Here is a 113410-nt window from a genome sequence, read left to right as displayed (position 1 = left end):
CTCTTGCCGGTTGAACTGCCGTCGGCGTTGGTCGTGGCGCGCAGGCCCTGCGAAATGGATGGCCGCAGCGTGACCGTACCGGCCCTGATGCCGAAGGGTGCAAACGGGTCGGGATCCGGCCGCACGGTCCGCCGCTCGATGGCCGGTTCAGACACGCTGTCCCTGCTTTCACGCTGCACGCGCGGATTGCCGTCCGTATCGTCGGCAATGCTGCCGGTGGTTGGTGTGGCCGGTGTCTGTCCGTTGCGCAGCGCGCGCGGGGCAGGCCGCGTCCGCTGCGTTGCCGCGGTTGTGCGATCCGCCGGAAGCGGAACTGTGCCTGGCGTGGCGGTGGGACGCGGATTGAGCGTGCGGCTGTTGTTCACCGGTCCGGACGACAGCGATGTGTCATTCGCCGTCCCGGTCGCCGTCGACGGAGCGCCTGCATCGTCATTAGGCAGGGCGCCCGGACTGACGGGTTCGTAGGGATCCGACGGAATGCCGCCCGCGGTGGCGGGTGATGGCGCCGGCGCAGCGGCAACCACAGGCGCGCGCCGCACCGGGGCGGGCGGCGCATTCTGCTGGGTTTGCAGGACATTCTCGTCCACCGCGCCGCGCAGGGGCACGGCCTGCTGGGCCAGGGCCGTTCCACCGGTAGAAAACGCAACGCTGCTCATCAACCCCGTCCACAGACACAGGTTAATCGCAGAGGTGAAGCTGCCGCGATAGGCCGGTGCTCCGATGCGGGATTGCCGATGATACATAAATAGCATTGCCAATGAGTTCGAACGTTTATGGAGCGTAAACTGTCATGGTTAATGACTGGTTTCCGCTTGGGCCGCCGGACGGGTTTGAAGGGGGCGGCGCAACAAAAAATGGACAGCGGCGCGGCAAAGCGCTAACGGTTCTCGCCATGCAGGCAATAAACGACAGCGAACTGGACAAGACCGCGGCGGTGGATTCCGCCAAGCGGACGATTTCAACCGAAAGAGACGGGCTGAGCGCGCTGCGCGATGCGCTGGATGGCAGCCTTGCGGATGCCTTCGGCAAGGCCATCGAACGCATAGCCGCGGTCCGGGGCAGAATCATCGTCACCGGGGTCGGCAAGAGCGGTCACATCGCCTCCAAGATCGCTGCGACCTTTGCCTCGACCGGGACGCCGGCCTTTTTCGTGCATCCGGCCGAAGCCAATCATGGCGATCTCGGCATGATCGGCAGCGACGATGCCATTCTGGCGCTGTCATGGTCGGGCGAAACGGCGGAGCTGAAGGGGATCGTCAGCTATTCCAGGCGGTTCCGCATTCCGCTTATCGCGGTTACATCAGGGGAAAACTCGGCACTGGCACTGGCTGCCGATGTCGTCCTGCTGCTGCCCAGGGTCACCGAGGCCTGCCCGCACGGGCTGGCGCCGACCACCTCGCCGCTGCTGCAACTGGCCATGGGCGATGCGATCGCCATTGCCCTCCTGGAAGCGCGGGGCTTCACCGCCGTCGACTTCAAGACATTCCACCCCGGCGGGTCGCTCGGCGCGAGCCTGACCCATGTGCGCGAGATCATGCATCGCGGTGACGAGATTCCGCTGGTTCCGCTTGGCACGCTCATTCCCGATGCGATGAAAGTGCTGTCCGGAAAGCGTTTTGGCTGTGTTGCGGTTCACAATGATGACGGCTCGCTGGCCGGGATCATCACGGATGGCGACCTCTCGCGCAACCTTCACCGCAATCTGGTGACGGTGCGGGTCGAGGAAATCATGACCCGCAATCCAAAAACCGTGCCGACGAGCATGCTGGCGAGCGCCGCGCTCGCCCTGCTCAACGAGCACAATATCGGGGCGCTGATCGTGACGGAAGACCGCTTCCCCGTCGGTATCGTGCACTTCCACGACCTGTTACGGATCGGCGCCGCCTGATTTCAATGTCTGCAGGCTCGTGGTGCGTGGTTCGACAAGCTCACCATGAGGGAAGTGGATTGGTGCAACGCTCATCATAAACGTTGCAGAACTTGGCTCCCTACAGCCCACTCCATTCCTCATGGTGAGCTTGTCGAACCACGCACCTCACAATTAACGTCCCTGGATCAAGCCGCTTCGACCGTCAGCGTTCCCTGATCGGTGCCGGTGATCCTGACCCGGCTGCCGGCGGGCAGATCGGGGCCCTTGACACGCCACAGGCTGTCGCCGATGCGGGCGCGCCCGTGCCCGTTCACTGTTGCCTCCTCCAGCACGACGATCTGGCCGATCATCTGTTCGTTGCGCCGGTTGAGCAGCGGCTCATCGGTCGGCACGTCAACCGCGCCCATCAGCCTGCGGCCGATGAAGACGGTGATGACAGACAGAATGAGGAACAGGATGATCTGCACCTGCCAGCCGAGGGCGAGCATCGGTCCGAGCACGAGGATCGTCAGGAAGCCGACGATGATGCCGGCGATGCCGAACCACAGTAGGAAGATGCCGGGCACCGCCACTTCGAAAATCAGGAGGATGAAACCCAGCACCACCCAGTTCCACGGGCCAAGTTCATAGAAGAGATGTTCCAACATCAGTGCAACTCCTCCATCGATGCGTCAGGTCGCCGAGCCGGTCCCGCCGCCCGTGCCGGGAACGGTGCGCCCGCGCCCCGGCTGTGCCGGAGGCGATGTCCGTTCCGTCTGCGCCGCATCGCCGAATACTTCCCTGGCGATTGCACCGATGCCGCCGAGCGTGCCCACCAGTGACGAGGCCTCCATCGGCATCAGGATCAGCTTCTGGTTGTTGCTGGTCGCAAACTTGCCGAAAGCCTCGGTGTATTTCTGCGCGACGAAGTAGTTGATGGCCTGCACGCTGCCCGCATTGATCGCGGCGGACACGAGTTCGGTCGCCTTGGCTTCGGCCTGGGCGAGGCGTTCGCGGCCTTCGGCCTCGCGGTAGGCGGCTTCACGCTTGCCCTCCGCTTCGAGAATCTGCGCCTGTTTCAGGCCTTCGGCGCGCAGGATCTGCGCGGCGCGATTGCCTTCGGCCTCCAGGACCAGCGCACGCTTGTCGCGTTCCGCCTTCATCTGGCGTGCCATGGAATCGATCAGGTCCTTCGGCGGATTGATGTCCTTGATTTCGACACGGGTCATCTTGATGCCCCAGGAATGGGCGGCCTCATCCACCACCCGCAGCAGGCGGTCGTTGATCGCGTCGCGATTGGACAGGAGCTCGTCGAGATCCATCGAGCCCATGACCGTGCGGATATTGGTCATGGTGAGGTTGAGAATGGCGTTCTTCAACCCGCTGACCTGATAGGCGGCCTGCGGTGCATTCAGGATCTGGTAGAAGGCGATACCGTCGACGGCGATATTGGCGTTGTCCTTGGTGATGACCTCCTGCGTCGGCACGTCAAGCACCTGTTCCATCATGTTCAGCTTGGCGCCGATACGGTCGAAGAACGGAACGATGAGGTTAAGGCCGGGTGCAAGGGTACGGGTATACTTGCCGAAGCGCTCGATGGTGTAATTGTAGCCCTGCGGCACGGTCTTGACGCCCGCAAACAGCACGACCAGAACCAGAAGAACCAGTACTGGAATGGTAAAATCGAAACCGCTGAACGGCATTGTACTCCCCCTTGCCTGACATCAGGACCAATGTCATCTCGCATCATCATCCTCTGTACGGATGATGCCAAGATAGACCAAAGTCTTGATCTCAGAAAGGCTTAAGCCGGGAATTATACAGGCGTTCCGTCCGCTTAGATCCAGCCCTGCAATTCGCGCCGGACCAGCTCTTCGATCACCCGCATGCCTTCATCGGAATCATTCAGGCAGGGGATTTGGGTGAAGTTGACGCCGCCATGCTCGCGGAAGGTATTGCCGGCTTCAACAGCAATTTCCTCCAGCGTTTCCAGGCAGTCGGCGACGAAACCCGGATTGAACACGGCAACGGATTTCACGCCGTCCGCGGCGAGTTTTTCCATCGTCTTGTCCGTATAGGGCTGCATCCACTCTTCCGGGCCGAAGCGGGACTGGAAACAGGTGATCAGCTTCTTCTCGTCCCAGCCAAGCCGCTCGCGCAGCAGGCGCGTGGTCTTCCAGCAATGGCAGGGGTAGGGATCGCCGCGCCTGAAATAGCTTTGCGGGATGCCGTGATAGGAGGCAACCACCACCTCCGGCTCGAAATCCAATGTCGCAAAATGCTTCTCGATGGAGACGGCAAGCGCCTCGATATAGACAGCCTCGTCCTGATAGGAGGGGACGGTGCGGGTGGCGGGCATGAAGCGCATCTTGGTGAGCGCCTCGAAGAATTTGTCGTTGACCGTCGCCGTGGTCGTTGCCGAATATTGCGGATAGAGCGGGAACATGACGATGCGCTTGCAGCCCTGCCTGTCGAGCCGTTCCAGCGCCTCTTCGATGGAGGGTTGTCCGTAGCGCATGCCCCAGTCGACGATCACATCGGGATGGGCGGCGAGGCTTGCAGCCAGCTTTTCGCTTTGCGCGCGGGTATAGGTGCGCAGCGGCGATTCATTGCGCTCGCGGTTCCAGATCTTGTCGTAAAGCGCGCCGGATTTTTTCGGGCGGGTGTTGAGCACGATGCCGTACAGCACCGGCAGCCAGATGGCGCGCGGCCATTCGATCACGCGCTTGTCCGACAGGAATTCCTTGAGGTAGCGGCGCATGGAGGTGACATCCGTGCCGTCAGGCGTGCCCAGATTGACCAGAAGCACGCCGACTTTCGAGGTTTCGATGCGCGGATGGTCGCCGGGCTTGCTTATTGCCACACCAACCTCGCCAGACATCACCATCTCTTTCAACTCCTGCTTTGCGGTTGGAACCTAGTTGTGAGGGCCGGGATTGCAAGGGCGCGAAAAGACGCAGCAGAATGGGGTAAATCGCAATCCGGCGGGTAAAACCCAGGCTGATATGAAAGAACCCGGCACAACATTCAAGTTGCGCCGGGTCGAAATAACAGTCCTGGGACCGTTTGTCCTAGGCGTTATTATTGCGGCGGGATTTTCATCTCGCTGCCGATGGGCAGTTTCTCGACGATCATCCGCGGATTGGCTGCCGCCAGCTTTTTCCAGTCCGAACCCTTGCCGTAGACCTGTTTGGCAATATTCCAGAAATTGTCGCCGCGCTTGATCGTATAGGCCGATGGCGCGGCAGCGGCAGCGGGTGCCGGCGCAGCTGTTTGCGCCGCAGGCTTGGCGGGCGGTGCCGGGTCCGCTGCGGCTGGTGCGGCCGCTGCGGCCAGAACGGTTATGCGCCCGTCGGTGTAGGGCTTGTAGGGCGTGTTCTTGGCGAGATAGTCCGATACCACGGCCTCAAGGCCGGGGCCGTAATCATAGGCGTTCTGGGCATTGCTGGCGAAAATCTTGTAGCCGTCGCCGCCCGCGCGCATGTAGTTGTTGGAGACGACGCCGTAGGTGGCGGCCGTGTCAATCGGTTTCCAGCCGCTGCCGTCGCGCACTTCCACGGCGGAAACGCGCTGGCCGACGGGTTTCGACACATCGAATGCGTATTTGAGGCCGGAAACCTGCGCGAAACGGCCTGCACCCTGATCGATCTGGCTGACGCCGTTTTCCAGCGCGGCCACGACGTCGGCCCCCTTGAGCTGGAAGGTCGACAGCGTGTTCTGGAACGGCAGCACCGTCAGGACTTCGCCCATGGTCACATCCCCGGCATCGATGGATGCCCGCAGGCCGCCGCCATTGATGATGGCGATGGTCATGCCCTGATCCTTGACCCGGTCGAGCATGGCGTCGGCGACGAGATTGCCCATGGAGCATTCGACCACCCGGCAAACCTCGCGGGCCGCTTCGATGACGCCGCTGGATTCGGCCACCTTTTTGGCTTTCAAGGCTTCGATGGGCTTGGCCAGTTCCTTGACCCGCGCGAGATAGGTGGGATCAGGCACCACGGAGGAATCGAGCAGGATCGGCGCGCCCTCGCTCCTGATGACATTGCCGTCATCGTCGAAGGTCACCTTCAGCTCGCCCAGATATTTGGAATAGGATTTCGCCTGGACGATCGGCACATCGCGGCCGGATGGCCCCTTGACGAGGGTCGGGTAGGGTCCAAGCGCCTGCGGATCGGTGTTCGACAGCAGCGTATGGCTGTGCCCGCCGACTATCACGCTGATCCCGGCAACGCTGGCGGCGATCTGCTTGTCCTTGACATAGCCGTCATGGTTGAGCGCGATGATCTTGTTGACGCCCTCGGTCTTCAGCGCCTCGACCTGCTTTTTCAGGGTCTCGATCTCATCGGCGAACTTGACCGTCGGTCCGGGCGTTGAAATATCCGCCGTGTCGGTGGTGATGGCCGACACGATGCCGATCTTCTGGCCGCCGATTTCCTTGATGACATAGGGCTTGTACTTGCCGGCGATGGGCGAGCCGTCAGCGGCAATGGTGTTGGCAGAGATGACAGGGAATTTCACCTTGCCGAGGAATTTTGCCAGCGTGTCGACGCCATCATCGAATTCATGGTTGCCGAGGGCCATGACATCATAGCCGATGCCGTTCATGAATTCGGCGGTGTCGTCGCCCTTGTAGGTCGTGTAGAACAGCGAGCCCTGGAATTCGTCGCCCGCATTGAGCACGATGACATTGCCGCCATCCTTGGAGAGGGCGGCGCGGCGCTCGTCGATCTTGGCTTTTACCCGGGCGATGCCGCCAAAGCACTCGTTCTTGCTCTCCTCCTCGGCGGAACAGGTCGAATCATATTTGTTGATCGATTCCTGGCGCGAGTGGAAATCGTTGATGTGCAGAATGTTGAGCGTGTAGTCGGCCATGGCCGCACCGGCGGTCATGACGAGAGCCGAGGTGCCGAGCAGAATTCTGGCGAGGATTTTTGACATGAACTGTTCCCCTGTTGCGATCGCCTGATGCTGTCACCGGTCGTTGGCATCCGTGTGACAGAGCGCCGATGCTTTCATTCCTTGGCGTGGCATGCAAGGGAAGGGCGGCGGTTTTTGCCGCTCAAGGTAAAGGCAGAACCGGCCGGCGCAGCTGCCCGCGCGGGCCGGCGATGTGTCAGCCTGTCTGGCCGCCGCGGCGTGTCAGCGAGAACTGTTGGCCGCTGGACGAGGTGCAGTTCAACTGGCCGGGATTGACGAGGGCGCAATTGACCTTGGACTGCGTGCCGCGGGCAAGCGAACGCAGGTTGATCTCGATGAGGCTGGCGGAGGCAAAGCGGTAGCTGCCTTCGGCCAGTTTTTCCTTGGTGTCATTGGCGCGGGTCTCGAAAACGCCGCCGTTGAAATTCGAGAAGGCAACGCCCGATGTATCAAACCATTGGCCCTGCACGGCGTCGGTCGGGCGGGAAGCCTGCACCGCTCCGCTGTCGTGAATGGGGCCGCTGGTCTGGCAAGCAGCAAGTGCCACTGCCATGGTCGCTGCGCTGAAGGCCAGTGAAATACGTTTCATCCGATCAATCTCCTGATGGGTTGCCCTTTTAAATGCCGTGAAAACCAAGCAAAAACAAGACATAAGTTTGATAAGCCGCAGAGTTTCGCCGCGTGTGGCTTCCGCAAAACTGCCCTGTTGCCCATTGGCGGGCGCCCATGTCAGATCGTTGTTCACGCCCCCCTCCCAAAAAATAACGCCAACTTATCCAACACTTCCCAACCCAAGCTATTCTCATCCCTGTCCTTTCCGGCGGGAATGCTTCCGGAAACTTTCGAAAGTCGGGAAAGGATCGGCGCTTCGGCCTGTGGGAGAACCCCTAGGCCGGGGAGGTTCAGTCCAATCATGCCATGTTGGGCAAGGCCGTTTGCCGGGGCGGGTGGTCCAAGGGATCGCAACAACCGCAACACCAACCAAAGACCTCAGCGCTCCCGATGGACCGCCCGTCTTTCCCACCTTTCAACAGCCAGACGCGAAAGCGGGCGTGGCAACGGGGAGAGCGTTGCAGAACAATCATGCGTGGTTCGACAAGCTCACCATGAGGGAAGTGGAGGATTGCAGGGTACATTCTGCGGCTTTTGCGATTAGCATTACAGCGCCAACCTCCCTCATGGTGAGCTTGTCGAACCACGCACCACAACCACGCAGCTGATATGAAAACGGCAACCCTTGGGTTGCCGTTTTTGATCAATGCACGAGAATGTTGCGGAACTGCCAGGGGTCGCTGGTGTCGATGTCTTCCTTGAAGAAGCCAGGACGGTTTTCCAGCGGCGTCCAGTCGGTATAGTGCCCCTTGAGCGGCCCGAGATAGGGCTTCTGGATTTCAAGGCAGCGGCGAAAATCGATCTCGTCGGTTTCGACAATTCCGGCTTCCGGATTTTCCAGCGCCCAGACCATGCCCGAGAGAACAGCCGAGCTGACCTGAAGACCGGTTGCATTCTGGTAAGGCGCCAGTTTGCGGGCTTCCTCGATGGTCAGCTGCGAGCCGTACCAGTAGGCGTTCTTGTCGTGGCCATAGAGCAGGACACCGAGCTCATCCGCACCATCGACGATCTCGGATTCCTCCAGAACGTGGTGGATGGCCTGCGGCTGGCCGGCGGCACCGAACATTTCGTCGAGCGACAGCGTTGCCACATTGGACGGGTGGTAGGCGTAGTGGCAGGTCGGCCGGTAGGCAGCCTTGCCCTTCTTGTCGAACACGGTGAAGAAGTCGGCAATCGAGATCGCCTCATTGTGCGTCACCAGCAGGCCGAACTGCGGTCCCTCGGTCGGACACCAGGTGCGGATACGGGTATCGGCGCCGGGCTGTTCGAGGAAGATCGCGGCCTTGTTGCCCTTCTTCTGCTTGCGGGCGTTCTTGGGCAGCCACTTTTCATGCGTGCCCCAGCCCAGTTCCGCCGGCTGCAGGCCTTCGGAAATGAAGCCGTCCACCGACCAGGTGTTCCAGAACACGCCGAACGGCTTCGGCTCGCCCGCGCGCTGCGTGTCGCGTTCGGCAATGTGAATGCCCTTGATGCCGGTCTGGCGCATCAGGCGCGCCCAACCGTCGCGGTCATTGCGCGCCGGTTCGGTGTGCTCGATACCCAGATCCTTGGCGAGATTGACAACCGCCTGTTTGACGAACCACGACACCATGCCGGGATTGGCACCGCTGCAGGAGACGGCCGTGGTGCCGCCGGGCTTGCGGCGCTTTTCCGCCAGCAGCGTTTCGCGCAGCGCATAATTGGTGCGTTTCGCGTTGTCGCCGCCCGCATTGTAAAATCCGGCCCATGGCTCGATGACCGTGTCGATGTAGAGCGAGCCGAGCTTGCGGCACAGGCGCATGATATCGACCGACGATGTATCGACGGACAGATTGACGCAAAAACCCTGGCCATCGCCGGCAGTCAGCAACGGCTTCAGCAGCGTCTTGTAATTTTCCTTGGTAACGGCTTCCTGAATGAAGCGGATGCCACGCTCGTCGAGCAGTTTCTTGTTGGCATCACTCGGGTCGATGACGACCAGGCGGGACTTATCGAATTTGAAGTGGCGCTCTATGAGGGGCAGGGTACCCCGTCCGATGGACCCGAAACCGATCATCACGATCGGACCAGTAATTTCTCCATGTACAGGCCAATTCGCCTTCGCCATTTTTTTGCTACTCCTAATTTTTTAATCTCCATCAATGAGGGCAGCGGTTATTTCACCGCTTCAAAGAAACCATAGAGCATAGTGATGACAAAGAGCAAACAACCGTTCACCGGAAAGGGGTGAAAACTGCAACTACTGTTAATTGAAATGCTTCAAAGCGACTTTAAAGCCGCGACAAGCCGGTCGCGGACAGCCATGATGCCTTTGTAATGCGCCTGCGCCTCGCTCAGCGACTGGAGCTGATGGGCAAAGGCTTCGGCAATGCCGCGGCATTCCGGGTGTTTTTTCAAGGCACCCACCGGATCAAGATGAATGCGGATGGTGAAGAGAATGTCGCCGGATTCAGGTAGCTTGCGCAGGGTCTGGCGTTCGACGCGGACAAAGCTCTGGGCAACGATGTCCGCGTCCGTGTAGCGGGCGCCCTTCTGCTGGCTCGATAGCGGATGGTAGAGGTCGCCGTCCGGCTGCAACGACCAGTTCATGCGATAGACCGAACGGTCCGGCCGCAGATTGTCGAACATGCGGCTGATCAGGCCCGCATTGCGCGTGCCCGCGCCGAAATCCGGCACCGGCGCATGGATGTCCTCCATCGAGCGGCCGAACTTTTCCAGAAGGGTCCAGGAGGAGGGGAAGGACAGCGATGCCGCCGCCAGATGCCAGCCGCGCCGTTCATCCTTGCGCATCAGGACGAGGTCTTCCTGCACGAGATTGGCGGCGCGATGCAGAAAGGGCGAACCGGCATCGCCGAGCGGAACCTGTTCGTCCCAGCCGGTAACCGCAATAGTGCTGCCGTTCCGGCGGTAAAGCGCGGGATAGTGCCCGGCGAGATGCGCGCTCAAGAGGTCGAGCACTTCCTTTTGCGCGTTGCCGGTTCCCGGCTCCTCGACGAAAATCTTCCCCGCATGCAGCCCGAACAGCCGCTGCTTTTCCCTGAGGTAAGGAAGGAGATTGCCGTCAATCTCGATCCAGTCCTTCAGGTCGAGCTGGTGCAGCCCGATGGTGAAGGGCTGCGCCGAACCGTCATAGGGCGTGTGGGCGGGGGGCGTGTGGGCAGGCGCACTCATTCGGCGTTGTCCATCGCCTCCAGCTCGTCGATGATGCCTTCGATGACGGAAAGACCCTTCTGCCAGAACGCCGGATCGGTGGCATCGAGGCCGAACGGTGCCAGCAGCTCCGAATGGTGTTTTGTGCCGCCGGCCTTCAGCATGTCGAAATATTTTTGCTGAAAGCCCGCATCGGCATTCTGGTAGACCGCATACAGCGAATTCACCAGGCAATCGCCGAAGGCATAGGCGTAGACGTAGAACGGCGAATGGATGAAATGCGGAATATAGGTCCAGAATGTTTCGTAGCCGGGGCCGAAACGGATCGCCGGTCCGAGGCTTTCCTTCTGCACGTCCAGCCAGATCTCGCCGATGCGGTCGGAGGTCAGTTCGCCATTGGCGCGCTCGGTGTGCACCCGGCGTTCGAACAGGTAGAAGGCGATCTGGCGCACGACCGTGTTGATCATGTCCTCGGCCTTCTGCGCCAGCATGGCCTTGCGTTCGCGCTTGTCTCTGGTTTTTTCCAGCAGCGAGCGGAAGGTCAGCATTTCGCCGAAGACGGAGGCGGTTTCGGCGAGCGTCAGCGGTGTTGAGGCCATCAGCGCACCCTGATCACCGGCCAGAACCTGATGCACGCCATGCCCGAGTTCATGGGCAAGGGTCATCACGTCACGCGGCTTGCCCATGTAGTTGAGCAGCACATAGGGATGGACCGAAGGCACGGTCGGATGGGCGAAGGCGCCCGGCGATTTGCCGGGGCGCGTGGGCGCATCGATCCAGTTCTTATCGAAGAAGGCGCGGGCGATATCGGCCATTTCCGGGGCAAAGCCGTTATAGGCCGACAGCACGGTGTCCCTGGCTTCCGTCCACGGGATCACCGCCTGCGGCGTCTCCGGCAAGGGCGCGTTGCGGTCCCAGTTGTTGAGGTAATCGAGGCCGAGCCACTTGGCCTTCAGCGCGTAATAGCGGTGCGACAGGCGCGGATAGGCCGCCTGCACGGCCTCGGCCAGCGCATCCACCACCTCCCGCTCGACGCGGTTGGCCAGGTGGCGGCTGTCGGCAATATCCTGGAAACCGCGCCAGCGATCGGAGATTTCCTTGTCCTTGGCCAGGGTATTGGTGATCAGCGTGAAGGTGCGCAGATTGTCCTTGAATGTCTTTGCCAGGGCGTCGGATGCCTTCTTGCGCACGGTTCCGTCGGCGTCCTGCAGCATGTTGAGCGTCGGTTCGAGCGCAAGGTCCTCGCCGCCGACATCAAAGCGCAGTGCCGTCATGGTTTCGTCGAACAGGCGGTTCCAGGCGCCGCGCCCGGTGATCGACTTCTCATGGAACAGCTGCTCGATCTTGTCATCGAGCTGGTAGGGCTTGTCCTTGCGCAGGTCGACCAGCCAGGGCCGGTAATGGCCGATGGCGGGATTGCCGTCCATCGCCTTTTCGATCACCGCATCGTCGATGCGGTTGAGTTCGAGGCTGAAGAAGATCAGGTGCGCGCTGGCATTGGTCATCTTTTCCTGGATGTCGCCATAGAGCTTGGCGCGCTTCGGATCGGATGTATCGCCCGCATAGACCAGCCCGGCATAGGAGACGATCTTGCCGATCAGTTCTTCCAGCGCTTCGAATTCGCGGATCGCTTCGGCAAAGGTGCCGCCCATCGGCTTGGCGGCTTCGGCGGCCAGATTGCCCTTCCAGCGATTGGCGAAGAGCACCGCCAACTCATCGGCCTTTTGCAGGTCCGTCTTGAGTTCGGTGCTGTCCGCCGAGGGATAGAGATCGGCAAGGTTCCACTCGGGCAGGACGCCGAGAGCGGTCTGTTCCGCCCTGGCGGCGGCAGCGCCGGACTTTCCGGAGGGCATGTGGTTCGTGATTTCGAATTTCATTTTGGCACCGTTTTTTGGCAATCAAGCGCTTGTTCAAACGCGAATCATGAGGGATAGTTTCGGCGAGCGAAAGCTTAAAAGTCCATTGGCGATTGTTCCAGTTGCGTATTCCGCGTTTACAAAACGTGCGTGTGTAAGACCTAAGAAGGGTGGATTCTCACGCCAAAAGGTCTTAATGGTGCTGTTAACCACCCGTTGACCATGTCTTGAATCAGCTTTTCGCGTCTGGGTTTTTGCCATGCTCTCAACGTATTTGTTCTTCAATAAGTGACCATTAACCATTAAATCGGATAATCCAGATATTCGGGGACTGGAAAAAACGGTCAAGGTTGGGACGACATTGTCAAACATGATTCATGCACAGAACGGCAAATCGACGGCAGGTTCTTTTGTACGCGCCAGCTGGTTTGTGTTCCTCATGGTCTTCGGCTCGATGCTGTTTGCATCGGCACAGGCTTCCGCTGAGACACGCACGCTCAAGCTCTATTTCATCCATACGAAGGAACGTGCGGAAATCACGTTCAAGAAGAATGGACGCTATCAGCAGGACGGCCTGAACAAGCTCAACCGCTTCCTGCGCGACTGGCGCCGCAACGAACCGACGAACATGGACCCCCGCCTGTTCGATCTGGTCTGGCAGGTCTATCAGTCTGTCGGCGGCTCCGATTATATCCACGTGGTTTCCGCCTACCGCTCTCCGGCCACCAATTCCATGCTGCGCTCGCGCAGCCGCGGCGTCGCCCAGAAAAGCCAGCACATGCTCGGCAAGGCGATGGACTGGTATCTTCCCGGCGTGAAACTCTCGACCCTGCGCGTGACCGCGCTGAAATTCCAGGCTGGCGGCGTCGGCTATTACCCGACATCCGGCTCGCCTTTCGTCCACACGGACGTGGGCAATGTCCGCATGTGGCCGCGCATGAGCCGCCGCGAACTGCTGGCCGTGTTCCCCGATGGCAAGACGATGCACATCCCCGCGGATGGCAAGCCGCTGCCCGGCTATGAACAGGCCGTTGCCGCCTATGAATCGCGCAAGCGCAGCGGCGGTTCCGTTCAGGTTGCCAGCAATTCCTCCAGCTCCGGCCGTCGCGGCAAGACCCTGTTCGGCATGCTCTTTGGCGGCGGCGGTGCCGACGACGAGGAAGATTCCAGCGAAGGCAGTGTCGCCGTGGCCTCCGCGCCGACCCCGTCGCGCAGCGTAGCCCGTGTCGCACGGCCGGCTGCATCGGATGATGACGAGGGCGGCGGTGCAACATCGTTGCCGGGCGTGGCGGTCGGACAGTCCGCCCCTGCAGCAGCACCGGCGGCGGCCGCTGCACCGGCTCTGCCGACCCGCAATGCGCCTGCGCCTTTGACAGCGCCGCGGCCTGAAACACCGGTCGAAGCCTCGCCGGAAGATAATGCCGCGCTCGCCTTTGCCGTTCCCGTGCCGCTGCGCCGTCCGGATTATGCGCCGACGCCTGAAGCGGGCGCACCGGCCACACTGAATGCGCTCGCCGAGGATCAGTCGACCGTTGTCGCAGCCCTGCCGACGCCGCGTCCGACCGACAGCGCCGGTGCGATCCGTGACATGATCGCCGCCAATGTGAATACCCCGGCCAATGAGCCCGCACCGGCCCAGCCGGAAATGGTCAACGCGCTGGTTCCCGTTCCCTTCGACAAGCCGCAGTCCGGTCCCAAGCGCACCGACATGATGGTGGCCTCGGTCGTGCCGAACCCGCGCCCGGCCATGCCGCCTGCGCAGGCACAGGTCGCCGCTGCGTCGGAACATGATGTCATTCCGGTTCCGAACGAAGATCTGGAAACGATCATCAAGCAGTCCGATGCCGCCCATGCCAAGGCACCGGCCGTTGCCGTGGCCCAGCCAGCCCAGGCCATGCCGACAGTGCCGGCAACCACGGGCGGCCGCGTCGTCCGCAACAAGCCGGCGCCGACACAGAACACGCAGCTGGCATCGGCTGAGCCTCAGCCGTCGCTGCGCCGCACCATGCTGGATGCGGGCGGTTCGGCCGATCCGGTTGCCATGCTCGACAGCGGTGTGATCACCACGGGCAAGACCTCGAAGCCACGCCGCCAGACGGCCAAGAACCAGGGCGCCAAGGCCATTCAGGTTGCCTCGGAAGTGCCGGACCGGGCGCTGTCCAGCCAGCAGGTCGCCGAGACATCGCCGAACGTCGAACCGGCTGTCCTGCGCAACGAAGCCATGCGCACTGCGCCGACGACGGTGTATACGGCAGGCTTCCAGCAGGCGCTGCCGGTGGCCGACACCAACAAGTTCACGGGCAAGGCTGTGACCTTCCTGTCGATCGCGAAGTTCACCGCAACCAACTGATCGCCCGTTCGCGGGTCAAACAAAAGGGCGGCTCCGAAACGGGCCGCCCTTTTTCATGAATTCCAGTATCTGCTGCATCTTGCCAGTGCGTGGTTCGACAAGCTCACCATGAGGGGTGTGGTTTGATTACAATGCCAATCGGCAACGTTGACGAATGTGGCCCCTGCAATCCTCACCCTCCCTCATGGTGAGCTTGTCGAACCACGCACCACAAGTCATGCTTAAAAATACCGCTTTATGCCTTCGCCAGTTTGGCGGCCTCGGCGGCGAGCTTGGTGATGTCGTCCCACTTCCCGGCCTGAACCAGATTTTCCGGGGCAACCCAGGAGCCGCCGATGCAGACGACGTTCGGCAGATCGAGATAGGTCTTGGCGTTGCCAGCACCGATGCCGCCGGTCGGGCAGAACTGGATACCGGCAAAGGGTGACGACAGGGATTTGAGGAAGGACGCCCCGCCTGCCTGCTCGGCCGGGAAGAATTTCAGCATGGTATAGCCTTCTTCGCGCAGGGCCATGATTTCCGCCGGTGTGATCGCACCGGGAAGCAGAGGCACCTTGCCGGCGCTGGCAGCCTTCAGCAGCTGCGGCGTGGCGCCGGGGCTGACGATGAAACGCGATCCCGCGGCGCTGGCCTCTTCATACTGGCGCGCATTGAGAATGGTGCCGGCGCCGACGATGGCTTCGGGCACCTCATTGGCGACGGCGCGGATGGCGTCGAGCGCGGCGGGCGTGCGCAGGGTGATCTCGATCGCCGGAAGGCCACCGGCGGCCAGCGCACGGGCCAGAGGCACCGCATGGGCGACATCATGGACGAGAATGACCGGGATAACCGGTTGGCCCTTCAGAACAGGTAATAGCAAATCGGTCTTCTGGGCCATGTCAAACTCTCCGCTGTTGATGGGTTCAATCGATTTAGTCATACCGGGCCGCTTTGTCCACCGGTTGCTGTGGTGCCGCGAGATTCCGCCGCGGCAAAACGGCGCCAGGCGAGGGCCAGTTTGGCATCATAGCGGTTCTGTGTGAACTTTGGACCGTTATAGGCGCGGGCAAAACTCTTCCAGTCATGCCGTACCAGGGCGGGCATGAGGTTGTTGTACGCGATGAAGCGGATCATCAGGCGAAGCTGCCCCTTGAGGGAAGCGCGCGCCTCGGCGGTGAGCGCCTCGACGCTGTCATGGCCAAGGCATTTCCAGTGGGCACCCATGACCTGGCCTATTCCCCAGGATACGGATTCAAGCGCCGCCTGCCGGTCGATGGCGATGGCTGCCTCCAGCAGCTGCCAGCGCGCCGCCTGCGATACCGGATTGCGGACCGCACCGGCGGCAGGGTTGGCAAGACCCCTGCTGCGGGCGACCTGCCGCTGCGCGCCAGAGAGACGCTGGTCGAAATAGTGCCCCTCGAAGCGGATGGGCGGTTCGCTGCGCCCGCCGATCCGGTAAAGGCAGACGCCGCCGCTTTCCACTTCGGCGACGGCCAGCAGCACCGCCGGTTCGATCCCGGCCTGCTGCGCCTCGTCGCGGATGTCACGTATATCCTGTTGTGAAAACATATTCTCAGTCCCTCGGGAATTGTACCTGTTCACCAGGGATTATCCGAGGCCTTGGGGCGCGATGGATAAGTAAACGCTGCAAATCTCTTGAAATCGTCGCTTAGGAGCAGTAGTTGCAGGGGATCATGACCGATCACACCGCAAACTTGCCCTTCAAAGTGGCAGCACTCTACCGTTTTGCCCGGCTGGAACATTACCAGGCGTTGCAGGAGCCGCTGGCGCAACTGTGCTGCGGGTCGGGCATCAAGGGCACGCTGCTGCTGGCGGCCGAAGGCATCAACGGCACCGTGGCCGGCACGCCCGACGCCATTGACAGGCTGGTCGCGTTCCTTGAAGCGGAGCCGGCCATCACAGGCATGGAACTGAAATTTTCCCACGCGAGCGAAATGCCGTTCAAGCGCATGAAGGTGCGGCTGAAAAAGGAAATCGTCACCATGGGCGTCGAGGATATCGACCCGCTCCAGAGCGTCGGCACCTATGTCCCGGCGCAGGAGTGGAACGCGCTGATTTCCGACCCCGATACGATCGTCATCGATACGCGCAATGATTATGAAACGGCGATCGGCACCTTTGCCAATGCGGTCGATCCGCAGACAAAGACGTTCCGCGAGTTCCCGCAATGGGTGGAAAACCACCGGGACGAGCTGGAAGGCAAGAAGATCGCCATGTTCTGCACCGGCGGCATCCGCTGCGAGAAGGCGACGGCCTTTGTCAAGGGACTTGGCTTCGACGATGTGTTCCACCTGAAGGGCGGCATCCTCAAATATCTCGAGGACGTGCCCGCCGCCGAAAGCCGCTGGGAAGGCGAATGTTTTGTCTTCGACGAGCGCGTCTCGGTCGGTCATGGCCTGGTGGAAGGGGCGGCGGAGCTGTGCCACGCCTGCCGCAATCCGATTGCGCCGGAGGACAAATTGTCCCCGCTGTTCGCGGAAGGCATTTCCTGCCCGAAATGCTATCACGAGCGGACGGACGCCGACCGCGCCCGCTTTGCCGAACGGCAAAAACAGGTGAAACTCGCCAAATTGCGCGGCGAAAAGCATCATATCGGCTCCTGATCACAAAAAATCCATCTGTCATTGCAATGACGTGATGCCGACCCTAACTAGGTCGGGACGCATCCGTGCAGCCATGAGGAGATTTGCATGTTCGACCCGAAGAAGATTCTTGATGATTTTCTGGGAAGCAGTATTCCCGGAACTGGAACCTCCGTTCGAGATACGGCCGGCAAGGCAACACAGATGGCCAAGGACAATCCGCTGGCTGCCGGCGCTCTGGCCGCTGTGCTGCTGGGCACAGGCACGGGCCGCGACATCGCCGGCGGTGCGCTGAAGCTCGGCGGCCTCGCTGCCGTGGCCGGGCTCGCCTACAAGGCCTATCAGAATTACCAGTCGGGCAATGCACCGGCCGAAACGGCAAAGGCCGGTGAGCCGGACCTGCTGCCGCCGCCCGACGATTCAAGCTTCCATCCGGCAACGGCGCCGCAGGGCGAGCATGAGTTCGCGCTTGTGCTGGTGCGCGCCATGATTGCCGCTGCCCGCGCCGATGGTCATGTGGATGAGGCGGAACGGGCACGCATCGTCGAAAAGCTTTCGCTTTCCGGCATGAACAGCGACACGCAGGAATTCCTCGCCACGGAGCTGAACGCCCCCGTCAATATCGACGCGCTGGTTGCCGCCGCCGCCACCGATGCGCAGAAGGTCGAACTCTACACGGCATCGCGCCTGGCCATCGAGGCCAAGACCCGCGCGGAACGCGGCTATCTCGATCTCCTGGCCGGACGGCTGAAACTGCCTGATAATCTCATCGATCATATCGAGGCCACTGTGGCCAATGTGAAAACGCCCGCGCCGCAGGCTTAACGGCGAGCGAACCGGCATGGAAGACACCCGCCCCGACAGGCGGGTGTTTTGCTCTCGACAAGACAAACGACTCCAGTCTAGTTTGACGCGTTCTGACTCGGGGCCGAGGGTTCGTCAGGACATAAGGGCAGTGTCGATGGCTGCCATTGCGTCAAGGGTTTTGAGAGCGTCCGGGTCGCGCGCGCTTTGTTCGGACCCACCATCATGTCTCTATGTATGCAACTGGATGCATGGCCGGTGTGAGACCGCCATGGATTCGTGGACAGGGGTGGACCTCATGAAAAAAATTCTCATTCTGGGCTTTATGGTTCTGGCGGCGATGGCGGGTGCCAACGGTGCCTCTGCCGCCGAAAAGGTAACGGTGTTTGCCGCGGCGAGCATGAAGGAAGTGGTCGAAACGGCGGCTGCGAAGTTCGAAGCAAAGACCGGCACGAAAGTGACCTCCTCCTTTGCCGCATCGTCGGTGCTGGCCAAGCAGATCGAGCAGGGCGCGCCCGCGAACATCTTCATTTCCGCAGATCTTGACTGGATGGACTATCTCGAGCAGCGCAATCTCATCGACAAGCCGTCGCGCAAGATCGTTGCGGGCAATGCATTGGTGATCCTCACCAAGGCCGACAAGGGCGATGCGGCGGCTATCCTGAAGGCCGGACGCTTTGCCATGGGCGATCCGAGCAACGTGCCCGCCGGCAAGTATGGCAAGAGCGCACTGGAAACATTGAAAGTCTGGGACGACGTCGCCAAGAACGCCGTTTTCACCGAGAACGTGCGCGCGGCGCTGGAATTCGTGCGCCGCGGCGAGGCGAATTCCGCTATCGTCTACGCCTCGGACCATACGGCTGCGCCAGAACTGATCGAAGCCTATCGTTTCGCCGGCTCGACCCATAAGCCAATCCTCTATCCGGCCGCGCTGGTCGGCAAGGAGCCTTCGGCCGAAGGCAAGGCGTTCCTCGATTTCCTCGCCAGCGATGAGGGCCAGGACATCATCAAGTCGAAAGGCTTTGTCGGCGCATCTGACAAGGCAGGCTGACAGTGCTAGGTGAGACAGAATGGGCCATCGTTCTTCTGTCGCTGAGGGTCGCGCTGGTCGCGATCCTCGTCGCTCTGCCCTTTGCCTTCGTTTTCGCCTGGATTCTGGCGCGCTTTTCCTTCTGGGGTAAAAGCCTGTTGCAGGCGCTGATCACCATGCCGCTGGTCATTCCGCCCGTCGTCACCGGCTATCTCCTGCTGGTGTGGTTCGGCGCGCGCGGCATGCTGGGCGGCTTCTTCAATGACGTGTTCGGGCTGACCTTTTCCTTCCGCTGGACCGGTGCGGCGCTGGCGGCGGGCGTCATGGCCTTCCCCCTGCTGGTGCGGCCGATGCGCCTTTCCATTGAAAGTCTCGATCGCGGCCTCGAGGAGGCGGCGCGCTCGCTCGGTGCCGGGCGCATCGTGGTGTTCCTGACGGTGACGCTGCCGCTTCTGCTGCCGGGTATTCTGGCCGGTGCGGTGCTGGGCTTTGCCAAGGCGCTGGGCGAATTCGGCGCGACAATCACTTTTGTGTCCAATATTCCCGGCGAGACGCAGACCTTGTCGCTTGCCATCTATTCGCTGCTGCAGAGCCCGAATGGCGATGTGGCCGCGCTGCGGCTGATCCTGGTTTCCGTGGTGATTTCAATTGTCGCGGTGGTTGCGTCCGAATGGCTGCAGCGGCGCCTCAGCGGAGGCCGTGCATGAGCGAGACGCTGATTGTTTCCGTTGAAGGGCAGGTGGGGACATTCCCCGTCGCTGCCGCATTTACGGCAGGCGGCGGCGTCACCGCGCTGTTCGGCGAATCCGGTGCCGGCAAGACGACGCTGCTGAAAATGATCGCCGGGGTCACGCGCCCGGCCAAGGGCCGGATCGCCATCCGCGATCACGTGCTGTTCGATAGCGCCAGGGGTATCCATCTGCCGCCGGAACAGCGCCGGATCGGCTATGTCTTCCAGGATGCGCGGCTGTTTCCGCATCTCTCGGTCAAGAACAACCTGACCTATGCGCGCTGGGCCGGGCGGCGTAGCGAAGGCTTGTCCTATGACCGGGTGGTGGCGCTTCTCGGCCTTGAACATCTGCAGCAGCGCGCACCGGCACTGCTGTCCGGCGGCGAGCGCCAGCGCGTGGCGATCGGGCGTGCGCTGTTGTCCAATCCGGCGCTGCTGTTGATGGATGAGCCGCTGTCGTCTCTCGATCATTCCCGCCGCCAGGAAATCCTGCCATTCCTTGAAACCCTGCGCGACGAAACCGGATTGCCGATCCTCTATGTCAGCCACGAGATCGACGAGGTGGCGCGGCTCGCCGACGAGATCGTGCTGCTGCAGGGCGGCCGGGTCACGGCGAGCGGACCCGCGGAGGCGATCTTTTCGCGGCTCGGCAGCCATGACGATGCCGGTGCTCTGGTGACGGGCGTGGTCACGGCAAGCGACGAGGCTTTCGGGCTGACATCCCTCGACATCGGCGGCCAGCCGTTCCAGATCGCCAGGCTCGGCTTTGCCGCCGGAACAAAGCTGCGGCTGCGGATAAGGGCGCGGGATGTGTCGATTGCGCGGGCATTGCCCGATGCCATCAGCGTGCGTAATATCCTGCCCGCGCGCATTACCGGCATGGAGACCAATGACGGTCCGGACTGCGACCTGACTCTCGACATCGGCGGCCAGACCATCGTTGCGCGGCTGACGCGCAAGTCGGCGAGCGAACTAGCGCTCAAACAGGGCGAGGCGGTGTTCGCCCTGGTCAAAGCCGCATCGGTGGATCGCGGCGTGCTGCGCGGCTGAAGCCTATCTGGCGAGGAACCGTTCGATGCGTTCGATGGCGCGCAGGATGTTTTCCTCCGAATTGGCGTAGGAGAGGCGGATATAGCCCTCGCCGAGAATGCCGAAATCGGGGCCGCCGATCAGCGCCACACCGGCTTCATCCAGCAAGGCCGCCGCCAACTGCTTGGCCGGCCATCCCGTCTGTTTGATGTTGGGAAACGCATAGAACGCGCCCTTCGGCGTGGCGCAACTGATGCCGGGCAGGCTGTTGAGGCCGTCGACCACGATCCTGCGACGGCTGTCGAAGGCGCGGCACATCTTTTCGACATCGTCCTGCGGGCCGTCGATGGCGGCGATGCCGGCATATTGGCTGGGGGCGTTGACGCAGGACCAGCAATTGACGGCGAGCTTGCGCACCTTGTCATAAAGGCTGTCCGGCCAGATCGACCAGCCCATGCGCCAGCCGGTCATTGCCCATGTCTTGGACCAGCCGTTGAGCACGATCAGCCGGTCGCGGATCGACGGGAAGGTCAGGAGCGAGCAATGTTCCTCGCCGTCATAGGTCATCACGTCGTAGATCTCGTCGGACATGATGGCGACATGCGGATGCGCCTCCAGCCCCTTGACCAGTTTTTCAATCTCGGCCTTCGGGGTGACACCGCCTGTCGGATTGGCGGGTGAATTGAGGATCAGCAGCCGCGTCTTGGGCGTGATCAGCGCAAGCGTCTCTTCCGCCGAGAAGGCAAAGCCGTTCTCCTCGCGGATCGGCACGGGAACCGGGGTGGCGCCGGTGAATTCGATCATCGAGCGATAGATCGGGAAGCCGGGATCGGGGTAGAGGATTTCCGCGCCGGGTTCACCGAAAATCAGGATGGCGGCGAACATGGTCACCTTGCCGCCGGGGACAATCATGACATTCTCCGGCGAGACCTGGACACCCGTGGTGGTCAGCGTGCGGCGCACCACGGCCTCGCGCGTAGCGAGCAGTCCGGTTGCCGGCGTATAGCCGTGATGGCCGTCTCTGAGCGCCTTGATGGCGGCTTCGACGATATGGGCGGGTGTTTTGAAATCCGGCTGGCCGATGCCGAGATTGATGATGTCCTTGCCCTGGGCGGCGAGGGCGGTGGCGCGGGCGAGAACAGCGAAGGCATTTTCTTCACCGATACGGTCGAAACCGGAGATGGTACGCAGCATTATCTTGTCTCACATACAATTTATGTCTTCTGCTTTGTGCGGTTCCGATTGTATGGAGTCAAATACTCATATGCAAAACAGGTCCGCTAGCATGACTGATCTCAAAGACTGGACACCGCGCCCTCTGCCCGCCCGCGAAGCCATCGAGGGGCGATACGTCACTCTGGAGCCGCTGGATGCCGCCAGGCATGGCGACGGGCTTTACGCGGCATCGAGCGTTGCGGATGCGGCCGACCGTTTCCGCTATCTGTTCGAAACGCCGGCGGGCGACCGCCCGGCATTCGACGCGTGGCTGGAAAAGGTTTCGGCCAGCAAGGATCCGCTGTTCTTTGCGGTCATCGACAAGAAGTCCGGCAAGGTTGCAGGGCGGCAAACCCTGATGCGCATCGATCCAACGTTCGGCGTCATCGAGATCGGCAACATCTACTGGGGACCGCTGATCTCGCGCAAACCGGCGGCCACCGAGGCGCAGTATCTCTTCGCCTCCTATATCTTCGATACGCTCGGCTATCGCCGCTACGAATGGAAATGCAACAATGCCAATGAGCCGTCCAAGCGGGCGGCCGAGCGGTTCGGCTTCACCTTCGAGGGCGTTTTCCGCCAGCACATGGTGCAGAAGGGTGAGAATCGTGACACTGCATGGTATTCGATCATCGACAGCGAATGGCCGGCGCTGAAAGCCGCCTATCAGGCATGGCTGTCGCCGGACAATTTCGATGCGGACGGGTTGCAGATCAGGCGGCTTGAGGATTTGCGCGCGGGTTAGAGCTTGCGTTCGGGCGCAACGGGGCTAAAAAGGCTGCGACAGTTGTGCCCCAGGAAAGACAATGACCGTGAGTGATCCCAAAAGCCGCAATGCTGCCATCGCCGCAGCCTGTATCATGCTTGGTTTCGGGTTTGCCGCGTTCTACATGCCCAACATGATGATCGCGCTGGGTACCCGCTCGCCGGTGCTTGCAGGCATTTTCGCCGCTGTCTTTGTGGTCGGTTTTTTTCTGGTGTTCTGGTTGCGTGGCAGGAGCCAGCGCCGCAAGGACTAGAGAGTCTTTCCTTTAAAAACGCAGCGCCGCCGTTAGTAGCAGCACGCCGACCAGCACGATGAACAGCGCACCGCCGACTTCGATGGTGTTCTGAACGCGGGTTGAAAGCGCGCCGCCGCCGGAAATTCTTAAGGCAACATTCTTGGCCGTCACCGCCAGCGTCGCCAGCACCGCCACGGTGATGAAGGTGCCGAAGGCCATGGCGAAGACCGAGAGCACGCCGCCGAGCATCAGCCCGTTCAGCAGCGAGAATGTCAGCACGATCAGCGCGCCGGAACAGGGGCGCAGGCCCACCGCAACGATGGCCGACCATGCGGTCTTCCAGTTGAACTCGCCGCCGAGCATCGCCGGATCGGGCGCATGGGAATGCCCGCAGGTGGCGCAGACTTCCCCCGCTGCGTGATGGTGATCGTGATGATCGTGCGTGTGGTGGGTGTGACCATGCGCATGCGCAGCGTGGCTGTGATCGTGGTGGCCATGATCGTGATGGTCATGCCCGCAGCCGCAGTCATCGTCATGGCTGTGATGATGATCGTGGTGGTGGTCGGTCAGGACGGAACCGTGATCGTGCTTTTCCGGCATGAGATGGGCAACGCGCGGGCCGAACAGGAGCGGCAGCTTGCGCCAGAGCAGGGACAGGCCGAAGGCGATGATCAGGACGAAACTGGCGATCTCCATATAGCGCGCCGCGTCGTTCATCGACACGGTGGTGCCGCGCAGTACGAGCCAGGCCAGGCCGACGATGAACAGCGCGGTGATGGCCTGCAGCATGGACGAGGCGAAGGACAACAGGATGCCGCGCTTCAGCGTGGTCTCGTTGGCGAGCATGTAGGAGGAAATCACCGCCTTGCCATGTCCGGGGCCGACCGCATGCAGGATGCCGTAGAGGAAGGAGAGGCCAACAAGCACCGAGGCCTGCCAGGGGTCCTCGCGCATGGCTTTGAGCGCATGGGTCATGGCGAGGTAGAAATTGCGCTGCTGGATGTTGATCCAGAGGATGATTTCAGCGAAAGGCCCGGTCGGCTGCATCGCCACCTCGTTCGAACCGATACCGAGCGACGAGGTCTGCGCCCATGCGTGGCCGCCAAACAGCGCTGCGAGAATAAGGGCACAAACAAGGGGTGTTTTCCGCATCATCTTATCCTTTTGCCGGGCAGTCGATTTCCAGCTTGGTCGCGAAGATTTTCGACATGTTGGTCCCGGATGGGTCGTTGAAGAAAGAATCGGTCAGCGTCGCCTGGTTGGCGGCAAGCGCTTCATCCGGATTGGGCCGCACCACCTTGGATTTGCAGTTGGCGGGCAGGCCGGTGACATGAATATCGCTGTCATTGACGTAGTCGATGGCGGTGTAGAATGTCGGATCATAGACGCCGAAACTGGTGACCTTGCCGAGCTTCAGCGGCTGCTTCGGCTTGCTCTCGAAGATGATCAGCAGCTGGTTGTTCTGGAAATCCGCGATCAGGTGCTCAGGCGGCGCCATGACGACCTTCTTGTTGTCGAGCGTCACGGTCTGGAAATAGTCGAACTCGGAAATCGACGCGTTGATCGTGTTTGCCAGGTCGGTCAGTTCCTTCTCGTCCAGCTTCAGGTCGCCGTTCTTGTCGAATTCGACGAGGACGGTGCTGGAAAAGAGATCGTCGAAACGCCAGACATGGCCGAGTTTCTGCACGGTTCCGTCGGGATTGATGGTGACGTCAAGACGCGCTTCGGCAAAGACATGCGGGTGCACATACGCCGGTGAGGCGATCATCATGCCTGCTGCGAGGGTTGCGATGAAAATCGCGAATCTTTGGTGCATTATTCCGCCTGTAACATGAGCGCAAAGGACATTCCGAACGTGTCGAAATTGGGACGATATAACATATTCACGCCCTGCGGTTGTCCTTGAACCATTTTGCCAGATAGTCAACAAGCACGCGCACCTTGGCCGGAAGATAGCGGCGGTGCGGGTAAACCGCATAAATTCCGCCATCGCGCAGCGAAAATTCCTCGAGCACACTGACCAGCCTGCCGCTCTCGATATCCGGCCTGGCGATGAAATCCGGCATGGAGCCGAATCCCAGCCCGGCCAGCACGGCGCGGCGGGTGGACAGCGGGCTGTTGATTTCCATCTGGCCGGATACCTGAACCGAAATCGTCGGGCCGCTGTCGTTGAGAAACTGCCAGTTGTTGCGCGAGCGGTTGTTGGTATCGATGATGCAGGGCAGGGACGCCAGCTGTTCGGGGCGGGTCGGACGCCCGACCCGCTCGATCAGATCGGGAGAGGCGCACAGCAGCGTGCCGAAGGGGGCGATGCGCTTGGCGATAAGCGAGGAATCCTGCAGCCGGGTGATGCGGATGGCAAGATCGAAACCCTCCTCGACCAGGTCGACGAACCGGTCATCCAGGCGCACGTCGAGAATGATATCCGGCTGCGCGACGCAGAAGTCGATCAGGCATTGGCCGATATCCGCATCGGCGAAGGTGCGCGGCGCCGATATCTTGATGCGGCCCTTGATGTCGCTGCTCGATTCACGCACCGTTTCCTGCAGGCTTTCCACCTCACGCAGGATTTCGCTGGCGCGCTGGTAATAGGTGTGCCCGGCTTCGGTCAGCGAGAATTGCCGGGTGGTGCGGTTGAGCAGCAGCGCGCCGAGCTCGTCTTCCAGCTCCCGCACATATTTGGACAACAGCGCCTTGGAGCGGCCGATCTTCCGGGCTGCGGCGGAAAAGCCTTCTGCCTCCACCACATCGATATAGGCCCGCATCCGGGTGAGTGTGTCCATGTCAGTGGTTTCCTTCCGCGGCGGACAGGATGGCGCTGCCAAGCCGGATGAGGGCGCTGTCGCTGCCCTTGGGGCCAAGCAAGGAAATGCCGAAAGGTGCGCCGTGCACCGCGCCGAGCGGCAAGGTGATCTGCGGAAAGCCCGAAAGGACGGACAGACAGAGCAGGTGCAGGGCGCGTTCCCGGTAAGTCTGCAGTTCGTCGAAGGACGAGTTGACCAGGGGCGCGGCACCCGGAACGGTCGGCAGGACCATGACGCCGTCATCCCCGAGCACATCGGCAAGTTCGCGGCGGAAGAGATCGCGGCGCCGGGTCTGTGCCTCATAGGTCTGCGTATCGATGGCCGCGCCATAGTCGAAGCGGTCCTTGACGCCGGGGCCAAGCTGGCGATCCCCTGCCGATATCCAGGCGCCATGGCTGGCCCAGGCCTCGAAGCCCTGGATCTGCCGGAAGCACAGATAGAGATCGTCCATGGAGGCTGTGGACTGGCGGGCGGATCTGGCGTGGCCGAGATGGGCGGCGACGTGCCGGTACATGGCGCGGAAGGCCGCATCCTCCGCTTCGCCGAGCAGGTAGTGTTCGAGCAGCGGGATGAACAGCGGGCGGCTGAGCTTGAAATCGACCGCGTCCGGTCCGAGCAGGACCGCGCCGACTTTGCCGTAGAGGTCCCTGTCGCGGGCGAACCAGCCGAACGTATCGAGCGAGGGGGCAAGCGGCATGGTGCCGGCAAGCGATATGCGGCCGTGGGTCGTGCGCAGACCGATCAGTCCGCAGAAGCTCGCCGGGGCGCGGATCGAGCCGCCGGTGTCCGATCCGGTGGCGATGTCGGCCCGCCCGCCGGCCACGGCCGAGGCGGAACCGGACGACGATCCGCCGGTTACCCGGTCCGGTGCCCTCGGGTTGACCGGAAAGGGGTAGTGGCTGTTCTGCCCCATCAGCGAAAACGCCAGCTCGTCCGTCTGCGTCTTGCCGATGAAACGGGCGCCGGAATCCAGCAGTTTCTGCACCGACGGCGCGGTAATACTTGCGGCTGATTCGTGATTTTTCGCCGGATTGCCGCATTGCGTCGGCAAACCGGCCACGTCGAAGATATCCTTGACAGCGAGCGTATAGCCGCTCAGCGGGCCCTCCACGGATGGAAAGGCCTGAAAAGGCAGATTCAGCAGGGCATTCAGGGGCGAAATCGTGCTCATCGTTCAATGATTCTATGTGATTTGACCCCCTTTGTTCAATGAATAAAAAAAATTCGCGGATGCGAGATTTGTCATTGATTGGACACAAGTTTGGACTTATATCGCCCTTGCCCAAAGTCGCACGTGCCCCATGGGTGTCCGCCGATCTTCATTATGGTGAAGAAACGGTATGGTACCTGGAACTAACCCCTCCAGTCAGTTTGACGGCCTACTGCCAGACTGAGGACATCTTGAAGCAACGACGGTGCGGGCCTTTCTGGTGTCTTTCGGCTGTCCACAAGCCGGAATTACTGAAGAGGCACACCTTCATTGCCGGTAGTGCGGATGGCATCATCCAAACCAAGGCAGACAAAGCGGATCAACGCTGGCTTAGCGTAGATCCATCGCCGCATGAACTTGTCCGTGTTTCCAGCATCTCCAAAGGCTGGCTTCGCGCGAGATGGATTCACGCACTTTGTCCTGGCGGTCATACGGGGGAGAAACCCCTGCGATCGCGACTTGTTGAGGCGGCCGGAAGTGCCGTCACGATTGGAGACCCAAGATGGCTACACAGCGCATTCTCGATTTCATCAATACCCGACGCCCGAATGGCCCTTGCATGGTGCTCGACCTCGAAGTCGTGCGCGAAAATTTCCATAATTTCGAGATGGCCCTGCCGGACTCGAAGATTTTCTATGCCGTGAAGGCCAACCCTGCGCCGGAAATCCTGCGCCTGCTGGCTTCGCTCGGCTCGAACTTCGACACCGCGTCGGTTGCGGAAGTCGAAATGGCGCTCGATGCCGGTGCATCGGCTGACCGTATTTCCTTCGGCAACACCATCAAGAAGGAACGGGACATTGCCCGCGCCTTCGAACTCGGCATCCGCCTGTTCGCCGTCGACTGCGTCGAAGAAGTCGAAAAGGTCGCCCGTGCGGCTCCCGGCGCCCGCGTGTTCTGCCGTGTCCTGACCGATGGTGCCGGCGCCGAATGGCCGCTGTCGCGCAAGTTCGGCTGCGTGCCGGCCATGGCTGTCGACGTGCTGCGCGCGGCGCAGAAGCTCGGCCTCGAATCCTACGGTGTGTCGTTCCATGTCGGTTCGCAGCAGACGGACCTGGCTGCCTGGGACCGTGCCCTGGGCGATGCCAAGCAGGTTTTCGATGCGCTGGCCAAGGAAGGCATCACGCTCAAGATGGTCAACATGGGCGGCGGTTTCCCGACCCGTTACCTCAAGGACGTGCCAACCGCACAGGCCTATGGCCAGGCGATCTTCCAGTCGCTGAGCAAGCATTTCGGCAACCGCCTGCCCGAGACCATCATCGAGCCCGGCCGCGGCATGGTCGGCAATGCCGGTGTCATCAAGGCGGAAGTCGTGCTGGTTTCGAAGAAGGCCGACAACGACAATGTCCGCTGGGTCTATCTCGACATCGGCAAGTTCGGCGGCCTGGCAGAGACCATGGACGAAGCCATTCGCTACCAGATCACCACCCCGCGGGATGGCGATCGCAGCGAACCCTGCGTGCTGGCCGGTCCGACCTGCGATTCCGCCGACGTGATGTACGAAAAGAACCCCTATCCACTCCCCATTTCGCTGACCATCGGCGATGAGGTGCTGATCGAGGGAACAGGCGCCTACACCACGACCTATTCCGCTGTGGCCTTCAACGGCTTCGAACCACTCCGATCATACGTCATCTAAACCGGCTTCAAGCCCGGTTGAAACATTCTGCCCGGCAACGCGCCGGGCAGCGGTGACACGCACATGACACGATTGGTCGAGACAATGGACGCAGCAGAAAACATCGAACAGAACCTGGTACCCGACGGCCTGTATTTCGCCGGCGCGGGTGCCTATGCCATCATCAACGAACTGCCGCAGGACGAGAAGGCGCGCGAAGATTTGCTCGACCGCGCCATGGGCGAGGGCCGCCGCCGCAAGTCGTCGGAAAAGCTGCGCCGCGGCCGCCTGCCGTCGGAAGGTCTTGCCTTCTCGGCGCGCGGCGCGGGCGGTGCGCTGCTCGGCACCGTGCGCCTCTGGGACATCCAGGCCGGCCATGACGCGGCGGGCAAGGGCGTGCGCGCGCTGCTGCTCGGACCGCTTGCCGTCGATCCCGCATCGAAGGATCTCGGCATCGGTTCGGCGCTGATGCGCCATGCGATCAAGGAAGCCGCCCGGCTCGGCCACGGCGCCGTCATCCTGGTCGGCGACCCTGAATATTACGAACGCTTCGGCTTCACCGGCGCGAAGACGGCAGGGCTTGCCATGCCGGGTCCGGTCGAACGCCGCCGCTTCCTCGCGCTTGAATTGAAGCCGGGGCATCTGGATGGCGCCAAGGGCCTGCTGACATCGAAAGGCCGCCGCTCGTCGCGGGCGATGCGGATCATTCCAGTGTCGCTGCGGTTCTCCGCCTGAATGGAAAAGCCGGCCCTTTGGCCGGCTTTTTGTTTAGCGGGTCAGAAATTCCTGGATCGCGCCGATCTCGCTCTGCTGGATTTCATGCCCGCCGGGATGCCAGGCAATACGCACATCCGCTCCCTGAGCCGCAAGATAATCCGCCAGCGCCTGTGTGCGGTCAGGCGGGCAGATCGGGTCACGCTGCCCGGCGGTGATGAGCACGCGCTTTCCCGCCAATTTTGGCTGGGGCGCCGGTGTCCACGGAATCAGCGGATGCATCAGGATGGCCGTGTCAAACAGCTCCGGTTGCTCCAGCATGACCGAGGCAAGAATGTTGGCGCCGTTCGAATAGCCAAGACCGACAACGTCGGACGGATTGGCAGCGTTCTTATGGGCTTTGACAAAATCCGCCATGGCCCGTGTCCGCACGGCGAGATCGTCCATGTCGTAGACGCCCTCGGCAGTGCGGCGGAAAAAGCGCGCGGCACCATGTTCCGAGACATCGCCGCGCGGCGAGACGATACCTGCTGACGGGATCAGGCGGCGGGCGAAATCGAAGAACTGGTTCTCGTCGCCGCCCGTTCCGTGAAAGACGAAGAACAGGGGGCTGTTCGGGGTTTGCGCCGCATGGACGCGATGCTGATAGGAATGCGTCGACATATCCGTCCCTTCCGCCCGGTGCCTTTGCATCTGGGCCATGGATTGCACTGTGTTGCCTCACATATGGAACGCCGGATGCCATCGCGGAAGCTGCCCGCCGCTTGATGGATTGTCTCCGTGGCGGAGACAGTGAGCGTGCATGGTTCTTTAATCTTTGACAACGCTTGCAATAGAGTTGGTGCGTGGTTCGACAAGCTCACCATGAGGGAGGTGAGTTGGCTGCGAGGCCAATTCTGCAATGTTGCAGAATACGGCTCCCTGCAATCCTCCACTTCCCTCATGGTGAGCTTGTCGAACCACGCACCAGATGGAAGTGCAAAGGAATGCAATCGATGTCCTTTTTTGTCCGCTTCTCGTCCGCTGCATGCGTATCTGCCGATTGCATCGCGTTGTACTGTTGGGATATCAACACACAGGAGATGCCAGAAATGTCCGCAGATACCGCTCTTATCGTCATCGACGTGCAGGAATCCTTCCGCCAGCGCGCCTACTGGAACGAGGCCGAAGCACAGGCTTTCATTGCCAATATCCAGCGGCTGATCGATGGCGCCAAGGCTGCCGGCCTGCCGGTCATCCAGATTTTCCATGTCGACGGCGATGGCCCGTTTGCACTGGACTCCGGCTTCATCAAGCCGCTGGCACCGGTTTCGCTCGAAGCCGATGTCGTGTTCCACAAGGCCCGGCACAGTGCGCTTGTCGGCAGCGGGCTCGATGTCTGGCTGACCGAGAACGGCATCCGCAAGCTGCTGGTGTCGGGTATCCGCACCGAACAGTGCTGCGAGACCACCACGCGCCATGCCTCGGATCTCGGCTATACCGTCGATTACGTCTCCGAGGCGACGCTGACCTTCGCCATGACCAATGCCGCCGGGCGCACCTTCAGCGCCGACGAGATCCGTGCCCGTACCGAGCTGGTGCTGGCCGGGCGCTTTGCCCGGATCGTGACGGTCGACGAGGCGTTGAACGGGGCGGGGCAGGCGCTGGCCGCATGAAGCCCGAGCAATCCCTGCATATCGATGTTCTGGTGGTGGTGCCCGCAAGGGCGCTGCTGCTGGATATTGCCGGACCGGTGGAGGTGCTGCGCAAGGCCAATCTGGAACAGGACGCGGTGCATTTCGACGTGCGCTATGTCGGCCCGCTCGCCAGTGTCACCACGTCCATCGGCTTGACCATCAGCGGCATCGGGCCGTTGCCCGACCATGTGCCGGATGATGCGATGATCATGCTGGCAGGCGATACCACGACGCTGCTGGACACGGCGGCGAGCCGCGGGGCGGAGGCGCATGGACACCGCGATGCGGACATTGTCGCCTGGCTGAAAGCGCATCTGGGGGAAACCCAGACACTGGTGACGATCTGCTCCGGCGCCTTGCTGGCGGCGCGTGCCGGCCTGTTCGACGACCGCGTCTGTACCACGCACTTTGCTTCGGTTGACGAGCTGCGCGCACTGGTGCCGACGGCGCGGGTGCTGGACAACCGGCTCTATGTCGAGGATGGCAACCGTTACTCGAGTGCGGGGATCACGGCGGGTATCGACCTGATGCTGCATCTGGTCAGCGAGATGGCCGGTCCGGCCTGCGCGGTGGCCGTCGCGCGCTATCTGGTGGTCTATCTCCGGCGCAGCGGCACCGATCCGCAATGGTCGCCATGGCTGGACGGACGCAATCACATCCACCCGGCGATCCACCGGGTGCAGGACCGGCTCGCCGCCGACCCGGCGCAACACTGGACGCTGGAAAGCCTGGCGGATATCGCCGCAACCAGCCCGCGGCACCTGTCGCGGCTGTTCAACGAACATGCCGGAATGAGCATTCCCGATTATCTCAACCGCCTGCGGGTGGCGCTGGCGCAGGAAATCCTCAGCCATACGCGGCTGGATATGGAGGGTGTGGCGGAGCGCACGGGTTTTGCCTCGGCGCGGCAGCTGCGCCGGGCGTGGGGCCGCATCCACGCCACGCCGCCGAGCGGGGCGCGGGGAACGCCGTGATCAACCCAAAAAGAAACCGCCCCGTTGGCGGAGGCGGTTTCAGGCAATCATTTTAGCGCTTGATATTGTCAGCCGACATCCGACCATGGGCCGTGGAAATCGCCTTCCTTATCCACGCGCTTGAAGCCGTGCGCGCCGAAGAAGTCCCGCTGCGCCTGGATGAGATTGGCCGTGCCGCGCGCCTGCCGGTAGCCATCGAAATAGCCGAGAGCTGCAGCGAGCGCCGGGGTCGGCAGACCGGCCACGGCCGCCTTGGCAACCACATCGCGCAACGCCGTCGAAGCTGTCTTCATGCGTTCGACGAAGGATGGCGCCAGCAGCAGATTGTCCTGGCCGCCACCGGCGAAAGCCGAGGCGATCTCGTCGAGGAACTGCGAACGGATGATGCAGCCGGCGCGCCAGATTTTCGCCGTGGTGTCGAGCGGGATGTTCCAGCCATGCTCGGCCGAAGCACCTGACATGACGGCAAAGCCTTGCGCATAGGCGGCAATCTTGCCGGCCAGCAGGCCCTGTTCCAGCGCATCGATGAAGGACTGGTCGGTGCCCGCAAGCTTGGGCGTGCCGAGCGAGGCATAGGCTTTTGCGGCTTTGGCGCGTTCGTCGCGCAGCGCGGAAATCGAGCGCGCGGCAACCGCCGCTTCAATGCCGGTTGCGGGGATGCCGAGCATCTGCGCCTCGATGGCGGCCCAGCGGCCGGTGCCCTTCTGGCCGGCGCTGTCGACGATGATCTCGACGGCCGGCTTGCCGGTTTCCGTGTCGGTGGCGGCGAGCACCTTGGCGGTGATTTCGATCAGGTAGGAATTGAGCGGGCCCTTGTTCCAGGTGTCGAAAATTTTGCCGATTTCAACCGGCGACAGCCCGAGACCATCGCGCAGGATGCCGTAGATTTCGGCGATCATCTGCATGTCGGCATATTCGATGCCGTTGTGGATCGTCTTGACGAAGTGACCGGCGCCATCGGGGCCGAGCAGCGCGGCGCAGGATTCGCCCTCATACTTCGCCGAAATGGCTGTCAGGACCGGCTCGATCCGCGCATAGGATTCGGGCGTGCCGCCGACCATGATCGATGGGCCATGCCGTGCGCCTTCCTCACCGCCGGAAACGCCCATGCCGACGAAGGTCGGATCGTTGGCGCCGAGTTCCTTCAGGCGGCGGACCGTATCGTGGAAGTTGGCATTGCCCGCATCGATGATGATGTCTTCCTTGGCAAGGAAGGGCTTCAGCGCTGCAATCTGTTCATCGACGGCCTCGCCTGCCTTCACCATCAGGATGATCGGGCGGGGTGCGCGGATGTTCTTGGCCAGGTCTTCCAGCGTTTCGCAGGGAATGATCTTGTCTTTGAGGGCGCCCGCTTCCTGATGAAAGGCGTGGGTCTTTTCCACCGTCCTGTTGTAAACCGCGACGCGATAACCGTTTTCGGCAATATTGAGCGCGAGATTGGCACCCATGACGCCAAGGCCGATCAATCCAATGTCAGCTTGCTGCATGATTATGTCCTTGCTTTATTCGATTCGAACGCAGGCCCAGAGCCCGGGTGAGCATTTGTATATCAATGTGCCTGCCGGGCAATGACAATCTCAGCCATCACGCAACTGTTCCATGTCGCGGATGCGTTCGGCGCTGCTGTTCTGCAGCTTGTGCGTCACCCCGGCGATCAGGGTTTCCGCCATCAGGAAGAGCGTGGTGGAGGAGTCCCAGGGCGAGGGGACGGCCGTGCGCCCGGCGATGACATGGCGGGCGAAGCGGGCGATGGGGGACAGCCACTGGTCGGTGATCAGCACGATCTCGACACCGCGCGCCTGCGCCTTCTCGGCGAAGCGGATGAGGCTTTCCTGATAGCGGCGGATATCGAAGATGACGAGGACATCCTTCCTGCCCATGTCGATCAGCTGGTCGCGCCAGTTGCTTTCCTGGCCGGTGAGATGGGTGACGCCGGAACGGATGATCTTCAGATGTGCCGCCATGTAGATGGCGATCGGATCGGTGAAGCGGCCGCCGAGCAGATAGACATGGGTGCGGGTGCGGCTGAGCGCCTCCGTCGCGTCGTCCAGCTGCTGCGTCGAGAGATGGTGAAATGTTTCACGAATGTTCTCGATGGCCGCTTCCATCAGGGGGTAAGCGGCGCTGCCCTTGGATGACTGAATGATTGTCGCGCGGTTGAGCGGCGACTGGATCTGCGCTGCCAGCTCCTGCTGCAGGGCCTGCTGGAATTCCGGATAGCCCTGAAAGCCGAGACGCGAGACGAAACGCAGGATCGTCGGTGAACTGACCCCCGCTTGCGCCGAAAACTCCGCCACCGTGCGCAGGCCGATCAGCGGGTAGTTGGCGATGAGGGTCTGCGCGGCCTTGCGTTCGGACGTCGACATCGCATCGATTTTTTCGCTGATCAGTTCGGAAATGCTTGTTCCCATCAAACTTCTTTCGGTCAAAGTCAAGAAACGCAATTTTCGCATTTGACAATTTTGTGACTTGTGTATCAAATCATACGTGAGTGGAAATAAAAATACAAAATGTAATACAAAGTACAAATTGCCGAAGAGGGCAAAATGGGATTATCGCAGGCCACGCACAGTGTCTGGGAGCCGGTCCGGGTATCCAACCCCGATGGTGGCTCGCCGTTTGTCATTCTCTGCGATCACGCTTCCAACCACATTCCCGCGCCCTATGGCCGTCTCGGCCTTGAGCCGGACGATCTGCAAAAGCATATCGCCTGGGACCCCGGCGCGCTGGGGGTCAGCCAGGGGATGGCCGCGCTGCTGGATGCGCCGCTGGTTGAATCCTGCGTCTCGCGGCTGATCATCGATTGCAACCGGCCGCTCGAGGCGCCTGATCTCATCCCGGCCACGAGCGAATTGACCACGGTGCCTGCCAATACGGGGCTCGATGCGGCGGAAAGGCAGCGGCGCATCGCGCTGTCGCATCAGCCCTATCACGCGGCTATCGAAGAACTGGCACGGGACCGTGCGCGCAAGGGCTTTCCGGCGCCGGTCTATGTGGCGGTGCATTCGTTCACGCCGGTCTATCGCGGGGTCGAGCGGCCCTGGCACATCGGCATCATCCATGACGAATACGATCAGGTTGCCGCACCGCTGATTGCGGGCCTGCAGGCGCTCGATCAATACTGCGTCGGCATCAATGAGCCCTATTCGCCCGCCGACCGGGTCTATTACACGCTTGAACGCCATGCGTCGGCGCAAGGGCTTGCCGCGGTGATGATCGAGATCCGCAACGATCTCATCACCACACCCAAAGAAGAAAAAGCATGGGCCGGGACCCTCTCGGCCATTTTGAAGGAAATTGCCCAGGGGCCGCTTTCCACAACCAGGAAGGCTGCAAACAGGATCGCATAAGGATTGGTATCTGACGTTAGAAATTTCTCAAGAATAACGGGGAACGTGAGTACGATGACACACCAAGATTATACCGACGTGGATAAATCGGAGGACATCAAAGTTCTCCACGGCATGGGCTATGCCCAGGAACTGGAACGGCGCATGAGCCGTTTCTCCAACTTCGCCATCTCGTTTTCGATCATCTGCATTCTGTCCGGCGGCATCAATTCGCTGGGACAGGCGACGGCGGGTGCCGGCGGTGCCGCCATCGGCATCGGCTGGCCGCTCGGCTGCCTGGTCTCGGCGGTCTTCGCCATTGCCATGGCGCAGATCAGCTCGGCTTACCCGACCGCAGGCGGTCTCTATCACTGGGGTTCGATCCTCGGCAATCGCGGCACCGGCTGGCTGACAGCCTGGTTCAACCTGCTCGGCCTGATCACCGTGCTCGGCGCCATCAATGTCGGCACCTATTATTTCTTCATCGGCGCTTTCGGCACCTATCTCGGGATCACGGATTCCATCACGGTGCAGATCATCTTCCTGATCATCCTGACCGGCGTCCAGGCCCTGGTCAACCATATGGGCATCGGCCTCACCGCCAAGCTGACCGACTTTTCCGGCTATCTGATTTTCGCCACGGCGATTGCCCTGTCGCTGGTCTGCCTCGCTTCGGCCAAGTCGTTCGAATTCAGCCGCCTGTTCACATTCGCCAACTATTCCGGCATGCCGACGCCGGCGGCGGACGGATCGATGACCGGCAGCCCCGTCTGGCCCACGAGCTCGAGCCCGTGGGTGTTCCTGCTCGGTCTGCTGCTGCCGATCTACACGATCACCGGTTATGACGCATCCGCCCATACATCCGAAGAAACCGTCAAGGCGGCGCATTCCGTGCCGCGCGGCATGGTTTCGTCGGTGCTGTGGTCGGCCGTCTTCGGCTATATCATGCTGTGCTCGTTCGTGCTGATGCTGCCAAGCATGGATGCGGCGGCGGCACAGGGCTGGAACGTGTTCTTCTGGGCGATGGGCGAACAGGTCAATCCTGTCGTCAAGAACATTCTCTACTTCCTGATCTTCATCAGCCAGTTCCTCTGCGGCCTGGCGACGGTAACCTCGGTCTCGCGCATGATTTTTGCCTTCGCCCGCGACAAGGGCCTGCCGGGATCGAGCCTGTTGTCGAAGGTCAGCCCGCAATACCGCACGCCCGTCGCCGCCATCTGGACCGGCGCCACCCTGGCGGTGCTGTTCGTCTGGGGTTCGAACATGGTGTCCATCGGTGACACGCCGGTCTATTCGGTGGTTGTTTCCTGCACGGTCATCTTCCTGTTCTTCTCCTTCGCCATTCCGATCGCGCTGGGCTTTTTCGCCTGGGGTACGCCGAAATGGAACAAGATGGGACCATGGAACCTGGGTGAAGGCATGTTCAAGCTGTTCGCCATCCTGTCGATCCTTGCCATGGCGCTGATCTTCATCATCGGCATCCAGCCGCCGAATGAATGGGCTCTCTACATCACCGTCGGCTTCCTGGTGGTGACGGCTGCTGTCTGGTTCGGCTTCGAACGCCGCCGTTTCCAGGGCCCGCCCATCGGCGATGCCGTGGCCAAGCGTGCCGCCGAAATCGCTGCCGCTGAAAAGGCCGTCGGCGAACGCGGCTGATTGCAAAACGGGGGCGGCGGGCTCGGGCCGGCCGCCCTGTCTTTTGACCCAATCCAAATTCTGTTTGAGGATAGACAAGAAATGCCCGGACATTGGAGTTTCGACGAATTAAAGCGCCATGTAACCAATGGCGAAATTGACACGGTGCTGGCCTGCTTCGTCGACATGCAGGGCCGCCTGATCGGCAAGCGCTTTCATGCCAGCTTCTTCGTCGACTCCGCCCATGACGAGACGCATGGCTGCAACTATCTCTTGGCCAACGACATCGACATGGAGCCGGTGCCCGGCTACAAGGCGGCCAGCTGGAAACAGGGCTATGGCGATTTCGTCATCAAGCCCGACCTTTCCACCATCCGCCATATTCCGTGGCTGGAAAAATGCGCGCTGGTCCTGTGCGATATTCTCGACCATCACCATCACGAGGATCTCGCCCATTCGCCGCGCGCCATCCTGAAGCGCCAGCTGGCACGGCTGAAGGAGCGGGGCTATCTCGCCTACTTCGCCTCGGAGCTGGAATTCTACCTGTTCGACGAGACCTATGAGAGTGCGCGTGCCAAGCACTGGAAGGGCATGACCACCGCATCGCCCTATATCCAGGACTACGTGATCCAGATGACCACCAAGGAAGACGCCGTCATGCGCGCCATCCGCAATGGTCTGTTCGATGCGGGCATTCCCGTCGAAAACTCCAAGGGCGAATGGGGCCCGGGCCAGGAAGAAATCAATGTGCGCTATGCCGAAGCGCTTGAAATGGCCGACCGGCACGTGATCATGAAGAACGGCTGCAAGGAAATCGCCACCCAGATGGGCAAGGCGATCACCTTCATGGCGAAATATGATTATGCGCTGGCCGGCAGTTCCAGCCACGTGCACAACTCGCTGTGGAGCGCCGATGGCAAGACGCCCCTGTTCTATGACAAGAACGCCGAACACACCATGTCGCCGCTGATGCGGCAATGGGTGGCCGGGCAGCTGAAATATGCCGACGACTTCACCTTCTTCCTCGCGCCCTACATCAACTCCTACAAGCGCTTCCAGGCCGGCACCTTTGCGCCGACGAAGAACGTCTGGAGCCTCGACAACCGGACGGCGGGCTTCCGCCTGTGCGGCGAAGGCACCAAGGGCATCCGCATCGAATGCCGCATCGGCGGGGCTGATCTCAATCCCTATCTCGCCTTTGCCGGTCTGATCGCGTCGGGCCTGGCAGGCATCGACGAGAAGCTTGAACTCGACAAGCCGTTCCAGGGCGATGCCTATGGCGGGGCGCGGTTGCGGGAAATCCCCAAGACCCTGCGCGAGGCGACCGAAACGCTGGCGAAGTCGAAGATGCTGAAGACGGCGCTCGGCGACGAGGTGGTCGAGCATTACGTGCACACCGCCAAGTGGGAGCAGTTCGAATATGACCGCCGCGTCACCGATTGGGAGTTGCATCGCGGTTTCGAACGGTATTGAAGATCACGGCAAAGGCCTGTCCCGCGGCATGCGTTCGCGGGGCGGGGCCAGCTTTTGGAAAACACAGGCTAGAGGTTTACCCATGACCGAGACGGTCAAACTGATCACCCCCATCGACGGCTCCGTGTATGCGGAGCGTCCCGTTGCAACGGACAAGGCCATCGACGCGGCCGTGGAAGCGGCAAGGCAGGCGCAGGCCGGCTGGTCGCAGACCAGCATCGCCGAACGCGGCCGGCTTTGCCTTGCGGCGCTGGATGCCTTGCTCGGCATGAATGACGCGATCGTGCCCGAGATCGCCTGGCAGATGGGCCGCCCGGTGCGCTATGGCGGCGAAAAGGGCGGCGTGGAGGAACGCACGCGCTACATGGTCGCGATTGCCGAACGGGCGCTTGCGCCGGTCATTGAAAACGACAAGCCGGGCTTCCGCCGCTACATCAAGCACGTGCCGCTCGGCGTCGTCATGGTCATTGCGCCGTGGAACTATCCGTATCTGACCGCCGTCAACACGATCATCCCGGCGCTTATGGCGGGCAATACCGTCATCCTCAAACATGCGGCACAGACGCTGCTGGTCGGCGAGCGCTTTGCCCAGGCTTTTGCTGCGGCCGGACTGCCGAAGGGCGTTTTCCAGAACATCGTGCTGAACCATGCCCAGACCGAAAAACTGCTGGGGTCGGGCCGGATCGACCATGTCAATTTCACCGGCTCGGTCGGTGGCGGCCGCGCCATCGAAAAGGCGGCAGCGGGCACCTTCATGTCGCTCGGGCTTGAGCTGGGCGGCAAGGACCCGGCCTATGTGCTGCCGGACGTCAATCTCGACCATGCGGTGGCCAATCTGGTCGACGGCGCGTTCTTCAACTCCGGCCAGTGCTGCTGCGGCATCGAGCGCATCTATGTGCATGCGGATGTCTATGACCGCTTCGTCGACGGCTTTGTCGACCTGACCAAGCAGTATGTGGTCGGCAATCCGCTCGATGCGACAACGACCATGGGGCCGATGGCGCAGACACGTTTTGCCGAACTCATCCGTGAACAGAAGGCGGAAGCCCTGCGCAAGGGTGCCAAGGCGCATGTCAATATGCGCGTTGCCAATGACGCGGCCGGATCGCCCTATCTTGCGCCCGAAGTGCTGACCGGCGTCGACCACCAGATGAGCGTCATGCGCGAGGAAAGCTTTGGCCCCATCGTCGGCATCATGAAGGTGCGCAATGACGAGGAAGCGCTGGCGCTGATGAATGACAGCCAGTACGGCCTGACGGCGTCGCTATGGACCACCGATACGGACCGCGCCGCCGCCATCGGCGAGCGGATCGAAACCGGTACGGTGTTCATGAACCGCTGCGATTATATCGATCCGGCGCTGGTGTGGACCGGCGTCAAGGAAACCGGCAGGGGTGCCGCCATGTCGGCCATCGGCTACGGCAACCTGACCCGTCCCAAATCCTTCCACCTGCGTGAAGCGATCTGATTTTCTGAAAGAGACACACCATGAGCAAGCTGATCTCCAAATGGAATTACCCGACCACCGTTCGCTTCGGTGCGGGCCGTATCAAGGAACTGCCAGAGGTTCTCGAGGCGACCGGCATCAAGAAGCCGCTGTTCGTCACCGATCCCGGCCTGGCCAAGCTGCCGGTGGTGGCGAGCACGCTGAAAATCCTCGACGATGCCAAGGTTCCCTACGGCGTTTTCTCCGAGGTGAAACCCAACCCGGTCGAATCCAACCTCACCGCCGGCATTGCCGTGTTCAAGAAGGGCAAGCATGATGGCGTCATCGCCTTCGGCGGCGGTTCGGCGCTCGACCTTGGCAAGCTCATCGCCTTCCAGGCGGGCCAGACCCGGCCGGTCTGGGATTTCGAGGATGTGGGCGACTGGTGGACGCGCGCCAACAGCGATGTCATCGCGCCGATCATTGCCGTGCCGACCACGGCGGGAACGGGTTCGGAAGTGGGCCGCGCCGGTGTCATCACCAATGAAGAGACCCACACCAAGAAGGTGATCTTCCATCCGAAACTTCTCCCGGCAATCGTCATCGCCGATCCTGAGCTTTCGGTGGGGATGCCCGCCTTCATCACCGCCGGTACCGGCATGGACGCGCTGGCGCATTGCCTCGAGGCCTATTGCGCACCGGGCTATCACCCGATGGCCGACGGCATCGCGGTCGAAGGCATCCGCCTCGTGTTCGAAAACCTGCCCAAGGCCTATGCCAACGGCAAGGACCTGACGGCGCGTGCCCATATGATGAGCGCGGCGGCCATGGGCGCCACCGCCTTCCAGAAGGGGCTCGGCGCGATCCACTCGCTGTCGCATCCCATCGGCGCGCTGTATGACACCCATCACGGCATGACCAATGCGGTGTTCATGCCCTACGTGCTGGCGTTCAACCGCGATGCGGTGGAAGAGCGCATTGCGCGGCTGGCCAGCTATATCGGCATCAAGGGCGGGTTCGACGGCTTTGCCAAGGCGATCATCAAGCTGCGCAAGGAGCTGAAGGTGCCGCATGCGCTGCCCGGTCTGATCAAGGATCTCAACATGAGCAAGAAGCAGAAGGAACTGATCGCCGATATGGCGATTGTCGATCCGACCGCCGGCGGCAATCCGGTCAAACTGACAAAGAAAGCAGCGCTTAAGCTGCTGGATGAAGCGATTGAAGGATAGGCTCTGAGCCTGCCTCAATCGTCAAATTGAAACGGGGTGCTGGCAGCAGCACCCCGTTTTGTTTTGCCGACATGATGCGGATCAGTGCTCCAGAACCAGCAGGTCCTTGGCGGCGAGGCTGACCTTGACGTCTTCGCCGGGCACCGGCGGCGGCGCGCTCGGATCATTGAATGTATCGAAGGATACGGTGTTCTGGCCAAGCGAGGCGCGGATGCGGATGACCGAACCGAGGAAGTGCACGCTGTTGATCTTGCCGTCCAGCGTCGTCTCGCGATTGCCTGTGGCGCCGCCGAGGCTCACCGCCTCCGGGCGCACGGCAAGGGAAATCTTGTCACCGGTCTTGTGGCCGTTGAGACGCTTCAGGCCGATCGACACGTCCTTGCCGTCGACGGTGATGGTGCCGGTGGCCGCATCGCGCACAACCGCATCCAGCGTGTTGAGCGTGCCGACGAAGGATGCGACAAAACGCGATGAGGGCTGGTTGTAAATCTCGAACGGCGCGCCGACCTGCTCTGCCTTGCCTTCATACATGACGACGATACGGTCGGAGATCGACAGGGCCTCTTCCTGGTCGTGGGTGACGAAAATCGTGGTGATGCCAAGCTTGCGCTGGATCGCCCGGATTTCCTCGCGCAGCGACACGCGGATCTTGGCGTCGAGCGCCGACAGCGGTTCGTCGAGCAGGAGAACCTGCGGCTTGGTGGCAAGGGCGCGGGCGAGCGCGACGCGCTGCTGCTGGCCGCCGGAGAGCTGATAGGGGAAACGTTCGGCCAGATGGTCGAGCTTGATCAGCGACAGCATCTCGTGCACCGTCGCGTTGATCTCCGCCTGTGGCTTCTTGGCAACCTTCAGGCCGAAGGCGACATTCTGCGCCACGGTCATGTTGGGGAAAAGCGCATAGGCCTGGAACACCATGCCGATATTGCGCTGGTTGGGCTTGAGGTTGACGACGTCCTTGCCGCCGATGCTGATCGTGCCGGATGTCGGGGTTTCGAAACCGGCGACCATGCGCAGCACCGTTGTCTTGCCGCAACCGCTGGGGCCGAGGAAGGAAATGAATTCACCCTTCTCGATGCTCAGGTTGAAATCATGAACAACCGTCGTGGCTCCAAAACTCTTTTTCAAATGGCTGATGGTGAGAAATGACATTGGCAAGGTTCCCGATTATCGCTTGGTTGCAGCGAGGGATTTGTTGAAGCGGGTGACGACCTGGATAAGCCCCATACAAACCCAGGTTATGGCAAAGGCGATGACGGAGAGCGCCGCCGGTTCATAGGCGCGATTTGCGCCGAGCAGCTGCAGGAATGGTCCGAAAGCCGGACGGTTCAACAGGGCTGCCATGGTGAATTCGCCGATGACGATGGCGAAGGTCAGGAACGCACCCGACAGCACCGCAATGAGCACATTGGGCAGGATGATGCGTGCCATGATGGTTATCCGGCTTGCGCCAAGGCTTTCGGCGGCTTCGGTCATGGTGCGGATATCGATGGCGCCAAGGCCGGTATCGACGGCGCGGTACATGTAGGGCAGCGCCAGTGTCGTATAACCGAAGCACAAAAGGATGTTGGTGCCCACGGCCGAACCGGTCAGCGGCAGCATCGAGGAGGTGTTGTACAGCCTGATATAGCCGAACACGATGACAATCGCCGGGATGACCAACGGCAGCAGCGTGATGAACTCGATGAACGGCCGCCAGCCCGGCAGGCGCAGGCGCACCCAATAGGCCGTCGGAACGATGAGCAGCACGCCGACGAAAATGGTGGCGATGGCCATGACGACCGAATAGGCGAACGTCGCCTGGAAGCCGGGATCGCTCAGCACGACCCAATAGGCATCGAGCGAATAGACCCCGCGCCGCATGCGCAGCGAAAACTCAAACAGGCCGATCAGCGGCAGGGCAAAATAGAGAATGCCGAAGGCGAGAGCGAGCCAGGACCAGAAACGGTTTTTCTTCATTTGAGCCACCGTTCACTGCGGGCGCGCATCCAGATGTAAATGCCGTTGGAAATGCCTGTTATGACGATCATGCCGAAGGCCAGGGCATAGCCGAGCTGCGGGTCCTGCAGGACGTCGCCGCGGATCTGCGCGTAGAGGACGATCGGGACGATGCTGAGGGACGAGCCGGTCAGCGCATAGGCCGTGGCGATGGCACCGAAGGAATTGGCGAAAAGCAGGAGAATGGTGCCAAGCAGGGCAGGCCACAGGATCGGGAAGGCGACCATGCGCCAGTATTGCGGTCCGGTTGCGCCGAGAATGAGGGCGGCTTCCTTCCATTCACGCTTCAGCCCGTCCAGCGCCGGCGTGATGATCAGCACCATCAGCGGAATCTGGAAGTAGAGATAGGTGATGGTCAGGCCCCAGAAACTGAGAAGATTGAAGCCGTGCGCGTAGAGATTGAACCCGAAGACGTTGACCAGGAGATAGGTGACGAGGCCGGTCCGTCCGAGCGTGAACAGAAAGGCATAGGCCAGCGGAACGCCGGCGAAATTCGAGGCGACACCGGAAAACGTCATCATCGGCGCGCGGATCCAGCTCGGCAGGCCGCCCAGGGTGATGGCCGCGGCGATGCTGAAACCGATGAACGCGCCAAGCAGCGCCGATGTCAGCGATATCTTGATCGAGATCACGTATGCATCGATGATCGATGGCTGGAACAGGTTGACGAGATTGGCGAAGGTCAGATTGCCCTGCGCATCCTGGAACGCCCCGGCGACGAGATAGATCGTCGGCAAAACCAGGAACATCACGGCAAACAGGAAGAACGGCATGACACCGAGCCAATCAAGCGACAAGCGCTTGCGCTCCTGGGTGGCGGCAGGTGGAATAGAGGAGGTGCTTGCTTCTGAAATCACACTCATGGATTTTGAAGACCGCTTTCTGAGCTGCATTATAGACGCTACCGCATCAATTGCGAAGCGAACAAACTGACCGACGGTTCAAGCAGGGCGCGCCTTGTCTCTGAAAAAGGGAATCCCCGCGGATGTTTCCACGGGGATCCGATGGTCAGAGATTACTTGACGTTGGCGCCGACAACCTTGTCCCAGCCCTTGGTGATGGCTTCCTTGGCGGCAGCCTGTTCATCAAGCGTCGGGAAGAAGGCCTTTTCGTAGGCCGCTGCCGGTGGCAGCTTGTCGAGGACTTCCTTCGGTACCTTGTTGTTCTTCACCAGATCCTTGAAGCGGGTCGGATGGCAATAGCCCTTGAGGTAGCCGATCTGGCCTTCGTCGGAATAGAGATATTCCATCCACAGCTTGGCGGCATTGGGATGCGGTGCATAGGCGCTGATGGCCTGGACATAGACACCGGCCAGAACGCCCGATGCGGGAACGACGACTTCAACCGGCGGGTTGCCCTTGAGCGTGTCGCGGCCCGAAAGCGCATTGTAGTCCCAGTTGATGATGATCGGGGTTGCACCCTGTGCCAGCGTGCCCGACTTGCCGATGACCGGAACGAAATTGCCTGCCTTGTTGAGGTCGGCAAAATACTTCAGGCCGGCTTCGGCAGCAGCGGCACCGGGCTTGGCACCGGTCGATGCGCCGGCGGCCTGTACGGCGAGAATGGCCTGGTTGGACGCACGCGGATCACCGGCAAGCGCTACGGTGTTGGCATATTCCGGCTTGAGCAGGTCAGCCCAATCCTTCGGGACATTCTTGACGATGTCGGTGTTCACTTCGAACGACATGACGCCATAATAGTCGCCATACCAATGGCCGTCGGCATCCTTCAGTTCGGCCGGGATCGAATCCCAGGTGGAAACCTTGTAAGGCAGTGTCAGGCCGTCTTTCTTGGCATCGGGGCCAAAGGAAAGACCGACGTCGATGACGTCAGGCGCCTGCGGGCCCTTGTTGTCCTTGTTGGCCTTGATCGCTTCGACTTCGTCCTTCGATCCGGCATCCGGATTGAGTTCGTTGACGGTCAGGCCGTACTTTGCCTTGAAACCGGCAATGATATCGCCATAACCACACCAGTCGTGCGGCAACGCGATGGTCGTCAGCGATCCTTCCTTTTTCGCGGCGGCAACCAGATCAGCTGGCGCATCCGCGAACGAAAGCGTGGTGCTTGCGAACAGCAGCGCTGTCGATAGAGAGAGCAAGCGTTTTGAAGAAACAACCATTTTAACACCCCTGTTTAAGCGACAAACGTCATTGGCTCTGTTTTCGACGTTCCTGCCTCCCGATATAGGGCTCTCATGTCAGTTAGATGACAGGCCTGCGAACGTCTTTTGCTGAGCAGTGGAAAGAAGTGAAACATTTTTTTGGTGGCTTAGCAATTCGCACGTGAGAGAATTATGACAGTGTCCGGACAGTCGGCTGAATTGCTCCCATAACGACAAAAAGATTGGCATGAGCGGCAGTTAGCCGAATAATGAATGTCGCATTTGATTTCCTGCGACATGCTCATCCACAAGGATCGGCCGGGGCAAGAAAAATCCGGTTAGCGGACTAACATTATTTTGCAAAAATTTGGGGAATGACCGCCCTTGGCGGGGTGCTCTCGCGCTGCTTTTTCCGGCTGGATTGCCGTGCCGGATTCGGGCGGCAATTCCACCCAAATCCCGTGGGGGAAACCGGGCATTATGACGATGTGGCGGAAAGCTGCGGTGCGTGGTTCGACAAGCTCACCATGAGGGGGGATGAGGATTGCAGGGAGCCATACTCTGCAACCTTTGCAATTTGTATTGAAATCAGCCCAGCTCCCTCATGGTGAGCTTGTCGAACCACGCACCACAACCGCGAGGAATATTAGTGTCCGCCACCTCCGCCGCCCGAGGCAGCGGGTGCCGGTTTGCGCATGAGCACGGCAAAAAGCGCCAGCGAGGCGAACAGCATCGTCAGGATATAGAAGACGTCCATGAACGACATCAGCGAGGCCTGCTGGTGCACCATGCCGGAAATCCGGCTGAGTGCCGCGGACGAGCCGTCAATGCCGTGCGACTGGAAATTCTTGGCCATGCTGGCCATCAGATTCTCGGCTTCCGGATTGCCCCAGCGCACCTTTTCGGACAGCTGGGCGTAATGCTTGACACCGCGATCCGTCAAGATCGTGTTGATGACGGCAAGGCCCACGGCACCGCCGAGGTTACGTGTCAGGTTGAACAGGCCCGAAGCGTTCTTGAGCCGGGACAGCGGCAGGGTGCCGAGCGCCAGATTGTTGATCGGCACCATGCACAGCATCAGCGAGCAGCCGCGCAGGATCTGCGGCAGCAGCAATTCATAGAAATCCCAGTCGGCGGTGAGGCCGGTCATGGTCCAGGTGCCCGCGGCAAAACCGATGAAGCCGATCATCATCATCAGGCGCGGATCCATCCGGTTGGACAGGAAGCCGGCGACGGGTGCGGTCATGAACATGGCCAGGCCGCTGACGAACAGGGCTTCGCCGATCATCAGCGCGTCATATCCCCGGATGCGGCCGAGATAGAGCGGATAGAGATAGGTCAGGCCATAGAGGCCGACGCCCATGATGAAGGAGAACACCGAGCCGAAGGCGAAATTGAGATTCTTGAAGGCGCGCAGGTCGACGATCGGCTCCTCGGCGGTGAAGGCGCGATAGAAGAAGAGCAGCGCACCGAGTACGAGAACGATGGCGAAGAAGAAGATCGTGCTGTCCTGCAACCAGTCATTGCGCGGACCTTCCTCGAGCACGTATTCGAGCGAGCCGAGGAACGCGCCCATGCCGGCCAGGCCCCACCAGTCGAACTTGCTGAACAGCGACTTGTCGCCCTTGTCGAAGTCGATGAGGTTCCAGGCGGCAAAGGCAACGATGATGCCGGGAATGACGTTGACGAGGAACAGCCAGTGCCAGGAAAAGGCGTGGCTGAGATAGCCGCCGACGGTCGGCCCGATGGTCGGCGCCAGCGTGGCGACGAGGCCGATGATGGGCGAGACGACCGAGCGCTTGGAAGGCGGGAAGATGGTGAAGGCTGCCGCGAACACGCTGGGGATCATGCCGCCGCCGATGAAACCCTGGATGGCGCGGTAGACGATCATCTGATCGATGTTGGTGGCCGTGGCACACAGGACGCTGGCTGCGGTGAAGCCCGCCGCCGAAATGGTGAAGAGAACGCGCGTCGACAGGAGCCGGCCGAGGAAGCCGGACAGCGGGATCATGATGACTTCGGCGATGAGATAGGAGGTCTGGACCCAGGAAATCTCGTCGGAACTTGCGCTCAAACCCGCCTGAATTTCGGCAAGCGATGCCGAAACGATCTGGATGTCGAGAATGGCCATGAACATGCCGAAGACCATCGCCACAAAGGCGATGGCTTTCTTCGGATCGATGTGATCGGACGGCACGGCCGGTGCCGCTGGCTTTCCGCTGATGGTCGTGCTCGACATGATCTCGGGTCCGGTGCTGGTTGCGCTTACTTGGCCGGTGCCGTGCGGGTATCGACGTCAACGATGACGCTCAAGCCCGCCTGAAGCCTGCCGGATGCCAGAATGTCGGCGGGCAGGGCGATGCGAACCGGGACGCGCTGGACAACCTTGGTGAAATTGCCGGTGGCATTCTCGGCCGGAAGCAGCGAGAAGACGGCGCCGGATGCCGGCGCAATCGAGGCGACGGTGCCTTCAAACGTGTCACCGGAGAGCGCGTCGACCCGTACCCGTACCTTTTCGCCCGGCACGATGTCCCGCAGCTGCGTTTCCTTGTAATTCGCGTCGATATAGAGCGAATTGACGGGAACGAGGGCGGCAAGCCGCTGGCCGGGGGTGACGAGATCGCCCTTCTTTGCCGAGAGATTGCCGACAACGCCATCGAGAGGCGCACGGATGACGGTGAAGGAGAGATCGCGGGCGGCCTTGTCCTTGCTCAGCTGCAGCGAGGCAATCGATCCCTCGGCTTCCTTGTACTGGGCTTCCAGCACACCGACATTGGCGACTGCCGCAGCGATCTGGGCATCGGCGGAAACGAGATTGGCCTTGGCCTGATCCAGCGCCGCGGTGGCGTCGTCGAGCTGGGACTGGGAGGCAAAACGCGTCGCATGCAGCTGGCCGGCGCGGGTTGCGGCGGCTTCTGCATTGGTCAGGACCGCCTGTGCGGCGACCTTGCTGGCTTCGACCTGTTTGACGGATGCCTTGGCGGCTTCCGTCTGGGCCTGAATGCGCAGAAGCGTCAGGCGCTGTGTCGCGATCTGCGCCTCGGCCTGTTCTTCCGCGATGGTATAGTCGCCATTGTCGAGCGTGATCAGTGGATCGCCCGCCTTGACGCGCTGGTTGGCGACGACATTGATCGTATCGATATAGCCGGTGATCTTGGGCGCAATGGCGGTGATGTCGCCCTGGATGTAGGCGTCGTCGGTCGAGACCATGAAACGGCCTGTTGTCCACCATTCGTGGCCATACCAGGCACCGGCGCCGACAGCGGCGACAATGATGACGGGCAATATGAAGCGCTTCACCGAGCGTTTTGGCGGTGCCGGGGTCGCAGTGACCACGTCGTGCTGCGGGGCTTCACTTTTCACCGGTGCTTCGACCTTGGAAGCAGGGGCGGGTGCAGGGAACTGACGAATCTCAGCCTCGTTGGTGGATTTCGGCGCGGACATAGAGAGCTCTTTCTACAGATGTTCAATCCGGTAACTGATTGAACCAATCGGTTCGATCGTTGACATAGCGCAAATGAGAGCGCATATCAAGGGGATCGAACCGCTTGGTTCGAAAAAGAATCGAAAATGAGGAAACTTGACTACTATGTCGTCTACCAAGGCACCCGTTATGGACCCAGGCATGACCGCTTCCGAACGTCCCGGCCGTCTGGCCGCAGGGCAGGATCCCGTCAAACGGCAGCAGATACTGGATGGGGCCAATCGCGTCTTTTCGCAGATGGGTTTTGATGCGGCCAGCATGAATGACATTACCCGCGAAGCGGGCGTGTCGAAGGGCACGATCTATGTCTATTTCAACAACAAGGAAGAGCTGTTCATCGATCTGTGCCAGCAATACAAGGCGGCGCTGTTCGACGGCATCTACCATGCGCTGGAGAGCAACAACAGCGACCTGCGCGAAGCCTTGATCCAGTTCGGCATCTCACTGTCGACGCTGATTACATCGAATGCCGGTATCCGGGCGCAGCGTGTCATCATCGGGGTGGCGGAGCGCATGCCCTCCATGAGTTCCAGCTTTTACGAAAAGGGGCCGAAAAAGGGTCTTGCCCTGATGCGCGCGCTTTTGGACAAACATGTCGCTGCTGGATCTCTCGCGATCGAGGATACGGAGCTGGCGGCCTATCAGCTTTCAGACCTTTTCCATTCGGGCCTGCTGCGCCGCCGCCTGTTCGGCCAGATGGAGCAGGAACCGGAGCCGGAGCAGATCCGCAAGACCGTGACTGCGGGTGTCGACCTGTTTCTCAAGGCCTACAAGGCCTGATCAGGCGGTGCCGCAGGCGGCGCAGACGCCACGGATTTCGATGGTGGTCTTGGTCTGTTTGAAGCCGTTCTGCGTGGTCCATTCGCGCACCCGCTGGGTGATGATATCGTCGGAAAATTCCGAGACCTGCCCGCATTTCTCGCAGATGGCGAAGGCGATCATGCCGTGATTGTGGCTGTGATTGTGGGGATGCGCGCAGGCGACAAAGGCATTGATGCTTTCGAGGCGGTGGACCATGCCGTAGTCGAGCAGCTTTTCCAGGGCGCGGTAAACCTGCAGCGGCGCACGGAAACCGTCACCGCGCAGCTGGTCGAGGATGGTGTAGGCGCTCAAGGGCCCTTCGGCGCGCGACAACGTATTGAACACCAGGGTCTGGTTCTTCGTCAGCTCATGGGCGGTTGTCATTGCCTTCGGGTCTCCTGAACGTACACGTTTAAGTCGCTAGCGCGTGATATTGCCGTAAACAAGTCCGTTTCCGTAAAAATCTGCTGTCTCTAAGATAAGCAGCGGCGTCATCGGCTGCCAGTGGATAAATTAATTTCGTCTGTTCTCAAATTTGCCATTGTTGACTAATGTAATAACATCACATATCGAGACGTCAAGAAGATGCCGGATGGACGTGACCGACCGAACGCCGCCGTCCGGAGCATGCGGATAGACCATGACTGACCAATGCCTGACCTTTCGTGACCTTACCCTGGGGTATCGCAGCCACCCTGCCGTTCATCATCTGAGCGGTGTGGTCGAGCGCGGTTCGCTGACGGCCGTCGTGGGTGCGAACGGTTCAGGCAAGTCGACGCTGATGAAGGGTATTGTCGGTGTTCTCCAGCCGATGTCCGGTTCCGTCGTGGTCGAGAAGGACGTTCGCGTCGCCTATCTGCCGCAGCAATCGGAACTGGACCGCTCGTTTCCGGCGCGGGTCATCGATCTTGTTTCGCTGGGGCTCTGGCCCCGGCGCGGCCTGCTTGGCCGCTTTACCGCCGGTGACCGTGAACAGGTTTCGCGGGCCCTGATGGGCGTCGGGCTGGGCGGCTTTGAAAAGCGCCCCATCGACAGCCTGTCGGGCGGGCAATTGCAGCGCGCCCTGTTTGCCCGGGTGCTGGTGCAGGATGCCGATCTGATCCTTCTCGACGAGCCGTTCAATGCCATCGATGCCAAGACGGTGGGTGATCTCATTGCGCTGATCAAGCGCTGGCACGGCGAAAAGCGCACCATCATGGTGGTGGTCCACGATCTCGACCTGGTGCGGGAGCATTTCCCCGAAACGCTGCTTTTGGCGCGCAAGCCCATTGCCTGGGGCGCCTCGCGGGAGACGCTTCGTCCGGAAAACCTGCTGCATGCGCGGCAGTTCCACGAGGCCTGGGCCGAGAGTGCGCCCTGGTGCGAGGATGATGCCCAAATGTCCGCGACCGGCGGTCATGGCCACGATCACGCGCATGATCACACGCATCATGCGCATCATGATGGTCACAGCCGGGCGGGGGCCTGATCCGGATGTATGATTTCCTCATCGCCCCCTTCATCGAATACAGCTTCATGCAGCGCGCCTTGCTCGGCTCGCTGGCGCTCTCGCTCAGTTCCTGCCCTGTCGGCGTGTTCCTGATGCTGCGGCGGATGAGCCTGACCGGCGATGCCATGTCGCACGCCATCCTGCCGGGAGCCGCCGCCGGTTTCCTGCTCTACGGCCTGCAGATCGTGCCGATGACCATCGGCGGGCTGATCGCCGGGGTGATCGTGGCGCTCGGCGCCGGGGCGGTGTCGCGCTTCACGATCCAGAAGGAAGATGCCTCGATGGCGGCCTTCTACCTGATATCCCTTGCGCTGGGGGTAATGATCGTTTCGCTGCGCGGTTCGAATGTCGACCTGATGCATGTGCTGTTCGGCACGGTCCTTGCGCTCAACAACGAGGCGCTGAGCCTGATCGGCCTGATCTGCGGCGTCAGCATCGTGACTCTCGCCATTTTCTGGCGCGGCCTGGTGGCCGAGTGCCTTGATCCCCTGTTCCTGCGTTCGGTCAGCCGCATCGGCACGCCCGTGCATTTCATCTTCCTGGCGCTGGTGGTGCTCAATCTCGTCGGCGGCTTCCAGGCGCTCGGGACACTGCTGTCGGTCGGCCTGATGATGCTGCCTGCCGCCGGCGCGCGCTTCTGGACGACCCGTGTCGGCCCGATGTGCGCGGTTGCAATCCTGATCGGGATGATATCCTGCGTTGCGGGCCTGCTGATCTCCTATCATTTCGCCCTGCCGTCCGGCCCGGCGATCATCCTTTCCGCCGGTGCGATGTATATCGCTTCCATTCTCATCGGCTCACGCGGCGTTCTCAGCAGCCGCATGCGTTCCCACCGCCACAGAACCGCCTAAACCTCGATAAAGGAGACTACCAATGCGCAAAGCTCTTAAACTTGCTACGGCTCTGAATGTTATATTGTTACTATCTGCGGCTTCATCCACCGCTTTTGCGGCTGACCTGAAGGTTGTTTCCAGCTTTTCCATCATCGAGGATTTTGCCAAGAACGTCGGCGGCGACAAGATTTCGCTGACCAATCTGGTCGGCCCGAACGGCGACAGCCATGTCTATGAGCCCAAGCCATCGGATGCGGCGGCGCTGGCAAAGGCGGATGTGGTTCTGGTCAATGGTCTGGGATTTGAAGGTTTCCTGCCGCGGCTGGTCGAGGCGAGCGGCACCAAGGCGCCCATTGTCGAGCTGACCAAGGGTATCGAGCCCCTCAAGGCGCAGGAAGAGGAAGAAGGCCATGCGGAGGCAGGCGCTGAGCATCACCACGATCACGGTGCCTTCGACCCGCATGCGTTCCAGTCGATTGCCAATGCCAAGATCTATGTGAAGAACATCGTCGATGCCTTCTGCAATGCCGACAAGGTGAATTGCGATACCTACAAGAAGAATGGCGCGGACTATACCAAGAAGCTGGATCAGACCGAGATCGATGTGAAGGCCGGCATCGCCGCCATTCCGGAGGCCAAGCGTCTGATCATCACCTCCCACGATGCATTCGGCTATTTCGAGCATGCCTACGGGCTGAAGTTCCTGGCGCCCGAAGGTCTTTCAACGGATGCGGAGCCGTCCGCTGCCGATGTCGTCGCGCTGATCAAGCAGGTCAAGGAAGACAAGGCCTCGGCGATCTTCGTCGAGAACATCACCAATCCGCGCCTGATCGAGCAGATCGCCAGCGAGACCAAGCTGAATGTCGGCGGCACACTGTTTTCCGATGCCCTGTCGGAACCGGGCGAAGGCGCCAGCACCTATATCGACATGATGCACCACAATATCAGTGCCTTCAAAAAGGCCATTCTCGGCAGCTGATCGGCTGCGCCGGAAAAAGCGGGGGATGACTCCGCTTTTTTCATTGGCATCAATGTAATGTTATTACATTATATCTGCAGGACTCCCACGATGCATGAAGGAACAAGCATGTCACGACATCTGAAAAATGTGTTGCCGCTCGCCATGGTCTTCGGCTTTGCCGCCTTGCCCGCTCTGGCCAATGAGCAGACCGCCTGGCGCGTTTTCGTCTCGGATCACGCCGAGCCGACCATCCGCGTGTTCGACCCGCGAACCGGCGGGATTGTCGATACGTTCAAGGTGAAGGCACCGGCCGGCCTGTCGCTGTCCGACAGCGGGAAAACAATTTTTGCCGTGCAGCGGGACGGCGGCGAGGTGGCGGTCCTGTCGACCGGCATTGCCGTGGAGGACCACGGCGCCCATGGCGATCTCAAGGTCGAGGCGCCGAAACTGCTCGATCTGAAGCTGGAAGGCCAGCGGCCTTCGCACTTCGTCGATCACAACGGCAATATCGCCCAGTTCTTTGACGGCGATGGTCTGGTGAAGGTCGTCAGGGAAAGGGATGTGCTTGCCGGAAAAGCCGATGTGCGCAGCATCAAGCTGGCTTCGCCGCATCACGGCGTTGCCGTCTCCTATGGCGGTATGGTGCTGGTGACGGAGCCGCACCCGGAAAAGCCGGTGGATGAGCTCCCCATCGGCATCAAGGTTCTCGGCAGCGACGGCTATCCCGTCGGCGCGCTGCATGCATGCCCTGACCTGCATGGGGAAGCGTCGTCCGGCAATATTCTGGCCATCGCCTGTAAGACCGGGCTGCTTCTGGTCAAATCCGGCGCGGATGCGCCCGAGATCAACCATCTCGCCTATGCGTCATCGCTGCCTGACGGCAAGATCACCACGCTTCTCGGCGGCAAGGGCCTGCAGTATTTCCTCGGCAATTACGGTCCGCAGGCGGTGGTGCTGGTCGAGCCGGGCAATGCCGAACCGTTCCGCCGGATCGAACTGCCCGCCCGCCGCGTGCATTTTGCCGTCGATTCGGCGCGCCCGCGGTTCGCCTACATCTTCACCGAGGACGGGCAGTTGCATCAGCTGAATGTCATTACCGCCAAAATCGAAAAATCGCTGAAGCTGACCGAGCCCTACAGCATGGACGGCCACTGGAGCCTGCCGCGGCCGCGCATCGCCGTCGCCGGTGACGAGATCATCGTCAGCGATCCGCTGAAGAGCCGCCTGCATGTGATCAAGGCGGCCGCCTTCGCGAAAGACCGCGAGATCGCGCTCGAAGGCAAGCCTTTCAATGTCGTGGCCGTCGGCGGCTCCGGCGAAGTTCACGACTGACGTTATCCGGCCTGCTGCGGCCCTCGCGGCAGGCCATTGCAAGAGGGCAATAGCCATGCACAACACAGCCATACCCAACCGCCTTCCGGTCACGGTGCTCTCGGGCTTTCTCGGAGCCGGCAAGACCACTTTGCTCAACCATATTCTCAATAATCGCGAGGGGCGGCGCGTTGCCGTCATCGTCAACGATATGAGCGAGGTGAACATCGATGCCGCGCTCGTACGCGACGGCGGCGCCAATCTTTCGCGCACCGATGAACAATTGGTCGAAATGACCAATGGCTGCATCTGCTGCACCTTGCGCGATGACCTGCTGCAGGAGGTGGAAGCCCTGGCCAAGCAGGGACGTTTTGATTATCTCCTCATCGAGTCGACCGGCATTTCCGAACCGTTGCCGGTGGCCTCGACCTTCGATTTCCGTGATGAGAACGGCCGCAGCCTGTCCGATGTGGCAAGACTCGACACCATGGTGACCGTGGTCGACGCGGCTAATCTGCTGAAGGATTACGCCTCGGCGGATTTTCTGAAGGACCGGGGGGAATGGCTCGGCGATGCCGATAACCGGACGCTGGTCGATCTGCTGGTCGACCAGATCGAGTTTGCCGACGTCATCATCCTCAACAAGATTTCCGACTCGTCCCTGTATGACCGCGATCTGGCGCGCAAGATCATCCGCGCGCTCAACCCGGATGCAAAACTCATCGAGACGGATTTTGCCGACGTGCCGCTGGATGAGGTGCTCAATACCGGCCTGTTCGACTTCGACAAGGCGCAGGAGCATCCGCTCTGGTTCAAGGAACTGAACGGCTTTGCCGACCATGTGCCGGAGACCGAGGAATATGGCGTCCGCTCCTTCGTCTACCGGGAGAGGCGTCCGTTCGATCCGCAGAAGCTCCATGCCTTTCTCGACAGGAACTGGCCCGGTGTCATCCGCTCCAAGGGGTTTTTCTGGCTGGCGACACGGCCGGATTATGTCGGCGAACTCAGCCAGGCCGGTGCGCTGGTGCGGGCGGAAAAACGCGGCCTGTGGTGGTCGTCGATCCCGCGCAACCGCTGGCCGGAGCATCCGGAATGGCTGAAATCCATGAAGCCCTACCTGCACAAGGTCTGGGGCGACCGGCGGCAGGAGATTGTCTTCATCGGCGTCGATCCGATGAATGAAGTGCATCTGCGGGCACAGCTCGACGCCTGTCTGGTGGACGCGGACGAGTTCACGCCGGGCAAGTGGGAAGACCTGTTCGACCCATTCCCGAGCTGGGTCCGGCAGGCCGCCTGATTTCGGCCGGATTGATAGGGTTATCGCTTGGGCACCGCACGACAGACACGACAATCATACCGCTGGGACCATAGGCCAAATCCAGCGGGTCGTGTTGCCGGACGATGCTCCATTCCCGTCCCGGGGTCAGCCGGGGCGGGAATATTTTTGGTGGGATCAGATATAGGCGGCGGTTTCGGTGGGCGAAATCCGCACCTTGCCGATGTTGCGGCCGTCCATTTCGACGATTTCATACGCGTAATCATCGACTTTCAGCTTTTCGCCCTGAGCGGGGATGTGGCCGAGATTCCACAGGATGTAACCGGCCAGCGTCGTGTAGCGGTCGCCGTCATCGACGAGGTCGCGTTCGATCAGGCCGCCGAGGCGGCGGATGTCGATATAGGCGTCCACCACCATGCTGCCGTCTTCCGACCGCTCAAGGATCGGGCTCTCCTCGCCTTCATCCGGGAAGTCGCCGGCAATGGCCTCGAGGATATCCGTTGGCGTGACCACGCCCTCGAATGAGCCGTGTTCGTCGAGAACAATCGCCATCTGCACCGTCGTGCCGCGCAATTGCTCCATCACGCGCAATACGTTGGCATTCTCGTGCAGGATCAAGGGCTGGCGGGTCACCTTGTCCCAATCGATCTTGCCGCCGTCGAGAATGGCGAACAGCAGGTCCTTGGTCAGGGCCACGCCGACGAATTCGTCGACCCGCCCGCGGGCGAGAACCACGCGGCTGTGAGAGAGCGTGCGGATTTCCGCCAGCAGTTCCTCGTTGGTCTCGTTGAGGTCGAGCCATTCGACCTCGTTGCGCGGCGACATGATGGAACGCACCGGCCGCTCGACCAGGTCGAGAACGCCGCGGATCATTTCCTTTTCTTCCGGGTGGAAGACTTCGCCCGCGGCCGTCTGCTCGGCGATCACATCCAGCGCATCCGAGTGATGGCTGGCATCGCCGGAACGGCCGCCGCCCAAAAGGCGCAGCACCGCGCCTGCCGTGCGGTCACGCAGGTCCATCGAGGTGACGCGCTTGTCGCGGTTATGCCGTCCGACCTGATTGGCCGCTTCGATGAGGACGGAGAAGCCGATGGCGGCGTAGAGGTAGCCCTTCGGAATATGGAAGCCGAAGCCTTCGACGATCAGGCTGAAACCGATCATCATGAGGAAGCCAAGGCAGAGGATGACGACGGTCGGATGGCGGCTGACGAAGGCCATGAGCGGTCTGGATGCAAGCATCATGACGCCTACCGCCACGACAACGGCGATCATCATGACTTCCAGAGATTTGACCATGCCGACGGCGGTGATCACGCTGTCGAGCGAGAAGACGGCATCGAGCACGACGATCTGGGCGATGACCTGCCAGAAAACCGCATGGGCGACGTTGGATTCCTTGGCGGACATATGGCCTTCAAGACGCTCGTGCAGTTCCATCGTGCCCTTGAACAGCAGGAACAGACCGCCGATGATCAGGATGAGGTCGCGCCCCGAGAAGCCGAAACCCGCCACGCTGAACAGCGGTGTCGTCAGTGTCACCACCCAGGAGATGGAGGCGAGCAGCGCGAGGCGCATGATCAGGGCGAGGGACAGGCCGACGATGCGCGCGCGGTTGCGCTGGCTCGGCGGCAGCTTGTCCGCAAGGATGGCGATAAACACGAGGTTGTCGATCCCGAGTACGATCTCAAGCACGATCAGCGTGGCGAGACCAATCCAGGCATTGGGGTCGGCAATCCATTCCATTGGGAAGTCGGTTCCTTCTAAGAGATGCGGGTCAGGGCGCGACATGGCGTGCGGATGCGGCTGGAAAAGCCAGCGCAAATCCGCCCGCGATGCAGGCCAAATCGGATGTTGGGGAGAAAAACGGGAATTGTTGCTGACGCTGCGCGGGCAGAGTCAGCTTGCTTCGCAAGTCCGGACTTGGAGGCTCTTCAGATTGTTCGTCCGGCATCGAGGCGCGGTCAGTCCCTGTTTGACTGGCGTCATGGGTGAAACTTACGGGTGCCAGATGCGCTTATAATGGCAGTCTGCACGGCCGCGTTCAAGAGGATGTGGCGAAAATTCGGCAGCGAGGCCGCAAATCCGCCTATCCGGCAAAGCCGCCCGCATCGAGGAATGCCTGTTCGTCCGCCGTGGATTTCCGCCCGAGAATGGTGTTGCGATGGGGAAAGCGGCCAAACCGGTGGATGATGTTGTAATGATCTTCAGCCCATTCGAGCTGGCTCGGGGCCGATGCGGTGTAAAGCTTCACGCAGCGCAATTGCTCGTCGATGTCTTCCGAATGCATGAAGGGCAGATAGAGAAAGCCGCGCACGGACGGCTCGAGGGCAAGATCATGGCCTCTTTCCAGCGCCTCTCCGGCGTAATGGCGCGCCAGCGAGTCCGTCGCATACATGTGGCCCGTGCCGCGAAAGCAGTTGCGCGGGAACTGGTCGAGCAGGATCATCAGCGCCAGCGCACCGTCGGCGGTTTCGATCCAGTGGTCATAGTCGCGCCGGGCGGCGGCGAAATGCCTGTTGAGAAAGGTCTGGTGGAACGTTTCGTCGAACGCCGCATCCTTCTTGAACCAGGCGTCGGGTCCGGCCTTGCGCCAGAAGCCGACAATACCGTCGATGATGGCCTGATCGGTTTCAACCATTGCTTGTCCTTCCATGGTGGTTGCAATCAGTTTGCACTGTCGGCGGTTTGCGCCGCCGGCAGCACGCGGGCGGTTTCTTCGCTCAGAGCCCGGCCGGTTTGCCGTGGTTTGACCAGGGGGCCTGGCACCGGTGCGTTGCCCCTCATCAGATCGTTGCCGGCGCGGATGCCGCCGGCGAGCTGCAGGTCGAGGCGTTCCGCATCACGCTGGCGCACGTCGCCGATGATCTCCGCCGCTTCCTCGGGCGCGACGCCGAGGCCGATCAGCGTGTTCTCGCCAAATGACAGGGCCGATTCGAAGGTTTCGCGGATCTGGTACTCGACGCCGGCCTTGATCAGCGCCAGCGTGTTGCCGCGGTCGAAGGAGCGGGCATAGACCTGCACCAGCGGATATTCCGCCTTGATATGCTCGGCGATGGCGAGAATGGTGTCGGGCTTGTCGACGCAGATGAGCACGGCCTGTGCACGGCCGGCGCCTGCCGCATGCAGGATGTCGAGACGCGTGCCATCGCCGTAATAGACCTTGAAGCCGAATTCGGCTGCGGCCTGGATCATCTCGATATCATTGTCGATGATCGAGACATCGACGCCGCGCATAAGCAGCGGCTGGCTGGCGATCTGCCCGAACCGGCCGAAACCGATGACGAGGACGCTGCCGGACAGGCCTTCCGCGACGTCGACACCATCCAGCGACTGCTTTTCGCGCGGCAGGATATAGCGCAGGCCGATGATGGCGATCGGGGTGAGCACCATGGAGATGATGATGATGGCCGTCAGCATGGCATTGGCGCGGCCATCGAGAATGCCGACCGACGTGGCGGTGGAATAGAGCACGAAGGCAAATTCGCCGCCCTGCGCCATCACGACGGCACGCTCCAGCGCTTCCGTGTGGGACGAGCGCATCAGGCGGGCGACGATATAGATCGCGATGCCCTTCACCACCATGAAGGCGGCGACGTAGAACAGCACGCTGCGCCAGTTGGCGGTCACGACGCTCAGGTCCAGCGACATGCCGACGGCGAGAAAGAACAGCCCGAGCAGGATGCCGCGGAAGGGTTCGACATCGGCTTCGAGCTGATGCCGGAAGGTGGATTCGGACAGGAGTACACCGGCAAGGAAGGCGCCCATCGCCATGGAGAGGCCGCTGACCTGCATGACGAGCGCGGCACCGAGCACGACGAGGAGGGCGGCGGCAGTCATGACCTCGCGCGCCCGGGACTGGGCAAGGAAACGGAAGAGGGGGTTGAGCAGATAACGGCCGGCGACGATGAGACCGACCACGGCGCCGACGCCGATGCCGATATCCATCCAGCGCAGGCCCGACGGCGGCGCATCGGTGGCGGCGATGGGCGCAAGGAAGGCGACGAGCGCGAGAAGCGGCACGATGGCCAGGTCCTCCAGCAGCAGGATCGAGACCATGCGCTGGCCCTTGGTGCTTGATATCTCGCCGCGTTCTTCCAGCAGCTGCATGACGATGGCCGTCGATGTCAGGACGAAACCGGCCCCGGCCACGAAGGATATGGCGACGGGAAAGCCGGTGGCGATGCCGACACCCGTCAGCAGCAGCGCACAGACACCCACCTGCAGAGCGCCAAGGCCGAAGATCTCCTTGCGCAGGCCCCAGAGGCGGGAAGGCTGCATTTCAAGGCCGATGATGAACAGGAACATGACGACGCCAAGTTCAGCGACGTGCAGGATCGTCTGCGGATCGGAGAAGAATTTGAGGCCGAATGGCCCGATCACCAGACCGGCGGCGAGATAGCCGAGGACGGAGCCAAGCCCGAGCCGCTTGAAGACGGGCACGGCGACAACGCCTGCGCCCAAAAGCACGACGGCACTGAGAAGGTCCGGTCCATGAAGCTCCGCTGCCATTGTATCTCCCGCCATTGGTTATGCTGCTGGTTACCAGAGGTAAAGCGCCGGGGGCTGGCAGGCAAGAGATTTGAGGTTGTGGATGGTTTATCACCCCCCTCTGTCCTGCCGGACATCTCCCCCACAAGGGGGGAGATCACATCGGCATCTGCACTTGTGCTTACTTTGCAATGTTTCAGAACGGATCGAAACAGCTGTGAAAGCTGATCTCCCCCCTTGTGGGGGAGATGGCTGGCAAGCCAGAGGGGGGTTAAAGGTGAACCAACGCCTACAACCCCCACAGCCGCTTGGCGTTGCCGGAAAACAGTTTGGTCTTTTCGCTTTCACTGCATCCTGAAACCAGCGCGTGCGTGGCGGCGATCCACGTGGCAAGGCCGCCGCCCAGCGTGCAGACCGGCCAGTCGCTGCCCCAGACAATCCGGTCCCAGCCGAAACTGCCGATGACATGCTGCACATAGGGTTTGAGCGTCTCCGCGCGCCATGCCCCGTCGGCATAGGCGACGATGCCGGAAATCTTGGCGATGACGTTGGCGCGTCCGGCGATTTCGGTGATCTTGCCGCGCCAGATGGCGAAATCATCGCCCTTGATGTCAGGCACGCCGCAATGATCGAGAATGAAGGTCACGTCGGGGGCAAGGTCGACCAGGGCGATGGCCCTGTCCATCTGGCGCGGCAGCACGCACAGATCAAAGGTCAGGCCCGAGCCGCCCATACGCCGGATGTTCTCGCGGAAAAGGGGTTTCTCCGACAGATCGTCCGGCATGGTGTGCAGGATGCGGCGAAAACCCTTGACGAACGGGTTGGCCTGCTGGCGTTCAAGATAATCGGCAAAACCGGCCTCTTCCGGGCGGCATGCGGCAATCGCCCCGGCAATCAGGCTGTCCTCCTGCTCCGCCAGGCTGGCGACGTAATCGATTTCGGTCTGGATTTCGGATGGGGTCACATCCACTTCCATGTGCAGTGCCCGGACTATTCCGGCCCGCTGCGCCTGCAGTGCATATTCGCCGTAGAGAAAATCCCGGTTGAGCGCCTCGACGCCGGCAAGCCACGGATAATGCAGGGCCGACTGGTCGATGAGATGAAGGTGTGTGTCGATGAACATGCCTGATCTGCTCCCGTTCACGCGTGGCGCACAACGCTGGAATGGATGACATCCGCGCCCGCAAGCTCGGAGAGTTTGTGTGGCTGTCGTCACCAGCATTTCGCGCGCCTGATCGACGTCCGGGGCATCTGGGATGTTCAGGAGCTTGATATAGGGACAGGTCAGGGCCGCGATGGACCGGCCATCAGGGCCGAGAATCGGCGCGGATATATTGTAGACGCCCGCGGTCTGGGCGCTGGGCATGATTTCATAGCCGCGCGCGCGGATATGATCGAGCCGCTCGCGAAAATCCGCCGGCTGGGCAATGTCATCGGCATGTTTTTCATATTCGGCAATCATCATGGCGCGTTCCTCATCCGAGCGGAACGCCAGCAGCACGTGACCGGAGCCGGTATTGAAGAGACTGATATGCGAGCCGACGCGGATGGAAATGCCCCAATAGTCCGGCGCCTCCTGCTGGGCGATGACGACTGCGGCGCCGCGGTCAAAGACGCTGAGCTGGTTGGCCTGTTTGGTCAGGACCGCAAGATCGCGCATCAGCGGCGTTGCATAGGAAGCGAGCCGGCGAACCGGCGCATGCAGCTGGGCGAGGCCGAACAGTTTCAGCGTCAGGGAGTAGCGGTCGCCTTCGAGCCGGGTGACATAGCCGCGCCGGACCAGCCGGTCGAGCATGCGGTAGAACTCATTGGGGCTGCGGCCGAGATGCTTGGCAATTTCCGCCTGGGTAAGGCCGCCGTCAATGCCCGAAAGCAGTTCGAGAATGTCCAGTCCCTTGTCGAGTGCCGGGGCGCGATACCGGTCGCTGTCGTCTTCTTCCAACATGGTTGTCCCCCTCATTTCACTCAATGCATATACGAAGATTATCTTCATAGGAAAGCGTTTCCGCGCTTGACGGTCAAGCCTGTAAATGTTTGTATATGAATGACACGCCCATATATGGGTGAAGAAAAGTGCCGGGAGGCGGCACTCTGGATGTTGGGAGGAACTGCATGAAAAACCTGCTAGCCAGTGTTTCGGCCGGCGCTATCGCGCTGTTGAGCACAAGTTTTGCCTTTGGCGCCGAACTGCCGGGCAAATTCGCGGGCGTCACCATTGACGCCAAACTGATCGGCGGCCAGCAATATGAGCCGCTGTACGAGCGCATCGGTGAGTGGGAGAAGCTGACCGGCGCCAAGGTCAACATCCTGTCCAAGAAGAATCACTTCGAGCTCGACAAGGAGATCAAATCGGATATCGCCTCGGGCAGTCTGAAATGGTGCGTCGGTTCGAACCATTCATCCTTCGCGCCGCAATACCCGAAGATCTATACGGATCTGACGGCGCTGATACCGGCGGCGGAAGTCGCGGCGTTCGTTCCAGCCAACATCAAGGCCTCGACGCTCGACGGCAAGCTGGTGATGCTGCCGCGCGCGCAGTTCGACGTTTCCGCGCTGTACTACCAGAAGAGCATCTATGCCGACGAAGCCAACAAGAAGGCGTTCAAGGCCAAGTATGGCTATGACCTGACGCCGCCCGATACCTGGCAGCAGGTGACGGACCAGGCGCTGTTCTTCACCAAGGCGCCGGATTTCTACGGCACGCAGTTTGCCGGCAAGGAAGAAGCGATCAATGGCCGCTTCTATGAAATGCTGGTCGCCGAAGGCGGCGAATACATCGGCAAGGATGGCAAGCCCGCCTTCAACTCGGCCGCGGGCATCAAGGCGCTCGACTGGTTCGTCAATCTCTACAAGGCCAAGGCGGTTCCAGCGGGAACGACCAACTATCTGTGGGATGATCTCGGTCAGGGTTTTGCCTCCGGTTCCATCGCCATCAATCTGGACTGGCCGGGCTGGGCAAGCTTCTTCAATGATCCGAAGTCCTCGAAGGTTGCGGGCAATGTCGGTGTCAAGGTTCAGCCGGCGGGATCATCGGGCAAGCGGACCGGCTGGTCCGGCAGCCATGGCTTCTCGGTCACGGAAGCCTGCGCCAACAAGGAAGCCGCCGCTTCGCTCGTCTGGTGGCTGACCAACGAAGACAGCCAGAAGCTGGAAGCGAAGGCCGGGCCGTTGCCGACGCGCACAGCGGTCTGGGCCTGGGATATCGAGCAGGCCAAGAGCGATCCGTACAAGACGGAAGTTCTGGCGGCTTTCCAGGAAGCGGCGAAGAATGCCTTCCCGGTTCCGCCGCTCGCCGAATGGATCGAGATTTCCAACGCGGTCTATCCGGAGCTGCAGGCTGCCATCCTCGGAGACAAGACCTCCAAGGAAGCGCTCGACACTGCTGCCCAGAAGGCAACCGATATCCTCAAGGATGCCGGCAAGCTTTGATGCGGTTGGGAGGCGGGGTGATGAATGTCACCCCCCTCTATCCTGCCGGACAGGGGGGTAACGCATGCGACCTACCCGAGAGCAGAGATTAAAAGGCCAATATCTCCGATGAAATTTCCCAAACTATCAGCGCCGACGCTCCTGCTGCTGCCTGCCATTATCGTTCTGGCTGCGGTCATCGTCCTGCCCTTGCTGTTTTCGCTCTACTCCAGCTTCACGCCGTTCCGGCTGACGAAACCCGAGACGATCTGGGTTCTCATCGGGTTCCGCAATTATATGAGCGCGCTGACGAGCCTGGAGTTCTGGACCGCGTTCGGACGGACCGTTCTCCTCCTGACCATCGCGCTCAACGCCGAAATGTTTCTTGGCCTTGGCCTTGCCATGCTGGTCAACAAGGCCACGCGCGGCCAGCGCCTGTTGCGCACGCTGATGATGTTCCCGATGATGTTCTCGCCGGTGCTCGTCGGCTTCCAGTTCAAGTTCCTGTTCAATGACAATATCGGCTTCGTCAACAATGTGCTGCAGTCGCTGGGGATAACCACATCGGCCATCCCGTGGCTGATCGACGGCAATCTGGCGCTGTTCTCGATCATTGTCGCGGAAATCTGGTCCTCGACCTCGGTCTTCGCCATCCTGATTCTGGCCGGCCTGCTCGCCATGCCGCAGGAGCCCGTGGAAGCCGCGCGGGTCGACGGCTGCACGCCGTGGCAGACCTTCCGCTATGTCACCTGGCCTTACCTCATGCCCTTCGCCATGATCGCCATGACCATCCGCTCGCTCGACGTGGCGCGCGCCTATGACATCGTCAAGATCATGACCGATGGCGGCCCGGCCAAGCGCACGGAGCTGTTGTGGACGCTGGTCGGCCGCACGGCCTACAGCGATGCGCGCATGGGCATGGCCAACGCCATGGCCTATATCTCGATCCTGCTTTCCATCCTGTTCACCGTGTATTTCTTCAGAAAGCTCGCCGCGGCGCGCCAGCAGATCGGAGCGGAGTGGTAAGATGGATCAGAACAACGCACATCGTCTCAAGCGTCGCGGCCTGAAAATCCTGCATCTGGTCGGCCTGTTCCTGGCCATGCTGGTCATCTGCCTGCCGGGGCTGTGGATCGTTCTCAATTCGCTCCGCCCCACGGTGGAGATCATGGCCAAGCCGCCCGTGTGGATTCCGCAGGACATTTCGCTCGATGCCTACCGCTCCATGTTCGGCGGCGCCGGGCAGGGCGGCATTCCGGTCTGGGAGTATTTCCGCAATTCGCTGATCATCTCCATTACCTCCACCGTGATCGCGCTCATCATCGGCATGGCCGGCGGCTACGCCTTTGCCCGCTACAAGTTCAAGGGCAAGTCGGCGGTGTTCCTCGGCTTCATGCTGACGCGTGCGGTTCCCGGCATCGCGCTGTCGCTGCCGCTGTTCATGATTTTTGCCCGGCTCGGCATCATCGACACCCATTTTTCCATGATCCTGATCTATGTGGCGCTGAACGTGCCCTTCACCATCTGGCTGATCGACGGGTTCTTCCGCCAGGTGCCGAAGGATCTGGCCGAGGCCGCACAGATCGACGGCTGCACGCGCTGGCAGGCATTCTGGCAGGTGGAGTTTCCGCTGGCGGGTCCGGGTATCGCCTCGGCAGGCATTTTCGCCTTCCTGACCTCGTGGAACGAATATGCGCTGGCATCGCAGATCACCCGCTCGGTCAATTCGAAGACGCTTCCCGTGGGGCTGCTCGATTACACGTCGGAATTCACCATTGACTGGCGCGGCATGTGCGCGCTCGCCGTGGTCATGATCGTTCCGGCGCTGACCCTCACATTCATCATTCAAAAGCATCTGGTGTCCGGACTGACGTTCGGCGCGGTGAAAGGTTAAAGGCTCTACCCATGGCACCCGTAACCCTGAAAAAGCTGGTCAAGCGCTACGGCAATGTGGATGTCGTCCACGGCATTGATCTTGAGGTGAAGGACCGCGAATTCATCGCGCTGGTCGGGCCGTCCGGCTGCGGCAAGTCGACGACGCTGCGCATGATTGCCGGTCTGGAAGACATCAGCGACGGCGTCATCGAAATTGGCGGCAAGCCGGTCAACGATCTGCCGCCGCGCGCCCGCAACATCTCGATGGTCTTCCAGTCCTATGCGCTCTATCCGCATATGACCGTGCGCGAGAACATGGGTTTTTCGCTGAAGATCGGCAAGGTGCAGCAGGCGGAGATCGACCAGCGCGTCAATGAAGCGGCTGCCATTCTCGATCTCGAAAAATACATGGATCGCCGTCCGTCGCAGCTCTCCGGCGGCCAGCGCCAGCGCGTGGCCATGGGCCGCGCCATCGTGCGCAAGCCGGAAGTGTTCCTGTTCGACGAGCCGCTGTCCAACCTCGATGCCAAGCTGCGCACGCAGGTGCGCACCGAGATCAAGCGTCTGCACGCCAAGGTGCAGGCGACAATGATCTACGTGACCCACGATCAGGTGGAGGCCATGACGCTGTCCGACCGTATCGTCATCATGCGGGACGGCTATATCGAGCAGGTCGGCACGCCGGAGGAAGTGTTCAAGCGTCCCGCCACGCGCTTTGTCGCCGGGTTCATCGGCTCGCCGCCGATGAACCTCAACGAAGCCACGGTCGATGGCGGCAGGCTGGTATTGAAAGGCGGCCAGAGCCTGCCTTTGCCGCTCGAATTCCGCAACAAGGTGGTTGCGGGCGAAAAGGTCATCTTCGGCCTGCGCCCCGACGATATCTATCCGACCGGCCATGGCCTGAGTTCCGGCGAAGCAACCGACGTTCATGAACTGTCGCTGCCGGTCTCGATCACCGAACCGCTCGGCAACGAGACGCTGGTGTTCATCACGCTGGGCGAAAAGGAATGGGTATCGCGCATGCTTAACCCGCGCCCGCTCGCGGCGGGCGAAACGATCAAGCTGAGTTTCGACCTGTCGCAGGCGCATCTCTTCTCGGCTGAAACCGGCAAAACCCTGCGGAGCTGACCATGGCCAGAATCGAACGCGTCGAATTGCGGATGGTCGACCTGCCGCCGAAAGTGCTGCGGACCGATGCCATCCAGAGCTTTGTTTCGCAGGAAACGCCGATAGTCACGATCACCGACAGCGATGGCGCTGTCGGTACGGGGTACAGCTATACGATCGGCACAGGCGGTTCCTCGGTGATGCGCCTGCTCTCGGACCATCTGGTGCCGCGCCTGCTCGGCAGGGATGCCGACCAGATCGAGGCGATCTGGCGCGAGCTCGAGTTCGCCACCCACGCGACAACCATCGGTGCGATCACCGCGATTGCGCTCGCCGCCATCGATATCGCCCTGTGGGACCTGCGGGCGAAGAAACAGAACCTGCCGCTGTGGAAGCTGGCAGGCGGGGCGAAAGACCGCTGCCCGCTCTACACCACCGAAGGCGGCTGGCTGCATATCGAAAAACAGGCGCTGGTGGATGATGCGCTGCAGGCGAAAGCCAAGGGTTTCAAGGGCGCCAAGGTGAAGATCGGCCGCCCGCACGGGTCGGAAGATCTCGACCGGCTGTCGGCGGTGCGCGCTGCGGTGGGTGCCGGTTTCGAGATCATGACCGACGCCAATCAGGGTTTTACGCTGGATGAGGCCATCAGGCGCTCGCAGGTGCTGCGCGATATTGACCTCGCCTGGCTGGAAGAGCCGCTGCCCGCCGACGACATCGACGGACATGTGCGCCTGTCCGCGGCGACGCAGACGCCGGTGGCCGTCGGCGAGTCGCTCTATTCGATCCGGCATTTCCGCGAATACATGCAGAAGCGCGCCTGTACCATCGTGCAGGTGGATGTGGGCCGCATCGGCGGGATCACGCCATGGCTGAAAGTGGCGCATACCGCTGAAAGCTTCGACATGCCGGTTTGCCCGCACTTCCTGATGGAGCTGCATGTCAGCCTCACCTGCGCGGTGCAGAACGGCAGGTATGTCGAATATATCCCGCAGCTGGACGACCTGACACGCACGCAGATGCGCATCGAGGATGGCTATGCCATCGCGCCATCGGAACCCGGCATCGGCATCGATTGGGACTGGGATGCGGTGAAGGCACGCAGCATCGATGAATTCACCACGGAAATCCGGAGTTAGGCTGATGCAGCGCATGGGCATGATGATCGGGCTGAACGGTGACAAGGTGGCGGAATACAAGCGCCTGCACGCGGCTGTCTGGCCGGAAATCCTGGCGCTCATTTCAAGCTGCAACATCCGCAATTACACGATCTTCCTGCGTGAGCCGGAGAATATCCTGTTCGGCACGTGGGAATATCACGGCACGGATTTTGATGCGGATATGGCCCGCATGGCCGCCGATCCGAAAAACAAGGAATGGTGGGCTGTCTGCATGCCGTGCCAGGTGCCGCTGGCAACGCGGGCGCCGGGCGAATGGTGGGCGATGATGGATGAAGTCTTCCATTTGGATTGATGAGGAATTTGATGCATTTTGATCCATCCACCCTGCAGCAAAGCTGGCCGCTTCCGGCGCCGCCGCGCCCTATCGTGACCTTCGGGGCGGGCAGCATTGTCGGCGATGCGCATTATCCGGCCTACCGGAAAGGTGGCTTTCCCATCGCCGGTCTGTTCGATCCCGATCAGGCGAAGGCCGCGAAAATTGCGGCTGAATGGAATGTGACTGCCTATGCGTCGGTGGTGGAAGCCGCAGCCGTGGAAAACGCCATCTTCGATCTGGCCACGCCGCCCGCGCGCCATGCGGACGTGCTGAAAGCCTTGCCGGAAGGCTCCTTTGCCCTGATCCAGAAACCGATGGGCAGCGACCTTGCGCAGGCCTCGGAAATTCTTGCGATCTGCCGGGAGCGCAACATCACCGCCGCCGTCAATTTCCAGCTGCGGTTCGCCCCGATGATGCTGGCGCTGAAGGACGCGATCGCGCAGGGCTGGCTGGGCGAGGTGATCGATTTCGATGCCTGGCTGGCGCTCGACACGCCGTGGTCGCTGTGGCCGTTTCTCAACGGCCTGCCGCGCGTCGAGATCGCCATGCATTCGATCCACTACATCGATGTGATCCGTGAGATTCTCGGCAATCCGCTGGGCGTGCACGCGAAGACACTGGGGCATCCCGGCCACACGGTGGCGCAGACGCGGACGAGCGCGATCCTCGACTATGGCGATCGGGTACGCTGCTCGCTGTCGATCAATCACGACCACAAATTCGGCCGCACATTCCAGGCCTGCGAGTTCCGCATCAGCGGCACCGAAGGCGCCGCATACGTGAAGCTCGGGGTCAATCTCGACTATCCGCGCGGTGAACCGGACGCGCTGATGATCTACCCGAAGGGCGGCTCCGATTGGATCGATGTTCCGCTGCAAGGCGCATGGTTCCCCGATGCCTTTGTCGGGCGCATGGCCAATCTGCAGCGCTTTGCCAGCGGCGAGGACGAGGCGCTGGTGAGTTCGGTTGAAGACGCCTGGCACACCATGGCGCTGGTCGAGGCCGCCTATCAATCAAGTGCGGCGCCGGCAACACCGCCGGCGCGAAAGCCGGAGGCGTGAATGTCTGAACAGGCCATCTATTTCGAGGATTATGCCATCGGCCATGTGCGCACCACGACGGGCCGCACAATCACCGAAACCGATTTCGTCGTGCATGCGGGCCATACCGGGGATTTCTTCCCGCACCATATGGATGCCGAATTTGCCAAGACCACGCCGTTCGGCCAGCGGGTTGCGCATGGCACGATGATCTTTTCCATCGGTGTCGGCCTCACCGCCAGCCTGATCAATCCGGTGGCGTTCTCCTACGGTTATGACCGTCTGCGATTCGTGCGGCCGGTCTTCATCGGCGACACGATCCGCACGCGCGTGACCATCAGCGCCAAGGAAGACGATCCGAAACGCCCGGGAAGCGGGCGCGTGGTCGAGCGCTGCGAAGTTCTCAATCAACGTGATGAAGTCGTGCTTGCGGCGGACCATATCCTGATCGCCGAGCGCAGAACAACTTGATATGACGGGCACCTCAATGTGCCAAATGGAGGTTTGAAATGACGGGTAAGCTTGCAGGCAAGCGGGTTTTGATCACAGCGGCAGGGCAGGGCATCGGCCGGGCTTCAGTGCTGGCTTTTGCGCGCGAAGGCGCGATCGTCCATGCCACTGACATCAACCAGCAATTGCTCGATGCGCTGCCGAAAGAGGCAGGGATCAAGCCGCGCAAGCTGGATGTATTGAAAACCGAAGAGGTCAATCAGGTTGCGGGCGAGATCGGTCCGATTGATGTGCTCTTCAACTGCGCCGGGTTCGTCCATGGCGGTTCCATCCTGGAAATGCCCGATGCGGATCTGGATTTCGCCCTCGATCTGAATGTCCGGGCGATGATCCGCACGATCCGCGCCGTTCTGCCCGGCATGATCGAACGCGGCGATGGTGCGATCATCAACATGTCGTCGGTGGCCAGCAGCGTGAAGGGCGTACCAAACCGTTTCGCCTATGGCGTTACCAAGGCGGCGGTGCTCGGCCTGACCAAGTCGGTGGCGGCCGAATACATAACGCAGGGCATCCGCTGCAACGCGATCTGCCCCGGCACGGTGGAAAGCCCGTCGCTGGAACAGCGCATGCGCGCTGGCGGCGACTACGAAGCCGCGCGCGCGGCTTTCATTGCGCGCCAGCCGATGGGCCGTCTCGGCCTGCCGGAGGAAATTGCCGACCTTGCCGTCTATCTCGCCGGTGCGACCTACACGACGGGGCAGGCTTACAACATCGATGGCGGCTGGACCGTCTAGGAGACTTTGCCAATCCACCCTGATGGGCATCTGATGCGATTTTCTGCGCTTCCGGTGCTCATGGACGAAAATGTCCACTGCGCTCCGGTTCTCGACAACCGCACCAGCTCCCTCATCAGGATGAATTGTCAGAAGCCTCCTCCCATGCAATCGGAAGGAACAGACGATGAAATTTCTACGTTATGGCGAACCGGGACAGGAAAAGCCCGGCGTGCTGGATGCCAAGGGGCACATCCGCGATCTCTCCGGCAAGGTGAACGATCTTGCCGGGACCGTGCTCGACCCGGAAGCGCTGGCGAAATTGTCTGCGCTCGATATCGAAAACCTGCCTGCCGTTGAGGGCAATCCGCGCCTTGGCCCCTGCGTTGCCGGAACCGGAAAATTCATCTGCATCGGCCTCAACTATGCCGACCATGCGGCGGAATCCGGCATGGCCGTGCCGCCGGAGCCGGTGATTTTCATGAAGGCCACATCGGCGATATCAGGGCCGAATGACGATCTGGTCATTCCGCGCGGTTCGGAAAAGACCGACTGGGAAGTCGAGCTCGGCATCGTCATCGGCCGCACGGCAAAATATGTCAGTGAAGCCGAGGCGCTGGATTATGTCGCGGGGTACTGCACCGTGCACGATGTCAGCGAGCGCGCCTTCCAGACGGAGCGGGCAGGGCAATGGACCAAGGGCAAATCCTGCGACACGTTCGGTCCGACCGGTCCGTGGCTGGTGACGAAAGATGAAGTGGCCGACCCGCAGAACCTCGGCATGTGGCTGAAGGTGAATGGCGAGACCATGCAGAACGGCTCGACCCGGACCATGGTCTACGGCGTTGCCTTTCTCGTCTCCTATCTCAGCCAGTTCATGTCGCTGCATCCCGGCGACATCATCTCGACCGGGACGCCGCCCGGCGTCGGCATGGGCATGAAGCCGCCGCGCTACCTCAAGGCAGGTGACGTGATCGAGCTGGGCATTGACGGCCTTGGAACCCAGAAACAGGTGGCACGCGCCGACGTCTAACGCGTGCTGACCCGCAACCTTATTCAAGAGGCATATTGTGACCCGCATTACCGATCTTCGCGTCTTCGACGTCCGCTTCCCCACCTCGCAGAGCCTGGATGGATCGGACGCCATGAACCCGGACCCGGATTATTCCGCCGCCTACGTCATCCTCGATACGGACAACAAGGCTTTGTCCGGCCATGGGCTGACTTTCACCATCGGTCGCGGCAATGAAATCTGCTGCCTGGCGATTGAAGCGATGAAGCATCTCGTCGTCGGGCTGGAACTGGACTGGGTGAAGGAAAATCCCGGCCGTTTCTGGCACTTCATCACCGGCGACAGCCAGTTGCGCTGGATCGGGCCCGACAAGGGCGCGATGCATCTGGCGACGGGCGCGGTGGTCAATGCGGTCTGGGACTTGCTTGCCAAGGAAGCGGGCAAGCCGGTCTGGCAGCTGGTCGGCGAGATGACGCCGGAAGAAATCGTCGATATCATCGACTTCCGCTACCTCACCGACGTGCTGACGCGCGAGGAAGCGCTCGCCATCCTGCGCAAGGCGGAGAACGGCAAGAAGGAGCGGATCGCGACGCTGCAGGCGGAAGGCTATCCCTGCTACACCACATCGGCGGGCTGGCTCGGCTATTCCGATGAAAAGCTGCGCCGCCTCTGCCAGGAAGCGGTCGACGCCGGTTTCAACCACATCAAGATGAAGGTCGGCCGCGATCTTGAAGACGATATCCGCCGCCTGACCATTGCCCGCGAGGTGATCGGGCCGGACCGTATCCTGATGATCGATGCCAACCAGGTTTGGGAAGTGGGCGAGGCCATCGACTGGGTCAACAAGCTTGCCTTCGTCAAGCCGTTCTTCATCGAGGAGCCGACCAGCCCGGATGACGTGGCGGGCCACCGCAAGATCCGGCAGGCAATCAAGCCTGTGAAGGTCGCGACCGGCGAGATGTGCCAGAACCGCATTATGTTCAAGCAGTTCATCGCCGAAGGCGCCATCGATGTGGTGCAGATCGATTCGTGCCGGATGGGCGGCCTCAATGAAGTGCTGGCCGTGCTGCTGATTGCCGCCAAATATGAACTACCCGTCTGGCCGCATGCGGGCGGTGTCGGCCTGTGCGAATATGTGCAGCATCTGTCGATGATCGACTACATCGCCGTGTCGGGGACGAAAGAGGGGCGGGTGATCGAATATGTCGACCATCTGCACGAACATTTTGTCGATCCCTGCAACATCCGGGATGCCGCCTATATGCCGCCGTCGCTGCCGGGTTTCTCGATTGAAATGAAACAGGCGTCGATCGAGGAATATCTCCACCGGCCATAGGAAAAGGGGCGGGGCTTCATCAGTCTGACAAAGAGCTGTCCTATGGCGGTTGCATCGTCTTCTCTCGTCACGGGGTTCCCATGCTCGACCTGATCAAGCCTTCGCTTGCCCGCTTTGCCGCCAGCCTGCACCCGGAACCGCCGGTGCATCTCGGCCGACGCTACAACGGCGCGGGCGTCTTTCAGCCGGAACCCGGCAATACGGTGGTCTGCCATCTGGTGAAGGGCTCCGAGTCGGAAGCCTCGGTCATTGCCGTGCGCGACCGGATGCTGGCGATGCCCGATGCCGGCCAACTGGCCTTTACCCCCGTCTCCAGCCTGCACATGACGCTGTTTCAGGGCATTATCGAATATCGCCGCCGCCCGTCCTATTGGCCAGATGATGTTCCACTGGAGACAAGCATCGACGACATGACGCGGCTTTACGTGGATCGCCTGCAGGATTTCGAGGGATGCGGACCATTCAACGTCGAGGTGATCGATGTCACGCCCGCAGGCCTGACCGTGGCCGGTGCGAGCGAATATGACGAGCGCATCATGCGCGCCTGGCGCGACGAACTGGCCGTGCCGTTCGGTTACCGGCATCCTGATCACGACACCTATGTCTTCCACATCACGCTGGCCTATCCGATCGCGCGGTTCCCGGATGAAAGGCTCGGGGCCTGGCAGGAACTTCTGGATGATTGCCTAGCATTCATCCGGCGTGAATCGCCGGTCATTGCGTTGAATCCGCCCGCATTCTGCAGTTTTGCCGATATGAATCATTTCGAGGAACTGGTGGTTCTGGATTGAACCAGAGGCCGTTTGATCGCCAATCTGCGACATAGTGTACACGCGCCCGGCGTGTCGTCTTACGTAAATGCGATGTCGTTTCCGCACCTATTCTTTTTGGGTGCCTGATGCTTTTATCGGGGCACTTGAGGTGCCGCTTTTCTAGGGAAGCGGAGAATTGGGAAGCCGGTCGGAAACCCGGCGCTGCCCCCGCAACGGTAGTGGAGTGAAACACGGCATAACAGCCACTGGGTCACAACCCCGGGAAGGCGTCGTGACAGCCGATACGGCAACTCCAGAGCCCGGAAACCAGCCTCGGTACCAAAAACCGACTGATCGCGGTGGGCGATCAAGGAGCATGATTCTGTGCGGGCACCAGCCGGTGGCTGGCCGTGCAGGCGTTCTTCCTCCGTCACCACCAGTCAGTTCTTTCGCAACATCGAGGCGAGGACACGACATGGATATACGCAACGAACTGCTCCGGAACCTGAGAAACCGGAAACCCGGCTACGGCCTTGAACAGTCTTTCTATTCCGATCCGGATTATTTCCGGCTGGATATGGAGAACATCTTTTATCGCGACTGGCTGTTCATCGGCCATGATTGCGAAGTCGCCAAGCCCGGCAACTTCTTCACGGTGCAGGTCGGCGACTATCCCGTGGTCATCGTGCGCGACCGCCAGGGCCAGATCCGGGCTTTTCACAATTCCTGCCGCCATCGCGGCTCGCGCGTCTGCTCGGCCGAGCGCGGCACGTCGGCCAAGCTCGTCTGCCCCTATCACCAGTGGACCTACGAGCTTGACGGGCGCCTGCTGTTCGCCCGCCAGATGGGCGATGATTTCGACGCCAGCCAGCACAGCCTGAAGCCGGTGCAGTGCGAAAGCGTCGGCGGTTACATCTTCATCTGCCTGGCGCAGAATCCTGTCGATTTCAGCGCGACGCGCGCGCTGATCGAACCCTATCTCGCGCCGCACCACCTCACCGAAACCAAGGTCGCCTATCAGAGCACCATCGTCGAAAAGGGCAACTGGAAGCTGGTCTGGGAAAACAACCGCGAGTGCTATCACTGCGTGGCCAATCATCCCGAGCTGTGCAAGACCTTCCCGGAAGCGCCGAGCGTGAGCGGTGTCCAGGGCGCCGCAGACGATCCGGAAATTGCCGCGCATTGGCAGCGTTGCGAAGCGGCAGGCCTGCCCAGCATTTTCCGCATGTCCGATGACGGCCAGTACCGCGCCACCCGTGTGCCGCTGCTGCGCGATGCGGAAAGCTATACGATGAGCGGGCGCCGCGCCGTCGGCCGGCAGCTCAGCGACAGTGTCAACGAGAAGCAGATCGGCTCGCTGCTGCTGTTCCATTACCCGACCACCTGGAACCATATCCTCGGCGACCATGCCATTTCCTTCCGCGTGCTGCCGCTCGGCCCGGATGAAACGCAGGTCACCACCAAATGGCTGGTGCACAAGGATGCGGTCGAGGGCGTGGATTACACCATCGAGGAACTGACGCATGTCTGGCTCGAGACCAATGACCAGGACCGCCGGATCGTCGAGGAAAACGCATTCGGCATCCGTTCGCCCGCCTACGAGCCCGGACCCTATTCGCCCGAGCATGAAGGCGGCGTGCTGCAATTCCTCGAATGGTACTGCAGGTTCATGGAAGAGCGTCTCTCCGGCGGCGATACGCGGCTCAGCAAGGTAGCATAGGTACACAATGAACATGGGCGTTCCTCAGTCTTACCCGCACCTCGACCAGATGCAGCCATGGAATGACCGGCTGCATCTGCTGGAGTGTCTGTCGATCATCGAGGAAGCGCCGAATGTGAAGACTTTCACATTCCGTTCCGACAACCAGAACTGGTTCCGCTATGAGCCGGGCCAGTTCATGACCTTCGAGCTGCCGGTGCAGCCCGAAGCCGTCCTGCGCACCTATACGCTCTCCTCCAGCCCGTCACGGCCCTTCACCATCGCCGTGACGGTCAAGGCCCAGGAGAACAGCATCGGCACCCGCTGGATGCTGGATCACCTGACCCCGGGCATGCGGCTGAAGGCCTTCGGTCCGCTCGGCGATTTCTCCATGCGCAGGCATCCGGGGGAAAAGTACCTGTTCATCTCGGCCGGGTCCGGCATCACGCCGATGATGTCGATGACCCGCTGGATGCATGATTGCGCCCCGCAGAGCGATATCAGCTTCGTCACCTGCGCCCGCCGGCCCAGCGACATCATTTTCCGCAGGGAATTGGAATATCTGACAAACTGCATGCCCAACCTGAAACTGTCGTTCCTGATCAAGGAACACGAGATGGGGCAGGTGTGGACCGGTATCCGCGGGCGGCTGGAAGCGCCCAAGCTGCCGCTGCTGTCGCCGGATTTCAAGGACAGGACGATCTTCTGCTGCGGTCCGGAAGGTTTCATGCGCGATGTACGCGGTATGCTCGAAGCCAGCGGTTTCGACATGGCGCACTATCATCAGGAAAGCTTCGGTCCGGCTGCCGAACCCGTTCTGCCCGCCTTCGATGTGATGTCCACCGACGCCGTGGAAGCGTCGGCGACGATCACCTTTTCCATGTCGGGCATGGACGTGCCCTGCATGCCGGGGGATACGATCCTCAAGGCGGCGCGCGGCGCCGGTATCCGCATTGCGGCGGCCTGCGAATCCGGCCTGTGCGGCACGTGCAAGGTGATGAAACTCTCGGGCAAGTCCGAGATGGATCACAATGGCGGTATTCTCGACGAGGAAATCGACGAGGGATTTGTCCTCGCCTGCTGCACCAAGCCGCTCGGCAATGTGGAGATCGAAGCCTGAGCGCCGCCTTTTTGAGCTATTCTTCGTTCTCAAGTGCAGGCAATAACTGGCGGTGAAGGCTCGCATTGCGATCGTGCGTGGTTCGACAAGCTCACCATGAGGGAGAGGGTTGGGCTGCAATGCTTAATCACAAGCATTGCAGGATATGACTCCCTGAAGTCCTCATCCTCCCTCATGGTGAGCTTGTCGAACCACGCACCACGCACCGCAAAAAAATGCCTGTGCTTAGAACACCACGGTCTTGTGGCCATTGAGCATGACGCGGGATTCGAGGTGCTTCTTGACGGCACGGGCGAGCACCCGGCTCTCGATATCGCGGCCGGTGGCGACAAAGTCCTCGGCGCTCATGGCATGGCTGACCCGCTCGGTCTCCTGCTCGATGATCGGACCCTCGTCGAGGTCGGGCGTGACATAATGCGCCGTCGCGCCGATCAGCTTCACCCCGCGCTCGAACGCCTGATGATAGGGCTTTGCCCCCTTGAAGCTCGGCAGGAATGAATGGTGGATGTTGATCACCTTGCCGAACAGCCGCTTCGACAGAGTGTCCGACAGCACCTGCATGTAGCGGGCAAGGATGACGAGATCGGCGCCGGTGTCCTTGACGATCTTCAGCAGCGCCTCCTCCTGCGCCGTCTTGTTGTCCTTGGAGACGGGCAGCACATGGTAGGGGATGCCCTCATGCTCGGCAAAGCGGCGGCTGTCCTCGTGGTTGGAGACGATGGCGGCGACTTCCGCATCGAGCCAGCCGACCTTGATCTGGTAGAACAGGTGCAACAGCGCATGGTCGAACTTCGACACCATGATGACGATCTTCGGCTTCTTGGCCTGGTCGATCAGCGTGGTCTTCATGCCGAAGCGCTCGATGGCTGGCTTCAGCGCCCGCTCGACATCGTCCTTGGAGGTTTCTTCCGAGGCGGCAAAGGCGATGCGCATGAAGAAGCGGTTGGTCTGGCGGTCCCAGAACTGGTTGCTCTCGGCGATATTGGCATCCAGCGCCGCCAGCTCCGTCGTCACCGATGCCACGATCCCCGGCTTGTCTTCGCACGACAGGGTGAGGACGAAACCGTGCGTATAATCAGACGGCTGACGGGTTACGGGCGAGGTGGGGGACTGATGATCCATCGGTTCAAACTCCAGGAAGCTCTTTGAGAAAACGGTCCAGTTCGTCATGCGGAATTCCAACCACATGTTCGGCTGCCGGATAGTTTTTTGCGTGCACGTCTGCGACAAACTCGGAAAAGGCTGCGACCCTTTCCTGCTGCAGGCGATCATATTCGGCGGAAAAGTTGCGGTAGGTCTTGGCATGGCGCGGATAATGGCCGCGGTTCGATCCAAGAATATCCTCGGCGAAGAGATATTGCGCATCGCAGCCGGCACCTGCGCCCATGGAAATCATGAACAGCGAGGTGCGCTCGGAAATGGCGGTTGCAACCGCCACAGGCACCACCTCGATTTCGGCGGCAAAGGCCCCGGCTTCTTCCAGTGCCTTGGTCTGGCGCCAGATATCGAGCGCGCTTTGCGCCGTCTTGCCGACAGCTTTGAAGCCGCCGGTCCAGGTCGCCTTTGACGGGATCAGGCCGACATGGCCGCAGATGGGAATGCCTTCATCGCGCATGCGCCGGATCGTCGACAAGCTGGCCGCGCAATAGACCGCATCGCCGCCCGCACGCAAGGCGGAAAAGGCAGCGCGCACATAATCCTCCGCCGTGGCGAAATCGCCGTATTCAAGCCCGGGAATGGTGAAACAGGATGGCGCCGCATCGCGGAACGCGGGAGAGAGCAGCGCAGGCGGGACGGACAGGATATCGACCCGCGCGCGCTCGGCGGCTTCCGCCTCCTCAAGCGTTTCGACCCGCAGCATGGTCAGCTGGCGACGGCCTTTCATTGCGAGAATGTCCGCCACCGTGGGGCGTTTGCTGGTCATGGTGTCTCCGTCCGTTTCAGGCTGCGAGCAGCGATTTGAGTTTGATGTCCGGGGCGGCAAGATGAGCCTGATCGGGACAGGCGCTGCGGGCAATCAGCATTTCCGCCAGCCTTATATCCCGGGCGACGCTGCCGCCGGGACCAATGCCGCTGGCAGCGACGAGGCGTCCATCCGCCGCGAGATGGAACAGGATGAACGCGCCGTCGCCGAGATCCCTGCGGATTGTCCGGGCACCTTCGTCGGCAAGCCCGGCCACCTGCAGCCCCAACTCGTACTGATCGGACCAGAACCACGGAACGGCGAGATGCGGCTCGCAAAGCCCAAGCATGTTGCGGGCCGCCAGCGTGCCCTGTTCCTGCGCATTGCGCCACGCTTCCAGCCGCACCTGGCGACCGCCATACAGGGCAAGCGGAAACGCACAGCAATCGCCGGCGGCAAAAATATCGGGGTCGCTCGTCTGCAGATGCGCATTGACGAGGATGCCGTTGGCGGTTTCAAGACCGGCTGCCTCGGCGAGCGCCGTTACCGGCAGAGCGCCGATGCCGATGATGGCGAGGTCCGCCTCAAGCTTTTCACCATCGGCAAGCGTCATGGTGACGCCGGTTTCCCGGTCGGTGATCGCTGCAATGGCAACGCCGCAGCGGATGAGAACGCCTTCCCGCCGGTGACGTGCCGCGATGACTGCGGCGATTTCCTCCGGTACGCCGCGCATCAGAATGCGCGCCTGGGTTTCGAGCACGGTCACCACGGCGCCGCGCTGGCGCGCACTGGCCGCAAGTTCAAGGCCGATGAAGCCGCCGCCGACAATGACAATGCGCGCGCCTGGCTGAAGCTGCGCCCGGATGGCCAACGCGTCGTCATAGCTGCGCAGACAGGTGCAATGCCTGCTTGCCGCCGCCAGCGGCAGCGGGCGGGGGATGGCACCCGTCGCGAGCAGCAGCCGGTCATAGGCAAGACGTTCGCCACCGGCGAAGATGACGTCCTTCGCTTCCCGGTCTATTCCAATCGCGGTCGTGCCGGCAACGAAGCGGATATCCCGTTCGGCGAACCGGTCCTCTCCCGCGATGGTTCTGGCGACGGGATGCTCCGGTGAAATCATGGCGTCCTTGGACAAAGGCGGCCGTTCATAGGGAAGGTGTTTTTCCGCGCCGATCAGCGTGACCGGCCCGGCATATCCGTTCTCCCGCAGCGCGAAGGCGGCGCGGGCGCCGCATTCGCCGCCGCCGATGATGACCATACCGGCGGTCATCGTCAGGAAGCCAGCTGGATGAGGACCTTGCCGGCCTCGACTTTCACCGGATAGGTCTTCAGATTGACGCAGACCGGCGCACCCTTGGCCTGGCCGGTCTTGTAGTTGAAGCGGCCATTATGCTTGGGGCACTCGATGATATCATCCATGACGAGCCCGTCGGCCAGATGGATATGCTCATGGGTGCAAAGCCCGTCGGTGGCGAAGAATTCGTCATCGGGGCTGCGATAGATCGCAAAGGTCCGGCCCGCGTGGTCGAAACGCATGACGTCTTCCTCGTCGATATCGTCCGCCGTGCAGGCCTCAATCCAGTCGCTCATGGTCTTTCCTCCCTTTGGCAGGAGCCGCACAGGCCCTGCTCATTGGTCTTGTTTGTAAGCAGTTTCTTACCAATTCTATTCCGCTGCAGCGCGGGCATCCTCGCCGTGGAATTCCTCGCGGTAGGGTTTTGCCGTCAGCGGCAATTCACGCCTGAGGTAATAGTCTTCATTGCGCAGCTGGCGCAGGAAGGCGGGGATCATCTCGCGGTAGCCGTCAAGGATGGACGGATTGGGGGCGGGCAGGTCGTGCCTGATCATGGCATGCAGGCGTGGCAGCGCATGATAGGGCACCATGGGAAACATGTGATGCTCGACGTGATAATTCATGTTCCAGTAGATGAAGCGGCTGACCGGGTTCATCAGTACTGTGCGGCTGTTGAGGCGGTGATCGATGACATTGTCGGCAAGCCCGCCATGCTGGAGCAGGCCGGTCAGGACATGGTGCCACGCGCCATACAGGCGGGGCAGGCCGACCAGCATCAGCGGCAGGATCGAGCCTGTGTACACGGCCAGCGCAATGGTGGCGGCATAGATCGCCAGCCAGATGCGGGCGAAGCGCACGACCTTGTGCTGCTCCTGCGCGGGGATGAAGCTCTTTTCCTCGGCGCTGACAAACCCGGCGGCGTTGCGCAACATGTCGGTCATCGCATGCCAGACATCGAGAATGCCGAAGACATTCAGGAGGAGGCGGACGAGATCGGGCGGACGCATGACGGCAATCTCCGGGTCGCGGCCGACGATGACCGTGTCGGTGTGGTGACGCGCATGGCTCCAGCGCCAGGTCACCGGATTGCGCATGATCATGAAGCAGGCGATCTGATAGACCGCATCGTTCATCCAGCGGGTCTTGAAGGCGGTGCCGTGGCCGCATTCGTGCCAGCGCGAATCCGAAGCGGAGCCGTAGAGCACGCCATAGGCGAGAAAGACGGGGATGCACCAGATCGTGCCCCAGAGAACAATGCCCAGCCCGGCAAGGACAACCATGCTGCCGAGCCAGATCGCCGTGTCGCGCATGGCCGGCCCGTCCTCGCGCTTCATCAGCTCCTTCATGGCCTTGCGCGGCACATCGGTGTGATACCACTCGGCGGCAGCCAGCCCGGTCTCGATGGCGCGCTGTGAATCGCGGCCAACGAGGCTGTAATCGCGTGATGCCGGTAATGCTGCGTCCATGGCAGGACCTCCCAATCCTTCGGCACACACTTCAAACACTGCGGCCCGATGGGAGAAGTGTAGCGATGGCAGGGGGCATGCTCAATTCGTGATGATAAAATCCTATCAATCTCCATCATCGGATGATACGGTTTCATGATAGAATCTATCATTCGAGGCGATATGGCCAACAGACCGACAATTGCCGATCTTGCCCGGGTTTCCGGGGTCAGCGTGGCGACGGTGGACCGCGTGCTCAACAACCGCCTGCCCGTGCGCGAGGAAACGGCGCGGCGCGTCTATGACGCTGCCAACAGCATCGGCTATCACGCGGCGGGACTGATCCACCAGCGTATGCGGCAGGAACTGCCGGAATACAGGCTCGGTTTTCTCCTGCAGAAATCCGGCCAGCATTTTTATCAGGATTTTGCCCGGGAAATCGATCAGGCGGTGCATGCGGCGCCGCATTTCCGCGGCGTGCCGGTGGTCGACTTCTGCCCGTCGCTGGCGCCAGAGGATATCATCGTCAAGCTGCGGTCTCTCGCCGGGCGCACGCAGTCGGTCGCGCTCGTCGCGCCGGACCATCCGTCGATCACCGCCGTGATCGAAGAACTGAAGGCGAGGGGCATTGCCGTTTTCTCCCTGCTGTCCGATTTTGCCGCTGGCGTGCGCGAGGGCTATGTCGGCCTGAACAACCGGAAGGCGGGGCGCACGGCGGCCTGGATGATCGCCAAAACGGCGCGCCGTCCGGGCAAGGTGGCGATCTTTGTCGGCAGTCACCGGTTTCAGGGGCATGAGCTGCGGGAAATCGGCTTCCGCTCGTTCTTTCGCGAAGAAGCGCCCGAGTTTACCGTGCTCGATACGCTGATCAATCTGGAGACACGGCAGATCACGCATGAAGCGATGCTCAATCTTTTGGAACACCATCCGGATCTGGCGGGGTGTTATGTCGCCGGCGGCGGCATGGAAGGGGCGATCGCAGCCCTGCGCGAGAGCATTCTGCCGGAGCCACCGGTGATGATCTGCAATGAAATCACGCCGGAATCGCGCGCGGCGCTGGCTGACAATGTCGTCACGATGGCCATTGCCACCCCGCTGCCGCGTCTCTGCCGTGAACTGGTGGAACTGATGGGCCATGTCATCGAAACCGGCGCAGCCAACACGCCAGGACAAACCTTTCTGCCGTTCGATATTTATCTGCCTGAAAACATCTGAAACAGCCGAATCTATCAGAGATGATAGTTTCTGCGGCGTCGGGGCGATTGACTGACCGCTGAATGGAACAGATGTTTCGCGCGGCGCCGGCATTGTGCTGGCATTTCATTCCTGGGAGGTTTTCCGATGAGCGCGACGCGTTCCGCACCGGTTTTTGCAATCAATCACATGGTCACGCCGGCGTTGCGGCCGCAGGCTTTCTTCCAGCTGGCGCGCGGCATCGGCGTGCAGGACGTGGAAATCCGTAACGATCTCACCGGCAATGCCATCATCGACGGAACGCCGGCGGGCGATATTCGGGCGCAGGCGGCGGAGGCCGGGGTGAAGATCGCGACGATCAATGCGCTGCAGCGCTTCAATGAATGGACGCCCGAGCGCGAGAAGGAAGCCATTGAACTCGCCGATTATGCCAGGGATGCAGGCGCGGCGGCTCTCGTTCTGGTGCCGGTCAATGACGGGACCGGTCAGGAGGACGGCGCGCGGCAGAAGAGTCTGCGTGCGGCGCTGACAGCGCTCAAGCCGATCCTGGAGGCGCGGGGGCTGCTCGGGTTCGTCGAACCGCTCGGCTTTGAAATCTGTTCGCTGCGCTCAAAACGCGAGGCTGTCGAGGCCATCGAGGACATTGGCGGGCAGGACACGTTCCGGATCGTCCACGACACCTTCCACCACCATCTCGCCGGGGAACCGGCGCTTTTCCCGCAATGGACTGGGCTCGTTCATATTTCAGGCGTGACCGATGCCGCCGTCTCCATCAGCGACATGCGCGACTCGCACCGCGTTCTCGTCGATGTGCAGGACCGTCTCGGCAACATCGCGCAGATCCGGGCACTTCTGGCCGGGGGCTATGCGGGGCTGTTCTCGTTCGAGCCGTTCGCCGAGGAGGTGCAGCAGCTGGACGATCCGGCTGGCGCGATCAGGGCAAGCATGACCGCGGTAAGGAATGGTCTTGCTCAATCCTGATCGTTGACGGCTGCCAAAAAGTGGGCGCCGGGGTGAGCCGGCGCCGGTTTTCAAGGTCAGAAATTTCATCACTCTACGGGATGATTTGCGCACCCGCGGGCGGTTTGGCTGTGGACTTGCTGTAATCGGCGTTTGGTCCTGAGGGTGGGACAAGACTGTCATCTTCACCCCATGCCGTTGGTGTCGCTGACAGCTTGAAGTTCAATTTGCCACCGTCCCTGATCTTGTCGAGGGGCAGCCACAGGCCTTGATAGGGTGTGTGATTGAGCGCCATTTCATTGATGTACCGGACATTGTCGAGCATTGCGTCCCTATCCGTTTTGATAAACAGCTTCTTGCCGTTGCCGAGCCAGACAGTTATGTCCGGGAATTGCGGTGTAGATACAGCCAGCCCGGGCGCAGAGGGAATGACCGGGTAGAGCCCAAGTGCCGCCCAGACGTACCACGCCGATGTCGCGCCCATGTCGTCATTGCCGGGCAATCCGCTAGGGTTAATGGAGAAGTTTTTGTTCATGATCACCGGGATGATGTACTGGGCATATTTTGGTGCAGCCGCCCAGTTGTAGGCCCATGGTGTCTGAAAGGCCGGTTCATTGCCGATGTAGTAACCAGCCGATGCTTCACCTCCGTTCAGGCTCTTTCCAGAAGGCTCTTGCTTTATGTTGCCGAATGCTGAGAGCGCGGGGATTGAAAACAGCGTATTCAACCTTGCAATGGCCGCATCCTTGCCGCCAAGCTTGCCGATGAGCGCGGTCCAGTCATGGGCAAACGCCCAGATGTAATTTTCCTCCGTCGATTCATGAAAACTGCCATTCTGCCATTTGTCTGCACTGTTTTTAGCGCGCAGCTTCTTCAGGCCCGTGTCAAAAATGTTCAGCCAGTTTGAGGCGCGTTTGAACAGCGCCTGAATGGTGTCCGGCTTGACACCTGCCGACGCGGGCAGACTGGCAAGGAAAGCAGCGGCGGACCGGTCGCTGGTTGTCATTTCAATAGTGGCAGAGGATGCGTGCCATTTTGCGGTTGCATCGGTAGCGATGTAGCCGAGTTTGAGATAGTCCGGCAAGGCAGGCAGATTGGCATTGCGCCCGACGCTGAGCTTGTCGTTGCAGGCGCTTGTGGCCTCGAATGTGGATTGCTCCGTGTATTTGCGCGCCTTGGCCAGGTCGAAATTCCGCGCCCCAAACAAGTAGGATCCGGCGATAACGTTGAGGGCGTGGTCGCCCTGCATGGGGATGGTGTCCTCGCTGCCATTCACCCAATGCGGAAATGCACCGCATTGCTGCGCGTCAGCAACAAGCGATTGCATCATCTCGCTGGCCTCGTCAGGAGCGACAAGAGCCACCAGTTGCGCGGCGGAACGGTAGGTGTCCCACATGGAGAAGCCGGAGTAGTGCGTCTTGTAGCCGCTTTCCTTGCCGTCCAGCGTGAATTTGTAATTGGCCACGTTCTCGGTTGTGCGGTCAGGCAGAGTGTCGCTTTCCGGAAAAGGTGCCGTCTGTTTCATGCTGCGGTAGTCGCCGTTGACATCGCTGAAAACGGTGGGGCCGCTGTAAACGCGATAGAACGCCGTATAGAATTTCGTCAGATTGGTCTTGATAGCCGGCTGTTTGTCCGATGGAAGCTTCGCTTGTTCCTCCGCTTTCGCCAGACTGATCTGGATGGTATTGAGGCGCTTGTTCCAGATAGCGTCTGATTGCTGCCTGACAGTATCGAATAACCAGCCATTGTTTTCCGTTTCAAGATTCTTCCTGGCATTGTCAGCACTGACTGATGAAATGCCGATCTTGACCTGAACGGTTTTATCCGTATCGGTCAGATCGAATTGCAGAGTGGCTGCACCGTCTTTGACCGAAGATGTGTCCTTCAAAGGTTTGTCAAAAGCGGCATGGAAATAGACGGGCTGATCCCATGTTCCGCCACAGAAGCTCCCGGCGAACGCCTTGCCGGAAATCGTTCTCCTATCCTCGCCCAAGGTGATTGTGGCAAGATTGGCAACGATGTTTTTGGCTTTCGGTTTTGCCCGGTTGTTGAGCGTGGCGTCAATGACGAGGAAAGCCTTGTCCTTGTCGGCGTAGGAGAAACGCGCCATGCCGGTTCTCGTCGTCGCGGTCAGTTCGCTGAGGATGTTGTTGAATTTGACCCGGTAGTAGCCGGGTTGCGCCGATTCATCGGCGTGGCTGTATCTTGCGCCGTTGCTCGATATCAGGCTGTTAATTTCCTGTGGCAGAATGGCCACCGCACCCTGACCGCGGCAGCCGGGGCCGTTGAGATGGGTCATGCTGAAATACTGAATTGCTCCATCGTCGTAATAATAGCCGCCTGATCCTCTGCCGAAGTCAGTTCCGCTTCCCTCTGTATCCGGCCCGAAGCTGACCATGCCGAAGGGTGTCTGTGCGCCGGGGTTGACGTTGCCGGAATGATTGCTGCCTGATGGGGCCCCGCCACTGTCTGTAATGGTTGTGCCGATGAACGGATTGACAAACTGGGTCAGGGGCATATCCGTTCGTGGCTGCAAAAAATCAAGCGAGTCTTCAAACGCGATCAGGCGTGAATTGAAAGCTCTGATTTCACCGTTGCTGTTTCTCGTCAGCGCTTCAATCGCGATCGACAGACTGACGATTTGGTCTGTCAGCGCTGTTATCGATGCGGCATCGGCTTTGGTTTTCACCGTTTCCAGCAATTGCCGGATAGCATCATTCGTTGATGTTAGAGTGGCGCGGTCTGCGTCGAATTTGGTGCTGGCGGCAACCAGATCAGTCCTTGCTTTTTCAAGGTCACTGGCCAAATTCTGCAGGCGGGCCCGGTCCGCCGCCACCAGCGGGAAATTGGTCTGCAGCAGATCGATGCGCTGCCGCAGATTGTCTGCAAATTCTATCAGCGGGCTGAATCTGGACGAGCTGATGTCACCCAGTTTCAGTGCAAGCGCGGCTGCATCGTCTTCTGCCTGCGGCAGATTGAATCGCCGCAATTTGGTAAGGTCGTTTTCTGTCTTCGTTGCGGTTATGCCGGCTTCCAGAGTCTTCAGGGTTTGCTGGACCTCGCCAAGCGTGACTCGCAAAGCCGCAATGTCGGCATCGCCCTGAGCTTGTTTGACCTGTACTGCTTGGCTGATTGTGTCCGATGGTTGAGATACCTGTGTGTTCAGGTCCTTGGCTGCTCCATCGAATGTTCCCTGGGATGCCGCAGCGTCCTTGTCATCCGAGCCGGTACAACCCACCAATGCGACGCAGCTGAACAAGCCCGCAATAAGCGGTGCCTTTAGTCTCATAATGTCCTCCCAAAAATTTTTTGTCGTTGAAAATGGAATGCAGCTGCAAATGTCGCCGCCGCTGGCAAGCCTCGCCCAAATCGGTCCCTCCAAAGTCGATTTAAAACGATTGAAAGCGATGATTTTATCAATTCAGGATGCGGGTCAATTATCAATAAGTCTGAAGAATACCTGATGTGAAGGTAAAAACCGGCGTTGAAGACAGACAATCCGGTTGCGCAGCTGTGCAAAATTTACCCCTCAATTATTACCCGGTTTTCACGAACCCCGCTTGACGCCTTCTTGAGAAAATGGAATAAATATTTCAGAAACTGGATGCGACGGTTTTTATATTCCGTATGACAAGTCCAGAAAAGTTTGCGCGACGTTTCGCGCACTCTAGGGGCAGAGGCATCGCTGGCAGCAGGGGTTGCGTGGCTACGATGCCGACGTTCGCGGAGCTTCCGGATCAGGACGGTGTGGCCGGGCACCATGTGGAGGAGACGAAATGAAAAAACTGATATTGAGCGTGGCTGTTGCAGCCTTGATGAGCACGTCGGCATTGGCCGCCAATATTGGCGTGTCGATGGCGCAGTTCGACGACAACTTCCTGACGGTCCTGCGCAATGGCATGCAGGATTATGCCAAGACGCTGGATGGCGTGAAGCTGCAGGTGGAAGACGCGCAGAACGACGTTGCCAAGCAGCAAAGCCAGATCCAGAACTTTATCGCCTCGAAGGTCGATGCCATCATCGTCAACGCGGTGGATACGGACGCGACGGCCGCCATGTCGAAGCTGGCGACCGCAGCGGGCATTCCGCTGGTCTACGTCAACCGCGAGCCGGTCAACGTCAACGAACTGCCGGCAAAGCAGGCCTTTGTTGCATCCAACGAAGTCGAGTCCGGCACGCTGGAAACCAAGGAAGTCTGCAAGCTCCTGAAGGGCAAGGGCAAAGTCGTTGTCATGATGGGCGAGCTGTCCAACCAGGCGGCGCGCCAGCGCACGAAGGACATTCACGACGTGATCGCCACGGATGAATGCAAGGGCCTTACCATCGTCGAGGAGCAGACCGCCAACTGGTCGCGCACCCAGGGTGCCGACCTCATGACCAACTGGCTTTCCGCCGGTCTGGAATTCGATGCCGTCATTTCCAACAATGACGAAATGGCCATCGGCGCGATCCAGGCCCTCAAGGCCGCCGGACGCAAGATGGACACGGTTGTCGTGGCCGGTGTCGACGCGACGCAGGATGCGCTCGCTGCCATGGCTGCCGGTGATCTCCGCGTGACCGTGTTCCAGAATGCCGCCGGTCAGGGCAAGGGTGCGGTCGACGCCGCATTGAAGCTGTCGAAGGGCGAAAAGGTTGAGACCAAGGTCTATATTCCTTTCGAGCTGGTGACGCCGGACAATCTGTCGAAGTACCAGTCCAAGAACTAAGGCACCGCGCCTTGCACAGGAACGCGCCTCCGGGCGCGTTCCAGCCTTTGCTCAATGTCTCGGGAGGAGACGACTATGGCAGTCAGCCCAACAACGATGGCTGCGGTTCGCGCCAGTGGTGCGGTGCCGAACGCCGAATATCTGTTGAATGTTGAGAATATCCGCAAGGAATTTCCCGGTGTCCTGGCGCTGGACGATGTGTCGTTCCGCCTGAAGCGCGGGACAGTGCACGCGCTGATGGGCGAAAACGGCGCCGGCAAATCCACGCTGATGAAGATCCTGGCTGGAATATATGTTCCAGATCAGGGCGAAGTTTTCCTGAAGGGGCTGCCGATCCGGCTGAAATCGCCGCTCGATGCGCTGGAGAACGGCATTGCCATGATCCATCAGGAACTGAACCTGATGCCTTTCATGACGGTGGCCGAAAATATCTGGATCCGGCGCGAGCCGAAGAACATGTTCGGCTTTGTCGATCACGGCAAGATGTTCGCGATGACCGCCGAGCTGTTCAAGCGGCTGAACATCGCGCTTGACCCGGAAGCGCAGGTGCGGGACCTGAGCGTCGCCAACCGGCAGATGGTCGAGATCGCCAAGGCGGTCTCCTACGAATCCGATGTGCTGATCATGGATGAGCCGACCTCGGCGCTGACCGAGCGCGAGGTGGCGCATCTGTTCGAGATCATCCGCAGCCTGCGCAGCCAGGGCATCGGCATTGTCTACATCACCCACAAGATGAACGAGCTGTTCGAGATCGCCGATGAATTCTCGGTGTTCCGCGATGGCCGTTATATCGGCACGCATGCGTCCACCGACGTGACGCGCGACGACATCATCAAGATGATGGTCGGGCGCGAGATCACCCAGATGTTTCCGAAAGAGACCGTGCCGATCGGCGATGTCGTCCTCTCGGTGAAAGACCTCGCGCTGAAGAATGTGTTCAGCGGCGTTTCCTTCGATGTGCGGGCCGGTGAAATTCTCGGCATTGCCGGGCTGGTCGGGTCGGGCCGCTCCAATGTCGCCGAAACCATATTCGGCGTGACGCCCGCCACGACGGGCTCAATGGCCATCAATGGCAAGCCGGTTGCCATCGCCTCGCCGAACCAGGCGATCCAGCATGGCATGGCCTTCATCACCGAAGACCGCAAGGAAACCGGCTGCCTGCTCATTCTCGATGTGCTGGAGAACATGCAGATCGCCGTGCTGCAGGACCGGTTCGTCAAATTCGGCTTTGTTTCGGAAAAGGGCATTGCCGCGGCCTGCAAGGTGATGAGCGACAAGCTGCGGGTCAAGACGCCCAATCTGCAGGAGCGGGTCGAAAATCTTTCCGGCGGCAATCAGCAGAAGGTGCTGATCGGCCGCTGGCTGCTGACCAATCCGAAAATTCTCATTCTCGATGAACCGACGCGCGGCATCGATGTCGGCGCCAAGGCGGAAATCCACCGCCTTGTCTCCGAACTCGCCAAGCAGGGTGTCGCCGTCATCATGATCTCGTCGGAAATGCCTGAGGTTCTCGGCATGAGCGACCGCATCATGGTGATGCACGAGGGCCGCGTCACCGGTTTCCTGGATCGGGAAGAGGCAACCCAGGTAAAAGTCATGGAGCTGGCTTCCAAGTGAAGCCGCTGCCGGACGGGGAGGAACAACAATGACAAGCGAACAAGCAACCGCAAAGGCAGCCGCACCGGCGGTCTCGAAGCAGGGGCGCCGGCTGCCGCCGGAGGTCAGCATCCTCCTGGTCCTGATCGGCATTGCCCTGATCTATGAAGTGCTCGGCTGGATTTTCGTCGGGCAGAGCTTTCTGATGAACCAGCAGCGCCTGACCATCATCATCCTGCAGGTGTCCGTCATCGGCATTATCGCTGTTGGCGTGACGCAGGTCATCATCACCGGCGGCATCGATCTGTCATCGGGCTCCGTTGTCGGTATGACGGCGATGATTGCCGCGAGTTTCGCGCAGGCCTCGACCTGGGCAAGGCCTGTTTATCCCAGCCTGACGGACCTGCCTTTCATCATTCCGCTGGCCATCGGTCTCGGTATCGGCCTGATCGCCGGTATCATCAATGGCGCGCTGATCGCACAGACCAAGATTCCGCCGTTCATCGCGACGCTTGGCATGATGGTGTCGGCACGTGGCGTCGCCAAGTGGTACACCAAGGGCTCGCCGGTTTCAGGGCTGACCGACCAGTTCAATTTCATCGGCACGGGCATCTGGCCGGTGGTGGTGTTCCTGGTCGTGGCGTTCATTTTCCATATCGCGCTGCGTTATACGCGCTACGGTAAATTCACCTATGCCATCGGCGCCAATGTTCAGGCGGCGCGCGTCTCCGGCATCAATGTCGAGCGGCACCTGATCAAGGTCTATGCCATCGCCGGCGTGCTGGCCGGTCTTGCGGGTATCGTCACCGCGGCTCGCGCCCAGACGGCGCAGTCGGGCATGGGCGTAACCTATGAGCTGGATGCGATTGCGGCTGCCGTCATCGGCGGTACCTCGCTGACCGGCGGCGTCGGGCGCATCACCGGCACGGTTATCGGCGCCATCATTCTCGGCGTGATGATTTCCGGGTTCACCTTCCTGCGGGTCGATGCCTATTACCAGGAAATCATCAAGGGCGTGATTATCGTTGCGGCTGTCGTCGTGGACGTCTATCGCCAGAAGAAGAGAAAAGTCTGAAACCAATCTGTAATGCCCGGAACCCATCCGGGCATCTTTCCAAGAGGTAATGAAATGACTGTACGCTTTGGCCTGCTCGGTGCGGGCCGTATCGGCAAGGTTCACGCAAAGGCCGTGATGTCCAACCCGCAGGCGAAACTTGTTGCGGTGGCGGATGCGTTCGAACAGGCCGCGAAGGACCTCTCCAGCTCCTATGGCTGTGAAATCCGCACCATCGATGAGATCGAAAAGGCCGGTGATATCGATGCGGTCATCATCTGCACGCCGACCGATACGCATGCGGACCTGATCGAGCGCTTTGCCCGCGCCGGCAAGGCGATCTTCTGCGAAAAGCCGATTGATCTCAATGTGAAGCGCGTCGAGGAATGCCTTGCCGTCGTCGATGAAACCAAGGCCACCCTGATGGTCGGTTTCAACCGCCGCTTCGATCCGCATTTTGCCGCCGTGCGCAAAGCGATCGACGATGGTGCCATCGGTGCGGTCGAAATGGTGACGATCACCTCACGTGATCCGGGTGCACCCCCAGCCGAATACATCACCCGTTCCGGCGGCATTTTCCGCGACATGACGATCCATGATTTCGACATGGCGCGCTTCCTGCTGGGCGAAGACCCGGTGGCGGTGACCGCCCATGCTTCGGTTCTGGTGGACAAGAAGATCGGTGAGCTCGGCGATTACGACAGCGTCAGCGTCATTCTCTCCACCGCCTCCGGCAAGCAGTGCGTCATCTCCAATTCGCGCCGCGCGACTTATGGCTATGACCAGCGCATCGAAGTGCATGGCTCCAAGGGCATGGTGGCGGCGGAGAACCAGCGTCCGGTGTCGATCGAAGTCGCCAATGGCAACGGTTATACCCGTCCGCCGCTGCATGATTTCTTCATGACCCGCTACACGGAAGCCTATGCCAACGAGATAGCCGCTTTCATTGACGCGATTGCAACGGGCGCCAAGGCCGCTCCCAGCGGCAAGGATGGCTTGATCGCGCTGGCGCTGGCCGATGCCGCCTTGCGGTCGGTCAAGGAAGGCAAGACGATCAGCCTTTGAGTTTTCAATGAAAAACGCCCTGCCGGTGCGTCACCGGCAGGGCGGTTATATGCAGGGTGGTCGTGCGTGGTTCGACAAGCTCACCATGAGGGAGAGCGAGGATTGCAGGGCGCACTATTCTGCAACCTATCAGGTTGGCATTGCAGCCAAACCACCTCCCTCATGGTGAGCTTGTCGAACCACGCACCGCAAACCCGCAATCCACAGGGTGAAGAGGGAAATCCCCCTTACCGCACATCCACCCAGCGCTGTTCACTGAATGACCGGGCCATGGCGTGCACGGTGCGCTCGATCTCCAAACCGTCCTCAAATCCGATCAGATGCGCTGCCTCACCATCGATGCGCTTGATCAGTTCATGGCACTCGATGATCTTGAGGTCGTTGAAGCCGAGACCGTGGCCGGGAGCCGGGATGAAGCGGCCATAGGGATCGTGATGCGGCGCGGTCAGGATCGTCCGGTAGCCCTGTTCCGTCGGCCGGTCTGCGGTGAGGTAGAGCTGGAATTCATTGGCGCGTTCCTGATCGAACAGGATCGAGCCTTTCGAGCCGAAAATCTGCAGGGCAATACGTCCCTTGCGGCCCCAGGCGGAACGGTTGACCTGCAGCGTGCCGGCCACGCCGTTTTCCATATGCAGGAGCACACTGGCGCTGTCATAGGTTTCAACCGCCTTCATGCCGCCGTCCTGCGTCTTGCGTTCGGCATAGGGTTTTGACATGTCGCACATGACCCGGGTGACCCGGCCAAACAGCGCCCAGAGCAGCGACAGGGGATGCACGGCAAAGTCGTCGAGCGCGCCATAACCTGACGTTGCAGCATGCTTCCAGTAGAACAGCGCGTCGGGATCGGCCATGAAATCCTCGTCCATCTCGATGCGCAGATGATTGACGTCGCCGATGATCTTTTCCGCCAGCAGCTGGCGGATATGGCGGATGGCCGGACCCTGGATGTAATTATAACCGAGCGCCGCAACCTTGCCGGACTGTTTTGCCGCAGCGGTCATGGCCTTGGCGTCGTCGAATGCCGGGGCCATGGGCTTTTCGCACCAGACGTGTTTGCCGGCCTGAAGCGCGGCCAGCGCCATTTCCGGATGAAACTGGTTGGGCGTGGTGATGGAGACGACGTCGACATCGGGATCGTTGATCACGGCGCGCCAGTCGCCCGACGCCTTGGCAAAGCCGAATTCGGCGGCGCGCTGGCTGGCAAGCTCGGCATTGGCTTCGCCGAGATGCACGAGACGGACCGGAGGGACATCACCGAAAACCGCACGGACGGAATTCCAGGCCAGGGCATGGCATTTGCCCATGAACCCGGTTCCGATCAGCCCTACACCCAGTGTGCGCGCATTCCCACGACCCGACATGTCTTCACTCCCACGACATTTGAGGATGTCTGCATCTCTTGCAGATGTTGATTGAAGTAATCTATAACGGATGAAAATGGAATAACTGATCCGTTTTGCGGAATGGATTATTTTGGTAGTCTCGCCATCCGTATCGCAAAACCAAGGGGAACGATTCGCAATGGGCAGCACGGCCACAGAAGCAACTCTGCCGCAGGACTTCGATGCCTTGCGCACGCTGATCCTGGATCGCCGCCAGCTCCTGCCCAAGCGGCTGGCACAGATCGCGGCCTATGCCCTCGGCAATCCCGATGAAATCGCCTTCGGCACGGCGGCAAGCATTGCCCAGTCGGCCGGCGTGCAGCCCTCCACGCTTATCCGCTTTGCCCAGCATCTGGGTTTTGACGGGTTTACCAGCCTGCAATCGGTGTTCCGCGAACGCCTGCGGGAACGGCAGGGCTCGTATGAAGAACGGCTGTCGGGCCTGCGCGGCGATACGCCGGGCCTTTCGAAGAACCGCGTCATTCTCAATGGGTTCCTGTCGGCGGCCAGCCAATCCATCCAGACCATTTCCCGCAGTGCCGAGGAGGATGTGCTGGAGCGCGCGGTGGAAATTCTGGCGCATGCGGACACGATCTATCTCATCGCCCGCCGCCGGTCCTATCCGATCTCCGCCTATATGGCCTATGCCTTCGGCAAACTGAAAATCCGCAATCAGCTGATTGAATCGACGGCCGGTATCGACCCGGAAATCCTTTCCTTTGCCCGGCCGCAGGATGCGGCGATTGCCATCAGCTTTTCGCCCTATGCCTCGGCAACGGTCGAGCATGCGGCAGCGCTGGCAGCGCGCGGCGTGCCTGTCGTTGCGATCACCGACAGCGCGTTTTCCCCGCTGGCGCAATCCGCCAGCGTGTGGTTCGAGGCGGCGGAAGGCGACTTTTCCGGATTCCGGTCTCTCTCCGGGACAATGGCGCTCGCCATGGCGTTGACTGTGAGCGTGGCGGAACGACGCCGCAGCCTGTAACAGCGCCAAATGAAATGCGGGAAATCTAAAAAGAATATACATTCCATATTGACGATTTGATAGAATTATTATTTCATATGCAAAAATTCCCGGCCTGTTTTCAGCGGGATGGATCAGCATATCGGGAGGATCGTCATGGGCAGCGCTGCAACAGGCAAAAAGCTTGATGTCATCACAATTGGCCGCTCGTCGGTGGATCTCTACGGCCAGCAGATCGGCTCCCGCCTCGAGGATATCGCGTCCTTCGCCAAATCCGTCGGCGGCTGCCCGGCCAATATCGCCATCGGCACGGCTCGTCTCGGATTGCGCTCGGCACTTCTGAGCCGCGTCGGCGACGAGCAGATGGGCCGTTTCATCCGCGAGCAGATGCTGCGCGAAGGCGTGGCCGTCGATGGTGTCATCACCGATGCGGAACGGCTGTCGGCGCTGGTCATCCTGTCGGTCGAGAACGACAAGAGCTTTCCGCTGATTTTCTACCGCGAGAACTGCGCCGACATGGCGCTGCATGAGGACGACGTCGATCCGGAGTTCATCCGCTCGGCCCGCGCCGTGGTGGTGACGGGCACGCATTTTTCCAAGCCCAACACCGATGCCGCCCAGCGCAAGGCGATCCGCCTGATCAAGGAGGCGGGCGGCAAGGTCGTGTTCGACATCGACTACCGGCCGAACCTTTGGGGACTTGCCGGTCACGGGGCGGGCGACAGCCGCTATATCGCCTCCGATGCCGTATCGAGCCATTTGAAGACGGTGCTGGCCGACTGCGACCTGATCGTCGGTACGGAAGAGGAAGTGCTGATCGCCTCCGGCGAGGCTGATCTGCTTGCGGCATTGAAGACCATCCGCGCGCTTTCCGCCCATGCCACCATCGTGCTCAAGCGCGGCCCGATGGGCTGCATCGTCTATGAAGGCGCCATTTCGGATGATCTTGAGGACGGGATTGTCGGCAAGGGATTTCCCATCGAGGTGTTCAACGTGCTGGGCGCGGGCGACGCCTTCATGTCCGGTTTCCTGCGCGGCTGGCTCGGCGGCGAAAGCCTCGCCACGGCGGCGACCTGGGCCAATGCCTGCGGCGCCTTTGCGGTGTCACGTCTCCTGTGCTCGCCGGAAATCCCGACATTCGAAGAGCTGCAGTTCTTCCTTGAACACGGCAGCCCGCAGCATGCCCTGCGCAAGGACGAGGCGATCAATCATGTGCACTGGGCAACCACGCGCCGCCATGACATCCCTTCGATGATGGCCTTTGCCATTGACCATCGCGTGCAGCTCGAGGACCTTTCCCAGAGGCTTGGCGCGGATATCGGCCGGGTGCAGGCATTCAAGGAACTGGCCGTCAAGGCCGCCGCACGGGTTGCGGATGGCCGCAGCGGTTATGGTATGCTGCTCGATGAAAAGTTCGGGCGCGAGGCGATGTTCGAATTTGCCCGGCACAATTTCGACTGGCTTGGCCGCCCGGTCGAACTGCCGGGCTCGCGCCCGCTGCGGTTTGAATTCTCGCAGGATATCGGGTCGCAGCTGGCGGAATGGCCGGTGGATCATTGCATCAAATGCCTGTGCTTCTATCATCCGGACGATCCGGCTGAACTGAAGGCGGAACAGCAGGCCAAGCTGCGCGCCCTGTTCGAGGCGGCGCGCAAGGTCGGACGCGAACTGCTGATCGAGATCATTGCCGGAAAGCACGGGGTGCTCGACGACATGACCATTCCGCGGGCGCTGGAAGAACTCTACGCGCTTGGCATCAAGCCGGACTGGTGGAAGCTGGAACCGCAGGCTTCGGCCGCCGCATGGAAGAAGATCGAGGCGGTGATCGAAAAGAACGATCCGTGGTGCCGAGGTGTCGTCCTCCTCGGGCTGGAAGCGCCGCAGGATGAGCTGGAAGCAGCCTTCGCTGCCACCGCCAATGCGCCTGTCGTCAAAGGCTTTGCCGTCGGGCGGACGATTTTCATGGACGCCGCCGAACAATGGCTGGCGGGAAAGATATCCGATGAGGCTGCCATTGCCGATATGGCCGACCGTTTCGAAAAATTGACCAGGGCATGGCTTGCCAGCCGCAAGCAACAAGCGGCATAGCATCAGGCCGGGAGGAGATTGACATGACCAAGACGATACGCCTGACGATGGCGCAGGCATTGACGCGTTTCCTTGCCAGCCAGATGACCGTGATCGATGGCCGGAAGGTGCCGGTGTTTGCCGGTGTCTGGGCGATTTTCGGCCACGGCAACGTGGCCGGTCTCGGCGAGGCGCTGTATCAGGTGCGCGACGAACTGCCGACCTACCGCGCCCACAATGAGCAGGCCATGGCGCATGCGGCCATCGCCTTCGCCAAGGCCAGCTTCCGCCAGCGCATGATGGCGGTGACGAGTTCCGTCGGACCGGGCGCGACCAATATGGTGACCGCGGCAGCGCTTGCCCATGTCAACCGCCTGCCGCTGCTGCTTTTGCCCGGCGATGTGTTTGCCAACCGTATTCCCGATCCGGTTCTGCAGCAGGTGGAAAGTTTTGGTGACGGCACGGTTTCGGCCAATGATTGCTTCCGTCCCGTCTCGCGCTATTTCGACCGGATCACCCGGCCCGAACAGATCATCCCGGCACTCGCCCGCACCATGGCGGTGCTGACCGATCCGGCAGAGTGCGGTCCGGTGACGCTGGCGCTGTGCCAGGATGTGCAGGCGGAAGCCTATGACTATCCGGAAAGTTTTTTCGACGAGCGCGTGTGGACGACGCGCCGCCCGCGCCCGGACCGCGAGGAATTGGCTGCCGCCGTCGCATTGCTCAAATCCGCGAAAAAGCCGCTGGTCATTGCCGGCGGCGGCGTCATCTATTCGCAGGCATCGAACGAACTGACAGCCTTCGTGGAAGCGGCGGGTATTCCCGTCTGCGAAACGCAGGGCGGCAAGTCCTCCCTGCCTGACAATCATCCCCTGAACATGGCGGCCATCGGCGTGACCGGTACATCGGCTGCCAACCGTCTGGCGGAAGAGGCGGATGTCATTCTGGCCGTCGGCACGCGCCTGCAGGATTTCACCACCGGTTCCTGGGCGCTGTTTCGCAATGGCGGCAAGAAATTCATCGGCCTCAACGTGCAGGCTTTCGATGCGGGCAAGCACCGCGCAGCGGCTCTCGTTGCCGATGCGCGGGAAGGGCTGCTGGAACTGGCTGCCGCGACCGCCGGTTACAAGGCGCCCGTGAGCTGGACCGAAAATGCCAAACAGGGCAAGGCCGAGTGGCAGAAGGCCGCCGCCGAAGTTACCGGACCGACCAATGCGGTCCTGCCGTCGGATGCGCAGGTGATCGGCGCCGTGCAGCGGACCATGGGCAGCGCGGCGACCGTCCTGCATGCGGCGGGCGGGTTGCCGGGTGAAATGCACAAGCTGTGGCAGGCGGGCGCACCGGGCTCCTATCACGCCGAATACGGCTTCTCCTGCATGGGCTACGAGATCGCGGGCGGCCTCGGGGCAAAGATGGCCAAGCCGGATGACGAGGTGGTCGTGATGATCGGCGACGGCTCCTATCTGATGCTGAATTCGGAGATCGCCACCTCGGTAATGCTGGGTCAGAGGATCACTATTGTCCTGCTCGACAATCGCGGATTCGGCTGCATCAACCGGCTGCAGATGGGCACGGGCGGGGCGAACTTCAACAACCTCTTGAAAGACTCGCGCCACGAGGTTCTGCCTGACGTCGATTTTGCCGGCCATGCAAAAAGCCTTGGTGCCATTTCTGAGAAGGTTGCATCGATTGCGGAACTGGAATCTGCACTTGCACGCGCCAAACACAACGACCGGACCACGGTTGTCGTCATCGACACGGACCCGCTTGTTTCCACCGATGCCGGCGGCACCTGGTGGGATGTGGCTGTGCCCGAGGTCAGCCAGCGCCCGCAGGTCAATGCCGCGCGCAAATCCTATGAAGAGAAGCTGAAACTGCAGCGCGTCGGCGATTAACCCGGTTTGTAGATAAATAGTGCGTGGTTCGACAAGCTCACCATGAGGGACGTAGATGATGACAGGAAGTCATATTCTGCAATCTTTGCGATTGGTGCTGCAGTCAACCCACTTTCCTCATGGTGAGCTTGTCGAACCACGCACCCCGCACACAACAACTGAAGGAAGACAAGAATGATCCGTATCGGGGCGAACCCAATCGGCTGGTCCAATGACGACATGCTCGAAATCGGCGGCAATATCCCTCTGGAAACCTGTCTGGAACAGGCGAAGGCCGCCGGGTTCACCGGCATGGAGCTGGGCAACAAGTTTCCGCGCACGGCGGACAAGCTGCGCCCGATCCTCGATGCGTTCGGACATAGTCTTGTCAGCGGCTGGTACTCGACCGAGCTGCTGGTGCGTGACGTGGATGCCGAACTGAAGGCTGTTGTCGGCCATGCCACGCTGCTGAAGGACATGGGCTGCAAAGTCCTCATCGCGGCCGAGACGTCGAACGCCATTCACTCCAACAAGGATCTGCCGCTGTCGGCCCGTCGGGTTCTGGAAAAGTCGGCATGGGCTGAATTCGGCAAGCGTTACACCGCCTTTGCCGAAGCGGTGAAGCAGACCTATGGCCTGCAGGTGGTCTATCATCACCACATGGGCACCGTGGTGCAGACCGAATCCGAGATCGACCGGTTCATGCAGGTAACGGGCGACGCGGTGCATCTGCTGCTCGACACCGGCCATGCCACCTGGGGTGGCGGCGATCCGGCACGTCTCGCCCGCCACCATAAGGCGCGTATCAGCCATGTGCATTGCAAGGATATCCGCGAAGCCGTGATGTGGCAGTCCAACCGCGAAGACTGGTCCTTCCTCGATTCCGTCCTTGCCGGCGTTTACACGGTTCCCGGCGACGGCATGATCGACTATGTTCGTGTTCTCAAGGAACTCCAGGGCTATAGCGGCTGGGTGGTTGTCGAGGCAGAGCAGGACCCTGTGAAGGCTGATCCAGCCGTCTATTCCAAGCTTGGCCATGCCAATCTCAGCCGCTTCATCAAAGAGGCAGGATTGGTTTGACCAGCGATTCCAAGCATCCGTTCTTTCGTCCCCTGTGGCGGCGTATCGCCGTCGTGGCCTTCTGCGTGGCATGGGCCATTTTCGAGTTCGTCACGGGCACACCGTTCTGGGGGACGATAGCGCTTGGTTTCGCCGGTTATGGCGTCTGGCAGTTTTTCATCGCTTTTGACCCATCCGAACCGGTCAAGCCGGCGGATGCGGACGGGAAAGAGGAATAGAACCATGTCGAAATTGTTGCTCAAGGCGAAAACCGGCACCGGCCGCGTGGCGCATGTCACACCGGAAACCGCCGGCTGGACCTATGTCGGCTTCGACCTCAATCGCGCCACGCCGGGCCAGACCATTGCCGGCCGCAGCGGCGACACGGAAGTATGTCTTGTCTTCGTGACGGGCAAGGGATTTGCCCAAGTCAACGGCCACGATCTCGGTTTGCTGGGCGAGCGCATGTCGCCGTTCGAGGGCAAGCCGTGGTCGGTCTACATGCCCGCCAATTGCGACTGGTCGGTGGTGGCCGATACGGCTGTCGAACTTGCCGTCTGCTCGGCGCCAAGCCGTGGCGGCGATCTTCCGGTGCGCGTGATCGCGCCTGACGACCTTGGTCAGGAAACACGCGGCAAGGGCACCAACACGCGCTATGTCACCAACATCCTGCCGGAAAGCGAACCGGCGGATTCACTGCTCGTGGTCGAGGTGATCACGCCGGGCGGACACACGTCGAGCTATCCGCCGCACAAGCACGATCAGGACAACCTGCCGGCGGAATCCTATCTGGAGGAAACCTATTACCACCGGCTCAATCCGCGCCAAGGTTTTGCCTTCCAGCGGGTCTATACGGATGACCGGTCACTGGATGAGGCGATGGCGATCGAGGATGGTGATGTAGTCATGGTGCCCAAGGGCTATCATCCCTGCGCTGCCTGTCATGGCTATGACCTCTATTATCTCAATGTCATGGCTGGTCCCAAGCGCACGTGGAAATTCCACAACGCGCCCGAGCATGAATGGCTGATGAAGTAGGCTGGGATTGCAATATTATGGTGCGTGGTTCGACAAGCTCACCATGAGGGAGGTATGCGGGCTGCAAAGCTAAAGTGATAGGCAGTAGAATATGGCGTCCTGCAATCCTCAACACCCCTCATGGTGAGCTTGTCGAACCACGCACTGTCAGTCCTGCAGCGGCTACAATCTACCACCGCAGAATGAAGCGGCCGGCAATCGCGCCGATCAGGCCGGAGGAAATCACACCGAGCGTGTACCAGATGGCGATGAACGGCATGGCGCTTTCATCGCAGTGGAACGAGTAGATAAGCGCTGCAATCGATCCCGCCGCAAGGCCCGCCGCGATCCCGGCAACCGTGGGCCGCGTCGGCGCGAGGCCGCGCAGCACCCAGAAGGCGCCGAACAGCAGCGGCAGCGACAGCACCACGATGTTGAAGGTACAGACCGTAATCGTGTGCCCCTTCATCATGTTGGCGTAGTGATCGCGCGGCGACATGGCGAGCTGGGCGAAGGCAAGCATGCAGATGAGGGCGATGGCGACCGCCATCACGGCAAGGCTGATGCGGATGCTGCCAAGCGGGTAGGCAATGCGCTTGACCGCCCAGGCGCCGCCGACGGCAAGCGCGAGCGTATAGGTGAACTTGACCCAGAAGGCCATGGTCCCCGCCGCGGTCATCAGGTCCGGGCGCATGCCCAGCCACGACCACATGAGAACGGCGGAGGCGACCGAGCTGATGCCAAGGCCGATGCCGATCCGCCGCAGCACGGCTTTGCGCGATACCGGCTTCAATTCGCTGGCGAGACGCTCGATCAGATCATTTGTCGTCATCGGCTGCCTGTCCTCTCAACTTCGCGGCTATGGCTTTCAATCCCCTGTGAATGCTGACCTTCACGAGCGATTCGGAAAGGCCGGTGCTTCGGGCCGCTTCCGCGATCGACTGCCCTTCTATCTTGGTCCGGTAAATCAGATCCCGTGATTTTTCCGGTATGGTCTGCAACAGCCTGTCCACATCCATGCGGTCTGCGGCGGCGTCTGAATTGTCCTGCAGAAACAGGTCTTCCACATCGTCCAGCGGCACGGTTGCCCGGATGCGGTTGCGCCGGAAATGATCGATCAGCTTGTAGCGCGCAATCGCATGCAGCCACGCGGTGAAGGGCCGATCCGGCTCATAGGTCTGCCGCCGCGTGTGCAGGGCGAGCAGTGTTTCCTGCACCAGATCGTCCGCGTCGCCCCGGTGGGCATCGGCCAGACGGCGCAGAAAGTACCGGCGCAAAAGCTTGGCCACCTCATCGAGCAGCACACGATAGCTCTGCGCGTCGCCCGCAAGGCTTGCGAGCATCAGTTCCTTCAAACGCGCTTCGACCGAATGCACCCTGGTTCATTCCTTTATTCGCAGCAGCGGCGAAAAGGTTACAGATGCGCCGATCATATCGACAGCGGTTACCGCATGCCAGTGGCCGCTGGCCGAACTTTTCGATCACCAATCCGTGATCGGTGTAACCAAATTCCAGCTTCCGGCGAATTGCCTGATGTGACCGGCCGACAGGTCCGGATCACGCCACGGAAATCAGGAGGCCGTTATGGGGTCGCGCAAAAATATCGGATATGTGTCTGCAGTGTCTGTGATTGCAGGATTGCTGAGCCTTGGCGCCAGCACCGCCTTTGCCGGCAATGGCAAGCCGTTGACTGTCGTTGAACTCTTCACCAGTCAGGGCTGCTCGTCCTGCCCGCCTGCCAATGCCAATCTGATCGAGATCAGCAAGCGGCCGGATGTTCTGGCCCTCAGCTTCGGCGTAACCTATTGGGACCGGCTCGGCTGGAAGGATATCTTCGCCGCGCCTGAATATACGGACCGGCAGGTTACCTATGAAACCCCGCTTGGCCGCGACGGGCCGTTTACCCCGCAGATGGTCGTCAATGGCCGCGCGGATGTCGTCGGCAACCGTATCGGCGAGATCGACCACCTGATCGCCACGGCGCCAAAGCCCGATCCCTTGTCCGTGACGATTACCGGCAATTCCCTCGCCATCGCTGCAGGGAAGGCACCGGCGAGCGGTGCCGATATCTGGCTGGTGACCTATGATGACAAGACCGTCAACGTTCCCGTCAGCCGGGGCGAAAATACCGGCCACACGCTGCCGCACAAGAACGTGGTTCACAGCCTTTCCAATCTTGGAAGCTGGGACGGCAAGGCGGTCAACCTACGCATTTCTCCGGCCAAGCCCGGCCTGCGCACGGCGGTCCTGATCCAGGCGCCGCATGGCGGGCCGATCCTGGCCGCCGCCACCAACTGAATTCCGCGGCTGCGGACAAAGAATTCCTGGCATGAACAGCTGTGAGACACGCAGCGCGATGCCCAGGAAGTGTGGATGACCGCATGGCATCCGAAACTCAACGGCACGCAGATACGTGTCTTATTCAAATCGAGGAGACCACCATGAACATTCTAGCACGCCACATTGCTCTGTCGGCTTTCGTTCTCGCTTCCGGACTGGCCGGCATCAACAGCGCCCTTGCGGAAGATGCCATGAAGGCAGACCCTATGAAGATGAGCAGCATGAAGGCTGACTGCATGAAAAAGGCCGGCATGGAGAAAGACTCCATGAAGAAGGATGCCATGACCAAGGAATGCGACAAGCAGGCCATGGCCAAGGATGCGATGAAGCCCGATGCCATGAAGAAAGACGCGATGAAGCCGGACGCCATGGCACCGAAAAAGAACTAAAATCCCTCCGGTGCCGTCTCCCTGACGGGACGGCACCGGATCCATTGCCCGACAGCCAAGGATAGCATCATGACGAGCGTAACTGATCATGAAACGGCACGGCCCAGGAAAATCCTGTTCTACCGGCATTCGATTGCCGTGCGGCTGACCCACTGGCTCAATGTCCTGTGCCTCAGCTTCCTCCTGATGAGCGGTTTGCAAATCTTCAACGCCCATCCCGATCTCTATTGGGGACAGTACGGCGCCGATGCCGACCATTCCTTCATCTCGATCGGTGCCGTCAGCGATGGCGACACGATCAAGGGCATCACCCGCGTCGGTTCGATTTCCATCCCGACGACAGGGGTTCTCGGCGCATCGACGGTCGAGGGCGAGCTGACGCCGCGCGCCTTTCCAAGCTGGATCACCATTCCGGGTTATCAGGATCTTGCATCCGGGCGGCGCTGGCATTTCTTTTTTGCCTGGTTCTTTGTCATCAACGGCTTCGTCTACCTGCTGTACGGCCTGATCGCCGGACATTTCCGCAGGGATATCGTGCCGACGAAGGACCAGTTGACGCCGCAGCATCTGGCGCATGAGATTGGCGAACATGCCCGCCTGCGCTTTCCCAAGGGCGAAGAGGCGCGGCGCTACAACAGCCTGCAGAAACTGACCTATATGGCGGTCATTTTCATCCTTCTGCCGCTGATGGTGCTGACCGGCCTTACCATGTCGCCGGGCTTCGATTCCATCTTCCCGTGGCTGCTCGATGTTTTCGGCGGACGCCAGTCGGCGCGCACCATTCACTTCATCACCGCATCGCTGCTCGTCGCCTTTGTCATCGTGCATCTGGTGATGGTGCTGGTATCCGGCGTCTGGAACAATCTGCGCTCGATGATCACCGGCTATTACGGCCTGACGGTCGAGACCGACAAGGAAACAGTGAAATGAAGTTCGAACTCTCACGCCGCCGTTTTCTCATCGGCTCCAGCGTTGCCGCGACCGGGCTTTTGACCGGGTGCGACGCTCTGGTGGAAAATGCCAGCGTCAACAATATTCTGCAGAAGGCCGAAGCCTTGACCATGGGCTCCCAGCGTCTCCTGCAGGCGCACGAACCATTGGCGCGCGAATTCACCGAGGCGGACCTGTCACCCACATTCAAGGCCAACGGCACGCAGATGCCGGACAGCGAAGACTATGCGAGGCTGATGGAGGGCAATTTCGCCGACTGGCGGCTGGTGGTCAACGGCATGGTCCGCACCCCGCTCAGCCTGTCGCTAACTGATCTGAAGGCGATGCCGTCACGCACGCAGATCACCCGGCATGATTGCGTTGAAGGCTGGAGCGCCATCGGCAAGTGGACCGGCGTTCCCCTCGGCCTTGTCCTGCAGAAGGCGGGCCTTGCCCCCGGCGCGCGCTATGCGGTGTTCTATTGTGCCGATGAGTACGAGAAATCACTGGATGGCAGCGGCCAGTATTACGAGAGCGTCGATCTCATCGATGCCTTCCATCCGCAGACCATCCTGTCCTACAGCATGAACGGCAAAGACCTTGAGGTGGCGCACGGTGCGCCCCTGCGGCTGCGTGTTGAACGGCAACTGGGTTACAAGCATGCCAAATATCTCATGCGGATTGAACTGGTTGACAATTTCAGGGGCCTGTGGGGCGGGAAGGGCGGTTTCTGGGAAGATCGCGGCTATGAATGGTATGCGGGTATCTGAGCGGTCTGACCGAGTTCAGGCAGCGGCGATGACCTCGATTTCGACGAGCCAGGCTTCGGACAATGTCTGGGCGGCAATGGTTGTCGTGGGGATGGTGCGGCCACCCAGCGCCGCCACCCGCGCATTCTGGTTGGCTTCGGCAAAGGCGGGATCGCGCAGGTAGCTCGTCGTCCTGACGATATTGTCGACCGTCATCCCGGCGCTCGCAAGGATGGCCCGGATGTTGTTCCAGACAAGATCGAGCTGTTCGGCCAGGGTCGTGCCGGCTACACCGTTCTGGTCGAGGCCCATGGTGCCGCTGATGTAGAGGAAGCGTTCCGGCTGCTGCACTTCCAATGCATGGAGATAGTCGGGTGTTGCCGGATAAACGCCGTTGCGGGGATTGCGCGGGATCAGTTTCATGATCTCAGTTCCTTTCGTGGCACGTTGCGGGATGTCTTGGGCCGATGAGCCCCGGATTGCCGGTCGCTGTCGCTGGGGATGCGCAGCACGCCGGGAGGCAAGGCGGGTTCCTCGCTCTTCGACGGACCGGGGAAAAACTATCATGGCCGCACCTCTTCGGAAATGGGCTGTTCCATTGAAAGTGCTGACGGGTACCCTCACATCCGTGGTAGAACACAAGGCGGAGAAGACCGGAGGAAAACACCATGGACATGAACGCCACATCTGCCGATGCCTTGGTGCCGACCCTCCATCGTCTGCGAACCGCATGGCTGGCGCACCGGCCCGATTACGCCCAGCGCCAGGACGATCTGAAACGCTTGCGTGCAGGGCTGAAGGACCGGCTCGAACCGATGGTCAAGGCGATCAGTGCGGATTTCGGCCATCGTTCACGTCATGAAAGCATGCTGGGCGAAGGCATGACCGTCTTTGGCGAGATCGACCACATGCTTGCGCATCTGAAATCCTGGATGAAGCCGCAGCGCCGTTCGGCCGGCTGGCACATGTGGCCGGCCCGGGCGGAAGTGCGCTATGTGCCGCTTGGGGTTGTGGGTGTCATCGCCCCGTGGAACTATCCGGTCAACCTGGCGCTGACGCCGCTTGCCACCGCCATCGCTGCCGGCAACCATGTTTACCTCAAACCGTCCGAACACACGCCGCGCACCAGCGAGTTCTTGCGGGAACTGCTCGCCGATGTCTTTCCGCCGGACCGCGTTGCCGTGGCGCTGGGCGGCGCCGATGTTGGCGGGGCATTTGCCGGTCTGCCCTTCGATCACCTGCTGTTCACCGGCTCCACCGCCGTCGGCCGCAAGGTCATGGCATCGGCCGCCCCGAACCTGACGCCCGTCACCCTGGAACTCGGCGGAAAATCACCCGTATTCATTGGCGCGGACGCGCCCTTGGCCAAGGCGGTGACGCGCATTGTCACCGGCAAGCTCTACAATGCCGGCCAGACCTGCATCGCGCCGGACTACGCGCTGGTGCCGGAGGCGCGGCGCGATGAATTTGTCGAGGCCGTGCGGGCGGAGGTCAAGTCCCGCTATGCGCAGCTCGATGCCAATCCCGACTACACCCATATCGTCAATGACGGGCAGTATCGCCGCCTGCGCGGCCTGCTTGACGATGCGCGGGCACGCGGGCTTGACGTGATGACGCTGGTGGAGCCGAAAGATGCGGCACGGGCAGAAACCGAGCGCCTGCTGCCGCCGACGCTGGTGCTCGATCCGGGCGATGACAGCAAGATCATGCAGGAGGAAATCTTCGGGCCGATCCTGCCGGTCAAGACCTATCGCAGCGCCGATGAGGCCATTGGTTACATCAACGGGCATGACCGGCCGCTGGCATTCTACTGTTTCAGCAATGACAAGGCGGAAACGGAAAAAATGCTGGCGAACATTGTGGCCGGCGGCGTCTGCGTGAACGAAACGCTGTTCCACAATGTCTGCAACGATCTGCCGTTCGGCGGCGTCGGGGCCAGCGGCATGGGCCATTATCACGGCCGCGAAGGCTTTCTGACCTTCGGCAAGATCATGCCGGTCCTGCATCAGGCCAGGATGCCGCTGACCGACCGGATCAAGCCGCCTTACAGGGGATTGGCAAACATAGTGGTCAGGCTCTTCGCACGCTGAAACTCACGGGAATGGCAGTGTCGATGTCTTTCAGTACCGGTGCTGGCTTCAAGGGTTCGCGGCGGTCGCTTCGCTCAGGCGTTTCCTCGGCCCGAAGATCAGGAAGCTGATCACTGCCAGAACCCAGACGCCGGCACCGCCATAGAGCATGATCAGGCCAAAACCGTGGATCAGGGCATCATGGACGAGCATTCCGGCCGGGTCCAGAGCCGTGAGTTCCGGAAAGGTCTGCGGGAGGCTCGCAAAGTTTCCGGCGGCGATTTTTTCCGCCAGCAGGCGCAACCGGGATGGGTCGAACGACCCGGCAAAGGCGCTTCTCAGATAAGACAGCGTGCCCTCCAGCAGGATAAAGCCCATCAGCGCGATATTGATGGCGAGCGTGATCAGCCGGGCGCTCATATCGATGCCTGAGGCCATACCGGCGCGGGTGCTCGAGACCGAACCGGTGGTCGTGTTGGTGACGGGCGTATTGGTCAAACCCAGCCCGATTCCCGCCAGCAGGCAGCCCGGCAGCATGGTCAGCCAGCTTGCGTGGTCAACGCTGCTGCCAACGCGCATCAGCATGAAGCCGAGGCCGATGGTGAACAGCCCAAGCGGAATGACGATGCCGGGCCGGTAGCGCAGCGAAAGGCGCTCCGCCAATGGCGGGGTGACCAAAGTAGGCAGCGTATAGGCCAGCAGCGACAGTCCCGCCGCGACAATATCGTAGCCGAGGCCGCTCTGAAAATAGATCGGCAGGTAGATCATCAGCGGCCAGAAGCTGAAATTCATGCCGATGGAGCCGAGGATAGCCCCAGAAAAGTTGCGGATGCGGAAGACGGAAAAGTCGAACATGGGATGGGGGCTGCGGTTTTCCGCGACGATGAAGGCGATGAAACTCGCCGCCGATGCGCCGATGATGGCCAAAGCGGTGATGCTGGTAAAGCCGAGATCGGGGCCCTGCGTGATGAAATAGGTGAGCCCGAAAACCGCCAGCGACAGGGTGGTGATGCCGAGGACATCCAGTTTTTTCGCTTCGGGATCACTGGATTCCTCGATGCTGCCGAAGACGAGAATCAATGTGAGGATGGTGAGGGGGACGTGGACCAGGAACACCCATTCCCAGCTCGTCAGCGCAACGATGATGCCGCCGATGATCGGCCCGAAACCGAGGCCGATGCCGAAGACAATCCCCCATATGCCGAAGGCCTTGCTGCGCTCGCGCCCCGCCTGAAACTGATGTGACAGAATGGCAATCTGGCAGATCAGCATCGCGCCGGCGGCAATGCCCTGGAGAAAGCGGCTGACGATCAGAATGGCGGCATCCTGCGCCAGCCCGCACACGAAGGACGTGATGGCAAACAGCACGAGGCTGATGACGAAGATGCGCTTGCGGCCATAGCGGTCAGCCAGGGTGCCGACCGCCATCAGCACGGTGGTGCAGGCAATGGTATAGGCGTTCATGATCCACTGCATGTCCTTCAGGGTGCCATGCAGGACCTTTTCCAGGGTTGGCAGAATCACCGGCACGCTCGAAATTTCGAGGCCGAACATGAGGGACGACAAACATATGGCAGCCAGCGCCACCATATTCTTGCGGGACGAGGAGAGCGACATGGATGGTTCTTTCCAAGGTTGCATCTGGCAATGGAACGCACCTTCGCCGGCACGCGTGCGGTGTCGGTGAGTTCCGGGCCAAGTCGGGACGAAAAAGCACCGGACCGGCGGAATGACCGGTCCGATGTTCGCCGAAGCGGGTAATGCATGCACCTTAGGTCAGTTCGTATCATGACAAAAATGATTTAATTTACTGGAATAAATTAGCAATTGTCATTAATCTGCTGGCATGGATTTCGACCCCACACTGTTACGCGCCTTCGTGGCTGTCAAAGAGGCGGGAAGCTTTACCCGGGCGGCCCGACGGCTGAACCTGACGCAATCGGCCGTCAGCCATCAGATCCGGCGGCTGGAGGAGCAGGTTGGCCGGTCGCTGCTCTACCGCACGACGCGCAGTGTCAGGCTGACGGAAGATGGCGACGATTTCCTGCGCTATGCCTGCCAGATCCTGCATTCGCTCGATGCCTTGACCCGCCGCTTTCAAGCATCGCCGGTGTCCGGCATCGTCCGCTTCGGCGTTCCGGAGAATTTCATCGGGGACCGGCTGCCGACATTGCTGTGCCAGTTTGCCCGCACCAATCCGGAGGTTCAGCTGGACGTGAATGTCAGCATGAGTCTCGATCTCCATGCGATGGTCAGGGCCTGCGAACTCGATCTGGCAGTCGTGCTGACATTGCCGGAAGCGGCCAACGGCAAAGTTCTCAAGCAGACGCAGTTCGTCTGGGTGGCGGCCGAAACGTTCAAAGTGCCGCCGGGCACGTCATTGCCTTTCGCCTTCATCCCGGCTCCATGCCTCAACCGCAAGGTCGGCGTCGAAGCGCTGGACCGGACGTCGATCGATTGGCACGTCGTCTTCACGTCGGCGAGCATGCAGGGCATTCGCGCGGCCGTGCTGTCGGGGCTGGCAATGACCGTGATGACCCGGGATGACCTTGAACCGGGAATGAAGATCCTTGACGGCCAGTATGGCTTGCCGCCGCTGCCGACGGCGGTTTTCAGCCTGATCTGGAGCGAAGAGGGGCAGACGCCCGCCACCCGGGAATTCGGTCAGCTCGTCGTCGACATGCCGGAACAGGCGGCCGCGGCAAAACTGGTCAGGATCGGCTAAGGCCGTACACGCCTGCGTTTATTTTGCTGCCATCAGACCGGCGGCAATGATAAGCAGCCCGCCAGCGCCGCCTTCGACGATTCTCCGGCGCCGGTCGCTGAAACCGCCGCGTCCGGTCAATCGCCCGATGACCAGACTGAGAATCACATAGACGATGGCGCACCAGAGGACAAAGACAGCCGACAGGGCCGCCGCCTGCAGCGCAATGTCGTTGCTCGGCCGGATGAACTGCGGCAGGATCGCAAAATAGATCATCATACCCTTGGGATTGAGAAAGGCCGTGAGGAAGCCGCGCTGGAGCTGCCGCCTCGCCGGTCTGGCGGCGACGGTCACCCGTCCGGCCTGCAATGCCGATGCGATGAGCTTGCAGGCGAGATACAGGAGATAGGCGATGCCGATCCAGCGCAGCGCTTCAAACAGCAGCGGCGACGCCGCCACGATGGCTGCGAGGCCGAGGGCGACGAGGGTAGAGTGGACGAGATAGCCAAGGCACACGCCGGCTGTCGCGCGCAGGCCCGCGGCGCGTCCGCCGGCAATCGCCTGCGATGCAACGAACAGCATGTCCGGTCCCGGTGTACAGATCAGCGGCAGTACGGTCGCTGTAAACAGCAATAGCGTGTGTATTTCCATGATTGGAACAGTACTGCACACGGCGCGCAATCGGATTGCAAAGATATCAGGATATGGTGTTTTACTGGCATAATTGCTGTATTCTATCGGAAATATTAGCAGGAAATTTCAATGATGCTGGATGAGATCGACAAGCGTATCCTTCGCGCGCTTCAGAAGGACGGGCGCATGCAGAATGTGGAACTTGCCAGGGAGGCCGGCCTGTCGCCGTCGCCCTGCCTGCGCCGCGTGCGGCTGCTGGAGGAGGCCGGTGTCATTGACCGCTATGTCGCCGTGCTCAATCCGGCCAAGGTCAATTTATCGCTTTCGCTGTTCGCGCGGGTGTGGCTGACGGCGCAGGATGCCGAAACGATCGATCATTTCATGGATGCGATGAAGAGACTGCCCCAGGTGGTGGAATGCTACATCATGCTGGGAGAGAGCGACGCGCTGCTGCGGGTTGTGGTCGCTGATCTTGACGATTACCGGCACTTTCAGGCCTCCCATCTGACGCGGATCAACGGCATCCAGAATGTCAAAACCGATGTGCCGAGCCAGATTGTGAAGCAGACCTATGCTCTGCCGCTCGATTGACCGGTAAAAAGCGGAAAACATGCGGCAAACCGCAATTCGCGCCGCGCCGATCTGAAAACCGCCTTCTTTGGAAAGACAATGGTAGCGAAGGACTGTTTGCAGTCCGATAGCCGACATCAAGTTATTGATCTTATTGATCTCGGAACTTGGCGCGCCGCGATGATCAAGGCACTCCAAGAATATAGCCCCTCCACACAGGAAACATAATGAGAATCCTATCAATCCGACCCTTGGATGGGCCGGGCGCTTTGGCGCGCGTTGACGTTGAACTCTCGGAGTACGTCAGACTTTACAGCCTCCTTCTCAAGAAGAACCAGGATGGCAAAGTCAGAATTCACGCCCCACATTCGTGCGGCAAACACGTTGCAACTTTCCATCCCGTTATCGCAAAGGAAATCACAGACGCGGCGATAGCCGCCCTGCGGGAGGCGACAGCCTATGACATCGGAAGATAAAAGACCCAAACCTGAATCGCTGGAGGCAAAGTTCAAGCTGCTGCAACTGCTTCCCTATGATGCTCGTGCGAAGCGTAAGCACTGCCTCGTGTTCGGCTTCATTCTCGACTGGTACCACTCAAAATACGGTGATGCGCTTGCCAGTGTGCGCCATATCGTAAGTACAACCAAAGATCGGGATCCGTCCGGCAAGGGCCTCTATGCGGGTGACGTTCACCAGGCACTGACTGACCTTGTTTCATGGGGCTACCTAAATCAAGAAAAAGGCATCGGTAGCCGTGCCAGCCGCTATGTCCCAATTTGGGAAAAACTCTCTAGCGTTCATAAAATTCCGAACACTACGGATTACGAAATTAGCGTTCGGGAAAACACTAACACATGCGTTCGGGAAAATACGAACACTACGGCGGTTAGCGTTCGGGATTCTATGAACAAAGACCCATCTACCTCGACCCGGGTACCAGACCCGGAGACGAGAGTAGATGGCAATGTGCATGTTCCGCCTGTGGCTGCCCTCACGGGCGCCCCGGCGAACACGCAGATAAAGAGTCCATTCGACGAACTATGGTTTGCATATGGCGTGAAGAAAAACCGCGTCGAGGCAGAATCTGAATATGCAAAGCTGGAACTGGACGATGAACGGCAGGCTGTACTGGTTTCTTCGGCAACAGCTTGGCGCGAGGCCTGGGAAGCCCAAGGCAAGCCTGACGCTCCCCGGAGACATCTGCACGTGTGGATTCGCGATCGGCGTTATATGGAAGACCCGCCCACCGGATATGCGAAAAAGGAACGCATCCCCAAGCCAGCCAATAGCAACAGGCCTTCCACGACAGTACAAGCTGCCGAACCAAGGGAAGAAGAGATCACAGCCACGCTTGAGGTTGTCACTACAGCGTCCGATGAGGGTGTCGACTATATGGATATGTACTTTGATGATGAGTCAGGACTCGAATGCCATGAGATTGTTTTGCAATCCCCAAATGAGGCAGAACAGTTGCGAGGGCAGCAGGAGCTTCAAAAGCTTATTTTGAGCCTTGGGATTATCGTGGATGATGACACCGACCCAGGAGATTGGGACGGAATGAAAGTCCGTGTTCTCCGAAAGGGAAAGCGCGTTATCGAGTGGCTGCCCAAGATGGGGCTGGCCGCGTGAACAACGCCCCACCGAAAAACCACCACTTCCAGTGGATGGATCAACAAACGGTTGTTAACAGGAAAAATGTCGGTCGTTGTCCGTAATCAGATCGACAGACACCCAACCATGTTGCGAAAAGCGCACCGAAGTGTAAGGTGAGCTTAAGTTTCAGTCATACTGAAATTGCAAAAGGGGACCGGCGCCAACCGATCCCCCCAGTCCCCGCAGTGGGAGCCAACTGGAATGATGAGGCCTGCGGTTTAAGTCAGTTGTTAGCGGACGCCGTAGGTCTCTTCCAGTGCGAATCAGGTTCGGTGATTCATGGTAGAATCGCAAGGCTGCAATCGGGGTAATACCCAGCTCATCCCAGTTATCCAGTGCTCTCCGCGTTTACTTTATCATAAAACCACCGCTTGGCTCTGTCCGACGCCACTATCCTGCAAATGCCCGGTGGCATGCGCGATCCTCGCACAGTCACGCTTGACACCCTGCGCTGAGTCCCTTGTTCGTTAGATGGTCGCCCCATCACCACCAAAACATTCCTCGCACCCGTTTGCACAATTTTGCGCGAGCACCCGCATACTGACCATCAATCGCTTACCAGCCCGACCGTGATCGGCGGCGGGATATTTCATGATGACCAGGAGCCGACCAAGCCCATGCCCAAATTAGTCTCGCCGCACAGCGCGGACAATGACAATGTCCCGTTCAACCGCGTTGAGCATTTGCTCTATTGCCAGAAGCTTTATTCCAATCACGAAGACGCCGGCCTTCTCGCTGGGGTGACCACAAAGCCTCAGCGTAAGAAGTTCGATGAAGCAGAAGAAAAGTATGTTCCTGTATCGGGTGCAGAACCCCTGAAAATCACTGTCCCCTATGACGAGTTCCGCGCAATCCTTCGAAAGGAACGCAACCAACTTGCAAAAGGTTCGGCAAAGGTTGGCTGCATCACAACCGACCCTCTCAACTTCCGATTGCCCGAAGAACGCTCACTGAGCCGCGCGCGCATTGAGATAAAATCTAAGGTTGAAAGGCTGCTGATGGACCGGGAACGAGCGCGGATCGTCATGCGTCAATCAATTGGACGGCTCAGGTACCGGGAGGCGAACGACAACATCGACCTTCCCATCGTCAAGCTTCTGAAGACGGAAGGCGAGGCCGATTTTCTGAAGTTGGTTCTTTCCTATCGCAAGCTTGTTCGGGACTGTGCATATGAGTTGCGGGGCCAAGATATACCGGCTGGTACATCACAGCTTGTTCACAAGGGCAAACTCGATGAAACAACAGGGAAAATTGATTACAAGGGTGTAAAACTCATCACCGGCAAACGTGCTCTGGTCGCAACGTCAGCGACGACCGCAACACCGACTACAGCCGAAACAAGCAACCCAGCGAAGAAAAAAGCCAAGCCTGTAGCGAAACCGTGGAATGGCGACGACGCCATGAATGCCGCCATTGATGGTCGGAAAACTCTGGAACGTTTGCACGCAGCACTTGGCCCGCTAGTTGAGCCATTCGAAGAGGCCGTACTGGATAGCGCAACACTCAGAGACATCGGAGAGCGCTATGGGTGCGGCAACGATAAGGCGGCCAAGGGTGGCGGGCGCGCCATGCTATGGTTGGCCCTGGTGACGCTGCAAGAAGCATGGGGCGGGACGAACCTGACGGCACGCGCTGCTTAGGGGTACCCCATTTCTGCGTCCCAATAGGTATATATGAATAGTGAATTTGGGGGCTCGCTTCGGCGGCCCTTTTTCGTTTCAGGGCTTGTCCCTGACGGAGGGAGTGCCTGCGGGTTGCGCCCTTCGACATATTGCGCGGCTGCTTTGGTCGGCTCGTCG

103 protein-coding genes, 1 pseudogene and 1 riboswitch (1 of these 105 running past the window's edge) are annotated in these 113410 nt (G+C 60.7%); of the genes and pseudogenes, 60 read left to right on the top strand and 44 right to left on the bottom strand.

The window, feature by feature from the left end:
- Positions 1-656, bottom strand: the start of a protein-coding gene (locus tag ACZ5FP_RS17810; RefSeq protein WP_464661459.1) for an outer membrane beta-barrel protein. Its footprint begins 1024 nt before the window's first position; 656 of the gene's 1680 nt are visible here — the first part of the coding sequence; its start codon is at positions 654-656; its stop codon lies beyond the left edge, outside the window.
- A gap of 236 nt (positions 657-892) precedes the next feature.
- Here ACZ5FP_RS17810 and ACZ5FP_RS17805 point away from each other — a divergent pair, with 236 nt between their 5' ends.
- On the top strand, positions 893-1888 hold the full coding sequence (locus tag ACZ5FP_RS17805; RefSeq protein WP_223615980.1) for a KpsF/GutQ family sugar-phosphate isomerase: 996 nt from the start codon (positions 893-895) through the stop codon (positions 1886-1888).
- Between the two features lie 167 nt (positions 1889-2055).
- On the opposite strand, the gene ACZ5FP_RS17800 is transcribed toward ACZ5FP_RS17805, so the two are convergent.
- The 9 genes from ACZ5FP_RS17800 to ACZ5FP_RS17760 form a co-directional block, all read right to left on the bottom strand.
- Entirely contained in the window at positions 2056-2517 is a 462-nt protein-coding gene (locus tag ACZ5FP_RS17800; protein ID WP_464661458.1) for an NfeD family protein, read from the bottom strand.
- Between the two features lie 24 nt (positions 2518-2541).
- Entirely contained in the window at positions 2542-3552 is a 1011-nt protein-coding gene (locus ACZ5FP_RS17795) for an SPFH domain-containing protein (protein ID WP_346306411.1), read from the bottom strand.
- A 134-nt stretch (positions 3553-3686) separates the two neighbouring features.
- Positions 3687-4730 (bottom strand): ferrochelatase, encoded by a 1044-nt coding sequence (gene hemH / locus ACZ5FP_RS17790; RefSeq protein ID WP_464661457.1) that lies wholly within the window; start codon positions 4728-4730, stop codon positions 3687-3689.
- A 200-nt stretch (positions 4731-4930) separates the two neighbouring features.
- Positions 4931-6790, bottom strand: a complete 1860-nt coding sequence (locus ACZ5FP_RS17785; RefSeq protein ID WP_464661456.1) for a 5'-nucleotidase C-terminal domain-containing protein — start codon at positions 6788-6790, stop codon at positions 4931-4933.
- Between the two features lie 175 nt (positions 6791-6965).
- On the bottom strand, positions 6966-7358 hold the full coding sequence (locus ACZ5FP_RS17780) for a hypothetical protein (RefSeq protein ID WP_464661455.1): 393 nt from the start codon (positions 7356-7358) through the stop codon (positions 6966-6968).
- 666 nt (positions 7359-8024) lie between these two features.
- On the bottom strand, positions 8025-9467 hold the full coding sequence (locus tag ACZ5FP_RS17775) for a homospermidine synthase (protein WP_464661454.1): 1443 nt from the start codon (positions 9465-9467) through the stop codon (positions 8025-8027).
- 152 nt (positions 9468-9619) lie between these two features.
- Positions 9620-10531, bottom strand: a complete 912-nt coding sequence (locus tag ACZ5FP_RS17770) for a heme-dependent oxidative N-demethylase family protein (RefSeq protein WP_464661453.1) — start codon at positions 10529-10531, stop codon at positions 9620-9622.
- The gene (locus ACZ5FP_RS17765; RefSeq protein WP_464663342.1) at positions 10528-12363 is read right to left on the bottom strand and encodes a M3 family oligoendopeptidase; all 1836 of its coding nucleotides are present in this window, start codon (positions 12361-12363) and stop codon (positions 10528-10530) included. Before ACZ5FP_RS17765 ends, ACZ5FP_RS17770 begins: the two co-directional genes overlap by 4 nt.
- Before the next feature lie 57 nt (positions 12364-12420).
- Positions 12421-12738, bottom strand: a complete 318-nt coding sequence (locus ACZ5FP_RS17760; protein WP_426206174.1) for a hypothetical protein — start codon at positions 12736-12738, stop codon at positions 12421-12423.
- Positions 12739-12805: 67 nt separating this feature from the next.
- On the opposite strand from ACZ5FP_RS17760, the gene ACZ5FP_RS17755 reads away from it, so the two are divergent.
- The gene (locus ACZ5FP_RS17755) at positions 12806-14716 is read left to right on the top strand and encodes a peptidoglycan L,D-endopeptidase MepK (RefSeq protein ID WP_464663341.1); all 1911 of its coding nucleotides are present in this window, start codon (positions 12806-12808) and stop codon (positions 14714-14716) included.
- A gap of 235 nt (positions 14717-14951) precedes the next feature.
- Here the strand turns inward: ACZ5FP_RS17755 and ACZ5FP_RS17750 are convergent, their stop codons facing one another.
- Positions 14952-15593, bottom strand: a complete 642-nt coding sequence (locus tag ACZ5FP_RS17750; RefSeq protein WP_464661452.1) for a 2-dehydro-3-deoxy-phosphogluconate aldolase — start codon at positions 15591-15593, stop codon at positions 14952-14954.
- A 38-nt stretch (positions 15594-15631) separates the two neighbouring features.
- Positions 15632-16264 (bottom strand): N-acetylmuramidase family protein, encoded by a 633-nt coding sequence (locus ACZ5FP_RS17745; protein ID WP_464661451.1) that lies wholly within the window; start codon positions 16262-16264, stop codon positions 15632-15634.
- Positions 16265-16389: 125 nt separating this feature from the next.
- Between ACZ5FP_RS17745 and trhO the strand changes: the two genes are divergently transcribed.
- The 5 genes from trhO to modC all read left to right on the top strand — a co-directional run bounded on the left by trhO (position 16390) and on the right by modC (position 20912).
- Entirely contained in the window at positions 16390-17319 is a 930-nt protein-coding gene (gene trhO, locus ACZ5FP_RS17740) for an oxygen-dependent tRNA uridine(34) hydroxylase TrhO (protein WP_464661450.1), read from the top strand.
- A gap of 87 nt (positions 17320-17406) precedes the next feature.
- A complete protein-coding gene (locus ACZ5FP_RS17735) occupies positions 17407-18123 on the top strand; it encodes a tellurite resistance TerB family protein (protein WP_464661449.1) in 717 nt (238 codons plus the stop codon).
- 277 nt (positions 18124-18400) lie between these two features.
- Positions 18401-19153: a molybdate ABC transporter substrate-binding protein gene (gene modA, locus ACZ5FP_RS17730; RefSeq protein ID WP_464661448.1), complete on the top strand. Its 753-nt coding sequence runs from the start codon at positions 18401-18403 to the stop codon at positions 19151-19153.
- The gene (modB, locus tag ACZ5FP_RS17725) at positions 19150-19839 is read left to right on the top strand and encodes a molybdate ABC transporter permease subunit (RefSeq protein WP_403184223.1); all 690 of its coding nucleotides are present in this window, start codon (positions 19150-19152) and stop codon (positions 19837-19839) included. The genes modA and modB overlap by 4 nt, the downstream gene beginning before the upstream one ends.
- Positions 19836-20912, top strand: coding sequence for a molybdenum ABC transporter ATP-binding protein (gene modC, locus ACZ5FP_RS17720; protein WP_464661447.1), 1077 nt, complete (start codon positions 19836-19838; stop codon positions 20910-20912). Before modB ends, modC begins: the two co-directional genes overlap by 4 nt.
- A 3-nt stretch (positions 20913-20915) precedes the next feature.
- Here the strand turns inward: modC and ACZ5FP_RS17715 are convergent, their stop codons facing one another.
- On the bottom strand, positions 20916-22085 hold the full coding sequence (locus tag ACZ5FP_RS17715) for a pyridoxal phosphate-dependent aminotransferase (protein WP_464661446.1): 1170 nt from the start codon (positions 22083-22085) through the stop codon (positions 20916-20918).
- A gap of 91 nt (positions 22086-22176) precedes the next feature.
- Here ACZ5FP_RS17715 and ACZ5FP_RS17710 point away from each other — a divergent pair, with 91 nt between their 5' ends.
- Both ACZ5FP_RS17710 and ACZ5FP_RS17705 read left to right on the top strand, forming a co-directional pair.
- Positions 22177-22851, top strand: a complete 675-nt coding sequence (locus ACZ5FP_RS17710; RefSeq protein WP_464661445.1) for a GNAT family N-acetyltransferase — start codon at positions 22177-22179, stop codon at positions 22849-22851.
- 61 nt (positions 22852-22912) lie between these two features.
- Entirely contained in the window at positions 22913-23125 is a 213-nt protein-coding gene (locus ACZ5FP_RS17705) for a hypothetical protein (RefSeq protein WP_464661444.1), read from the top strand.
- A gap of 12 nt (positions 23126-23137) precedes the next feature.
- Here ACZ5FP_RS17705 and ACZ5FP_RS17700 read toward each other — a convergent pair whose 3' ends face one another.
- From ACZ5FP_RS17700 to ACZ5FP_RS17685, 4 genes are all read right to left on the bottom strand, one after another.
- Entirely contained in the window at positions 23138-24259 is a 1122-nt protein-coding gene (locus ACZ5FP_RS17700) for a nickel/cobalt transporter (RefSeq protein WP_464661443.1), read from the bottom strand.
- 4 nt (positions 24260-24263) lie between these two features.
- A complete protein-coding gene (locus ACZ5FP_RS17695) occupies positions 24264-24878 on the bottom strand; it encodes a DUF1007 family protein (RefSeq protein WP_346307210.1) in 615 nt (204 codons plus the stop codon).
- A gap of 112 nt (positions 24879-24990) precedes the next feature.
- Complete coding sequence (locus ACZ5FP_RS17690) at positions 24991-25890, bottom strand: LysR family transcriptional regulator (protein ID WP_464661442.1); 900 nt, start codon at positions 25888-25890, stop codon at positions 24991-24993.
- A 1-nt stretch (position 25891) separates the two neighbouring features.
- Positions 25892-27082 carry an amidase gene (locus tag ACZ5FP_RS17685; RefSeq protein WP_464661441.1) on the bottom strand — a complete coding sequence of 397 codons (1191 nt, stop codon included), beginning with the start codon at positions 27080-27082 and terminating at the stop codon, positions 25892-25894.
- Between the two features lie 541 nt (positions 27083-27623).
- Here ACZ5FP_RS17685 and odc2 point away from each other — a divergent pair.
- Positions 27624-28757 carry an ornithine/lysine decarboxylase gene (gene odc2 / locus ACZ5FP_RS17680; RefSeq protein ID WP_105731891.1) on the top strand — a complete coding sequence of 378 codons (1134 nt, stop codon included), beginning with the start codon at positions 27624-27626 and terminating at the stop codon, positions 28755-28757.
- A gap of 84 nt (positions 28758-28841) precedes the next feature.
- On the top strand, positions 28842-29471 hold the full coding sequence (locus ACZ5FP_RS17675; protein WP_464663340.1) for a GNAT family N-acetyltransferase: 630 nt from the start codon (positions 28842-28844) through the stop codon (positions 29469-29471).
- 33 nt (positions 29472-29504) lie between these two features.
- Here ACZ5FP_RS17675 and ACZ5FP_RS17670 read toward each other — a convergent pair whose 3' ends face one another.
- A complete protein-coding gene (locus tag ACZ5FP_RS17670) occupies positions 29505-30113 on the bottom strand; it encodes an alpha/beta hydrolase (RefSeq protein WP_464661440.1) in 609 nt (202 codons plus the stop codon).
- Positions 30114-30541: 428 nt separating this feature from the next.
- Between ACZ5FP_RS17670 and ACZ5FP_RS17665 the strand changes: the two genes are divergently transcribed.
- Both ACZ5FP_RS17665 and ACZ5FP_RS17660 read left to right on the top strand, forming a co-directional pair.
- Positions 30542-31105, top strand: coding sequence for an isochorismatase family protein (locus tag ACZ5FP_RS17665; protein ID WP_346307194.1), 564 nt, complete (start codon positions 30542-30544; stop codon positions 31103-31105).
- Positions 31102-32100 (top strand): GlxA family transcriptional regulator, encoded by a 999-nt coding sequence (locus ACZ5FP_RS17660; protein ID WP_464661439.1) that lies wholly within the window; start codon positions 31102-31104, stop codon positions 32098-32100. The genes ACZ5FP_RS17665 and ACZ5FP_RS17660 overlap by 4 nt, the downstream gene beginning before the upstream one ends.
- A 68-nt stretch (positions 32101-32168) precedes the next feature.
- On the opposite strand, the gene gndA is transcribed toward ACZ5FP_RS17660, so the two are convergent.
- Complete coding sequence (gene gndA / locus ACZ5FP_RS17655; RefSeq protein WP_464661438.1) at positions 32169-33587, bottom strand: NADP-dependent phosphogluconate dehydrogenase; 1419 nt, start codon at positions 33585-33587, stop codon at positions 32169-32171.
- 90 nt (positions 33588-33677) lie between these two features.
- On the bottom strand, positions 33678-34511 hold the full coding sequence (locus tag ACZ5FP_RS17650; RefSeq protein WP_464661437.1) for a MurR/RpiR family transcriptional regulator: 834 nt from the start codon (positions 34509-34511) through the stop codon (positions 33678-33680).
- A 135-nt stretch (positions 34512-34646) separates the two neighbouring features.
- Between ACZ5FP_RS17650 and ACZ5FP_RS17645 the strand changes: the two genes are divergently transcribed.
- The 5 genes from ACZ5FP_RS17645 to ACZ5FP_RS17625 all read left to right on the top strand — a co-directional run bounded on the left by ACZ5FP_RS17645 (position 34647) and on the right by ACZ5FP_RS17625 (position 41192).
- Positions 34647-35450, top strand: coding sequence for an N-formylglutamate amidohydrolase (locus ACZ5FP_RS17645; RefSeq protein WP_464661436.1), 804 nt, complete (start codon positions 34647-34649; stop codon positions 35448-35450).
- 54 nt (positions 35451-35504) lie between these two features.
- The gene (locus ACZ5FP_RS17640) at positions 35505-37085 is read left to right on the top strand and encodes an amino acid permease (RefSeq protein ID WP_464661435.1); all 1581 of its coding nucleotides are present in this window, start codon (positions 35505-35507) and stop codon (positions 37083-37085) included.
- Between the two features lie 81 nt (positions 37086-37166).
- Positions 37167-38537 carry a glutamine synthetase family protein gene (locus ACZ5FP_RS17635; RefSeq protein ID WP_223612451.1) on the top strand — a complete coding sequence of 457 codons (1371 nt, stop codon included), beginning with the start codon at positions 37167-37169 and terminating at the stop codon, positions 38535-38537.
- 82 nt (positions 38538-38619) lie between these two features.
- Positions 38620-40005 (top strand): aldehyde dehydrogenase family protein, encoded by a 1386-nt coding sequence (locus ACZ5FP_RS17630; RefSeq protein ID WP_464661434.1) that lies wholly within the window; start codon positions 38620-38622, stop codon positions 40003-40005.
- A gap of 20 nt (positions 40006-40025) precedes the next feature.
- Complete coding sequence (locus tag ACZ5FP_RS17625; protein WP_223612453.1) at positions 40026-41192, top strand: iron-containing alcohol dehydrogenase; 1167 nt, start codon at positions 40026-40028, stop codon at positions 41190-41192.
- An 81-nt stretch (positions 41193-41273) separates the two neighbouring features.
- On the opposite strand, the gene ACZ5FP_RS17620 is transcribed toward ACZ5FP_RS17625, so the two are convergent.
- The 6 genes from ACZ5FP_RS17620 to ACZ5FP_RS17595 all read right to left on the bottom strand — a co-directional run bounded on the left by ACZ5FP_RS17620 (position 41274) and on the right by ACZ5FP_RS17595 (position 48732).
- The gene (locus tag ACZ5FP_RS17620) at positions 41274-42341 is read right to left on the bottom strand and encodes an ABC transporter ATP-binding protein (RefSeq protein WP_223612456.1); all 1068 of its coding nucleotides are present in this window, start codon (positions 42339-42341) and stop codon (positions 41274-41276) included.
- A gap of 15 nt (positions 42342-42356) precedes the next feature.
- Positions 42357-43148, bottom strand: coding sequence for an ABC transporter permease (locus tag ACZ5FP_RS17615; RefSeq protein WP_464661433.1), 792 nt, complete (start codon positions 43146-43148; stop codon positions 42357-42359).
- Positions 43145-43960, bottom strand: a complete 816-nt coding sequence (locus ACZ5FP_RS17610; RefSeq protein WP_425350416.1) for an ABC transporter permease — start codon at positions 43958-43960, stop codon at positions 43145-43147. Before ACZ5FP_RS17610 ends, ACZ5FP_RS17615 begins: the two co-directional genes overlap by 4 nt.
- 242 nt (positions 43961-44202) lie before the next feature.
- The gene (locus tag ACZ5FP_RS17605; protein ID WP_464661432.1) at positions 44203-45306 is read right to left on the bottom strand and encodes an ABC transporter substrate-binding protein; all 1104 of its coding nucleotides are present in this window, start codon (positions 45304-45306) and stop codon (positions 44203-44205) included.
- A gap of 628 nt (positions 45307-45934) precedes the next feature.
- A complete protein-coding gene (locus tag ACZ5FP_RS17600) occupies positions 45935-47527 on the bottom strand; it encodes a DHA2 family efflux MFS transporter permease subunit (protein ID WP_464661431.1) in 1593 nt (530 codons plus the stop codon).
- 26 nt (positions 47528-47553) lie between these two features.
- On the bottom strand, positions 47554-48732 hold the full coding sequence (locus tag ACZ5FP_RS17595) for an HlyD family secretion protein (protein ID WP_464661430.1): 1179 nt from the start codon (positions 48730-48732) through the stop codon (positions 47554-47556).
- 181 nt (positions 48733-48913) lie between these two features.
- Between ACZ5FP_RS17595 and ACZ5FP_RS17590 the strand changes: the two genes are divergently transcribed.
- On the top strand, positions 48914-49552 hold the full coding sequence (locus tag ACZ5FP_RS17590) for a TetR/AcrR family transcriptional regulator (protein ID WP_464661429.1): 639 nt from the start codon (positions 48914-48916) through the stop codon (positions 49550-49552).
- Here ACZ5FP_RS17590 and ACZ5FP_RS17585 read toward each other — a convergent pair whose 3' ends face one another.
- Positions 49553-49957 (bottom strand): Fur family transcriptional regulator, encoded by a 405-nt coding sequence (locus ACZ5FP_RS17585; protein WP_223612462.1) that lies wholly within the window; start codon positions 49955-49957, stop codon positions 49553-49555.
- A 256-nt stretch (positions 49958-50213) separates the two neighbouring features.
- Between ACZ5FP_RS17585 and aztA the strand changes: the two genes are divergently transcribed.
- The 5 genes from aztA to zigA all read left to right on the top strand — a co-directional run bounded on the left by aztA (position 50214) and on the right by zigA (position 55464).
- Positions 50214-51041, top strand: a complete 828-nt coding sequence (gene aztA / locus ACZ5FP_RS17580; protein WP_464661428.1) for a zinc ABC transporter ATP-binding protein AztA — start codon at positions 50214-50216, stop codon at positions 51039-51041.
- Positions 51042-51046: 5 nt separating this feature from the next.
- Positions 51047-51913 carry a zinc ABC transporter permease AztB gene (gene aztB / locus ACZ5FP_RS17575; RefSeq protein WP_464661427.1) on the top strand — a complete coding sequence of 289 codons (867 nt, stop codon included), beginning with the start codon at positions 51047-51049 and terminating at the stop codon, positions 51911-51913.
- 22 nt (positions 51914-51935) lie between these two features.
- Complete coding sequence (aztC, locus tag ACZ5FP_RS17570) at positions 51936-52874, top strand: zinc ABC transporter substrate-binding protein AztC (protein WP_464661426.1); 939 nt, start codon at positions 51936-51938, stop codon at positions 52872-52874.
- Between the two features lie 108 nt (positions 52875-52982).
- Entirely contained in the window at positions 52983-54188 is a 1206-nt protein-coding gene (aztD, locus tag ACZ5FP_RS17565; RefSeq protein ID WP_464661425.1) for a zinc metallochaperone AztD, read from the top strand.
- 70 nt (positions 54189-54258) lie between these two features.
- Entirely contained in the window at positions 54259-55464 is a 1206-nt protein-coding gene (gene zigA / locus ACZ5FP_RS17560; RefSeq protein ID WP_464663338.1) for a zinc metallochaperone GTPase ZigA, read from the top strand.
- 156 nt (positions 55465-55620) lie between these two features.
- Here the strand turns inward: zigA and ACZ5FP_RS17555 are convergent, their stop codons facing one another.
- The 5 genes and pseudogenes from ACZ5FP_RS17555 to ACZ5FP_RS17535 form a co-directional block, all read right to left on the bottom strand.
- A complete protein-coding gene (locus ACZ5FP_RS17555; RefSeq protein WP_464661424.1) occupies positions 55621-57231 on the bottom strand; it encodes a TerC family protein in 1611 nt (536 codons plus the stop codon).
- A gap of 298 nt (positions 57232-57529) precedes the next feature.
- On the bottom strand, positions 57530-58081 hold the full coding sequence (locus ACZ5FP_RS17550; RefSeq protein WP_464661423.1) for a DUF924 family protein: 552 nt from the start codon (positions 58079-58081) through the stop codon (positions 57530-57532).
- Positions 58082-58107: 26 nt separating this feature from the next.
- Positions 58108-59952, bottom strand: a complete 1845-nt coding sequence (locus ACZ5FP_RS17545; protein ID WP_403184066.1) for a monovalent cation:proton antiporter-2 (CPA2) family protein — start codon at positions 59950-59952, stop codon at positions 58108-58110.
- 268 nt (positions 59953-60220) lie between these two features.
- Complete coding sequence (locus ACZ5FP_RS17540) at positions 60221-61054, bottom strand: amidohydrolase family protein (protein ID WP_464661422.1); 834 nt, start codon at positions 61052-61054, stop codon at positions 60221-60223.
- A gap of 17 nt (positions 61055-61071) precedes the next feature.
- Positions 61072-61876: pseudogene (locus ACZ5FP_RS17535) on the bottom strand (IclR family transcriptional regulator).
- Between the two features lie 167 nt (positions 61877-62043).
- Between ACZ5FP_RS17535 and ACZ5FP_RS17530 the strand changes: the two are divergent.
- The 14 genes from ACZ5FP_RS17530 (at position 62044) to ACZ5FP_RS17465 (ending at position 75997) form a co-directional block, all read left to right on the top strand.
- Positions 62044-63360, top strand: a complete 1317-nt coding sequence (locus ACZ5FP_RS17530) for an ABC transporter substrate-binding protein (RefSeq protein WP_464661421.1) — start codon at positions 62044-62046, stop codon at positions 63358-63360.
- A 108-nt stretch (positions 63361-63468) separates the two neighbouring features.
- A complete protein-coding gene (locus ACZ5FP_RS17525) occupies positions 63469-64365 on the top strand; it encodes a carbohydrate ABC transporter permease (protein ID WP_288194393.1) in 897 nt (298 codons plus the stop codon).
- Position 64366: 1 nt separating this feature from the next.
- A complete protein-coding gene (locus ACZ5FP_RS17520; protein ID WP_464661420.1) occupies positions 64367-65233 on the top strand; it encodes a carbohydrate ABC transporter permease in 867 nt (288 codons plus the stop codon).
- Between the two features lie 11 nt (positions 65234-65244).
- Positions 65245-66342, top strand: coding sequence for an ABC transporter ATP-binding protein (locus tag ACZ5FP_RS17515; protein WP_223612474.1), 1098 nt, complete (start codon positions 65245-65247; stop codon positions 66340-66342).
- A 2-nt stretch (positions 66343-66344) separates the two neighbouring features.
- A complete protein-coding gene (locus tag ACZ5FP_RS17510; RefSeq protein ID WP_464661419.1) occupies positions 66345-67457 on the top strand; it encodes a mandelate racemase/muconate lactonizing enzyme family protein in 1113 nt (370 codons plus the stop codon).
- A gap of 4 nt (positions 67458-67461) precedes the next feature.
- On the top strand, positions 67462-67791 hold the full coding sequence (locus ACZ5FP_RS17505; protein ID WP_464661418.1) for an L-rhamnose mutarotase: 330 nt from the start codon (positions 67462-67464) through the stop codon (positions 67789-67791).
- A gap of 11 nt (positions 67792-67802) precedes the next feature.
- Entirely contained in the window at positions 67803-68876 is a 1074-nt protein-coding gene (locus tag ACZ5FP_RS17500) for a Gfo/Idh/MocA family protein (RefSeq protein ID WP_464661417.1), read from the top strand.
- Entirely contained in the window at positions 68877-69326 is a 450-nt protein-coding gene (locus ACZ5FP_RS17495) for a MaoC family dehydratase (RefSeq protein ID WP_346307367.1), read from the top strand. It begins immediately after the preceding gene.
- Positions 69327-69364: 38 nt separating this feature from the next.
- Positions 69365-70099 (top strand): SDR family oxidoreductase, encoded by a 735-nt coding sequence (locus tag ACZ5FP_RS17490; RefSeq protein WP_105731930.1) that lies wholly within the window; start codon positions 69365-69367, stop codon positions 70097-70099.
- Between the two features lie 166 nt (positions 70100-70265).
- Positions 70266-71111, top strand: coding sequence for a fumarylacetoacetate hydrolase family protein (locus ACZ5FP_RS17485; protein WP_464661416.1), 846 nt, complete (start codon positions 70266-70268; stop codon positions 71109-71111).
- 37 nt (positions 71112-71148) lie between these two features.
- Positions 71149-72426, top strand: coding sequence for an L-fuconate dehydratase (locus tag ACZ5FP_RS17480; RefSeq protein WP_464661415.1), 1278 nt, complete (start codon positions 71149-71151; stop codon positions 72424-72426).
- Between the two features lie 80 nt (positions 72427-72506).
- Positions 72507-73217: a DUF1868 domain-containing protein gene (locus ACZ5FP_RS17475; RefSeq protein ID WP_464661414.1), complete on the top strand. Its 711-nt coding sequence runs from the start codon at positions 72507-72509 to the stop codon at positions 73215-73217.
- A gap of 111 nt (positions 73218-73328) precedes the next feature.
- Positions 73329-73528, top strand: a riboswitch (cobalamin riboswitch).
- Positions 73529-73653: 125 nt separating this feature from the next.
- Positions 73654-74898 (top strand): aromatic ring-hydroxylating oxygenase subunit alpha, encoded by a 1245-nt coding sequence (locus ACZ5FP_RS17470; RefSeq protein ID WP_288193477.1) that lies wholly within the window; start codon positions 73654-73656, stop codon positions 74896-74898.
- Between the two features lie 7 nt (positions 74899-74905).
- A complete protein-coding gene (locus ACZ5FP_RS17465) occupies positions 74906-75997 on the top strand; it encodes an FAD-binding oxidoreductase (protein ID WP_223612483.1) in 1092 nt (363 codons plus the stop codon).
- Positions 75998-76222: 225 nt separating this feature from the next.
- On the opposite strand, the gene purU is transcribed toward ACZ5FP_RS17465, so the two are convergent.
- From purU to ACZ5FP_RS17440, 5 genes are all read right to left on the bottom strand, one after another.
- Positions 76223-77119 (bottom strand): formyltetrahydrofolate deformylase, encoded by an 897-nt coding sequence (gene purU / locus ACZ5FP_RS17460; protein WP_464661413.1) that lies wholly within the window; start codon positions 77117-77119, stop codon positions 76223-76225.
- A gap of 4 nt (positions 77120-77123) precedes the next feature.
- Complete coding sequence (locus ACZ5FP_RS17455) at positions 77124-77921, bottom strand: 3-methyl-2-oxobutanoate hydroxymethyltransferase (RefSeq protein ID WP_464661412.1); 798 nt, start codon at positions 77919-77921, stop codon at positions 77124-77126.
- Between the two features lie 16 nt (positions 77922-77937).
- On the bottom strand, positions 77938-79170 hold the full coding sequence (locus tag ACZ5FP_RS17450) for an NAD(P)/FAD-dependent oxidoreductase (RefSeq protein WP_464661411.1): 1233 nt from the start codon (positions 79168-79170) through the stop codon (positions 77938-77940).
- Between the two features lie 2 nt (positions 79171-79172).
- The gene (locus ACZ5FP_RS17445) at positions 79173-79490 is read right to left on the bottom strand and encodes a MocE family 2Fe-2S type ferredoxin (RefSeq protein WP_346307373.1); all 318 of its coding nucleotides are present in this window, start codon (positions 79488-79490) and stop codon (positions 79173-79175) included.
- 75 nt (positions 79491-79565) lie between these two features.
- Complete coding sequence (locus ACZ5FP_RS17440) at positions 79566-80660, bottom strand: fatty acid desaturase family protein (protein WP_464661410.1); 1095 nt, start codon at positions 80658-80660, stop codon at positions 79566-79568.
- Positions 80661-80822: 162 nt separating this feature from the next.
- On the opposite strand from ACZ5FP_RS17440, the gene ACZ5FP_RS17435 reads away from it, so the two are divergent.
- Positions 80823-81854 carry a LacI family DNA-binding transcriptional regulator gene (locus ACZ5FP_RS17435; RefSeq protein ID WP_464661409.1) on the top strand — a complete coding sequence of 344 codons (1032 nt, stop codon included), beginning with the start codon at positions 80823-80825 and terminating at the stop codon, positions 81852-81854.
- 126 nt (positions 81855-81980) lie between these two features.
- The gene (locus ACZ5FP_RS17430; protein ID WP_464661408.1) at positions 81981-82814 is read left to right on the top strand and encodes a TIM barrel protein; all 834 of its coding nucleotides are present in this window, start codon (positions 81981-81983) and stop codon (positions 82812-82814) included.
- Positions 82815-82887: 73 nt separating this feature from the next.
- On the opposite strand, the gene ACZ5FP_RS17425 is transcribed toward ACZ5FP_RS17430, so the two are convergent.
- Entirely contained in the window at positions 82888-86082 is a 3195-nt protein-coding gene (locus ACZ5FP_RS17425; RefSeq protein WP_464661407.1) for a glycoside hydrolase domain-containing protein, read from the bottom strand.
- 37 nt (positions 86083-86119) lie between these two features.
- On the opposite strand from ACZ5FP_RS17425, the gene ACZ5FP_RS17420 reads away from it, so the two are divergent.
- From ACZ5FP_RS17420 to iolG, 5 genes are all read left to right on the top strand, one after another.
- Positions 86120-86257: a hypothetical protein gene (locus ACZ5FP_RS17420; RefSeq protein ID WP_464661406.1), complete on the top strand. Its 138-nt coding sequence runs from the start codon at positions 86120-86122 to the stop codon at positions 86255-86257.
- Positions 86258-86569: 312 nt separating this feature from the next.
- Positions 86570-87499 (top strand): sugar ABC transporter substrate-binding protein, encoded by a 930-nt coding sequence (locus ACZ5FP_RS17415; protein ID WP_223612491.1) that lies wholly within the window; start codon positions 86570-86572, stop codon positions 87497-87499.
- A 75-nt stretch (positions 87500-87574) separates the two neighbouring features.
- Positions 87575-89116 carry a sugar ABC transporter ATP-binding protein gene (locus ACZ5FP_RS17410; RefSeq protein ID WP_464661405.1) on the top strand — a complete coding sequence of 514 codons (1542 nt, stop codon included), beginning with the start codon at positions 87575-87577 and terminating at the stop codon, positions 89114-89116.
- 28 nt (positions 89117-89144) lie between these two features.
- A complete protein-coding gene (locus tag ACZ5FP_RS17405) occupies positions 89145-90170 on the top strand; it encodes an ABC transporter permease (RefSeq protein ID WP_346307380.1) in 1026 nt (341 codons plus the stop codon).
- 54 nt (positions 90171-90224) lie between these two features.
- The gene (gene iolG, locus ACZ5FP_RS17400; protein ID WP_464661404.1) at positions 90225-91214 is read left to right on the top strand and encodes an inositol 2-dehydrogenase; all 990 of its coding nucleotides are present in this window, start codon (positions 90225-90227) and stop codon (positions 91212-91214) included.
- A gap of 227 nt (positions 91215-91441) precedes the next feature.
- Here iolG and ACZ5FP_RS17395 read toward each other — a convergent pair whose 3' ends face one another.
- Positions 91442-92575, bottom strand: a complete 1134-nt coding sequence (locus tag ACZ5FP_RS17395) for a Gfo/Idh/MocA family protein (protein ID WP_464661403.1) — start codon at positions 92573-92575, stop codon at positions 91442-91444.
- A 160-nt stretch (positions 92576-92735) separates the two neighbouring features.
- Here ACZ5FP_RS17395 and ACZ5FP_RS17390 point away from each other — a divergent pair, with 160 nt between their 5' ends.
- The 6 genes from ACZ5FP_RS17390 (at position 92736) to iolB (ending at position 99595) form a co-directional block, all read left to right on the top strand.
- Positions 92736-93578: a MurR/RpiR family transcriptional regulator gene (locus ACZ5FP_RS17390; RefSeq protein ID WP_223612496.1), complete on the top strand. Its 843-nt coding sequence runs from the start codon at positions 92736-92738 to the stop codon at positions 93576-93578.
- Positions 93579-93713: 135 nt separating this feature from the next.
- Positions 93714-95645: a bifunctional 5-dehydro-2-deoxygluconokinase/5-dehydro-2-deoxyphosphogluconate aldolase gene (locus tag ACZ5FP_RS17385; RefSeq protein ID WP_464661402.1), complete on the top strand. Its 1932-nt coding sequence runs from the start codon at positions 93714-93716 to the stop codon at positions 95643-95645.
- A gap of 23 nt (positions 95646-95668) precedes the next feature.
- Positions 95669-97519, top strand: a complete 1851-nt coding sequence (gene iolD / locus ACZ5FP_RS17380; protein WP_464661401.1) for a 3D-(3,5/4)-trihydroxycyclohexane-1,2-dione acylhydrolase (decyclizing) — start codon at positions 95669-95671, stop codon at positions 97517-97519.
- A 174-nt stretch (positions 97520-97693) separates the two neighbouring features.
- Positions 97694-98578 carry a myo-inosose-2 dehydratase gene (iolE, locus tag ACZ5FP_RS17375; RefSeq protein ID WP_464661400.1) on the top strand — a complete coding sequence of 295 codons (885 nt, stop codon included), beginning with the start codon at positions 97694-97696 and terminating at the stop codon, positions 98576-98578.
- Complete coding sequence (locus ACZ5FP_RS17370) at positions 98575-98796, top strand: DUF3329 domain-containing protein (protein WP_464661399.1); 222 nt, start codon at positions 98575-98577, stop codon at positions 98794-98796. Before iolE ends, ACZ5FP_RS17370 begins: the two co-directional genes overlap by 4 nt.
- Positions 98797-98800: 4 nt before the next feature.
- Entirely contained in the window at positions 98801-99595 is a 795-nt protein-coding gene (gene iolB / locus ACZ5FP_RS17365; protein WP_464661398.1) for a 5-deoxy-glucuronate isomerase, read from the top strand.
- A 169-nt stretch (positions 99596-99764) separates the two neighbouring features.
- Here the strand turns inward: iolB and ACZ5FP_RS17360 are convergent, their stop codons facing one another.
- Positions 99765-100406, bottom strand: a complete 642-nt coding sequence (locus ACZ5FP_RS17360) for an NrsF family protein (protein ID WP_464661397.1) — start codon at positions 100404-100406, stop codon at positions 99765-99767.
- Positions 100393-100950: a sigma-70 family RNA polymerase sigma factor gene (locus tag ACZ5FP_RS17355; RefSeq protein ID WP_223612503.1), complete on the bottom strand. Its 558-nt coding sequence runs from the start codon at positions 100948-100950 to the stop codon at positions 100393-100395. Before ACZ5FP_RS17355 ends, ACZ5FP_RS17360 begins: the two co-directional genes overlap by 14 nt.
- Before the next feature lie 208 nt (positions 100951-101158).
- Between ACZ5FP_RS17355 and ACZ5FP_RS17350 the strand changes: the two genes are divergently transcribed.
- From ACZ5FP_RS17350 to ACZ5FP_RS17335, 4 genes are all read left to right on the top strand, one after another.
- Positions 101159-101872, top strand: coding sequence for a DUF1223 domain-containing protein (locus ACZ5FP_RS17350; protein WP_464661396.1), 714 nt, complete (start codon positions 101159-101161; stop codon positions 101870-101872).
- A gap of 143 nt (positions 101873-102015) precedes the next feature.
- Positions 102016-102303, top strand: a complete 288-nt coding sequence (locus ACZ5FP_RS17345; protein ID WP_464661395.1) for a pentapeptide MXKDX repeat protein — start codon at positions 102016-102018, stop codon at positions 102301-102303.
- Positions 102304-102372: 69 nt separating this feature from the next.
- Positions 102373-103233, top strand: a complete 861-nt coding sequence (locus ACZ5FP_RS17340; RefSeq protein WP_346307678.1) for a cytochrome b/b6 domain-containing protein — start codon at positions 102373-102375, stop codon at positions 103231-103233.
- Positions 103230-104003: a molybdopterin-binding protein gene (locus ACZ5FP_RS17335; protein ID WP_464661394.1), complete on the top strand. Its 774-nt coding sequence runs from the start codon at positions 103230-103232 to the stop codon at positions 104001-104003. The genes ACZ5FP_RS17340 and ACZ5FP_RS17335 overlap by 4 nt, the downstream gene beginning before the upstream one ends.
- A gap of 15 nt (positions 104004-104018) precedes the next feature.
- On the opposite strand, the gene ACZ5FP_RS17330 is transcribed toward ACZ5FP_RS17335, so the two are convergent.
- On the bottom strand, positions 104019-104405 hold the full coding sequence (locus ACZ5FP_RS17330; protein WP_223612508.1) for a RidA family protein: 387 nt from the start codon (positions 104403-104405) through the stop codon (positions 104019-104021).
- 245 nt (positions 104406-104650) lie between these two features.
- Between ACZ5FP_RS17330 and ACZ5FP_RS17325 the strand changes: the two genes are divergently transcribed.
- Positions 104651-106072, top strand: coding sequence for a coniferyl aldehyde dehydrogenase (locus ACZ5FP_RS17325; RefSeq protein ID WP_464661393.1), 1422 nt, complete (start codon positions 104651-104653; stop codon positions 106070-106072).
- A gap of 48 nt (positions 106073-106120) precedes the next feature.
- On the opposite strand, the gene ACZ5FP_RS17320 is transcribed toward ACZ5FP_RS17325, so the two are convergent.
- Positions 106121-107668: an MFS transporter gene (locus ACZ5FP_RS17320; protein ID WP_464661392.1), complete on the bottom strand. Its 1548-nt coding sequence runs from the start codon at positions 107666-107668 to the stop codon at positions 106121-106123.
- 229 nt (positions 107669-107897) lie between these two features.
- Here ACZ5FP_RS17320 and ACZ5FP_RS17315 point away from each other — a divergent pair, with 229 nt between their 5' ends.
- Entirely contained in the window at positions 107898-108776 is an 879-nt protein-coding gene (locus ACZ5FP_RS17315; protein ID WP_464661391.1) for a LysR family transcriptional regulator, read from the top strand.
- 18 nt (positions 108777-108794) lie between these two features.
- On the opposite strand, the gene ACZ5FP_RS17310 is transcribed toward ACZ5FP_RS17315, so the two are convergent.
- Positions 108795-109406, bottom strand: a complete 612-nt coding sequence (locus tag ACZ5FP_RS17310; RefSeq protein ID WP_464661390.1) for a LysE family translocator — start codon at positions 109404-109406, stop codon at positions 108795-108797.
- A gap of 111 nt (positions 109407-109517) precedes the next feature.
- Here ACZ5FP_RS17310 and ACZ5FP_RS17305 point away from each other — a divergent pair, with 111 nt between their 5' ends.
- The 3 genes from ACZ5FP_RS17305 (at position 109518) to ACZ5FP_RS17295 (ending at position 113251) form a co-directional block, all read left to right on the top strand.
- Complete coding sequence (locus ACZ5FP_RS17305; RefSeq protein WP_223612513.1) at positions 109518-109979, top strand: Lrp/AsnC family transcriptional regulator; 462 nt, start codon at positions 109518-109520, stop codon at positions 109977-109979.
- A gap of 438 nt (positions 109980-110417) precedes the next feature.
- Complete coding sequence (locus ACZ5FP_RS17300; protein ID WP_346307687.1) at positions 110418-111587, top strand: hypothetical protein; 1170 nt, start codon at positions 110418-110420, stop codon at positions 111585-111587.
- 641 nt (positions 111588-112228) lie between these two features.
- Positions 112229-113251: a hypothetical protein gene (locus ACZ5FP_RS17295; protein WP_346307688.1), complete on the top strand. Its 1023-nt coding sequence runs from the start codon at positions 112229-112231 to the stop codon at positions 113249-113251.
- Positions 113252-113410: the final 159 nt, after the last annotated feature.

This window comes from Phyllobacterium sp. T2-21 (assembly GCF_055378485.1).
This window is presented reverse-complemented; position numbering and strand designations above follow the sequence as displayed.

Excerpts from the sequence above, each read along its gene's own strand:
- ACZ5FP_RS17805 (WP_223615980.1), top strand. The coding sequence starts at position 893 with ATGCAGGCAATAAACGACAGCGAACTGGACAAGACCGCGGCGGTGGAT.
- ACZ5FP_RS17800 (WP_464661458.1), bottom strand. The coding sequence starts at position 2,517 with ATGTTGGAACATCTCTTCTATGAACTTGGCCCGTGGAACTGGGTGGTG.
- ACZ5FP_RS17795 (WP_346306411.1), bottom strand. The coding sequence starts at position 3,552 with ATGCCGTTCAGCGGTTTCGATTTTACCATTCCAGTACTGGTTCTTCTG.
- hemH (WP_464661457.1), bottom strand. The coding sequence starts at position 4,730 with ATGTCTGGCGAGGTTGGTGTGGCAATAAGCAAGCCCGGCGACCATCCG.
- ACZ5FP_RS17785 (WP_464661456.1), bottom strand. The coding sequence starts at position 6,790 with ATGTCAAAAATCCTCGCCAGAATTCTGCTCGGCACCTCGGCTCTCGTC.
- ACZ5FP_RS17780 (WP_464661455.1), bottom strand. The coding sequence starts at position 7,358 with ATGAAACGTATTTCACTGGCCTTCAGCGCAGCGACCATGGCAGTGGCA.
- ACZ5FP_RS17775 (WP_464661454.1), bottom strand. The coding sequence starts at position 9,467 with ATGGCGAAGGCGAATTGGCCTGTACATGGAGAAATTACTGGTCCGATC.
- ACZ5FP_RS17770 (WP_464661453.1), bottom strand. The coding sequence starts at position 10,531 with ATGAGTGCGCCTGCCCACACGCCCCCCGCCCACACGCCCTATGACGGT.
- ACZ5FP_RS17765 (WP_464663342.1), bottom strand. The coding sequence starts at position 12,363 with ATGCCCTCCGGAAAGTCCGGCGCTGCCGCCGCCAGGGCGGAACAGACC.
- ACZ5FP_RS17760 (WP_426206174.1), bottom strand. The coding sequence starts at position 12,738 with ATGTTTGACAATGTCGTCCCAACCTTGACCGTTTTTTCCAGTCCCCGA.
- ACZ5FP_RS17755 (WP_464663341.1), top strand. The coding sequence starts at position 12,806 with ATGGTCTTCGGCTCGATGCTGTTTGCATCGGCACAGGCTTCCGCTGAG.
- ACZ5FP_RS17750 (WP_464661452.1), bottom strand. The coding sequence starts at position 15,593 with ATGGCCCAGAAGACCGATTTGCTATTACCTGTTCTGAAGGGCCAACCG.
- ACZ5FP_RS17745 (WP_464661451.1), bottom strand. The coding sequence starts at position 16,264 with ATGTTTTCACAACAGGATATACGTGACATCCGCGACGAGGCGCAGCAG.
- trhO (WP_464661450.1), top strand. The coding sequence starts at position 16,390 with ATGACCGATCACACCGCAAACTTGCCCTTCAAAGTGGCAGCACTCTAC.
- ACZ5FP_RS17735 (WP_464661449.1), top strand. The coding sequence starts at position 17,407 with ATGTTCGACCCGAAGAAGATTCTTGATGATTTTCTGGGAAGCAGTATT.
- modA (WP_464661448.1), top strand. The coding sequence starts at position 18,401 with ATGAAAAAAATTCTCATTCTGGGCTTTATGGTTCTGGCGGCGATGGCG.
- modC (WP_464661447.1), top strand. The coding sequence starts at position 19,836 with ATGAGCGAGACGCTGATTGTTTCCGTTGAAGGGCAGGTGGGGACATTC.
- ACZ5FP_RS17715 (WP_464661446.1), bottom strand. The coding sequence starts at position 22,085 with ATGCTGCGTACCATCTCCGGTTTCGACCGTATCGGTGAAGAAAATGCC.
- ACZ5FP_RS17710 (WP_464661445.1), top strand. The coding sequence starts at position 22,177 with ATGACTGATCTCAAAGACTGGACACCGCGCCCTCTGCCCGCCCGCGAA.
- ACZ5FP_RS17705 (WP_464661444.1), top strand. The coding sequence starts at position 22,913 with ATGACCGTGAGTGATCCCAAAAGCCGCAATGCTGCCATCGCCGCAGCC.
- ACZ5FP_RS17700 (WP_464661443.1), bottom strand. The coding sequence starts at position 24,259 with ATGCGGAAAACACCCCTTGTTTGTGCCCTTATTCTCGCAGCGCTGTTT.
- ACZ5FP_RS17695 (WP_346307210.1), bottom strand. The coding sequence starts at position 24,878 with ATGATGATCGCCTCACCGGCGTATGTGCACCCGCATGTCTTTGCCGAA.
- ACZ5FP_RS17690 (WP_464661442.1), bottom strand. The coding sequence starts at position 25,890 with ATGGACACACTCACCCGGATGCGGGCCTATATCGATGTGGTGGAGGCA.
- ACZ5FP_RS17685 (WP_464661441.1), bottom strand. The coding sequence starts at position 27,082 with ATGAGCACGATTTCGCCCCTGAATGCCCTGCTGAATCTGCCTTTTCAG.
- odc2 (WP_105731891.1), top strand. The coding sequence starts at position 27,624 with ATGGCTACACAGCGCATTCTCGATTTCATCAATACCCGACGCCCGAAT.
- ACZ5FP_RS17675 (WP_464663340.1), top strand. The coding sequence starts at position 28,842 with ATGGACGCAGCAGAAAACATCGAACAGAACCTGGTACCCGACGGCCTG.
- ACZ5FP_RS17670 (WP_464661440.1), bottom strand. The coding sequence starts at position 30,113 with ATGTCGACGCATTCCTATCAGCATCGCGTCCATGCGGCGCAAACCCCG.
- ACZ5FP_RS17665 (WP_346307194.1), top strand. The coding sequence starts at position 30,542 with ATGTCCGCAGATACCGCTCTTATCGTCATCGACGTGCAGGAATCCTTC.
- ACZ5FP_RS17660 (WP_464661439.1), top strand. The coding sequence starts at position 31,102 with ATGAAGCCCGAGCAATCCCTGCATATCGATGTTCTGGTGGTGGTGCCC.
- gndA (WP_464661438.1), bottom strand. The coding sequence starts at position 33,587 with ATGCAGCAAGCTGACATTGGATTGATCGGCCTTGGCGTCATGGGTGCC.
- ACZ5FP_RS17650 (WP_464661437.1), bottom strand. The coding sequence starts at position 34,511 with ATGGGAACAAGCATTTCCGAACTGATCAGCGAAAAAATCGATGCGATG.
- ACZ5FP_RS17645 (WP_464661436.1), top strand. The coding sequence starts at position 34,647 with ATGGGATTATCGCAGGCCACGCACAGTGTCTGGGAGCCGGTCCGGGTA.
- ACZ5FP_RS17640 (WP_464661435.1), top strand. The coding sequence starts at position 35,505 with ATGACACACCAAGATTATACCGACGTGGATAAATCGGAGGACATCAAA.
- ACZ5FP_RS17635 (WP_223612451.1), top strand. The coding sequence starts at position 37,167 with ATGCCCGGACATTGGAGTTTCGACGAATTAAAGCGCCATGTAACCAAT.
- ACZ5FP_RS17630 (WP_464661434.1), top strand. The coding sequence starts at position 38,620 with ATGACCGAGACGGTCAAACTGATCACCCCCATCGACGGCTCCGTGTAT.
- ACZ5FP_RS17625 (WP_223612453.1), top strand. The coding sequence starts at position 40,026 with ATGAGCAAGCTGATCTCCAAATGGAATTACCCGACCACCGTTCGCTTC.
- ACZ5FP_RS17620 (WP_223612456.1), bottom strand. The coding sequence starts at position 42,341 with ATGTCATTTCTCACCATCAGCCATTTGAAAAAGAGTTTTGGAGCCACG.
- ACZ5FP_RS17615 (WP_464661433.1), bottom strand. The coding sequence starts at position 43,148 with ATGAAGAAAAACCGTTTCTGGTCCTGGCTCGCTCTCGCCTTCGGCATT.
- ACZ5FP_RS17610 (WP_425350416.1), bottom strand. The coding sequence starts at position 43,960 with ATGCCGTTCTTCCTGTTTGCCGTGATGTTCCTGGTTTTGCCGACGATC.
- ACZ5FP_RS17605 (WP_464661432.1), bottom strand. The coding sequence starts at position 45,306 with ATGGTTGTTTCTTCAAAACGCTTGCTCTCTCTATCGACAGCGCTGCTG.
- ACZ5FP_RS17600 (WP_464661431.1), bottom strand. The coding sequence starts at position 47,527 with ATGTCGAGCACGACCATCAGCGGAAAGCCAGCGGCACCGGCCGTGCCG.
- ACZ5FP_RS17595 (WP_464661430.1), bottom strand. The coding sequence starts at position 48,732 with ATGTCCGCGCCGAAATCCACCAACGAGGCTGAGATTCGTCAGTTCCCT.
- ACZ5FP_RS17590 (WP_464661429.1), top strand. The coding sequence starts at position 48,914 with ATGACCGCTTCCGAACGTCCCGGCCGTCTGGCCGCAGGGCAGGATCCC.
- ACZ5FP_RS17585 (WP_223612462.1), bottom strand. The coding sequence starts at position 49,957 with ATGACAACCGCCCATGAGCTGACGAAGAACCAGACCCTGGTGTTCAAT.
- aztA (WP_464661428.1), top strand. The coding sequence starts at position 50,214 with ATGACTGACCAATGCCTGACCTTTCGTGACCTTACCCTGGGGTATCGC.
- aztB (WP_464661427.1), top strand. The coding sequence starts at position 51,047 with ATGTATGATTTCCTCATCGCCCCCTTCATCGAATACAGCTTCATGCAG.
- aztC (WP_464661426.1), top strand. The coding sequence starts at position 51,936 with ATGCGCAAAGCTCTTAAACTTGCTACGGCTCTGAATGTTATATTGTTA.
- aztD (WP_464661425.1), top strand. The coding sequence starts at position 52,983 with ATGTCACGACATCTGAAAAATGTGTTGCCGCTCGCCATGGTCTTCGGC.
- ACZ5FP_RS17555 (WP_464661424.1), bottom strand. The coding sequence starts at position 57,231 with ATGTCGCGCCCTGACCCGCATCTCTTAGAAGGAACCGACTTCCCAATG.
- ACZ5FP_RS17550 (WP_464661423.1), bottom strand. The coding sequence starts at position 58,081 with ATGGTTGAAACCGATCAGGCCATCATCGACGGTATTGTCGGCTTCTGG.
- ACZ5FP_RS17545 (WP_403184066.1), bottom strand. The coding sequence starts at position 59,952 with ATGGCAGCGGAGCTTCATGGACCGGACCTTCTCAGTGCCGTCGTGCTT.
- ACZ5FP_RS17540 (WP_464661422.1), bottom strand. The coding sequence starts at position 61,054 with ATGTTCATCGACACACACCTTCATCTCATCGACCAGTCGGCCCTGCAT.
- ACZ5FP_RS17530 (WP_464661421.1), top strand. The coding sequence starts at position 62,044 with ATGAAAAACCTGCTAGCCAGTGTTTCGGCCGGCGCTATCGCGCTGTTG.
- ACZ5FP_RS17525 (WP_288194393.1), top strand. The coding sequence starts at position 63,469 with ATGAAATTTCCCAAACTATCAGCGCCGACGCTCCTGCTGCTGCCTGCC.
- ACZ5FP_RS17520 (WP_464661420.1), top strand. The coding sequence starts at position 64,367 with ATGGATCAGAACAACGCACATCGTCTCAAGCGTCGCGGCCTGAAAATC.
- ACZ5FP_RS17515 (WP_223612474.1), top strand. The coding sequence starts at position 65,245 with ATGGCACCCGTAACCCTGAAAAAGCTGGTCAAGCGCTACGGCAATGTG.
- ACZ5FP_RS17510 (WP_464661419.1), top strand. The coding sequence starts at position 66,345 with ATGGCCAGAATCGAACGCGTCGAATTGCGGATGGTCGACCTGCCGCCG.
- ACZ5FP_RS17505 (WP_464661418.1), top strand. The coding sequence starts at position 67,462 with ATGCAGCGCATGGGCATGATGATCGGGCTGAACGGTGACAAGGTGGCG.
- ACZ5FP_RS17500 (WP_464661417.1), top strand. The coding sequence starts at position 67,803 with ATGCATTTTGATCCATCCACCCTGCAGCAAAGCTGGCCGCTTCCGGCG.
- ACZ5FP_RS17495 (WP_346307367.1), top strand. The coding sequence starts at position 68,877 with ATGTCTGAACAGGCCATCTATTTCGAGGATTATGCCATCGGCCATGTG.
- ACZ5FP_RS17490 (WP_105731930.1), top strand. The coding sequence starts at position 69,365 with ATGACGGGTAAGCTTGCAGGCAAGCGGGTTTTGATCACAGCGGCAGGG.
- ACZ5FP_RS17485 (WP_464661416.1), top strand. The coding sequence starts at position 70,266 with ATGAAATTTCTACGTTATGGCGAACCGGGACAGGAAAAGCCCGGCGTG.
- ACZ5FP_RS17475 (WP_464661414.1), top strand. The coding sequence starts at position 72,507 with ATGCTCGACCTGATCAAGCCTTCGCTTGCCCGCTTTGCCGCCAGCCTG.
- ACZ5FP_RS17470 (WP_288193477.1), top strand. The coding sequence starts at position 73,654 with ATGGATATACGCAACGAACTGCTCCGGAACCTGAGAAACCGGAAACCC.
- ACZ5FP_RS17465 (WP_223612483.1), top strand. The coding sequence starts at position 74,906 with ATGAACATGGGCGTTCCTCAGTCTTACCCGCACCTCGACCAGATGCAG.
- purU (WP_464661413.1), bottom strand. The coding sequence starts at position 77,119 with ATGGATCATCAGTCCCCCACCTCGCCCGTAACCCGTCAGCCGTCTGAT.
- ACZ5FP_RS17455 (WP_464661412.1), bottom strand. The coding sequence starts at position 77,921 with ATGACCAGCAAACGCCCCACGGTGGCGGACATTCTCGCAATGAAAGGC.
- ACZ5FP_RS17450 (WP_464661411.1), bottom strand. The coding sequence starts at position 79,170 with ATGACCGCCGGTATGGTCATCATCGGCGGCGGCGAATGCGGCGCCCGC.
- ACZ5FP_RS17445 (WP_346307373.1), bottom strand. The coding sequence starts at position 79,490 with ATGAGCGACTGGATTGAGGCCTGCACGGCGGACGATATCGACGAGGAA.
- ACZ5FP_RS17440 (WP_464661410.1), bottom strand. The coding sequence starts at position 80,660 with ATGGACGCAGCATTACCGGCATCACGCGATTACAGCCTCGTTGGCCGC.
- ACZ5FP_RS17435 (WP_464661409.1), top strand. The coding sequence starts at position 80,823 with ATGGCCAACAGACCGACAATTGCCGATCTTGCCCGGGTTTCCGGGGTC.
- ACZ5FP_RS17430 (WP_464661408.1), top strand. The coding sequence starts at position 81,981 with ATGAGCGCGACGCGTTCCGCACCGGTTTTTGCAATCAATCACATGGTC.
- ACZ5FP_RS17425 (WP_464661407.1), bottom strand. The coding sequence starts at position 86,082 with ATGAGACTAAAGGCACCGCTTATTGCGGGCTTGTTCAGCTGCGTCGCA.
- ACZ5FP_RS17420 (WP_464661406.1), top strand. The coding sequence starts at position 86,120 with ATGCAGCTGCAAATGTCGCCGCCGCTGGCAAGCCTCGCCCAAATCGGT.
- ACZ5FP_RS17415 (WP_223612491.1), top strand. The coding sequence starts at position 86,570 with ATGAAAAAACTGATATTGAGCGTGGCTGTTGCAGCCTTGATGAGCACG.
- ACZ5FP_RS17410 (WP_464661405.1), top strand. The coding sequence starts at position 87,575 with ATGGCAGTCAGCCCAACAACGATGGCTGCGGTTCGCGCCAGTGGTGCG.
- ACZ5FP_RS17405 (WP_346307380.1), top strand. The coding sequence starts at position 89,145 with ATGACAAGCGAACAAGCAACCGCAAAGGCAGCCGCACCGGCGGTCTCG.
- iolG (WP_464661404.1), top strand. The coding sequence starts at position 90,225 with ATGACTGTACGCTTTGGCCTGCTCGGTGCGGGCCGTATCGGCAAGGTT.
- ACZ5FP_RS17395 (WP_464661403.1), bottom strand. The coding sequence starts at position 92,575 with ATGTCGGGTCGTGGGAATGCGCGCACACTGGGTGTAGGGCTGATCGGA.
- ACZ5FP_RS17390 (WP_223612496.1), top strand. The coding sequence starts at position 92,736 with ATGGGCAGCACGGCCACAGAAGCAACTCTGCCGCAGGACTTCGATGCC.
- ACZ5FP_RS17385 (WP_464661402.1), top strand. The coding sequence starts at position 93,714 with ATGGGCAGCGCTGCAACAGGCAAAAAGCTTGATGTCATCACAATTGGC.
- iolD (WP_464661401.1), top strand. The coding sequence starts at position 95,669 with ATGACCAAGACGATACGCCTGACGATGGCGCAGGCATTGACGCGTTTC.
- iolE (WP_464661400.1), top strand. The coding sequence starts at position 97,694 with ATGATCCGTATCGGGGCGAACCCAATCGGCTGGTCCAATGACGACATG.
- iolB (WP_464661398.1), top strand. The coding sequence starts at position 98,801 with ATGTCGAAATTGTTGCTCAAGGCGAAAACCGGCACCGGCCGCGTGGCG.
- ACZ5FP_RS17360 (WP_464661397.1), bottom strand. The coding sequence starts at position 100,406 with ATGACGACAAATGATCTGATCGAGCGTCTCGCCAGCGAATTGAAGCCG.
- ACZ5FP_RS17350 (WP_464661396.1), top strand. The coding sequence starts at position 101,159 with ATGGGGTCGCGCAAAAATATCGGATATGTGTCTGCAGTGTCTGTGATT.
- ACZ5FP_RS17345 (WP_464661395.1), top strand. The coding sequence starts at position 102,016 with ATGAACATTCTAGCACGCCACATTGCTCTGTCGGCTTTCGTTCTCGCT.
- ACZ5FP_RS17340 (WP_346307678.1), top strand. The coding sequence starts at position 102,373 with ATGACGAGCGTAACTGATCATGAAACGGCACGGCCCAGGAAAATCCTG.
- ACZ5FP_RS17335 (WP_464661394.1), top strand. The coding sequence starts at position 103,230 with ATGAAGTTCGAACTCTCACGCCGCCGTTTTCTCATCGGCTCCAGCGTT.
- ACZ5FP_RS17330 (WP_223612508.1), bottom strand. The coding sequence starts at position 104,405 with ATGAAACTGATCCCGCGCAATCCCCGCAACGGCGTTTATCCGGCAACA.
- ACZ5FP_RS17325 (WP_464661393.1), top strand. The coding sequence starts at position 104,651 with ATGGACATGAACGCCACATCTGCCGATGCCTTGGTGCCGACCCTCCAT.
- ACZ5FP_RS17320 (WP_464661392.1), bottom strand. The coding sequence starts at position 107,668 with ATGTCGCTCTCCTCGTCCCGCAAGAATATGGTGGCGCTGGCTGCCATA.
- ACZ5FP_RS17315 (WP_464661391.1), top strand. The coding sequence starts at position 107,898 with ATGGATTTCGACCCCACACTGTTACGCGCCTTCGTGGCTGTCAAAGAG.
- ACZ5FP_RS17310 (WP_464661390.1), bottom strand. The coding sequence starts at position 109,406 with ATGGAAATACACACGCTATTGCTGTTTACAGCGACCGTACTGCCGCTG.
- ACZ5FP_RS17305 (WP_223612513.1), top strand. The coding sequence starts at position 109,518 with ATGATGCTGGATGAGATCGACAAGCGTATCCTTCGCGCGCTTCAGAAG.
- ACZ5FP_RS17300 (WP_346307687.1), top strand. The coding sequence starts at position 110,418 with ATGACATCGGAAGATAAAAGACCCAAACCTGAATCGCTGGAGGCAAAG.
- ACZ5FP_RS17295 (WP_346307688.1), top strand. The coding sequence starts at position 112,229 with ATGCCCAAATTAGTCTCGCCGCACAGCGCGGACAATGACAATGTCCCG.